Raw genomic sequence first — 115,343 nt, 5'->3', positions numbered from 1 at the left:
CGCAAGCCCCTTTCACGCTAACACCAGGGCAAGAATATTATTTGTCCTACTGGGTCCGTTTCAGCAGCGATTTCAGTTGGGGCACAACGGAATATGCGGGCAAGCTAGGGCTTGGCTTGGCTGGCGGCGCGGCATGTTCTGGCGGACAGGCTTGTACAGGCTACAACGGTTTTAGCTCACGTATTATCTGGCGCAGCGGCGGTCAGGCGGCTATCTATTATTACCATATGGGCAATAACGGACAATATGGTGATTACGCAATCCTTAAAAACAGTAATGGAACCGATGCGTATTATCAGAAGGGTCAATGGATCAACATCGTACAACGCTTGAAAGTGAACACGGTTACAGCCGGCAATGCGAATCCGGACGGACAAATCCAGATTTGGTACAACGGTGTTTCTGCTGCCAATATTTCGGGACTCCGTTTCGTACGTAACGCAGATAAAGTGGATAAAGCGTATTTCTCTTCCTTCTTTGGCGGCGCGACATTATCCTTTGCCCCAGCCAACAATTCGTATGTGTGGTATGACGATATTAAAGTTTCCACATTGAAATCGGATATTTGTGAGCTGGATGCCGGCGGCTGTGTGAGCCGATTCTACCAAGCAGAAAATTATTCGAACATGTCAGGTGTGATGACAGAACCGACACCGGATACCGGCGGCGGATCGAATGTCGGAGGCATTGATGCGACCGATTGGATTGCATTCAGCAATGTGTCGATACCGACTGCCGGCACTTATTTGATGGAATATCGGGTAGCCTCTCCTAATAATGGAGGAAAGATCTCATTAGATATCAACGCAGGCGGTACCGTACTGGGACAGGTTGACGTACCGAACACAGGCAGCTGGTCGACTTATCGAACCATTACGCATACCGTTCAGATACCGGCTGGAACCCATCAGTTCGGGATCTACGCGGTTGCAGGCGGATTCGATATTAACTGGTGGAAGCTTACGAAGTTGTACTAAAGGCGTTGGAGCAATAAAAAGCCCGGTAACGATGCCGCATTCGCAATTGGCAAAGTTACCGGGTTTTTTTGCGTGTTCCTCAGGGTTATTCTTTGTCGATCGTTCGTAACATTCTTAGAATAGCTGTAATCGCCTCTGCCCTAGTCACTGTCTCTTGAGGAGCGAACTGATTGCCTGGGCGCCCTGTCATAATTCCTAACCTTTGCAGCTCATGTGTCGCAGCTAACGCCCAGCTAGGAATATTGGATTCATCGGCATATGGAGTCACATTGTTGTTGTCCGCTTGCTCTACTCCTAGTGCTCTTGCAAGCAATACGGCAAGCTGAGCCCGAGTTAAACCATCCTTTGGTCTGAAGCTGCCATCTTCAAAGCCATTCATCAAACCAAGCTCATCAGCTATTGCAATGGCTTTGGCGGCCCATGGCGAGATTTGACCGCTGTCCGAATAAATCGGTGATGAAGCGGGTTCGTCAGCCGGTCGAATCGCATTGATGATCATGACGATCATTTGTTCCCTCGTGACCGTTTGATCCGGACGGAATGATCCATCCCCAAACCCTTGTGCAATACCGAGCCCTACTGCTTCTTCAATCTCTTTCTCCGCCCAATGCTGTTTGACATCCTTAAGCGGTGTCTGAGGCTTAGGTGTGCTCGTTGGAGCAGGAGTCGCAGTTGGCGTCGGTGTTGGGGACGGTGTCGAAACCGGTCCCGTGCTGCTGGTTGGTGTCGTGATCGGTGTCGTAATAGGATCCGTTGGATCTACAGGATCTGTAGGTTCAACCGGCTCTGTTGTAGTCGGCTCCTCATCACCCTCTTGCGTTACTTTAACAAGAAGATAACCATTGTACGTTGTAAACGGCAATTCCTCGTCAGCATATCGTACGCTAGTTGCACCTGGTGCATAGATGACCAGGTTGGCGTTTACTGGCTCTTCTTGTTCATTCAAAGAAACGGTCACCGTATTGCCTGCGATCGACGTTGTTAGATTGACTTGTTCTGCATCCATGTCTGTTCCTTCTACGAATGCATATTGCAAGTCACCGGACACTAGCGCCCCCGAACGGTACACAAACAAATGAGTACGACCGTCAGTCATCTTCACTTCCACTTTGTCCGATCCGAGCTTGCGAGTCGATTCGATCTTGCTTGTTCCGCTAAATGGTTCCAGGATCGAAACAAACTGCGCGTTCTCACCATACACACGATTTACTACCGTTGGCGTATAAGCGCTAGTATCATTGCCTGGTCCTGGAGATTCCCCGACAATCATTTGAGTTGCTTGTTCGGTTGTGCTTGTCAGACTAAACAACTTTAAGCCATTGCCTGCGGATGTATGCCACGTGCCTTCCCAGACACCATTAATATCGGCATATTGACCGCCCCGGAAGAATGGATATGCGTCATCCGTTCCCAAAGGACTCGTCAACTCTTCCATTTCGGTATCTGTCTCAAACTCTCCGATGCCCCGCATAACCCAATCATAATGATGTTCAGTAGATGATTCCACGCTGAACAAATCAATTGCATAGTCGGGAGTTACCGCGACAGTACGTTCGTATTTGCTCATGTTGTCGTAAGCTTTACTGGATGTATTCGTCATGATCCCGAAGTCATCCGACGGTAAGTAAATCTTGGTTGGTTCATAAACTTCTACGCTGCCCGTGGTCGGGATGTTCTGTGTCTTCCCGTCTACTACGACCGTATTATGCGAGAAAGTCTTTTTGTAATAGGATGTATACATGGAGTTACTGTATGGCGGGATACCTAGATCCGGTGCCAGACGTTCCCCTTGTCCGAACAAATCGAGATGCAGCTTGTCAGGATGGCCGTGATAACCGCCGTGTAGACCGTAATCGACTAAAGCAAACACCTGGTCAATACCTTCTCCTACTCGGATGATGGAGTGTCCCAATCCTTCGAAGTTCAAGCTCTCCGATGGTAAGCTGCCGCCTGTAGGAATCGTTTCTTTGCCATAGAATACAGCTTGTTCGCCAGCAATGCCGCTTGATGGGTTGCCAGCAATTAAATGGCCTCCGCGAGGTCTACCGTTGTCGACATACAATTTGTTTAATAATGCACCGTAGGTTGCATCTTCATACTGTGCATATACACCCTCGTAATCAATAGGCACGACTCTTCCAGGCGCTCCCAGATTCGTTGGGTATTTCCCTGAATCGTTACTGTTGATAATGCCGAGATCCGGATACGCATATTTAAGAGTCGCATCATACGTTCTCTTAAAGTTCGCGCTCGCGAATAGATCGTATCCCATTTCTTTGAGCGATTGTGCGTGGTTGAACAATGCAGATTGCGCATAGAAGTGGTACCCGATCGCGCCTTCGTACCAGAACCCATCCGTTAAGACGCTGTTTGCCATTTGATAATTAAAACCGTTAATACCGTTGACCGAAACGTCCATCAGTGTTTCGCTTTCTAGCACAGCGCCAATTGCTCCGATAGCGGCATTATGCCAGGTTTGCCAGTTCGACTTGCCGACGTTGTAATTTTGCAGCGTCTTGGCAGAAGCCGCGAACAGGTTTTGTTCAATGCCGAATTTCTCTGCTGCATCAAGTACCCCGCTTGCCTCAATTAAATCATAAGCTTGCACAAGCTGGATCATTTGTACCGCTTCATCAAGCGTTTGATAGAACAATCGTCCGAATTGCGGCTGTACAGAGAAGCTCGGATATAGCTCCGAATAACGTACTAAAATCTCTTTTGCCTTCTCGGCATATTCGAGTTCTCCCGTTAGAGCGTATACAAGAGCCAAATTACGAGCAGCTTCCACGTTAAGCGTGTGTGTCGTGAAGCGCCATCCTGCATCGACCCCATCACCGGTCACATACTGGTTCGTCGTCGGACACATGTGCTCGTGTGGAGAAGTATAATCATACTCCAAAGTGACGTCGCCACATACGAACCAAGTCGTTTGACCTGCCGGTTTGGTTGGATAATACACTTCTTTGTCTACCCAAACATCCGCTTTGGCCTTAATAGCAGCGAGATAATCGGCAGCCCATTTATGATCCTCAACCTTTTGCTTAGCATCTTCGATGCCTTGAGCCGTTGTCATCACATAGGGATGAGCCTTTGGATTGTCTTGTTCTTGTCCTACTTTTACCTCTAGCTCGACCTTGGCATCTTTGCCTCCTCCGATGGGTCTCACGTTAAGTGTTGCCAGCTTAGAATCACCGGCTATCGCTTCGGATGCTACATCCACTTGTACAGAAATATCAATTTCTTCGCCAACGCCTACGACTGAAGTGCTGCTGTCATAGGTAAGCGTATATCCTGCTCCAAATGATTTCTGCGTGGAAATTTCGTATGCAGTAGCTTCGTCGCTAATATTGCGGAGCGAGAAGTTATAATGCAGCGTGCCTCCAGGAAGCGAACTTTGGCTGATGAGCTTGATGGATGGCTCCACCACGTTTTTGGCTAATGCCAGCTCGTCAAAATAAATTTTTTCATTCGAATCGATTCCTGTCTCACCGTACCAATTGGGGTGGATGATGATTTTGCTGACATCGCTCAGCTTAGCGGTTCCTGTTGAATTCAAGAATTTGCTGAACGGAATCTCGATCTTTTTCCAGCCCTTCCAATCTATATTGAAGGAGCTAAGGAAATAATCATTGCCCGTTGTTTCGGGTACGTTGGCGTACAGGAGCATATATACCTTTTTGTTGGTGGGTTGCTCCGCATACACCCAAAACTCGATTTGATCGTAGTCATCCCACGGAATGTTGTTTCTCTCTGTGAGATGAACGGTCGCATCATTACCATCCTTACCGACAATGTCAATTGCAACGGCCGAATTGGTCCATGCTGCCGAGTTATTGCCGATTGCGTGAGTGGTTGAATTAGCAACCGTACTCCACCGGAGTGATCCCGCAAGGAAATTTTCATTGTCGCCAAGCTTGAAGCTGCTTTCGCTCGACAAATCGATCATATAATAATAAGACATAAGTTCACTTGAAAATTCGCCGCGTACGGCTTTTGTTACAAGAGTTGCGCTTGCGTTGACATGAATCGGCGAACTATACAAACGATAAGCGGAGTCAGGCTCCCCCTCATATTTGTAATAAATTTGTGCATCTTCCGAATCGGAAGTTAAGGTGACGAGCTGATCCTTAGGGAAGTTGCCCGCTTCCGGACTTGCTTTCACTTCTCCGACGTAATTCGGATCGATCTCAACCGTATAATTGTAAGTGGTTTCGGCGCTGCTGATTCCATTCATGATGGATTTTACGACCAACTCTGTTGTTTCGGTGAACTCCATTGCACCTGAATAAAGAACAAAGTCATTGTCGATGCCCGTACGTTTGTAATAGATAGAGTTGGCACCTTTCGGTGTCGATTCGCTTGCAAGTGTTACTTTCACTTTGTTCATATATGTTCCGCTTGGTTTGTCTGCGACGGTCGGGAACAACACCCCATTACCAGTCAAGCGGAAGTCGTCCAGATAAACCGCTAGCTCTGGATCGATGTTCGTGCTGCCGAGTGCTATCGGATCGAAACGTACAAGGTCCACTGGACCAAATGGCTTCGGCGAACCCGTAACTTGTGATTTAACAGTGGCAAGCGGAACTTCGATTTTCTTCCATCCCGTCCAATCCAGCATAAAACGGTAATAGTAATGTGGTGTCGAGTCACCCTTCATATAGAAACGAAGCTCTACCGGTCGATCAGCCTGATTACCTGTACGCTGTTTGACATTATACGCCCAGAACGTAAGCTTCTCATAGTTGTTCAAGTCTACATTAAGGTTTGCTTTCGAATAAATCATTGCCCGGCCACTTATCAGTGTTGACGGATTAGCAGGATCGGGTAACGCCAGAATCCATTTTTTCGATCCGGTACCCTCATGAATGTAGGCTTCATCGGTATTGATCTGAACGGCGAGACCTGACGTGCTCGCTGTGTCTCCAGCAGTGTTCACTGCATTCGAATCCATATTGTTCATTTGAAAATCAAGATTGAGCGGCGTTCCTTCGGATGCATAGGACTCTGAAGGGAGTGCCAAGTTCGCCGTTGCGAGCAAGCCGAACAATAGCGATACGATGAGCAAGGAAGATAACGGTTTACGGATTTTTGATCGTGTCATTGCATCTCATCCTTTCATTTCGCAGGTTGTCAGAGAACAAGCCTCGTTAAAGCTAACGAGGCTTGTTGGTCAATCGGTATGACAAGGAGGATTACTTCACAGCTGCAAGAGCACGATCATGAGCGGATTTGTACAGGGCTACGATCTCTTCATAACCCAGTTTCTTTTGCTCCTCAACGAAGTTGCTCCATTCGTCGAAGCTGCGGGAGCCCATGATGAACTTCGCGAAGTTTTCATCACGGTTGCTGTTCAGCGAATCGCCTTTAGTGCTTAGAATTTGTTGCTCGTCCGGTGTAAAGGAAACCGTGATTTTTGGATCGCTATCATACTTAGGTGCTTCAGCATAAGCAACTTTCAGCTCAGGAGAAGACAACGAGATATGTGCGTCATAATCGAACCAAGCATAAGTGCCGTCCGTCGAAAGACCTGTTTTCTTCCTCATATCAGCTACGTCAGTGTACTTCTCAACGAAAGCGCCATTCGAAGAAGTTTCTCCATCGATACCCCAGCTAGAAAGCTTTTTGCCTTCCTCGGAGTAGAAGAAGTCGATGTATTTTACTACATCTTCAATTTTGTCAGTTGTAGAAGCGATCATAAAGCCTTCTTCACTTGTTTGCGTATAAGCGTTCTTTTGCGGACCGCCATCCCAACCTGCAGGCGGCGCCATGAAGTTCATATTGAACTCAGGGTTAGCAGGACGAAGTGCGTTGTTGTAGAAGTCAATCCGGCCAATGTAATCAAGCGTTACGAATGCACGATCAGTCGAAACGATATCTTGCCACATTTTTGTGTCGATCGTCAAGAAGTCTTTAGGAATAAGTCCTTCTTTGTAGAATTTGCTGAAGTATTCAAGCATTGTTTTGTACTCGTCAGCAACAGCAGCATATTTCCACTCGCCAGTAGCGGAGTCAAAGATTACACTTGCTTTCGCCGCTTCGACATCAGCCGATACGTTGAAGCCTGCGCCGAAGTCATAGAAGTAACGAAGTCCGTTACGAACGGTCAGCGGGTAGCTGTCTGGATATGCTTCCTTCAATGCTTTCAAGACGGTATAAAGCTCGTCCCAAGTTTTGGGCTGCTCCAGACCATGTTTCTTGAACACATCTTCGCGGAACATCCATACACGGCGGTTCGTGTCGCCGATACCTTGGTTAGGTGTCATGTACATTTTGCCATCTGCGGAGATAAAGTTCTGAACTTCTTGCGGGTATTTCTCCATGAATGCTTTGAAATTAGGCATTTGGTCAACATAATCGAGAATGTTGATCAGCGCGCCTTGTTGACCGAACTTGTCAGCCGCTGCTTTGGATTGGATCCACATCAGGTCAGGCATTTCTCCACCTGCTACTGCCAAGCTGATCGCATCCTCAAGCAAATTGCCGGAAGGAAGCTGGACATCGAGCGTAACGCCCGTTTTTTCCTTGATCATATCCCAAACCATCCAGTTCTCATCATAAGGCCAGCTTGGGTTGCTGTAGTTCAGGAACGATAATGTCGTTTCCTTAAGCGGCTCGCTTGTTGCGCTAGCCCCTTCACTCGGCTTAGCTGTAGCATTGGTGTTCGTGTTGCCTTCTCCGTTGTTGCCTGAGCAAGCGCTTAGCGCCAAGCTCGATCCAAGCACTGTTGCAAGCATTACCGTTGACCATTTCTTCTTCATGTTTTGCCCCACTCTCCTTGGTTTGTGTCAAACATTGCCTTGCCCGCTTGCCTTTGCTAACTTCCCATATCCTCTATATTAACCTTTGACCGACCCGATAAGCGCCCCTTTTGCAAAATACTTTTGGAGGAACGGGTAGACCAAAAGAATGGGAACCGTCGTCACGATAATCGTGGCATATTTGAGCGACTCGTCGACGATTAAAGTATCGCCGCCGATGCTGCTCGCGCCATTCGCGCCGCCTGCACCTTGTAGCACCATGTTGCGGATAATAACCTGGAGCGGAAGCAGATCCGCATCGCGCAGATATAGAAGCGCGGAGAAGAAGTTGTTCCATATCGCAACGCCGTAGAACAAACCAATCGTAGCGATAATTGCGCTGGATAACGGCAGCACCAGGCGGAAGAAGATGCCGATGTCCGTTAATCCGTCGATCTTCCCTGATTCCTCTACCTCTTGCGGCATTCCCATAAAGAATGTTCGCATGACAATGAAGTTCCACGAGCTTACAGCAGTAGGTATGATCATCGCCCAGATCGTGTCAATCAAGTTATAACTCTTCACGACGAGAAACGTAGGAATCATGCCGCCGCTGAAGAATAACGTGATGACAATCATAATCATGAATGGACGCTGGAACATCATTGTTTTCTTGGACAGCGCGTAAGCGCCAGCCGCCGTTACGAAAAGCGATAGGGTCGTGCCGAGCACGGTATATAAAATCGTGTTGATGTAGGCTTTTCCAATATCGGGATTATCGAATACGGCCGAATAGGTGTTAAACGTTAATTCCTTGGGCCATAAGAACACTTCGCCCCGGAGTACCGGTACCGTTCCGCTAAGCGATACGGCGATCATATAAACGAATGGGTACAAGGCGGATAATACGACACATCCAATGACGAAATAGATGACGGCGTCGAAAATTGTAAATTTAGCTTTCATACTCGTTCTCCCTCCCTACCATAAGCTCGTGCTGCTGACTTTGCGGCTAATCCAGTTCGCGCTTAGAATGAAGGCTAGATTGACGACGCTTGTGAATAAATCAATAGCCGTACCATAGCTGTAATTCATGGACTGGATCCCTGTTCGGAAGACGTATGTGCCCAGAACGTCCGCGGTATTGTAGATGGACGGGTTAAGCATGAGCAATACCTTCTCAAAGCCGATATCGAGCACTTGACCGATATTAAGGATAAACAAGATGATGATCGCCGAGCTGATGCCAGGAACCGTGATATGACGCAGTTGATGCCAGCGGTTCGCTCCATCTACTCTTGCGGCTTCATATAGCTGTGGATCAATCGCGCTTAATGCTGCTAGATAAATGATCGTCTCCCATCCGATGTGCTGCCAGATCTCGGAGAGTACATATAATGAGCGGAAGTAATGATCGTCTTGCATGAAGTTAATCGAATCGTAGCCTAGCCATTCAATAAGGTTATTGATTATTCCGTTCGATGGAGAAAGGAACAAGAACATCATACTGACGACGACAACGTTCGAGATAAAGTGAGGCAAATAACTGATCGACTGTGCAACCCGTTTGACGACTTGCTGTCTAACTTCGTTTAATAGCAGCGCTAGAATAATCGGTGCCGGGAAGCCGAAGATGATTTTGTATAGTCCCAGCAGGATCGTGTTGCGCAATAATTTTAGGAAGTCGGGGCTCTCAAAGAACATCGTGTAATATTTGAGTCCGACCCACTCGCTATCCCATACACCCTTAAATGCGTTGTAATCTTTGAATGAGATCAGTATGCCGAACATCGGAACATACTTGAACATGATGTAATACAAAAGCGCGGGGAGAAAGAGTAGTAATAAATATTTGCTTCGATTGAATCTACTTACGAACTGCGCCATTCCTTGTCCTCCTGTCTGATCTGCACTTCCTGTCTATGCCGTTAACAATACCGGGTCATTGCCTTGCTCAACAATCGCCAGTGCTTTTGAAACCTTGCAATTATGCGATCAACCTCATATTCGTCAATAATCTTAATTGTTGAGAAGCGGTAAATTCGGCAAAAATGCTGATTTTACAACAAAATTCGTTTGCCGCCGCTTTCTACGCTTTCGTTGGCAGCCTCTAGAAATCGGATGATTGCCAGTGTCGATTCCGGTCCAATCGGAGAGATGCCGCTTCGGAAGAATGCAACAATCTCATCCATTAATGTTGTCAGATAAGGTTTCCCCTCCGACAAATCGTTGATCATCATCGAACCTCGTTCCCGGTGGATCGAGGCGCCAAAACCTTCATTACCAGTGCGGAAACCTCTTATCGTTCCGATCCTGCCATCTTCCCATTCGGCCGATGCGAAATCTCCCGACTTCGTCCGATAAGCTGTGACTGCTATACAGCGTGGTCCGAATGTTCGGAATAACATCTCTGCCGTATGGATCCCATACCAGAAGTATCCAGGCTGTGTTGGTTCAAGCTCCATTGGTCCATGGAAGTCGGCGCCATGGATTCGGCCTAGTGATGAATCCGACAATGCATCTGTCAGTGATGCAGCATATCGCAGCGCGGAGCAGCTCATCACCGGCACACCAGCTGCTGCAGCCATGCTCATCATACGATTAGCAGCTCTGGCATCCAGTGAGAATGGCTTGTCGACAAATATCGGCTTGCCGTATGCGACCAATCTGCCGAATAGATCCTCTCGACTTCTGCCATCAACCGCTTCGAGCATCCAAGCGTCAACTCGCTCTGCCACTTCGTCCAGGCTATTCAGCATTTCGACATCGTATCGCTCCTGCAACTCGTTGCGGAAACGGTCATAACGCGCGTAACTCATCGCAAAGTCCGGCGAAGGTTTCCCCGGCCATGCAGCCGTTATGCGGACACCTTTTCGGTCACGACTCCCTTCAACATTTTGATCTTGTAGAAGTTTAGCGAAGGCAATGACCCTGGTGTTGTCTAAGCCTGCTAATCCGATGCGGATGGGCTTGTCCTCTTGAATTTCTGCATGAGCGGTCATAGGGATGTCGATCCTTCCTGCAAGCCGTAATTGCTGATGACGACTTCCTTACCAAGCTCGCTTGAACGATACAAACTTTCGACAGCCGCTACGACGCTTCGCGAGTAGGCCATGGAGCATTCGGGCTCTTCGCCGCTCTCAATCGCATGGATGAGATCGGTGATCTGCATGCCTAGTGGATGCTCCAGCTTCTCAGCTTGTACTTCCGTATACGCGCCGCCAGTACTTGTCCACACACCTATTCCTGTACGAAGCCTCAAGCTGCCGCGTGTAAACAACAGTTCCGTCTCATCAATTGCAGCACCTGGATAACCCGATTGACACACAATAGCCGGGATGCCGGCAGATGTTTCGAAGAAAGCGACACCGCCGCCTTCGATATCGCCTCTGCCAAGGTTGTAGTCCACAGAAGCGCGAACTTTCGTCATGTAATCATTGGTCAGCCATTGGATTTTGTCGATAGAATGCGAGCCCAGATTCGTTAGGATACCGCCTCCAGCCTTTGCTTTCTCAAAGAACCAATCCGGTCGCTGCGGCTTGTTGTATGGCAAGTGGCGTCGATCATTGATCATGACTAACGTGCCAAGCTCGCCGCTCTGCAGCAGCTTCTTCGCAAGTCGATTCTCCGGCGAATAATGCTGCGTGTGTCCGACCATTAATGTGACGCCTGCCTTGCGCACAGCCCTCTCGATTTCATCGCATTCGTCCGTGTTCATGGCCATCGGTTTTTCAAGCAATACATGACATCCTTGCTCTGCCGCGAAGATCGCCGACTCTTTGTGCAAGAAATGGGGCAACGTGATGATGGCGATATGAGGCCGTTCCTGCTCGATCATCACTTTATAATCGGTATAGGCATGGATGCCGTATTGCTGTGCCAACATCTGTGCGCGTTCTTCAGCGATATCGGCAACTGCACAACTTTGTACACTCTCCAACGCTTTAATTGCCTCGAGGTGCGATGCCGCAATGCCTCCACCACCAACAATCGCGATACGATATACTTCCTTCATTGATTTCCCCCCTCTTCGTTTATCCGGTCACCATCGTAACAAGTCATGGGGGCAAATTGTATCGTGAGATCTTCGTTTCCTTCGCCGATTTCCGCTAAATACGCGTAAAATAGCCTTAATCATAAAAAATGAAAAGGATCGTAAGCGTTGATTATTGAGCCTTCGACATATCGTCATGCTATACTCATTTATATGGATTTGGTTAAGCAGAGCGTTTAATGAAAGGAAATGTGACATGAAGCGATTGATCCCGAAACTTAAAATTACTAACAACCAGCTGTCACTTTTTTACACCCTGTTCTGCAGTTTTATAGCAATCATTTTGTTGCTTGTTTCCATTAATTTAGCTTCCTATTCGTTCTTCCGTGATCGAATTAAGGACGAAATTATTATTAACAGCGGACTTAACCTGAACACGACGGTTACCAATTACGAGAAACATTTTAAGCTGATGCGCAGCTTTATGTTGGGGTATTTGTTCGAGAATGATACTCAGATTATGAAAAGCGGCACAAGCGCCATGCACTACGACGTCGTGACTAGAGTGCAACGAGAATTAATGAATACAATGAACAACTCATTATTTTATTTGGACAACATTATTTATTTCTTCAAAGACACCGGCTTTGTCTTCGATCGAGACGGTACTCGTGATGCGGACACAATGTTCTCGAAGTTTTATGCGAGCAACAATTACACGGCGGATTTTTGGAAGCGTCAGGTTGAGACGGTTAACAGCTTTAAAGTTTATCCGACTGCTGTATTCCGTCAGGAGACGGTATTCGAGCAATTCTCACATGGCAACTTAACGCCTATTCTCATTAAGAGCGCCTACGACGATCGACTCGCTTTCATTCTTCTCCTCAAGAGCGCCAAGGCTTACGAAGCTTTCCATCAACCGAAGCCAGGCAGCAGTCTGCTTATTTTGGACGAGAATCGCGAGCTGATCTTCAGCTCCTCTCCATCTGCAGAGCTGCCCGTCAATCTACAGTCGACAGGTGTGATGACCGGTAACGGTTATGTCAAAGTGGAGGATACGTTCTATTTCTTCCGGACTGGTACGGAGACAGGCTTCACATACTTGGAGATCGTGACAGACCGTGGCTTAACCGAGCAGCTGCGCAGCCTTAACACGCTGATGTTCGTTCTGCTTGGCGTATCTGTATTAATTAGTCTCGCCGTATCCTTTATTATTGCGAGGAAATTCCACAATCCGCTGGCTAAGCTGATCAAATCGATTCAAGCATATAGCGTTCTCGGCGGGCCGGGAGCCGCGAGCAGCCGGATCAAGGAATTTAATATGCTCCATTCGACGCTTCGTGATCTATCTCGTTCGAATGAGCAATTCCACTTGGATCTGCAAGCCAAAAACTCGATGCTTCAACAATTTGCTTATATGTCGAAGCTTAAGAAAATCGGCGGAGCGGCTGGCCTTGAGACATCGCTCGACGAAGATCGACCGTATCGAATCGTTTTGTTCCAATTCGAGTTTAAGGATAGATTCCTGCAGGAGATATCCAGCTCTCCGCATCGCGCTTTCAACACCTACAAAGAGCTTATCGACGCCCATTTCTCCAGCATGTACGAGGAATCGCTTACGTTCCAGCTCGAGAAGGATCAGATTCTGTCCATTCTTTTCTTGAATGAGGAGCAAGCCGAAGCGAAGGATGTGGAAATTCGTACGTTGATCCGGATTTTTGATGTGGATGCCATGTACTGTAACTTCACGATCGCACCGAGTCCCGTTCGCAAACATGCGACGGATTTCGCAGAGACGTATCAGAATGCCCATGATCTAATACGGCAACGTAAACTTGGCGAAGACGTTCAAATTATTACGGAATGGCAGCCTCACCCTTCGTTATTAATTCCATCATCTTCCGAAGAAACGGAGTTAACAGCCAATCTTCAGGCAGGGGTTGATTCGGTTACGATACCGCTCGTCGAGAAACTTCTGGATCAGCTTGATAAAGCCGGTGCAATGGCTTCTCAATTCCAAGAGTTCTCTAAAGATATCGTCAATCGTACGATTAAAGCCATGTATACACAGAATATTTCCGTTAACGCTGTTACCGACGGAAGCACGGTTTACGAGCATCTGAAGGCTTGTCATACACTTGAACAGTACAAGTCCTTCTTCCATAAATTCTTGACTCGCTCAGCAGCTGCCATCCAAGAGAAAAAGTCGGGTTCTGACGCGATTACGAAGTTTGTTATCGAATATGTAGAGGCGAATTATGGAGGCGACCTATCGCTGGATGCCATTGCTTTCAAGCTCGGGATCACAGGTCCGTATTTGTCCAGTTATTTCAAAGAAAAAACAGGTACGAACTTCAGTGACTATATCTATACCGTCCGAATGAACAAAGCAACTGAGATGTTGATCGAAACCGATCTGTTAATCCAAGAGATCGCTTCGCTAGTCGGATACTTCACTGTCGCTTCCTTCAATCGCGTCTTCAAGCGGTTTACAGGAATTACGCCTAGCGAATTCCGCAGGCAGAATAAGAAATGGGAGGAACAATCATGAATCAACAACTAAACGCATTACCTCTACCTAAGACAATTACGGTTCCCAATGATATCGCAGCAACATACATCCACCATGCGCATTATGATATCGTATTGTCTATGTCTGTTCCTGATTCTCGACTTGTGGCTGCCATCAAACGTATGTTCTACGGTCACGAACCTATACTGGAGAATGTAGAAGCCGAATATCCGTATGTAATGTTCTGGGGTCCCTTATATGAACGCGACATGATGCTCCAGCTGCCCAATATCACAGCCATTCCAGAGCAAGGATATCGACTTCGAATGGCAAGTGAATCGATCGTCGTTGTCGCTCAGGACGCAGCCGGTTTATTTTATGGACTACACACGCTTAAGCAACGGCTTGATGCCAGCACAAACGGCCAATTAACGGCAATCGATCTACTGGATTATCCGGACACGGCGGTACGGATGATGAACTATGACTTCCGTCAAACCTTCTCAAAGCCGGAGCTGCTTGTCGAATATATCGGCAAGCTAGCCGAGCTTAAAGCTAATGCTTTATTAATCGAATACGAAGACAAGTTCCCGTTCGAACAGGAACCTGGTCGTCACTTCGTTCATCCGAAACACGCGTTAACATCCGAAGAATTTGAACTCCTCTGCTCTGCCGCTCACGAACACTTCATTGAGATCGTGCCGTTGCAGCAATCACTTGGGCATCTCGAGTACATTCTAGGACGCGATGATTATCGGCATTTGCGCGAAACTAGCTCCTCTACTGGTGAGTTATGTCCCCTTAAGGAGGATGCTTTTACCCTCGTAACGGGCTTGATACGCGAATTGGCAGAACGCCATCCGAATTCGAGGTACATGCATCTCGGTTGCGACGAGGTCTACAGCTTATGCGAATGTCCGGATTGCCGCATACGTTTCGGTAATTCTCGTCATGCGGCATTCGTGTATTTCGTCAATCGATTAATTGCTTTTACATGCAGTATGGGCAAGCAACCGATCATATGGCAGGATATGCTGGACGATAATTGTCCGGATTGGGTGCTTGCGGAACTGGATCCACGCGTGACGGTCATGATCTGGCACTACAATGGCAAGAATATCAGTGGACTTGTCACTCCACTAGCTGTTCGACTGCGTTCTTATGGAATAGAGGTCTGGGGCGCTCCGGCGGTTCGCTGCTTTGATCGTAAGGATGACCAGAACTACCCGCTTGTTGAAGCGCGTTTATCTAATATTGGTCAATGGTGCGAGGTTGCGGATAATCTCACTCTAGGCGGGCTTGTAGGAACGAACTGGACGGCTGTGTTCAGTCTAGGTGTGCCTTACGGCATATTCGAAACGACCTGGTATACGATGGCATATTTTGCAGATCGAAGCTGGAATCGAAGCATTCATGAGGCTGATGACCGATTCATAGAACGTTTCTTATATTCTTTCCATGGAATTGATCCTGTCCACGCTGCTGAAGTCGTTGGCCCCTATACCAATGAAGACTATTACGTGCTTGCCCCCAAGCTCGCGAAGCTTGCAAGCCGTAACGTGGACATCTTGGAGTTGATCTCGATTATGTTGGAATTCGAGACAGCAGCCGACAGATCGCGAACGATCCACAAATATGCATACCGTCATGCCCTCCACACGCACAGCGATGCGGAATGGACATCATTAATGAATAATTACCGAATAACCCGAACGGGACTTACTCGTACCCGCACCACGATGGACGTTGTACTTCGTCGATATCAGCCTGAGAATATGGCAGAGCATTACGTTCTATCGCGGTATTACGTACATGACCATCTCGAAGAAAGCCTGTATAAGCCGATGGGCCTTGAAATACCATCCCAGCTACAAAGTTCATAGAACAATAAAGAATGACGGCGCCAAGGGATCATCCCGGCACCGTCATTTGTTTTTCCCTGCTATTCCGTTATATTTTTTTCGTATTTGGCGTAGGTTCTCCATGTGCTGTATCCAAGCTTGCCATAGAAGTCAACAAACGGTGTCGTATCGATCACAATCGATCTTGTCCCTCTTTGCAGCAGATAGTGAATCGCCGCTTGTACGATCGAGATCCCGTATCGATATCCTCGGTAACTTTCATCGATGCCAAGCGGACCGATGCCGCCTAGCGGATCTTCGAACGTTGGCGCCCAATAAATGTTTTGCGCAAGCAGCGGTGAGTGCTCATCATTGATACGACAGAACCCGATCATGTCGCCGTCTCTTTCTAGCAAGACATATTCTCTGCCTGTACCGCCTCTCTTCCAATATTCGCGGTGCTGATAATCCCAACCGCCAGGGAAGCAACGCGTCATAAAGGCCTCCATTCGTTCTCGATCCGAAGCCGTTGCAACCGATAATGCAGCACCTTCTAGCGCCGGCAGCTCGACTTGGTCGTCCTCCGAATAATGGTTGACCAGATCAAACACGTTTTCCGTGTTCTCGTAACCCCGATTCTCGAACCACCGTTTTGTTGCTTCATCTGGCTCTGGCAATCCAGGGAACAAGCGGCTTTGCAAGTCATTGCCTAACAGAATACGTCTTGCGCCGTGCTTTATTAGTGCATCCTCCGCTCGACGAAGCAACCCGCTGCCAATACCGGTTCCTCTTCTTTGTTCTGCAACGAATAACGCCTGAATCCATCCAATATCACGACGAATACCGAACGGTTCCAGATCATCGCGGTATCCTTTGGTGATTACAAAACCTATGACATGGTTCTCACTCTCATCGAGGGCGATCCAAGAACCTTCTTTCAACCAATTGGGGTCCTGAAATACGTTTTGCGTAATCAAACGATCCCTCATAGGGAATGACTCCGACCATTCTTGATTCCATAATTCTACGATCTTATCGAGATGTTGTTCTGATAATGGCTCCAAACGCATGACATTTCCTCCTCGCATACGGACAACTAATTATCGACTTCATTAACCGTATTTCTATCATAACTATAGTCGATCATGGATGAGCAACCAATAAGCAATTCTTTTGATTCTAAGTTAAATCTCCGCTTTGTCGAAATCTTTTGGTTGCATGGCAAATTTCTGTTCCACCAACACGGAATATCGACTATAATCGATATGGTTTGTCACACTCGGCCTGCCATCCACACGGACTAGCGCTCACTTCAGGAGGTATCATGCTCGCCCTCGCATCCATTATTTTTATCGTTACACTTGTTATTGTAATTTGGCAGCCCAAAGGGCTTAGTATTGGATGGCCCGCTGCTTGCGGTGCTATAATTGCGTTAGCTTGCGGTGTCGTATCAATTGGAGACATTTGGGATGTAACAAGCATTGTTTGGAATGCTACACTTACATTTGTCGCTATCATTCTCATTTCACTTCTATTAGACGAGATTGGTTTTTTCGAATGGGCTGCGCTTCACATGGCCCGAATTGCCAGAGGTAACGGTAGACGAATGTACGTGTATGTCATATTGTTAGGCGCAGGTGTATCCATTTTTTTCGCCAATGATGGCGCTGCGCTCATCTTGACGCCGATTGTGCTTGCAATGGTTCGAGCACTTAAGTTCGACGATAAATTAATATTGCCATATATCATGGCCAGCGGCTTTATCTCGGATACGGCTTCCCTTCCCTTTACGATAAGTAATTTGGTGAATATATTATCCGCAGACTTCTTCTCCATTGGTTTCGCCGAATATGCCAGTCGGATGATCATACCTACTTTCTTTTCTGTAGGGGCTAGTCTGCTCGTGTTATATCTCTATTTCCGAAGAAGCATCCCCGATCAATACGAGATCGATCAGCTTAAGGCTCCTATGACGGCGATTAAGGATCCGCAACTTTTTAAGCTGTCCTGGGTTGTACTCGGAACATTGTTCGTCGCGTATTCAGTCAGTGAGTTGATCCATGTTCCCATTTCGTTAATCGCGATTACAGCTGCTGTTGTATTTGTTTTGCTGGCTAGAAGAAGCAATGTGATCCATACATGGCCATTGATTAAGCAAGCACCATGGACGATTGTTGTATTCTCGATCGGGATGTATGTAGTTGTTTACGGCTTACGAAACGTTGGGCTTACTGATGAGCTAGGAAAAGTCTTTGAGTGGCTCGGACAACAAGGGCTGTTCATCTCCACCATCGGAGCCGGATTTATTGCAGCGCTTTTATCATCGTTTATGAATAACCTGCCAACAGTCATGATCGATGCACTGGCTATTCAAGGAACATCGACAACGGGGATGATTCGTGAATCGTTGATTTATGCCAATGTAATCGGTTCCGACCTCGGTCCCAAATTAACTCCAATCGGCTCGTTGGCAACCTTGATCTGGCTACATGTGCTCTCACGAAAAGGTGTGAAGATAGGCTGGGGCTATTATTTTAAAGTAGGTTTTCTGCTGACGATACCAACTTTGTTAATCACGTTAATTGGTTTATATCTTTGGTTAGTTGTACTGGATTGGTGGCTCTAATCAGCGAATATTTACTGAGTAGGAGGCGTGTCATGGCGGTATCCATGTTCATTTTTATCGTAGCGGGATTAGCCGAAATTGGCGGCGGTTATCTAGTGTGGCTGTGGCTCAGAGAATCCAAATCGTATTGGTTCGGGGTAGCCGGCAGTCTTCTTCTCGTGTTATACGGCGTAATCCCGACGCTTCAAAGCTTCCCTTCCTTCGGACGTGTCTATGCGGCATATGGCGGCGTGTTTATCATTCTTGCTGTATTATGGGGATGGCTTATCGATCGCCGAGCACCTGATTTATACGATTGGATCGGTGCCGTGTTCTGTATCGTAGGAGTCTCCATCATGTTGTGGGCGCCGCGTGGTTAAATACAACAAGCCTTGCCATCCGAATGTTATTCGGAAGCAAGGCTTGTTTGGTCTTATGTCAGTACGGTATATTTGTCTCGCGCGATCCGTGTGGCTTCCACCATGTTACGCAGCGATGCAATCGTTTCTTGCTCACCACGCGTCTTGAGTCCGCAATCCGGGTTAATCCAGAACAGCTTAGGATCAAGCACGCGTAATGCGCGGTCGATCATCACGGACATCTCATCTACGCTCGGCACCCGAGGACTATGGATATCATAAACACCTAGCCCGATGCCCAGGCCATACGTATTTTCCTCGAAGCTATGGATCAATTCGCCGTGACTGCGCGACGTTTCGATCGATATAACATCTGCGTCCATCGCTTCGATCGAATCGATCATATCGTGGAATTCGCAATAACACATATGGGTATGAATTTGTGTCGTTGGCTGTACCGTGCAAGTGGTCATCCGGAACGCTTTAACGGCCCAATCCAGATAATGAGCTTGATCCTTTTCTTTAAGCGGCAGTCCTTCGCGAACAGCCGGCTCGTCGACTTGAATCATGCCGATGCCTGCCGACTCCAGCGCCTCCACTTCTTGACGAAGCGCGTAGGCTAGCTGATACGCAATCTGCTCACGCGTAATATCATCCCGAACGAACGACCAGTTCATAATGGTGATCGGTCCTGTCAGCATCCCTTTTACCGGGCGGTTCGTTGTCGATTGAGCATAACGTGTTTCCTCTACAGTCATGGCTTCCTCAAAGGCTACATCTCCGAAAATAATCGGCGGCTTCACACAACGGGAGCCGTAAGACTGCACCCATCCAAATTGAGTGAAAGCAAATCCGGCTAATTTCTCACCGAAAAATTCGACCATATCTGTTCTCTCAAATTCGCCGTGAACCAATACATCCAATCCGATCTCTTCTTGAAATCCGATCCATACATCGATTTGTTTACGAACAAATTCATTGTACTGCTCGTTGCTCCATTCTCCCTTGCGCCAAAGCTGACGCGCTTTACGTACTTCAGCTGTTTGAGGGAAACTGCCAATCGTTGTTGTCGGGAAAATAGGCAACTGCCATTTGGCCTGCTGTTCCGCGTGGCGCTCTGCGAAAGCAAGACTACGATTCGGCTCTTGAACGCTGATCGCCGCGACGGCTGTTCTTACTTCCGACCGATTGCGAGCAGCGGATACAAGCAAAGCTTGGACAGCGCGTTCGCTGTTAGCCAGTTCTTGCTCGACGGAAATTGATCCTTCATTAACGGCTTTCGTTAATACAACAAGCTCCTCGAGCTTCTCGTCTGCGAACGCCAGTGCATCTCTAAGCTCATCTTGAAGCTTGGATTCTGCTTGAACCGTAACTGGCACATGGAGCAAGCTGCAGGAGGATTGAATCAACAATCGCTCAGATGTAACAATACCTTCTAGTTCAGTTACAAGCGACAGCTTCTCACGCAGTTGCGCTTTCCAGATGCCGCGACCGTCGATAATGCCTGCACCAAGCACCTTGTCCTCTGGGAAACCAAGTTCGCGGATCGCAGCCAAATTGCCTTCGAGACCATGCACGAAATCAAGACCGATACCGGCGACAGGCAACGCTATCACTTGTTCATAACATTCAACGGATTCAAAGTAGGTTTGAAGCAGAATCGATAACGATGGTACTGCTGCAGCAATCTCACCATAGATCCGTTTCAAACGTGCGATATCATCTATGTTAACGTTTGTTGCCAGCACGGGCTCGTCAATCTGCACCCAAGCGACACCTTCTTGCGCCAGCTCGCTTAACACTTGTACATAAAGCGGCAACAAACGATCAATCCATGTATCGATTTCAGAAGCGTTATATCCTTTTGACAACTTAAGGAACGTCAACGGTCCGATCAAGACGGGTCTGCCTTCGATTCCCAGTGTTTCCTTAGCTTCGCGGTATGCTAGCAGTGGTTTATTCTCCGTCAATACGGGCGTAACACCATTCAACTCAGGGACGATATAATGATAGTTGGTATTAAACCACTTTGTCATTTCACTTGCGGCTGCTTCTTTCGTTCCTCGCGCGATACCGTAATAAAGCTCGGGCTTCACAGGACCGCCCTCGTATCCGAAGCGAGTAGGCACGATTCCGAACATGGATGCCGTATCCAGAACTTGATCATAATAGCTGAAGTCTCCTACAGGGATCATGTCGATCCCTTGCTCTTGCTGCTTACGCCAATGACCGATTCGGATATCGCGCAGCTCCTTCTCGAAAGCATCCTGCGTTATTTTACCCGCCCAGAAGCTTTCCAGCGCCTTCTTCCATTCCCGATTACCGCCGATCCGCGGATATCCAAGCACACTGCTTTTTGCCATCCTGCAACACTCCCTCTATTTGTTAAACAAAAGATAACATGGATTCGCAGGTATAGCGTAACTTGTTATTTCTATATCTGGTCATAGTCAATAACTATAACAAAGCTTAAATAAAAGATGTCTTCAAGGAGCGACAGCTTCCTTAAGCGCATCGATGTAGGCTGTGCCAAGTGCGGACAACGGCATGTTTTTTTGCGCGATCCAGCCAACGTTAATATCTTCATTTATCGCTAGCGGCACTGGAATAATCTCGTTCCCGTTTAAATCAGAACTGAGAACTCCGGTTGAAATTGTATATCCGTTAAGCCCGATTAACAGGTTAAATAACGTCGCCCTGTCTCCTACTCGAATACTCTTTTTGTGGGAAAGCGTGCTTAATATCTCTTCGGAGAAGTGAAATGAATTATATTCGCCTTGATCGAAAGAAAGATAGGGGTAATCCCTCAACTCTTCTATCGTTACAAATTTTTGGTTGGCAAGCGGATTACGGATGCTGATAAACACATGCGGCTTCGCGGTAAACAGACTAATAAATTGCAAGTTTGCCGATTTGAGAAGCTTGTTGATGACTTTACTATTAAAATCGTTGAGAAACAAAATGCCGATCTCGCTCCTCAATGTCCTAACATCTTCGATGATTTCATAAGTCTTAGTCTCCCGCAGGGTCAGTTCATATTCGTCATGGCCATGCTCACGAACGAGACTAACGAAAGCATTGACGGCGAAAGCATAATGCTGCGTAGATACCGAGAAGTGCTGAGGCGAGGGCTTCACGTTAAGATAACGGCTTTCAAGCAGCTCCGCTTGCTCCACGACCTGACGCGCATACCGTAGAAACTCGATTCCATCTTTGGACAACGTAATGCCTTTATTGGTTCGCTCGAAGATGGAGATGCCAATCTCGACCTCCAAGTCTTTAATAGCGTTAGACAAGCTTGGCTGCGAAATAAACAGCCGTTTCGCCGCTTCGTTGATGGAGCCGCGGCTTGCTACCTCAATGATATATTTCAGTTGCTGGAGCGTCATCGCTTTGTTCCCCTCATCTAAGTTTCACAGTAGTATGTGGCAGATTGCATCTTTAGGATCATGCCCTAAATGAGAGCATGATCCTAGTATACAAAGGAAAACGTCCTAGTCCAAGCCCTTACTTATTTTGACGATATTCGGTCATTTGGGAGTCCACGAATCTTTAAGCGGTACAATACGATTAAAAGAGAGGGATTCATCCGTACTAAGTCTGCTGTCATGGACGAAGTAGCCGTGTCGGAAAAATTGCAGTCGTTCTCCCTCTTCTATCTCTCTGATATACGGCTCCAGCATGGCGTTGTTCAGATGAATGAGGGAATCAGGATTCACGAGCTTCGCCCAATTGACCTCTTCGTCTTTCGGAAAGTCTTCTGCTAAGAGCAGTCTATCGTACAATTTCACCTCCATACATGCAGCTTGCTCTGCAGAAACCCAATGAATCGTTCCTTTCACCTTTCGACCATTAAAGCCGCTTCCGCTTTTTGTTTCATAATCGTACGTACAACGAAGTTCTATAATCTCTCCCGTAGCGGGATCCTTAATAACCTCATTACACTGGATATAATAAGCGCCTTTTAGTCGTGTTTCGCCGCCTGGTCTCAGCCTGTGAAAGCCAGGAGGAGGATCTTCTGCGAAATCACTTTGCTCGATATACAACGTTCGCGAAAAGGGGACCTTCCTCGTGCCGAGAGCCGGATTCGAGGCACTGTTTTCAATCGTTAAGCTTTCGGTTTGGCCTTCTGGATAATTTGTAATCACAACTTTGAGTGGTCGTAATACGGCCATCACACTAATCGTAGTATCTTTCAGATCTTGACGAAGACATTGATCCAGCAGAGAAATGTCTACCGTGCTATAGGAGCGGATACTACCGATCGCGTCTATGAATGCACGTATGCTGGCAGGCGTATACCCCCTTCTTCGAAGCCCACGTAGCGTTGGCAATCTAGGATCATCCCAACCGTCCACGAATCCACCTTCAACAAGCTGTCTCAAATATCGTTTACTCGTGACAACTCCCGTAAGCCCTAATCTGCCGAACTCGCGTTGTCTGGGTGGCGCTTCGATGCCAAGCTCTTCCAGCACCCATTCATATAAAGGACGATGATCTTTAAACTCAAGAGAGCAAAGCGAATACGTAATGCCCTCGATCGTATCCTGTATGGGATGCGCGAAATCATACATCGGATAGATACACCATTCACTGCCGGTCCGATAATGATCTGCATGGATAATGCGGTATAACACAGGATCGCGCATATTCATATTCGGTGAAGCCATATCAATACGGGCGCGCAGTACTTTGCTTGAGGGGTCAAAACGTCCTTCTCTCATTGCTTCGAACAACATGATATTTTCCTCAATGCTTCGTTTTCGATAAGGACTATCTTGACCCGGTTCGGTAAGGGTACCGCGACTAGCTGCCAGTTCGTTTGGAGTCAGATCGCAGACATAGGCTTTCCCTCGTGTTATGAGCAACATAGCTGCATCGAAAATCCGTTCAAAGTAGTCCGAACTGTAATAAATATGATGTCCTGGATCATAACCCAGCCAACGAATATCTTCAATTATCGCCTCCACATACGACATGTCTTCCTTGAGCGGATTTGTATCATCGAAGCGGAGATGGAAGCTACCGCAGAACAATTTTGCAATTTCAGCATTCGTACGAATCGCGTACGCACTACCGATGTGTAAATATCCGTTAGGCTCCGGTGGGAATCTCGTCGTCATCGTGCGATGGAACGGGGATTCCTTCAACTCCTCACGAATGAGTTCAATGAGATATCCTTCTTTATGTTCATCTATACCATTGTTCAAAGCTAATGCCTCCTAATGAGCTGTATTTAGGTTGTTCTTAAAGCACACACTTACGAAACGCAAAAAAAAACTTCACCTCCAAGACATGTTGTCTTGGGGACGAAGTTGTTCGCGGTGCCACCCCAGCTTCATTAATATGTCGCCACATTAACCTCTTCAAGTACGGCAGGCCGTCTATAACAAGATCAGCAAGATTATACTCTAGCTCTATAACGGGAGCTCCCGTCATGCCATCCCACAAGGTTCCGGCATGCGGCTCAGAGGCTTGGTTCGAGCAACGTCACTTGGCTCCTTCTCAGCTACCGGAGCTCTCTGTTCAAGATCACTTTACCCTACTCTTCTCGTCTTCGCGTTTGAATATGACTTTTATACTAACAAACAAGGTAAGCCATGTAAACCATTTACTCTTGTTTATGGATAATTTGATTCGCCAACTCATAACCATGTTACGACCGCAATATTACGAACGGACATGTTCGTCAGGAGGTAACATGTTTATGGACAATAATCGTCAACCAAATGATGCAGCCTTAAGAGTACCGCAGCCTATCCGTAGCGATGGAGCCGGCGGCATCGATCAAGGTCCGCGCGACGTGATGAGAGATCGGCAAAATCCGGATATGCTCGTTCCCCCAAAATCTGATAATGGCCTGCTTCCGAATTTGCGTTTCTCCTTCTCAGATACGCATATGCAGTTGAATATGGGTGGATGGTCGAGAGAAATCACGCAGCGAGAGCTTCCAATCGCCACTACGCTTGCAGGCGTAAACATGTACCTGAAGCCTGGTGGTGTTCGCGAGCTCCATTGGCATCAACAAGCCGAATGGTCTTATGTGTTAATTGGCCGAGCCAGAATTACAGCTGTTGATCAGAATGGACGAAATTTTATCGCGGATGTTGGCCCAGGAGACCTATGGTATTTTCCGCCGGGGATTCCCCATTCCATTCAAGGTTTGGAGGAAGGTTGTGAGTTTTTGCTCGTGTTTGACGATGGGGGCTTCTCTGATCTGAATACACTGTCCATCTCCGATTGGTTCGCCCATACGCCCAAAGAAGTACTATCCGCAAACTTTGGAGTGCCAGAGTCCGCTTTCGACACGATCCCCAATAAACAAGTATACATATACCAAACCGATGTGCCTGGCAGCATGTCATCCACAGCTGTGCAATCACCTAATGGTGATGTACCACTTCCTTTTGCTTACAGGATGCTCGCGCAGCCGCCAGTCAAATTGCCAGGCGGCAGCGTGCGAATCGTCGACTCCACTGTCTTTCGTATTGCAAAGTCGGTGGCAGCAGCGCTCGTCGAGATCGAACCCGGCGGCATGCGCGAGCTGCATTGGCACCCGAACAATGATGAATGGCAATATTATTTGACAGGCCAAGGTCGGATGACGGTTTTTGGCGGAGAAGGTAATGCCCGCACGTATGATGTACGAGCGGGCGATGTTGGATATGTTCCCTTTGCCTTCGGGCACTATGTCCAGAATACGGGGACAGAATCGTTATGGTTTCTGGAGATATTCAAGAGCGATCGCTTCGAAGATGTTTCGCTTAATCAATGGATGGCCTTAACCCCTCATCACCTAGTCGAATCCAATCTCAACGTTTCCCCCGAATTCATAGCCAAGCTCAACAAAATGAAGCAACCGGTTGTTAGACATCCAGGATTCACCTACTCGGAGCAGTAGCTTCGAGTAATCATTAACCTCATTAATTTCCTGTAGAAATGCCCTTATCTACAGTAACGGTCGACTTCGATCTCGAACTGGACCATAACAATACGGGGATTAACAATAACGACAGTAGTCCGCCTGTGAGCGACAACGATGCGTAACTGGAGTAATCGACGACTACACCAGATAATGCGCCTCCCGAGGCTCCTGCAAGTGCGACGAGTACATCGATATTCCCTTGAATCTTGGCGCGTACATTCAGCGGAGCAGCATCAACGATGAGCGTTGTTCCACTAATCAAGCCGAGGTTCCAGCCGAGACCTAGAAGTGCAAGTGCCGTTATGAGAATCGGCATAGAGTCGCCTGATCCGAGAGCGCCAAGCACTCCTGCAGCTAATAATACGATTCCTGCGGCGGATGCCATACGCATTCTCCCGATTTTGTCAATTAACATGCCGGTAAATAACGAGGGCAAGAACATCGAACCGACATGGATCCCGATTACGATTCCAACCTCGGACAAACCATGTCCATGATGTTTCATATGCACAGGTGTCATAGTCATAATAGCGACCATGACCATCTGAGTTAGCAGCATGACAGTTGCTCCTGCTGCCAGACCACGTTTATTCACAACCGTCAGCAAATCTGATCCGTTACCCATTCCGTTTGCTTTATTTTGCTCTGCAATCGTTCGAGCAGCAAAGAATGGATCAGGACGAAGCATAACAAATACGATTATTCCAGCGAGCAAAAAAGCGGCGGCGCCAAGGATAAAGGGGCCTGCGAGCTTCGGTATGCCTGCTGATTCCGCCACTTTGCCCATCACTTCGACGAGGTTGGGACCAGCCACAGCACCGAAGGTTGTGGATACCATCGCCATACTGACAGCTGTTGCCCTCTGATTAGGTTTCGCCAAATCCGTGCCAGCATATCGTGCCAATAGGTTAGTCGCTGTGCCAGCGCCATAGATAAATAAAGAAATAAACAAAACAATTACATTTTCATTTACCGCGGACCAGATAACCCCAAGCGCACCGATACCCCCAGCCATGAAGCCGATAACTAAACCTGGCCGACGACCAAATCGTTGTGTAAACCTGCCTATTAGAAACGCAGTTAATGCTGAACCAAGCGTCAACAAGGCAGTTGGCAGACCCGCATAACTGGCCGTCCCGAGCATATCTTCTGCAAGCAAAGCACCAACTGTTACGCCTGCCGCAAGTCCTGCTCCTCCGAAAAGCTGCGATAATAGGACGACCAACATCGTCCGTCTAAATAATTTGGATTGATCAAGTCGTTCGATAGCCATTCCCTCCAATTGCTCCATTCTTCTCTCATAAAGCTCATCATGCTTAACACGTATTATGAAGGATAGAATGCAGCCTGGCTAGAGTGAATTTTGAAGTGGTTCTTGTATGTATATGGTCAAAAGTATTTTTGAAAAATGAGTCAATTGGTTATTCTGTTTAAGTAATATGTCTGCTTGAAGTACACCATCCAAAAGGAGGATTAACAAAATGGCAGGATTAAATATTGGTATCATTATCGGAAGCACAAGACAAGGACGCGTGTGCCCTCAAGTAGGTGCATGGGTGAAGGATGTGGCGGACCAAAGAGGCGACGCCAATTATGAAGTTGTGGATATCGCGGATTTCAAGTTGCCGATGTTCGGCGAGGTCGATGCCACAGAGCAAGCTACCGCTTGGAATACCAAGCTTGCGGGTCTTGACGGGTTTGTGTTTATTGTAGCCGAATACAATCACAGTATCACGGCAGCGCTTAAGAATGCCCTCGACTTTGCACGTGACCCATGGATCAACAAGGCTGCGGGCATTGTGAGTTACGGTTCAGTTGGAGGAGCGAGAGCCGCGGAACATCTGCGCGGTATCCTTGGCGAGCTATCCGTAGCCGACGTACGTGTACACCCAGCATTGTCATTGTTCACAGACTTTGATAATGGTACATTTAAGCCAGCCGATCTACATTTGACGAACATCAACGGGATGCTTGATCAAGTTCTTGCATGGAGCGGAGCACTTAAGACGCTACGTGTTTAATACTACTTATAAGCTAATTGACGGGTTACACGAAGAGAGCACTTGGATCGAAACGGGATCCAAGCGCTCTCTTTATTTTTGCTGCGATAGAGTCCGTAATCGTTGAAAAGCGATTTCCGCAAGCAACGCGGCTCCTTGAGGCAGACACGCCTCATTAAGCGTATATTTGGGATGATGAAGACCATAAGAAGATTCTGCATGCTCGATAGGTCCTGATCCTAACCAGAAGAAGCAGCCCGGCACTTCGTGCAAATAAACGGAGAAATCTTCGCCGGCGAGTGTCGGCTTGGCATCCTCTCTTGCTTGCGCGCCAACTAGATTATCGATAATACCTTCCATCGCTAGATGCTGCTCGTCATGATTAACCAGAACAGGCACTTGCCCGATATAATCAAGCTTCGCCTTGCAGCGATGTCCCTCTGCGATGCGATGCACGATTCGTTCGATTCGTTCTGGCAGACCAGATTGCACATCCGGATTAAAGGTTCTAACGGTTCCCGTCATCTTGGCATATTGCGGGATGACGTTATTGGCGTTGCCCGAGGACATGCTTCCAATCGTGACTACTACCGGCTCAAACGGAGATAGCTCCCGGCTGACAATGCTTTGGAGCGATTGTATAATGGCGGCAGCACAGACGATAGGGTCAACTGTCTGTTCTGGGATTGCGCCATGTCCGCCTCTGCCTTCGAGCGTAATTTCGATCCGATCAACGGAGCCCATAAGGGGACCGCGTCTCGTTGCGACTTTGCCGGCAGACAAGGTCGGCAAATTATGCAGACCAAATATTTCATCCACGCCTTGCAGTGCTCCGTCGTTGATCATGGCCTTCGCTCCAGCGTTTACTTCTTCAGCAGGCTGGAAGAGCAATCTCACTGTTCCGGGCAAAGGATTTCGATTATTCATACCCTTTAACAGCTCAGCAGCACCAATCAACATAGCCGTGTGCGCATCATGTCCACAGGCATGCATGAGTCCTGGACGCTGTGAGGCAAAAGTCAGGTCAGTCTCTTCTTCGATCGGCAGCGCATCCATGTCGGCACGCAAAGCAATGACCGGACCGTCTACATTTCCGGTAATTTCCGCTACGATACCATGACCTCCGACACCAGTCCGATACGAGACGCCAAGTCGTTTCAGTTCCCTCGCCACCATTGCTGCAGTCTCTGACTCTTCGAAGCTAAGCTCCGGATTCAGATGGAGCTCTCTTCGCCATTCGGTCAACGCAGGGAGTAGTGCGGAGGCCTGTTCATGAAAGCCAGAATGTGTTTGGATAGGACTCATCCCTTTTTGTCCCCTCCCTTGCCGTATAACTGATTCATAATTTTACGGCCGGTAGGTGTTTGAGCAAGCCCGCCTTTAGCGGTCTCCCGGTGTTTCTCCGGCATGGCAGCCCCAACTTCCAACATCACATCAATGACTTCATCCGACGGGATAACGCTGCGTACACCGGCAAGAGCCATATCCGATGCGGCGAGCGCTGTTACCGATCCAAAGCCGTTACGCACGATACAAGGGATTTCTACCAGCCCTCCAACGGGATCGCAGATGAGACCAAGTGAATTTTTGAGCGCTAGCCCGACCGCATGAACGGATTGCTCAGGCGTTCCCCCACGAAGCTCCGTCAGTGCACCAGCGGCCATACCGATTGCGGAGCCTACTTCCGCTTGGCAGCCGCCTTCTGCACCAGATACGAACGAGTTGTTGGCAATGACATATCCGATCGCCCCAGCTGCGAACAATCCGTACACCATATGCTCGTCGCTCCAGCCGAACCTTTCTTGTGTACTGACGAACACGCCAGGAATAATGCCGCAAGAGCCTGCAGTCGGAGTCGCAATCACTCGGCCCATCGAAGCATTAACCTCGGAAACGGCCAGTGCATATGCCATTGCGGTGCACGCCGACTCACCAAGTGCTGGCATGCTGGTTCCAGTGATATGGGTCATCACTCGTTTCGCATCTCCGCCGGTTAATCCGCTCCTAGAAGTCGTGTCCTCCTCCAGACCTTTGCGTACGGCTTCTTTCATTACACCGTAATAGGATGTCATCTGTTGTATAATGACTGCTTCGCTGCTGCCGGTTTCCATTGCCTGCTCGATGACCATCAATCGACCAATCGTAAGGGATTCTGTTCGGCATAACTCCTTCAGCCCCTCCAAAGTGGAGAATCTCATGGCATAACCTCCTTGCTCATCAGATCAATAATATTGACTACGCTAACGTCAGATAGCGCCTCGAGCCGTTCTTTCGCATCCGGCATCAGCCGTTCATCACTTTCAATGACGGTTAACGCCTCACCATTACGCATCTTACGATCGACTTCCATGTAGCTAATATTGATGCCCGCTTGCCGTGCGATATCAGATATTTCCGCCACCATGCCAGGTCGATCCTTGTGGTAGATCAACAACGTTGGATAGTTTGCCGTAAATTTGACATCGAATCCGTTCACATTCACGATTTCGATATTTCCGCCTCCAATGGAGCAGCCTGTCAACACAATCGTTTTTCCTTCTCCTCGCAGCGTAATAGCAGCCGTATTAGGATGGTTTGCAGGTCTTGTCATGGGGATGAACTTCACTTCAATACCCAATTGTTCAGCTAATGCAATGGAATGGCGGATACGAGAATCGTCTGTATCAAGATCCAATATGCCCGCAACAATAGCGAGATCAGTACCATGGCCAACATACGTATCGGCAAAGGAACCGTAGAAACGAATCTCTGCTTCCGTTGGAAATGCAGCGAGTGCTTGCCTAGCGCATCGACCAAGCCGGACAGCACCGGCGGTATGGGAGCTGGAAGGGCCAATCATACTCGGTCCGATAATCGAAAACACGTCCTTAAATCGCAAATGATGTCCCCTCCGTCGTTCCCTTTATCTAGTCGTTCGCCAACCACTTCTCGAGATTCGCCTTTACGAACTCGTCATCATGCAAGTGAGGATATTGGTCATATACGCGGTCGATCTCTTCCGATTGCCCCGGGGACAACTTTTCATCCGGATTGAGGCACCAAGTTCCGCGCAACAAACCTTGTCTGCGCAATACTTCATGAATCCCCGGAATACAACCTTCAAAGTGATGCGCAGGATCAAAGAATGCCGCATTGCTATCCGTAACCTCGATATTGCGCGTCAACCACTCACTGCTGATCGTACCTTCTTTACGAGCCGTTTTGATCTCTTCGAGTAGCTCGACAGCTTTGTTCGTCCATACTGCCCAGTGTCCCAGTAAACCGCCGATGATACCTTTCTCGACGATCTCGCCGTCGATCTTGAATCGGTATGTGGTTAGCAAATCAGTTACGATGTTGTCATCATTGCCGGTATATAACGCGATTTCATCTCTTCGCGAGGAAGCACACACCGCTCTTACAACATCTATGGTTTGATAACGATTGAACGGAGCCATCTTGATCGCGACAATGTTAGGTATTTCGGCAAATGCGCGCCAGAACTCATAACTGAAAATTCGACCGCCAACAGAAGGCTGCAGATAAAAGCCGATAACCGGCATTATTTCTGCGATACGTTCTGTCCGTTTCAGAATGTCAGCCTCGCTCCAATCTTTAAGTCCGCCCATGCTTAGCAGAGCAGCGTCATAGCCAAGCGAAAGCGCGAGATTCGCCTCAGAAACAGCTTGTTCTGTTGGGCCGCACACACCTGCTACCTTGATGAATGGTCGATCCAGCTTCGCTTTATCCACTTCCTCCGCAGCCATCCGTAGCACTGTCTCGAATAGATTATGCTGCGGCTCGCGAATTTCGAATTGCGTGGAGTGAACGCCTACCGCAATACCTCCTGCGCCTGAAGCCATATAATAACGTGATAAAGCTCTTTGATACTTTTCGTCCAATTTACGGTTTTCATCCAACGCAAGAGGATGAGCCGGGATTACAAGTCCGTCATGCAGCGCTTGCTTGAGCTCTTGCGACAATGTGTTCGCTGCCATTAGAATTTCCCCTTTCGTTCTTGGAAGTGGGTCGGTTTGTTCCAAGTTGCCCCACCTTGCTGCACCCAATCTGCCGTCCAGTCAATCAACTGCAAGAGCGACACACGCGGGTAACCGAACAATTGATGCGACTTGGATGCATTGTTAAGCAAAGCCGTATCGGACTCCGTACCTTCGAAGATCGCTTCCTTGCCAAGACGCTTCGCGAGTTCATTGGCAGCCCAGCGGATCGATAATGTTTCTGGTCCCGTAATATTAATGATGGATGGCGGGCTGCTGCATTGGTTCAAACATCTTAGCGCCATTGTATTGGCATCTCCTTGCCAGATTACGTTAGCGAATCCCATCGTCAGGTCGATTGAACGGTTCTCCGAGATCGCTCTTGCCAGCTCTAGCAACACGCCGTAACGCATGTCGATCGCATAGTTAAGGCGATACATCGCCATTGGCGTTCCATTCTTATGCGAGTGGTATTCGAAGATTCTCTCTCTTCCCAGTGTAGATTGCGCGTATTCTCCGATTGGCTCTGGCGCTACCTGTTCGGTTGCTCCGCCGCTGCTGACCGGTTTGAATGGATAGATATTTCCGGAGGAGAACACAACGATACGTGAGTCTTTAAATTTCTCTGCCACACGTCCCGGCAGGTACGTATTCATCGCCCATGTGAAATGTTCGTTGCCAGTCGTTCCGAATTTGTTGCCCGCCATATAAATAACATTCGCCGCATCCGGCAGCGAAAACAATGACTCTTGATCCAGCAGCTCGCTTGAGATCGTCTTCACGCCGAAGTCCTCAAGCTCACGTCTCGCCTCTTGATTCGAGAACCGGGACACGCCGATAACCTGTTTGTTCATACCGCCTTCGCGGATTGCGTTCATTGCCAGTCTCGCAAGACTTGGACCCATCTTACCGCCTACGCCTAACAAAATAATATCGCCGTCCATTTTCGACAAATCCTGTATCAATGCCTCGGATGGTTCTGCCAGCTTTGCTTCCAATTCTGCTACTGATTTCATAGATCTGATGACCTCCTATCGAGTAATTACTTTTATCATAAATGCTCGCATTATATAAAGACAAGTCTATTAATTGTCGTTAAATAAGCAATAAAAAAGGACAATCGCAATTGTTCATTACGACTTGTCCAATCATATCCCTTTATGAATTAAAGCTTTCTGAAGAGGTCAAGAACGGAAACCGGAATATTTGGCGAGGTCGGCCCTTCGGAACCTTCTCGACTCCAGAGATTTCGACTAACCCGTTATCCGTCCATAACAGAATGAGCCGGTGTGCACTGCGCACAGATATACCAAGCGTCGCAGCCAGATCGTGAACCTTGTATTCGTACTTGCCGAACTTCGCCATATTGGCTAATAATCGACTCAGATAAGCGCTGGTCATGCCGGCCTCTTCAGCCTTACGGATTAATGCAGGCTCCGTCGGGGCAAGAACGGATTGGACAGGATCAGACATCTCAAGCGGTCCAATGACCGTTGCGTCCTCCCTAACGATAAATCCGGTATTACCGCCAACCTCTCGTGACTTGCGAAGCGCCGTACGTGCATTTGTTCCAGCTTCATTGGCCGTTAAACCGAAGCCGATTCCGACGCTTAATGTGATACCGAAGCTCTTGTTGGCGTCCTTCGCAAGCGGAATGGTTTTGTAACCGCTCGTTTCCCGCTCGAAGATGCCCCTTGTCGTACAGAACAAAAATTCATCGCCGCCAGCCGACATCGAATATCCATCAAGCGATTCGACATAGCCGAGCACCATTCTGTGAATATCCAATTTCAGCTTCTGTACCTCATGTTCATTATGCCTCTGCATGACAAGCTTACCGAAGTCATCCACCTTGATCATGCCCACCACGATTTGCGATTCCTTACTTCGGCGCGATTCCGTCGATAACAATGCTCTCTCCAGCGTAACAATTATATCCTGCTCGGATGGCAATAACCACTCGTTTGGGATCTGTAAGGCTGAGAGCTGATCAGCCACTTGTCTCGTGCCGGTCAAAGCGATCGAACACAGTCCCTCGTTGACATTACGTTGATGGAAGGTTACCAGCTTATTAGGTCCATCATAGGCCGGACCGTCATAGACAACAAGCTTCGTATCACCGATGCCTAAATCCTTTAACGTACGAAACACAATGTTGCGGGTCAGCGTATCGATCGATATACCGCCCTCCAGGTTACCGGATCGCATCGCTTTGAAGATCGCCTTATATAACCCAGCTCCTGTTAAGGGCAAATAATGAACAGGAATTGTAGGCGGCAAAGTCTCCTTAACCAATCGATGTGCATGGGGTCCAGGGAGCAGCAGAACTTCGACTTCGCGACTTAGCTGGGATGCTGCTTCTGGAATCTCGTTATCATCATCGATGATTCTTGATACTGGCGCGAAAGTAGGGAACGACTTGAGTACCGCCAGCGTCCGATCGACTATAAATTCGGAACCTATTAATCCGATTTGAATCTGCATGTTGCGCACCTCATCTGTTCAAATACAATCCCAAAGTTGGCGGAAATCAGGATAATTCCTTGGCTTGAACGCTTGGCCGGAATCCGAATCCGCTAATCGCGAAAACAAGGAATGCCAAACCTAAAAAATAGAATATACTGTCGGATGAAACGTAACGGAGACCTAGGCCTCCAAACGTTGGCCCCATTATGCTGCCTATACTGAAATGGATGGATGCGATCACATTGGCTGCAGGTAATATGCTTCGCGGCAATATATCAGCGGCATAAGCTAATCCAAGAGAGAAAAACGAACCGACAACTCCTCCTGCCACAGCAAACAATATGAACAGCAACATAAGATTGTCCCCAGCATATGGGACTGTCAGAAAAGCACCTGCGCCAACAAAACCGCATCCGATTAATACCGGTTTGCGGCCAATCTTATCGCTCCAAATACCAAGCGGCAACTGAAGCAACAGGCTTCCGATACCGAATGCGAGCAACAATAAGGAGATCCAATGCTGATCTAGCTGGATGCGGAGCGCGTACAGCGGGAAGCTGCTGTTCATCGAAGATTCCATTAAGCCGTATAGCAGACCAGGAATCAGGATAAACCATGCTAGTCTGTACGTGCGAGCATACCGATTCTGAGCCGATGCATCCTGAGCAGCTTTCTCCGGCCAATCATTACTTATTCGCGATACGAGCAATAATACGATAACAAAAAACAAACTGCTAGCCACAAATGGCAGCGCTTCGCCATAAGGGAGCAGATTGATGCCAAGCGGACCAATGCTGAAGCCTATTCCGTATGCCATACCATACAACGAAATCGTTCTCCCGCGTTTGTCCGCTGGACTGGCACTGACGATCCATAGCTGTGTGGCAAAATGAAGCGCGCTATCTCCGATGCCAACAAGCATCCGGAGCACAAACCATGCCGCTAACGAATGTGTAAGCGGAAACAGGAGTGTGGAGATCGTAACGAGGACAATGCCTGATACGATCACCCTTTTGTAACCGAACCGAACGACCGGCTTCTCGATCAGAAACATCGTGCCAAATATGCCGATGTACATAGCCGCAGAGTTAAAGCCGTTGAGTTCGGGCGAAATGCCGGAACGTTCTAATAAGATCGATAATAAAGGAAGCAGCATGCCTTGGCTCATTCCCGCAATGACGACAACAAGCAGCAATGCTGCTAAACGATAGTTCGAAGATAGCAAATCTGATGTACGATTCTGAGCTGACAAACGCTGTTGCACTCTCCTTGCCGAATTAGTGGATCTTATTCCATCGCTTATTGTAACGCGCTAATCGACCTAGTGCAACAATGGACTCGAAACATTAAGGTGCCAAAGAGCCAATCTGCGTCAGCAGTTCGTTAATCTTCCCGATCGTGTCCGGTATGCCGGTTGCATCAAACGCCGCTCGTCCCTGCTCAATATTGGTAAGCGCCTGATCCAAGCTGCCTTGAAGCGTCTCGTTATATTGTACGATCGAAGCATGAAGCTCCTTAGCATAATCCGGAACCGTCAAATCTGCATATTGCACGATCTGTTCCTTCAACGCAACTATACGTTCCTTCAAATCTGTTCTAGCGTCGACATCAGCTATCGCTTGTTCAGCTAAACCGTTCATGTCCTGTCCAAAGGTCTTGAGCTCGTCCATATACGTTGTCGTTTCTGTTGCGAAGTTGACCGTTTGTCCGACACCTTCCAGAATCCCACAACCTTGAGCAAGCAATAATGTAACGGCCAATATGACCGCGAGTCCCTTCTTTTTCATTCGTAACGCCTCCTTGTTAGTTGAACATAACCTTGACATCCTCTACGTAAACCTCAGCATGCGGTTTCGAAAGATATGCCGAAGTCAAGCAAAACGAACAAAGAAACTATGCTTCCACTTGGGACAAAAAGCGCAAATTAGCGGAATTTCGCCAACTTACGCTTATCCATTAGTTTCCAAATGGTTTCGACCACTAGTATCTTGGAACCATCCATAGATGCCAAGTCTCAGTCTTTGTTCCAATCGAATCTTATGTATAAATGAAATGTCGTTTAGATGCGAGTATAACTAACCCTCTTATAGGATAGGCAACATCCTGATGCAATGTGTTATCCGCAGTCCTTACCTACTGCGAGACACAAACTAATGATTGGGTAAGTTTCTCTTTATAGTAGTTTCGATAACTGTGCTTTTTTCTGTAAATCCAATCATTTCGAAATGTTCCACTGTCGGAAAGGGGTCATAAAAATGGTGTAACAATTGTTTCCATTCTTTATATTCTTCTGATTCTCTAAATCCAATCGTATGATCCTCAAGTGTTTCCCATTGTACTAACAATATGTACTTGTTCTTGTCTTCTAAACATCTTTGCAATTCATGTTTCAGGTAGCCCTTCATCTTTGAAATAATCCTGGAGGCTAACATGAAGTTATGTTCGAATTCGTTTGCCATTCCAGGCCTTACTTGGAGCATTGCGACTTCAAGTATCATATTTATCGTCCTTTTTGTTTTTTACTTGACGGCTTTGAATGGATTCCAGTTATCTTTATCGCATTATGTGATGTGGTGGTCTCCTCCGAACTTCTCTTCAAATTCCTTTATTAGTTTCTTTGTCGCCACACTTTTCCATGCCTTTATAAGCAATGATTTTGCTTCTTCTGGATCTATCCGATTCATATTTACATGCATATAATTCAAATTTGAAAATGTCTCAGGTACTCGAAAGATCTGAGGCTCTAGTTGGGTATATATTTCGCGTTCATCAGCTGTTGTTTTTATCGTTAACGTCACTTCATCTTCTTGGATGACAGCAAAAATCTTATTTTTTAATCGGAATGATGGTTTTCCCCAATGTTCGACTTCAAGTGATTCTGGAAGCTTCATAACAAACTCTCGAATCTCAGACACTAATATCATTGGCTCCATCCTCTTTAGAACATTGATCAAAATTCTTCCTTCAAAAAAATCATGATCAATTCCAGGAATTCTAAATCCACATTTTTGATATAGCTTCAGTAACAGCCTATCTTCGCCATTCCGTAGCATATTTTTTCTTGTATTTGGGATCGGATTCAAGCTCGATCAGTGAGAGCGCTCGATCCTTGATAGCTGCATTCGGGACCTCATCATATAGCTTACGCAATCCGACGATCAAATCGTATCGAATAAGCGTGTAGTTTTTTTCGCCTTCTGAGCTTTCGAATCGGTGACTGACTACGTCCAGTATCATCTGCAATTGCTCTTCTCCGGCGCGGCCGATCTTCCATAAGTTTTGGATCGTATGCCTTGCAGTCACAAACATCGGATCTCGTGTGATTTCCATGATAGCCGCAATATCTTCCATGATCCGCTTGTCAGGATCGCTGATGGCTAGACTGCACAACAACTGGGCGCCAATGGAACGGAGATGGTTATCCTTGTTAGTCAAGATAGACCTCAACAAATCCCATACCTCATACGCCCAAGGCACCGGCTTCTCAGTCATAGCCAACAGTGTCAAGTAGGCTTCAGTTCGGCGTCCTTTGTCGCCAGACATCAAATCGTCTATGTATGGTTGAATCGCATTGTCCATCATGTTTACTCCTTCCATCCCATTCGTGATGTGAGACTTGTAATATGTGCAAGATGATGGTTACCATGCCATGCATACATCCCGACGCTTCGATCCAGGGCATTGCTTTCACCCCTGCCGGGATGGTAGAACGTCCTTGCGAATTGTTCATTATTCATAGAACGAAGCAATGTTACCCACTTTCGGTGCAAGGAGGTAATGAAATCAAGCGAGGTTTCGATAGGCTCTTCAACTGAGTCTGCAAGCTCCGCCCAACTTGTTTCATCATAAGGACGAATGGTCGGATGTTGTTCCGTTAGTGCGAGCTTAAAGCGCATCAAACTATTCATGTGACTATCGGCAATATGATGAACAACTTGTCTCACTGTCCATCCGCCATCTCGATACGGGGTTTGAAGTTGTTCCTCGGATAATCGATTCGTTGCCTCACGGATTAAGGCGGGCAAATCACTGATTTCCTGAATCCATTTCTCCCGCTGTGCTGAATTAATCTCGCCTTCGAATGTAAAAGTTCCAATTGGATATCTAAGATCCATATCACACGCTCTCCCTTCATGTTGAGACAATAAATATGAGATTCCGGTACTTTCTTCTATATTTTAAGAAAAAGCCGCGATTGCTCGCGGCTTTCAGTAACCTAATCTTCTTGCTCTACATTATGATAAACTTGCTGCACATCTTCCAAATCCTCGAGCGCGTCGATCAGCTTTTCGAATTGTGTTTGTGCTTCGCCTTCCGGTAATTCCACATAATTTTGAGCCAGCATCGTAAGCTCAGCCACAGTAAACTCCATGACGCCTGCTTTCTTGAAGGCTTCTTGGACGTTATGGAATTGGTCTGGCTCAGCGTAAACGATAACGGAATCGTCTTCTTCGAGAATATCACGAACATCGGCATCTGCCTCGAGCATAATCTCCATGACCTCGTCTAATGACTTCCCGCTTACACCGAATACAGCAGTTGCATCGAACATATAAGAAACCGAACCGCTGACACCCATACTTCCGCCTTGTTTGTTAAAGGCGGCGCGCACAGCTGGCGCTGTACGGTTAACGTTATTCGTTAATGTATCGACGATAACCATGGAACCGTTGGGGCCGAACCCTTCGTATCTCAGCTCTTGGTAATTCTCGTCCGCGCTTCCTTTTGCTTTATCAAGCGCACGGTCGATAATAGCTTTAGGAACATTATACGTTTTGGCACGTTCCAGCACGACCTTCAATGCACGATTGGATTCCGGATCCGGTTCGCCTTTTTTGGCTGCAACGTAGATTTCAACTCCGAATTTCGCATATACCCGACTCGTATTAGCATCTTTGGATGCTTTCTTTTCTTTGATGTTATTCCATTTACGACCCATGCTGCTCCCACTTTCTACGATAATCTATCCTTCAACATTATAACCGATTTTGGTTAGGAATGGACAAGGTGTTCCTTATTTTTTGACATAAAACGTACTGCCTAGGTTTGGATAATGATCCCAACTATCGTATAATGAATCCGTTGGATCATTCGGAACTTTCGGAGAGGATGAACAGAATTGAAACGTGGAGAGAAATGGCTTACCCTATCCATCGCGGCAGCAGCTATCGCCATATTCGCATATGTTGGCTTGAGCAATGACGGCGAACGTCCTGCAGCAATAGAAGCAACCGGGATACAATTAAACGAGCTGCGCTCGAATGAGCTGGTAACGGTCGATTTCGCAGACAAACCAACCGTCGTATCCTTGTTCACTTCATGGTGCACCTATTGCAACGAAGATGCCCCCAAGATGGCAGCCTTGCACAGTAAGTACAAAGATAAACTAAATCTCATTGGTATCAACATCACGAATCGCGATGACCTATCGGAGGTTAGAAGCTACGTAGATCGTCATTCGCTTGAATATCCCATTCTGTTGGATACAAGCGGTGATATTTATGCCTCGTTCGGCGGAGATGGATTCCCTGCGCTGTATTTCGTCAATACCGATGGTAAGGTCACAGATGCGATCATTGGTTCAACCGACCAAGATACACTCGACGCTTCATTCCGCAAGCTCTTGGAACAATCCTAACCATACGACAATTAAGTCAGTCTGAGTCTGGGAGGCCACCTTTATTCCAACGCCTCATTCAACAGAACCATATGAATATGGTCCTCCCACTTCCCGTTAATTCGCAAATATCGTATCGCCAGTCCCTCGTTTCGGAACCCAAGTTTCTCCACAACTCTACGGGAAACCACATTTCGCGGCATAATATTGGCTTCGATTCGGTGCAATCCCAATCCCTCGAAAGCAAATTGGATCAAAACCTTTAATGCTTCCGTCATATACCCCTGATTCCTCTCCTGCTCATCGAGCCTATATCCTAACGTGCTATTTAAGAAAGCACCTTTAACAATATTACTTAACGTGACCGATCCGATAATTCGATTTGGGTCATCATGCTTATACATCCAAAATTTGTATTGTAACCCGGCAGCCATCAAATCCATGTCCTGCCTAAGCAGCATCTCTTGTGCCTCGATCGTATAGTAGCTTCGGTCCCGCTTCACTTCCCACTCCGTCAAAAAAGCTTGATTCCTCACAAAATACTCCAATACTTGTACTGCCCGTGTTTCGTCTGCCATTCGAAGTCTTAGTCGTTCAGCTTTCAGTTCTTGCAATGTAGTACCCTCCATCGATTTGATCGTTTGTAGATTATAGCACACGAAGATAAATTCCAGCTTTCCCCAAATCCAATGCAACTATTTTCCATTTGAAGCGTTATTTAATATATTACATATGAAAGCGAGGATATCTATGAATCGCAAACGGATTAAAATGCACAGCAGCATTGCGGGATTAACGATTATTGCACTGACCTTCTCGACCTTTGGCAGTACAAGCCTCCATGCACAGGATATGCCTACCACCTCATTATCTCCGTCACTTATCGAACAATTGGAGCAATGGAACAAGGGCGTTTACGTTGAATTCCATAATCCTTCAATTGGTTTGAGCGAACAACCCAGACTTAAAGATAATATCATGATGGTTCCAGCTCGAGAGATGTTGGTCGGACTTGGTTACATCTTGACCTGGGACGCGACAGACCGTTCATTACACGCAAAAAAACCAGGAAATTCTCGACCTGAGTTATTATTTGTTGATGGTCAATCCCAATTCCAAACTGGCGGCGAGACGGTTGCAGGCGGCACAGAAGCGTATATTGCTGATGATAAATTATGGATTCCTTTACGCGCCACCGTCGAATCAATCGGCTTTAAGGTCGAATGGATCCCTAACAATCGACTCGCAGTTGTAACTGACCCATTCGTTCTCCCCCAATTCCGAGTCATGACCATGGTGCCCACATCAGAGGTAGAGACGCCAACTGTATTACTAGAGGAGTTAAAGAACAAGTTTAAGCTAGATGCCGAGGTCAGTTGGGTTGGACCAGAATTTTATAAGCAGAAGTCCATGGTTATGATTGCCGCAGGCGATATGCCTTCATTGATGTTGTTAAACGATCCTTATGCCTTTTCGGATGAATTAATGAGAAGCTTCGCCGTGAATCCTAAATCAGTAATTGCTGATTATCCGCTACTACTTCAACTTGCAGAGGATGGTGCTGGAGCGCGCGATGTTTATGGTGAGCCTTACATGATTCCCCGTCTAAGCGATCCGAATCACGCAGCTTTTCCCGCCATCCGGCAAGATTGGCTGAGCAAGCTTGGTTTAGCCATACCTACAACGATGGATGAACTATATGCTGTGATGAAAGCATTTGCGAATAACGATCCGGATAACAATCTGATCAAGGATACCTATGGACTGATCGGAACCACCATCGGTGATCATTCCCTCGATTGGGTAGAACATGTCTTTACTGGAAGTCCCGAACGCTTCAGCATCAAGAACGGAGCAATTATCGATCATGCCGTAACAGAACATTATACGAAGGCGTTGCAATGGCTTGCCAATGCTTATAAAGAAAGACTTCTGGATCCAGAATTCGCTGTAATCGACTCTGAACAAGTGCAAAGCAGAATCGAAGCCGATCATGTAGGGATTAGTTCGCTAACCATTGAGCAAGCTGCCGAACGAAGCAAAGATGAATCGGTGTGGCTGCCGCTCGGCTTACTCAAGGCCGATACTAACAGCAGCCCTGTTGCGCCTTGGAATGCATCAGGATCGGGATCATACATGATCTCAACAATGGCCAAAGAAAATCCAGCCCAACTACTGGAATGGTTGAACTATGGGATAGAATCAACTCAAAATGATGGCTGGAGCGAGCTCAAAGGTTGGAGTGACGCTGATCAAGCAGCCGTTAACAGCTTGTTCGGCCAGCCTGATCTGCTTCAACATAATGCCGTGCTCGATGCACTGCCCGAAGATGTACACAAACTATATGCCGCTTCAGTTGAACAATGGCGTAAGGTCAGTTATGCGGATTCGGCATTCCCGGAGGCGGCATTACGATTGAACCAAGAAAAGTATGTGGAGCTTAACAACAGCATGAATCAGATTAAAACAAAGGTGATCATGGGCGCGATGAGCATCGAGGAATGGACAACGTATCAGCAAAAGCTGGTCGCTTCAGATGCTTATCGTGCGATGATGAAAGAACTTAAAGAGCTGCTTCAAGCTAGGCAATAAGCAATGAACCAGGTAGACACGATTCCAACGTTCCCTTAATCGTCCGTTGCACTGTTGCCTCGATTGTTAGACAAATCATAATAAACGAAACCGTAATTTATCGAAATGGCTGATCGAGCCCCATTTCACTAAGTTACGGTTTCTTTATGTTTACTTTCAAATTGTCGAAGGTGGATGAACTATATGCAAGCTAAACTAATACCATCTGACTACTTTCACTTCGTCACCTTGCCGGAATTGAACACCGATTTCGGTGGAGAAACCTTGCATTTGGGTTACATTAGGCTTACTAACGAAAGTAAGACCATATTGACGCTTCGAATGCGAGGATAACAGAATCGTATGCGGTTCAATTAGATCTTCCGTTTCTACATGTACAAGCGGTCTTACTTCAACGAGCTGATCGGAAGCACTATGATTGATGAGCTTAAGATTACACTGATAGACCACTAATTCATCTGCCCAATGCCAGTTACATTTCGATTCTTTGGAATAATCGAGGGCTGATATGCCAGTCGAGTTCCAGTGAGCTCCGAGTAATAGCACATAGGTTGTCGAAGGGAATACAATCAGAAATCCAATCGCCGCTAATACAATTCTCCTGCCAGGATGTTTGTATCTAGCTTTAAGTTCGCGGTGAAGCCCCCATGTGCCTAATCCGACCAGCACAAGAGCGACCAACAATGAAATATGTAGACCTGAACCATCACCCTTGCTCCAAGCTTTCCAGCCTAACAGTTGAAACAAATGATCGATTGTCTGAACCCCGCGATGATCGATCCCAATTAAACTTAAACCAACAACGAATGCGCTGATCCAAGCCATTAGTCTCATTTTACTCGACAATATGACAGACCTCCTTATTCCAATCTACCTTTAATCGTTTAAGAACGTTTCGCCAATAGGCGTCAAGATTCCATCCATGCTGGTTGCATTTTTTGTTTTGCGGTATTCCGTCAATTTCTCTTCACCTTTGTTGTTCGCCCACGTTAATAATGTGTCGCGCTCTCCTTCATATCCGTAATAAGGGATACTGAAACCGCAAGATGACTTGACGATATCAATTTCGGCTACGATGATTTGTCGATACCCAGGCAGCAGCACGAATTCCGGTGCTAATACTTCCCAAGCTTCCGTCCCTGGTAGAATGACCTCGCCTCGGCCATACAATCTAAGAATGAGCGGCTTACCTTGGAACGCGACGAACATAAATGTAATGCGGTCCAGCACGGACAGATGGGCGCTCGTCTCATTGCCGCTGCCAGTCAGGTCCAAATAAGCTACACGGTTAGGTGATAACTGGCGAAAGACATCATGCCCTTTGGGAGATAGATTGACATGACCGTCTGGTGCTGCTGTTCCGACAAAAAACAGATGCTGCTCACGGATAAACTTCTCATGCTCTGGCAAAATCCGTTCATATGCTGTTCCCATTAGACACAACCTCCATTTGTTTGCGAATAAAATCTGCAGCAAGGTACAGCTCGGCTAAATCCGACCTGCCAACACTCTCGAATCTGCGAATGGCTTCTTCGATTTGAACGACCTCAACCGCCACGACTTGTTCGCCATCAGGCGGATTAAGCGGCTCACCTACTAATGAAACTTGCCCGAATCCCATGATTCGAACAAAGTTCGGATGAGGAATATGCGCTCGGTAAGGATGCTCTGCATCAGATTTGCAATTAAATTGACCGAATATCGTATAAGACTCCAGCTGCCCGCCTAGCTCCTCCATTACTTCACGGCGAAGTCCATCCAAATAATGTTCACCTGGTTCAAGCGTCCCTCCAGGTAACTCCCACATACCACTTTCGATCTGAAAGATCACATAACCTTGCTCGGTATAGGGTACGATGCTCACATTGCTTACCCATTTTTCGTCGGTTTGCTTGGTTAAAGCAAATGTAGCATGTACCGGTCCCCATACGATTGGTGAAGATAACGTAGGAAATTCGTTTAGCGAAAGTTGCGTCATCATATAAAGCTCCTTTGATCGTTCTTTTAAAACTCTAGCTCCAACTCCCCAGTGACCTGCATGACATGTTCTCTTATTTCTTCACGCTGTTTATCATTTAACTTCGAGTTGGAGTAATAGGCTGTATCGTCTGGGAGATTAATGGTGGCGGGCCCGTTCACTTCTACTCTTTTCTCGTCCCTATCATTAGTCATCAACATTTTAGATTTTTCGGAGTACGAATGCATGATCTCTGTTTTGACGAAGGTTCCAGAGGCATCATAATAATCTTCAATGATACGAATTCTGAATATTAGTACGTGTTTATTTTCCTTTACATAAGTAATGGCATTTACTTTTTTATAGCTACTTGTTCCATCGGACTCCTCGATTATGAACCCTTCAACTGTTTCCTTCTCGATTGCGGATGGATCTTGTTGTTGACAAGAAGTTAAGAAAATAACGCCAATAGTTATCATCATAATAAAGATTCGTTTCATTTGGATCTCCCTTCTATTTAGTAGCATTCAAAACAATATCGCTTGAAGATGCAATTGTTATCGTATTGTACCATCTTTTACCACACAGTAGAAGGAATAACGTTCGATTAATTACTCTTTCTAACCTATATACTTACGATTAATTTATGTGGTTAATTAATAACCGTTCTACAATTTTTGTATTGCCATTTTCAATCACCTGGTTTATAGTGGGAGCAATTGCATAATGTACGGGGGCTGGATGAAGTCTGGCTGAGAGTGGGAACTCGTTTCCCTGACCGTTAATCTGAACCAGGTAATGCTGGCGTAGAGAACTAGTCGAATTGAAGCCATTCGTTTATTCTCGGATGGTTTTTTTCTTTGTCCGGCGCTATCCTGGCAATCGTCCAAGGAGGTGTTTGTGTAATGTCCATGCAACAAACTTCGCATCAACTTATCCAACACATGCAAGCGCTGGTCGCAACGAGGCAAGACGAATTACTCCATCTTCTTGAGCAATTAGTTGCTTTCCCCACTGTCAGTCCCCCCGCTCGCAATACCGAACAAGCGCAACGTTTTGTTGAGTCTCAGCTTAAATCCTTTGGTTTCGAAACTTCCCGATGGGATGTCTATCCAGGTGATCCCAATGTTACAGCGACTAAACGCGGATCTTCTAGCGCCGATTATCGCAGCCTGCTTCTCAATGGGCATATCGACGTCGCTGAGGTAGGCGATCTAACTGGCTGGAGCCATGACCCCTTCAAACTTACTTTAGCCAATAACCGTTTATATGGCCGCGGGGTCGCCGACATGAAAGGTGGACTAGCCGCAATCTTATTTGCGCTCAAGCTATTGCATGAGCAGGCTGTTCCACTTAAAGGTGATCTGCTTGTGCAATCCGTTATAGGCGAAGAAGCCGGAGAAGCCGGTACTCGCGCTTGCATGGAAAGAGGCTGTGAGGCAGACTTTGCCATCGTGGCCGATACCAATTCTCTTGCTATTCAAGGTCAAGGCGGTGTCATTACAGGCTGGATCACGATTCAAAGTCCCGAGACCCATCATGATGGCCTGCGTAGTCGGATGATTCATGCCGGCGGCGGCATGAATGGCGCAAGCGCGATTGAGAAGATGATGAAGCTACTGACTGCCTTACAAGAGCTGGAGAGGCATTGGGCGGTAACAAAAACATATCCGGGCTTCCCTGCTGGTTCTAATACAATTAATCCAGCCGTTATCGAAGGCGGGCGGCATGCAGCTTTTGTTGCAGATCGTTGTGCGCTCTGGATTACGGTTCACTTCTATCCTGACGAAGATTTCGAACGTATAACAAGTGAAATTGAAGATCATCTGCTGCGAGCAGCCGCGAGCGATCCTTGGCTTCGCTTGCATCCCCCCACCTTCAAATGGGGAGGTCGATCCATGATCGAGGAGCGTGGCGAAATATTTCCTTCACTAGCACTGAATCTTGAAGCTGCCGGATTAAAGGAGCTCGCAAACAACCATCAAGCTCTTCTTGGCACCGCGCCTGAAATTGGGATGAGTTCCACAGTGACCGATGCAGGATGGATTGCCAGAACAGGAATTCCGACTGTTATTTATGGTCCGGGTGAGCTGCGACATGCTCATGCGATAGATGAAAACGTCGATTTGGACGAGCTTATCCAATATACGCAAGTACTGATCGGTTTTATCATCAACTGGTGCAATACAAATAAATCACTAGTGGATGTTCCACACCATACGAAGGAAAGGATGATACTCCATTGACCTTGTTCAGCGATCGTCTATATGAGTCTAGTCACCCCATATGGGAGAAGAGCCACCGACATCCGTTTCTGACTGAGCTTCAAGATGGTTCGTTAAGCAAAGATCGATTCATCTTTTATTTGAAACAAGATTACGTTTATCTGATTGATTATGCCAAGCTGTTTGCAATTGCTAGCGTGAAATCACCGAATCTAGATACGATGCATCGATTTGCAGAACTCTACCACTCTACACTGAATGTCGAGATGGAGCTGCACCGTCAATATGCCGAACGTTTCGGCGTTTCTAGAGCTGAGCTGGAACAGACCAAACCTTCGCCCACTACAATCGCCTATACCAAATATATGTTAGATGTGGCGACATCAGGATCGCTTGCACAGGTATTGGCCGCACTATTGCCTTGCATGTGGAGCTACCGCGAGATTGGCGTCGCATTCGCCGCAATTCCCGGAGCACTGGATCATCCTTTGTTTAGTGAATGGATTCTGATGTACAGCTCCGACGAATTTGGCGAATTGACGAATTGGTGCATCGATCAGATGAACCAGCTGGCCGAAGGATTGCCGGAACGTGAGCTTGCTGTCCTCGAGGAGCATTTCTTAACGACTTCGCGGCTTGAATATATGTTCTGGGATATGGCATATCGGCTCGAAGAGTGGCCTGTGTGAGCGACAACAAATTTCAAAGTTCAATCTCAGCGTTAGCCTTATCTGTAGAGAGCTTAGATTTTCACTTTCCTGAAGCGCCGCCACTATTCGACGGTCTCAGCTTTGAGCTGCGAGAAGGTGAGTTCGTCAGCTTGCTTGCTGCGAGCGGCATGGGCAAAACAACATTGTTCCGCCTTCTAGCAGGTCTTCTCCCTGCTACGAACGGTTCCATTCGCGTCGGGAAGGAAGGATTAGACGTTGTCGCAGCTGCTAAACGAGGCTGCATCGGTTATATGCCGCAGCGCGACGGACTCATGCCTTGGCGAACCGTGCTGGACAACGCTGCAATCGGACTAGAGCTGCGCGGCATGCGACGCAAGGAAGCCCGCAACGAAGTACTGAAGCTGCTTCCGAGTATGGGACTCTCCGGCACTGAGCGCAAATATCCGCATGAGTTATCAGGCGGCATGCGCCAGCGTGTCTCCTTTCTTCGATCGCTGTTAGGCGGCGGTGAGCTGCTATTGCTCGATGAACCATTTGGCGCGCTGGACGCAATGACGAGAATCTCCATGCAGGAGTGGCTGCTTCAGACATGGGAGCTGCACCGTAAGACCGTGCTATTCATTACACATGATGTTGATGAAGCACTTCTGCTATCTGATCGTGTTCTTGTCGCTTCGCGGGCGCCGATCACATCGTTTCGTGTGATGAAGGTCCCACTCCCCCGCCCTAGACGCCAGACAGTGGTGATGGAGCCTTCATTCATTGAATGTAAACGACATTTGCTTATGCTGTACAAAGATCAAGAAAACGACTTCCTTCCCACTCGGGAGGCGTCGCGGATATGAGGGCATGGAGTCAGAGAATGTTGACAACTACTCGTCAGCAAGTTCCGCTTGTCGTGTTTCTTATGCTTTTGTGCGGATTATGGGAAATTGGTCCCCCACTCGCCGGTATCCCACATTACATGATTCCTAGATTATCAGATGTCTTAGCCGCTTTATGGGAGGATCGACAGCCTTTGATCCGCCACTTCGGCGTCACTTTATGGGAAGCGGTACTCGGACTAGGATTTTCGGTCTTGCTTGGGGTACTTATCGCAGTCGTAATCGATCAATTCAAGCTGGTCGAACGTACCTTGTATCCCCTTATTGTGGCCTCTCAGACCATACCGATCGTCGCCCTTTCTCCGATTATGGTGATGTGGTTCGGCTATGAGCTCGGCAGTAAGGTGGCAGTTGTTATCCTGTTTACCTTCTTTCCAATTGCGGTTAATACGGCATCTGGCTTTCGTGGTGCAGACCAGGATACTGGTGATTTGCTACGTACAATGGGTGCAAGCAGATTCCAGCTCTTGATAAAGTGGAAGCTGCCCTCTGCATTACCCGGATTTCTAACCGGTCTTAAGCTGGCAGCCGCAATCAGTGTTGGCGGCGCAACGCTTGGCGAGTGGCTCGGTGGTCAATCGGGACTAGGTATGTATACGAAGCGCGCTTCCAACATGTTATCTGGAGATGAGGTTTTTGCTGGCGTCTTGCTTCTGTCTCTTATGGGCATCGTGTTGTTCCTTTTCGTATGGTGGATGGAGCGGTTGTTGCTTTCCTATCGAAGAACGTAATCTTATTCATATATCGTTTATAATCATTATAGAAACCGGAGCTGAGATCATTTGAAGAATAGACATTCTTTCTTTTCTACATTACGCTTGACTATAGCCATTACGACCACAAGCACCTTGTTATTTACGGGCTGCTCCACGAGCACAACAGATGAACCCAAGCTAGAAGACGTGACTATCCTGCTTGACTGGTATCCCAATGCAGTACATACCTTCTTGTATGCCGCTGAGGAACAAGGTTACTTCGAAGAAGCTGGTCTACGAGTGAAGCTGCAGACTCCGGCAGGAACCAATGATGCGATTAAGCTCGTGGCGAGTGGCAAAGCGGATCTTGCCCTCAGCTATCAGATGCAAGTAGCCATTTCTCGGGCAGAAGATATTCCGGTAGTGTCGCTGGCCGCAATTGTAAGACATCCGCTGAATCGGGTGTTCGCTCTTGAATCCAGCGGTATACAGAGTCCAAAGGACTTAGTTGGTCAAGTAGTCGGCTATCCTTCCATCCCATTGGACGAAGCCATTGTCAGTACGATGGTCCAAGCTGATGGTGGTGACGCATCCGCTCTACAATTCCAGGATATCGGTTGGGATCTCATGCCGGCCATCACGACGGGGAAGGTGGACGCAATCGTGGGTGGTTATGTGAATCACGAGAAGCTGCTTCTCGAGAAGGAAGGCGCCAAGCTTGTTACCTTCGATCCATCGCAATTTGGCGTTCCTGACTATTATGAACTGGTTCTAATTGCAAGTGAGGACGGCGCCGATAAGAAGGCAGATTCCTATCGTAAATTTATCGAAGCAGCGGCCAAAGGTCAGAAATATACCTCAGAGCATCCGAAAGAAGCTCTACAACTCCTGCTCGATAAGCAAACCAATGAATACCCGCTAGATGCGGTTATCGAACAACAAAGCTTAGACATTCTGCTCCCCTTAATGGATGCGGGCAATGAGTCATTCGGTTCTCAATCACTCGATTCTTGGCAATCGGTCATCGAGTGGCTGCAAGTACAAGGTCAACTGAAGCAAGAATTAGACCCGGAATTGGTTTTCCGGAATTTATAAGCGAGGGAAGCTCACATGAACGAACGGTATTCAAGACAAATTTTATTCGCTCCCATTGGTGAAGCCGGTCAACAGAAATTAAAGGACAGCTCGGTATGTATTGTCGGTATGGGCGCACTTGGTACTGTTCTCGCGAATCACATGGTTAGAGCCGGTGTAGGCTTTGTACGAATCGTTGATCGGGATTATGTGGAAGCCAGCAATCTACAACGCCAGCTCCTATATGACGAAGACGATGTTCATCAAGGTTATCCGAAGGCCATTGCAGCACAGAAAAAGCTTAACCGCATTAACTCTGAAGTGCGGGTCGAAGCATTAGTCATGGATGTGACCGTTCATACAATAGATCAATTGCTCGAAGACATCGATCTTGTGCTCGATGGTACGGATAACTTTAACACTCGTTTCCTGCTTAACGACGCCTGTTTCCGCCAAAGTATCCCCTTTATCTACGGTGGAGCCGTTAGCTCCCGTGGGATGAGCGCCGTTCTGATTCCAGGGGTAACACCTTGCTTCCGCTGTTTCGTCCCTGCTGGCGATTCGAGCGGACAAACCTGTGATATGATCGGCGTCATTTCGCCCATCGTAGATATCATCGCCTCATTCCAAGCTACGGAAGCGCTGAAAGTGCTTGTTGGTGCCGAAGCTGCCCGGAGAGGCGGACTGCTCTCAATCGATATTTGGAACAATCATATTTTCGAAATGAAGCTCGGAGAGCCTCGCAAGGATTGCCCTTGCTGTCAATTGAAACAATATCCTGCATTAGAAGCAGCATCAGATGATGCCATCTCTTTGTGTGGCAGAGAGACAATCCAGTTTGCAGGCAAGGGTCCTCTAGATCTAGCTTCCTGGGAGCCGCGATTAAGAGCAGTCGCCATGAGCTTGACGTTAAACAACTACTTGCTTCGTGCAGAGCTTCCGGATGGTGAGCGGATCGTACTTTTCCCGGATGGTCGAGTTCTCGTACAAGGAACAGACGACCTTGTACGCGCCAAGATTATCTATGACCGATACATCGGAAGTTAAAAAAGTTATTAGACGATAGGAGTTGACTCAATTGAAGGATTTCCGGCTCTATGCGATAACTGGCGAGGTATTCCATCCCGGACGCGAGCTTGTAGAGGTTATGGAAGAAGCTATTCTTGGTGGTGTAGACATCATTCAACTTCGAGACAAGATTAGCGATCGAGACGAGTTATTGAACAAAGCTAGAGCACTGCGCGACTTGACTCGCAAATACAACGTCACCTTTATCGTCAATGATTATATTGATATCGCACTGGAAGTAGATGCTGACGGGGTTCATCTCGGACAAGGCGATTTGCCGCTTGCAGAAGCTCGTAAGCTTATGGGAGACAAAATTATCGGCATCTCTACGCATGCAATCGAAGAAGCATTACTCGCCGAGCAGCAAGGCGCCGATTACATTGGCGTTGGTCCCGTCTTCCCTACAGCTACCAAAGCAGATGTGGTGGATCCAGTCACAGTATCCTATGTCCGCCAAGTAGCTGACACGATTCAAATTCCATTCGTAGCGATCGGCGGCATCAAGCTCCATAACGTGGACGAGGTGCTAGCTGCCGGTGCAACACGAATCTGTGCAGTCAGCGAGATTGTAGGCAGTCAAGATGTCAAGGGAACATGCGAAGCGTTCCTTTACAAGATTAACCGAACGGTGCAAGCGAAATGAAAATCATAGTGAATGGAAAGCTCGAACAGATGGATGTTGTTACGGTGGCGGATATTGTCGCACATTACGACCTGCTGGACAAACCGATCGTCGTTGAAGCCGATGGAATTGTATTGTCCAAGGAACAATGGACTTCTACCAACGTGTATGAGGACAGCAGAATCGAATTGGTCCACTTTGTCGGAGGAGGCTGAATGATGAACAAAGATATATTACGAATTGGCGGTATCGAGTTGACTTCCCGATTGTTTCTCGGAACCGGGTTGTTCCCGAATCCATATATTCAACAAGAAGCTATAAAAGCATCTGGCGCAGAAGTGCTAACCTTCGCAATTCGCCGAGTCAATTTATCTTCCGCTGAGGATGACTCCATCCTGCAGCATATCGAACAGCATAAATTCACGTTTCTTCCCAACACATCAGGAGCTCGAACGGCTGAAGAAGCGATACGTATTGCGCGTCTCGCACGTGCCTCAGGGTTAAGTGACTGGGTGAAGGTCGAAATCAGTGCCAATGAACGGACCTTGTTGCCCGATCCGATCGAGACTCTGCGTGCCACTGAGCAGCTCGTAAAGGAAGGATTCACCGTTCTGCCCTACACATCCGATGATCCCATTCTCTGTAAGCGGCTAGAAGGAGCTGGTGCAGCAGCCGTTATGCCTGGTGGCGCGCCTATCGGAACAGGTCTTGGTATCCTGAATCCCTATCATATCGGACTCATTGTTGAGGAGGCTTCCGTACCGATCATCGTGGATGCTGGATTAGGCTCTGTTAGCGATGTCGCTCAAGCCATGGAGTTAGGCTGCGCAGGCGTACTTATGAATACACCTGTTGCAAAGGCCAGAGACCCCATCGGTATGGCGACAGCTATGCGTCTCGGGATCGAAGCTGGCAGACTTGCCTACTTGTCGGGCCGGATTGCTAAGAAGAAATACGCTACGGCAAGCAGCGGATTCGACAATTTGAAGTTAAGCTAGACTCGTATTCCTACTAGAGAAAGCTGGTCACATACATGAGTGAAACGATCTTGATTATGGGCGGCGGTGTTATTGGTTTATCCGTAGCACTTGAACTGCAGAGTCGTGGATATCAGACAACCGTGCTCGAGTCATTAAATTGCGGCGGACAAGCTTCAGGAGCTGCTGCCGGTATGCTTGCCCCATATTCCGAGAATATGGATGGTCCTGATCCATTTTTTCAATTATGCCAGGATAGCTTACGATTGTATCCAGATTGGATCGAGAAGGTTCGAGAGCGATCATCTATCAGCTTCGAATATACCGAATCAGGAAGCCTATACCTCACCTATCACGAAGCAGATCGGCAGGTGCTAGAGGGCAGATTGCTGTGGCAGCGTCAACATGGATCATCCGGCACTCTACTAGAAGGTGATGCGTTATTCGAGATGGTTCCGCTCTTGACGCGCGAGGTGAAGGCAGCCCTCTACACGCCAGAAGAAAGTCATCTCTACGCGCCGGACTATGTTAGAGCGCTCGAAGATGGTTGTCGCGCATCTGGCGTTATCATCCACGAGCAACTTGGACAAGTAACGGTTGTTCAGTCGCAAGAGAGTATCCTTCTGGAAGCAAGTGATGGCCGCCGATTCGAAGGTGATCGGCTTGTCGTTTGCTCAGGTGCTTGGGCTCAGGATCTGTCCAGCTCCTTTGACATCCCACTCCCGATCTATCCGATCCGCGGCCAAATTTGTGCTTATACGCATGACGAGATTCATTATGGTGATGAAAGCAAAGCGATACGCCATATGTTATTTTGCAATCAAGGATATCTGGTTGCGAAGGCGAACGGGACGCTTGTCTGCGGTGCATCGGAGGATGTCGCCGGATACGATACAACCGTTACCAAACGCGGCATAGATCGGTTGCTAGGCTGGAACAAGCAGCTCATTCCGGCTCTTGCCTCACATGTCCCCTTCCATCAGTGGGCTGGGCTACGACCGTCCACGCAGGACGGTTTCCCATTAATCGGGGAGCTAGATCAAACGGCACAAGTCTTATTCGCAGCGGGGCATTATCGTAATGGTATTCTGCTCAGTCCAATTACCGCCAAGCTCATTGCCGATCGACTCGAGAACAAAGTGATGCCAAGCTATTATTCATATTTCTCACCTACGCGTTTTGACCCAACGAGACGAGAGGAGCTTCGATCTTGATGCAACTAATAGAACATCCTTCGGAGCAACAGGTTCCTCGTGCGCTTACGATTGCGGGCTCAGACAGCAGTGGCGGTGCAGGGATCCAAGCCGACTTGAAAACATTTCAAGAGTTAGGTGTATACGGTATGTCAGCCCTTACTGCAGTTACCGCTCAGAATACGACTGGTGTGCAAGCAGTTTATCCGTTAAGCCCTGAGGCCGTGTCCATGCAAATACGTTCAATCGGCAACGATATTCGCGTCGATGCCATCAAGACTGGCATGTTGTTCAGTCATGACATTATTGAAGCCGTAGCCGCTTCACTGCGAGAATTCAAGTGGACGCGTGTCGTCGTTGATCCCGTAATGGTAGCGAAAGGTGGTTCCGTTCTGCTGCAAGAGGCTGCATTAACAGCGTTTAAGACGATGCTTCTCCCGCTCGTTGATGTGGTTACACCTAACATCCCCGAAGCCGAGCGACTGACAGGAATGACGATTCGGTCTTCTGCGGACAAACGTGATGCCGCAAGACGATTGGCTGACCTTGGTATTCGATATGTTATCATGAAGGGCGGACATGAGAGCGGAGAAGAAGCTATCGATCTGCTCTATGATGGATCCGGATTCTCCGAATTTGCAACGAAGCGGATAGACACGATTCATACTCATGGTACGGGCTGCACCTTCTCTGCCGCACTGACTGCTGGACTTGCTCAAGGTCTCGAAATCGAGCCAGCGCTTCGCCAAGCTAAAGCGTTCATACAAGCTGCCATCGAACAAGATATCGGGATCGGCGGCGGCATCGGACCTACTAATCATTGGGCCTATCGTAAAACATATGGAACGATCTAGCCAGAAGCATTCATTCATTAATCTGTGTTTCAATTATAGTTGAATGTTACTTCTCCGAAAAATAACCGCCCTTATGGGCGGTTATAAAATTGATTCCAAGCTCGATCGCTTTCTTAATTATAGGACGACCCTGCTCTTCATCAAGCACCTATTGATGAATCCATCGCTCCGCTATTCCAAAATTCATACAGCCCAGACAAAACCGGGAGACATCCAAACCGGAATTTCCGAGTTTTGTATATTCTATTCAAATCCCCTCACATTCTAAAGCTTCTCCTTCATGACATCGTTTGAATACGTAGTTCGTAAAAATATTGAACTGCAGGATGTTTTAACTTTATCGTCTCCTCCATCTGCAGAATTCTTTTTTTCCCAACTCGCCTGTCTACTAATGCCAAAATATTTAATAAAATTTCATTACATTCTAAGCTTTCCTGAATTGGAAGGGACAGGAATCGATTTGCTTCGACCATAAAGTTTGATTTACTTAAAGCGGTTTGAACGAGGAAAAGCTCTTTTGCTATCCCTGATATTTTGCGGCTTCGCACCATTTCCCGCAGACGCTCCTCAGGCGCTTTTCCTTTGGTTTCCGTTCGAACGGCTTCAAGTTCACCATGAGTAATCGGTATTTGAAATACGGAATCATTTTTTATCTCCAGCTCCGATTTAAACCATTTAATTGAAGTCGTCGTATCGTTCATATTGAGAATATTTTTTTTATCAACGGCTATATAACACAGCCCTGCTTTATCGGGTATATATTTGTATCCAGTCGCTTGATACTCCACCCTTTCACTTAATGCAGGAGCGAGAAAAGACACTAGCTGTTGTTTCACTTTGCTCCAGGACATGTAGCCCTCCTCGTCATTCACTTTGTTTATTGCAATTATACCGTATTGAATTGTCCAGTCATAATTGACTGCAAGGCTTTTTAGCTACAAAAGTTATACAATCTGTCAGGAGCTTAATTTCTTGGTCGTTTCTGTTAATATTGTATGCCAACTGTTTAATCGTTCTCTTTTTGATCTCCCATTATAATGCTACATATAATCTAGACAGCAAAAAAGGAGTTTCTTAGTTGTATGACGACCAGCAGAAGAAAGTTCAGCCCAGAAGAGAAGGCACGTATTGTACTGGAAATTCTAAAGGAAGAAAAGACGTTGTCACAGATCGCAACGGAGGAGGGAATTCATACGAATGTCCTCAACCGGTGGAAATCGGAAGCCGTTCAAAACCTTTCTCAATTGTTTGTCGATGATCGTAAAGGCATCACGAAAATGAAACAGGAATACGAGCAGCAAATCGAAGAACTCTACGGCGAGGTTGGCAGATTAACGACCCAATTGTCGTGGCTCAAAAAAAAATCTGGCCTCTAATCTATCCCGTGATGAGCGTGTAGATTTATTGGAATGGGACTGCCCAGAGCACTCTATCTTCGTACAAGCGGATCTCTTAAGCCTGAACCGCTCCAGCCTGTATTACAAGCCGGTGCCTCCATCTCCGGAGGAAATTCGCCTCAAGCACCGAATTGATGAGCTTTACACAAAGCACCCGTTCATGGGCTATCGAACGATCGCTTCGATTATGAATCGGGAGAACGACGCGATTCACGAAAATACGGTAAGGCGCTATATGCGCGAAATGGGAATCATGGCGATCTACCCAGGTCCGAACCTGAGCAAACGTGATCTTCAACATCGAATCTATCCCTATCTGTTACGTAAATTGGCGATTACAGAGCCGGATCAGGTCTGGAGTGTGGACATCACCTATGTTCGGCTGAAGCAGGGATGGATGTACTTATACGCCATTATAGACTGGTATTCCCGTTATATCGTAGACTGGCAGCTTGATCAGAGCCTAGAAATTGGTTTTGTACTCGAGACGATGAAACGGGCACTGGCAAGGCGCAAGCCGGGCATTGTGAACAGTGATCAAGGGAGCCATTTCACAAGTCCACAATACATTGATTTGCTGAAAGAGAACTACGTTCGCATTAGTATGGATGGCAAAGGTCGCGCAACCGATAATATTGCCATCGAACGGTTTTGGCGCAGTCTGAAGTACAATGAGATCTATCTGAATGACTACAACAGTCCACGTGAGGCTCGAAACGGCATCCGTAGTTATATTCATCTTCATAACCACTATCTGCCGCACCAGTCCTTGCAGAAGCACACGCCAGCTGTTGTGTATAACCGTGAAGTCGTGCTTAAATTCACATCTGAGTAACGGAGGAAGAACCTTTCCTCCCGCGCCTTCGCTTGAGCTTTGTCCTCCACCTGTGGACAACATCATGCAGGGAATGATTAACTGTTATTCCATCTCAGATAAGGGATAGGACCTCCTATACCGAAGCCTTAATAAAAACTTGTGAATCATTTCACACCTTAACTATATTAAAATAACTGTCTTGACATCTTGTAGCACCATACATCCTTCATACTGCGTGTCTAATAGATTTAACATGTTTACGGTTGTTAGATTTATCTCAAACTGCGGATCACATTTTTCATTCGTTAATAAATTGATTTCATTTATATTTGAACCGATGATGATACAATTGACTCCGTGATCGGTCGTGCCCATTTTCATTTCTGTTAGTTTTTGCGCGAGTGTCTCTTCATTACTGACATGTTCTAATGCCGAAACGGCGATAATCATGTCATACTCATTTTGTTTGATCTTAAAGTTTTCAATATCTGATAATCGGGCGTCAATAATGGACTGAACATCATATCTTTTACTATTGTCGATCAACTTCAATATGGCGGATTCAAGTAAATCAACACAAACCACTTTTCCATGACGATTTTTTATGGTTTCTGCAATTGGAATGCTATTTCTACCGATACCTGAACCCAAGTCCAGAACCGTAAGTGTATCATAATCGTCAAACTGTCTCAAAATATCCAGTACCGTTTGAACTGGTTTATGAAGCCATGAACCTGATTCAAATAGATTATAATTATCATAACAATAATCATGATATTTTTTCTCTTCTGACCTTATTCGGTTTAACCTGTTCAAATGATCACCTTCGTTTCGCTTGATCCCCATCGGTCTTCTCCTCTTTATGACCTGAGCTTTTGATTAGTTCTTCAACCTTTGTTCGATCCGTTGCTCTTAAATGATAGCTTGCGCTGAATTCACTCATCGCCAAGATCCCTCCACAAGTAACCATTAATAAAATAAATAATTAATGAGTCCAACTATAATCAAAATAATGATTCCTATAATCATAAAGCCTGACAAACCATATTTTAGGTTATCCTTCATTGGAACAGGTGAACGATCACCGCAGTGAGGACAAAAACTTGCAGTAGATGAAACTTGATGATTACAAACACGGCAATTGATTAGTGTTCCCATATTGTCTCCGATCAAATTTTATATTTTTGTATTCGACTACTTGAGCAGGACATTTTCGAATCTTTGTTTGATTTGAGGCCAATCCGAATCGATGATGCTATACATATTAGCATCTCTAATGAATCCATCTTGCATGATTCCGAATTTCCTAAGAACTCCTTCTTTTTGTGCGCCTAATCGCCTAATCGCTCGATCAGATCTTTCATTACGGCTATCTGCCTTGAATCCAACTCTTAACATATTCAGTTCTTCGAAACAGTAATTCAAAAGAAGGTACTTACATTCCGTGTTTACCCGAGTATTCCATACCTTTGGGATGAACCAAGTCCATCCGATTTCTAGATTCCTGTACTCATTTGAGATATTCATAAATCTCGTAGAGCCTACAAATTCATTTTCCACCTTATCAAACACAGTAAATGGATGTTCTACTCCGCGCTCATAATTAATCAATGATTGACGATAAATTCGTTCAAGATCTTCTACACTTTCAAATCGTTTAGGGAGAAAACGCCACACTTCCTCTGAAATACTGTCTTTCCACAACTTTGAGATATCCTCGTATTTCATCGTTTCAAGAATAATTCTTTCATTTTCTAATCGAATATATGGATGCATTTGCTCACTCCAACTCAATGATATACTTGTCTATTCAATACGTTACAATTGCAATACCATTAATTCTTCGTCGTAATATTGGCCATTATACTTTAAGGCATTGCGTTCTAATCCGTATGTTTCGAACCCGACTGATTGATACAACCTCTTTGCCTGATCATTAGTTGTGACTACACTCAATTTCAATTGTTCAAGTTCATCCATACCTCTTACCATTCTTATCAATTCTTTCATCAGTGATTGCCCAATTCCTTGCTCTCTATATTCCTCTGACACATACATTCCATAAATGTTGGCTTTATGTTGTGACTTTATTCCATTATCTCGAATAAGAGCTACAGTCCCCGCCAAAAAACCGTGATCATCCAGGGCTCCTAAAATAAATTTGTCCTTATTCGGTTTAATTCGATCCATTACGAATGCCATAGAAAAGGTACTTTCTCTCTCATAAGTCGAACCGAACGCCTCGGGATTGGTTAATAATGCACGTAATCGTAACTCTTGGTATAGTTGTGCATCTGATTCAAGCAATACTCTTATAATCAAATGAACTCCTCCCATTTTTTGAATTTGTCTCTTAAACCCACATAATTGTGAGGATCTCAATCCGCTTAATCCTTATTATCTTTTAAACGATCATTCTCTGAAACGTGCTTCTCAAGTTCTTCTTCTATTTGTTTATCGATTTCTGTCATAAATTCTGGATCTCGAATTGCATTTTTATATTCTTCTTCACTTCGTTTTAATTCTATTTCCACTTTTTCTTCTTCTCTCAGCAAGCCTAATTTTTCTCTAATCATTTGTAGATCGACACTTATCTGTTTATTCTTCTGATAGGTGCTGAATACCATTCCAAATAAGATGATGATGAGGATTACAATGCCGTATGGCCCCAATACAATAATGGAAAGGACAAGAATGACAATCGCTATTATATTCCCTTGAAGAATCAATTTGTTGTCTCCTTCCCTATTCCTTTTAGTCGGTTTATGTAACTTGAATTTCTATTCCGTTTCTATCCTACTGCAGTTGATTCAAAATGTAATCGTTCAAATCATTCAGTTTATTCGTCACATAAATAATCTCTTGATTCTTTTTCTTTACGATCACATAAAGAGGTGTTTGAGAGACATTAATTCTTTTATCAGGATGATCTAGCACCCCATAGCTAATAAAGCTAATATGATTTTCAGGATCTTTGATACTTTCATATAATTCTCGATCGTTATCAACAGAAGTATTGTAAACAATGAGTCTATATTTAGGATTATCTTCAAAGAAGGAAACTACTCCTTGATAACAGACAAACGTCACTACCATGGAGATGCCCAAATAAAATAGATATTTATTAATCAATTTATTCATGAGTAGTTCCTTTACAATAGATTTTTCACATGAACTTGATATGATTAAAAAACCATCTTCGGCCCTATCCTGGAGTGGGGCTTAAATTCTTCAAAGATTCAAATAGCTCACCTATTATACCATCATATTCCAAAAAAATGAGTGAGTAAATATCTGAGTTCTATGATAACTATAATATAATCCCGTATCGATCATTGAACCTTCTTATGGTAGACCTAAAGCTTGAATCTAACCTCATCATTACTCCTGAAACCATTTCATTAGGCATATTTTTGTAATAAGCTTGTGCTATACCGCCTGCCATACACGCGATTGTATCACTATCTCCACCAAGCGAAATGGCTTTTCTAATAGCATCTTCAAAATCTTCTGACTCAATAAATGCAATGATGGCATGAGGAACAGAACCCTGACAACTTGGATCAAAAGTATAATTCGGTCTAATATCGTCTAAACTTTGTTCCAAGTTATATTTAAATGTTTTTTGAATATATTGTTTAATTTCGGATTTTGTATGTCCAGCGTTTGCCAAATATACTGCAGAAGCTATCGCTTGTGCTCCTTTAATTCCTTGCTTGTGGTTATGCGTGACCATTGCTGATCTTTTAGATTCCTTTAACCTGAATTACGAAAGTAGCCTTGTCTAGAAAATAGAAAAAGCGCCCCAATCTTTGGTAGAATGGTGTTTGTCGGAACAACATCACCCAAAGAGAGGAGCACCCATAAGGTGAAGTCTAACACAAAAATCACGAACTTGAAAACGGAATTTTCTATGAGAAATGCAACAAATTTTGCAGGCAGCAAGGTGGTCCTGGCCTTTCTCGAAACAATTGGCTTGGGCGAGGCTTTTCAGACCCTGGGTCTTTCAAAAGCAGCCAATGCTTTATTCCCTACCCATCGCATCCTTCAGTATCTCATAATAGGCTGGTTGCTCGGATGCGAACGTCTCTTTCATTTTAAATTGCTGCAGCAGGATGCTCTTATTCGTCATGCACTTGGCGGCCGCTTGCCTCATCATACGTTATTGAACAAGGAGTTGCTTCGCTTTGGCAAGTCACAGGAATCCTTCTTACCTAACTTGCGCGCGCTCAACTTCGACATCATTGCTCCGGCGCTTCCCGAACGTTCCATTCTCGATTTGGATTCATCCGTAGAAACCGTTTATGGTCATCAACAAGGCGCCGCTGTTGGCGTCAACAGTCATAAGCGAGGACGTAAGAGCTATCATCCCCTTCTCGTCTTTGAAGGACAATCACGGCTTCTCGTTAATGCCATGCTCCGATCAGGTAACACAAGCAGCTCCACGGATGTCCTTCCGTTTGCTGAGCAAACGCTCCAACTGTTGAGTGAACGAAAAATTAGTCATGTCCGATTCGACAAGGGCTTTGGCGGCGAAGACTTTTATGCGTTCTGGGAATTCAAGTCCATCGGCTATGTCGGCAAGCTGAAATGGACGAACCGTCTCGCCGAGCAAGTACATGCATGCGAGCACTGGACTCGTTTCGTCGATGATGAGGATTGGATCATCGAAGGCGTCGTCCTGTATTACAAAGCTACAACTTGGGACAAGACAAGGCGTGTGGCTGTTATTCGTAAGATGCAGCGATATGCGGACGATCATCCTCAGCTTGAACTGGACCTTCTCTGGCAGTATGAAGCAATGGTAACCACTGAGGCGTGGGAGGCCATTGATGTATGGCGCTTCTACAACCAGCGTTGCTGCATGGAGAACTACATCAAGGAAGGCAAAAATGGCTTCGCGATTCATCGTATTCCGACACAGTCGTTTGCTGCCAACGAGATTGACCTTCTGCTTAAGCTTTTGGCTTACAATCTGTTTGAACGTTTCAAACTACAATGCTGCGATCCGATTCATCGATCGTTTACCATCCAACGCTTTCGCAGAGAGTTCATTCATTGTGCAGGCGTGCTCGTACGAAGCGGTCGCCAGTTGACCTTAAAGTTGGCGGAAGCGTTCCAAAACCGATGGGCGTGGCTGCAAATGGAACGAAAAAGTATTTTACTGGAATAATGAATAATCCCATAATTAGTCTTGGAAAATGCCGTTGCCTCTTCATGTGGGGAAGGGGAGTTTGCAGCCTTTTTTCGAGAACAAACCGAATTTCGATAAAATCAATACCCACACATGGAACTTATTCCCTGTTTGTCCCATGTCAAAATCTTAATTCTATAGGCTTTCGTAATTCAGGTTTAAAGCTTCCTCCAATGATTGACTTGCAAATCCAATCGGACTCACTCTCATTGCAGATCCATTTCCAAAACTCTTATAAGGTTTAGAGGTAGAATTTTTTGCCCATTCCTCAAACTTTTGTCCATAACCGGCATTAGGAAAATGCGAATAGTAATGACGCAGCATATTTGCATACAATTTCTTGCACTCTACATAATCTACGAATTTGTTTTGATGTCTCTTCCTACTTAATATGGCATCGGCAATGGCCACTGTCAAAACAGTGTCATCAGTGAACCTTGTAAATCTGCTATACATACTAAATTCTGTGGACTTATTATTATGCCATTCAAATACTGAGCCGATTACATCACCAATAATGGCACCTAACATTTTGTTCTCCTTTCATTCCTTACTCTATTAACCTAAATGTCTTATGGCCTCGCGATCTTTTTAATTTTGATTATTTAATGCTTCTTCAACCTGAATTACGAAAGCCTATAGAATTAAGATTTTGACATGGGACAAACAGGGAATAAGTTCCATGTGTGGGTATTGATTTTATCGAAATTCGGTTTGTTCTCGAAAAAAGGCTGCAAACTCCCCTTCCCCACATGAAGAGGCAACGGCATTTTCCAAGACTAATTATGGGATTATTCATTATTCCAGTAAAATACTTTTTCGTTCCATTTGCAGCCACGCCCATCGGTTTTGGAACGCTTCCGCCAACTTTAAGGTCAACTGGCGACCGCTTCGTACGAGCACGCCTGCACAATGAATGAACTCTCTGCGAAAGCGTTGGATGGTAAACGATCGATGAATCGGATCGCAGCATTGTAGTTTGAAACGTTCAAACAGATTGTAAGCCAAAAGCTTAAGCAGAAGGTCAATCTCGTTGGCAGCAAACGACTGTGTCGGAATACGATGAATCGCGAAGCCATTTTTGCCTTCCTTGATGTAGTTCTCCATGCAGCAACGCTGGTTGTAGAAGCGCCATACATCAATGGCCTCCCACGCCTCAGTGGTTACCATTGCTTCATACTGCCAGAGAAGGTCCAGTTCAAGCTGAGGATGATCGTCCGCATATCGCTGCATCTTACGAATAACAGCCACACGCCTTGTCTTGTCCCAAGTTGTAGCTTTGTAATACAGGACGACGCCTTCGATGATCCAATCCTCATCATCGACGAAACGAGTCCAGTGCTCGCATGCATGTACTTGCTCGGCGAGACGGTTCGTCCATTTCAGCTTGCCGACATAGCCGATGGACTTGAATTCCCAGAACGCATAAAAGTCTTCGCCGCCAAAGCCCTTGTCGAATCGGACATGACTAATTTTTCGTTCACTCAACAGTTGGAGCGTTTGCTCAGCAAACGGAAGGACATCCGTGGAGCTGCTTGTGTTACCTGATCGGAGCATGGCATTAACGAGAAGCCGTGATTGTCCTTCAAAGACGAGAAGGGGATGATAGCTCTTACGTCCTCGCTTATGACTGTTGACGCCAACAGCGGCGCCTTGTTGATGACCATAAACGGTTTCTACGGATGAATCCAAATCGAGAATGGAACGTTCGGGAAGCGCCGGAGCAATGATGTCGAAGTTGAGCGCGCGCAAGTTAGGTAAGAAGGATTCCTGTGACTTGCCAAAGCGAAGCAACTCCTTGTTCAATAACGTATGATGAGGCAAGCGGCCGCCAAGTGCATGACGAATAAGAGCATCCTGCTGCAGCAATTTAAAATGAAAGAGACGTTCGCATCCGAGCAACCAGCCTATTATGAGATACTGAAGGATGCGATGGGTAGGGAATAAAGCATTGGCTGCTTTTGAAAGACCCAGGGTCTGAAAAGCCTCGCCCAAGCCAATTGTTTCGAGAAAGGCCAGGACCACCTTGCTGCCTGCAAAATTTGTTGCATTTCTCATAGAAAATTCCGTTTTCAAGTTCGTGATTTTTGTGTTAGACTTCACCTTATGGGTGCTCCTCTCTTTGGGTGATGTTGTTCCGACAAACACCATTCTACCAAAGATTGGGGCGCTTTTTCTATTTTCTAGACAAGGCTACTTTCGTAATTCAGGTTTACTTGTTTCTTCTTTTGTGATCAGTAATAGCTCGTCACTACAATGTAATGATTTTTTATCGTTTTTATATGTATAACTAGTTCCATCTGTAACTAATGATTTTGTTCCAATTACTAAGTCGCCTTTATTAAAATTCATATTAATAGACCCGGCAGCCCCGTATCCAATAACGTATTGAACACCAAGATATGAAAGCTCCTCTACTAATATTGCAGCTTGAGGACCACCCCAACTAAGTCTTGTTATTATTCCAATTTTAACTTCATTGATTTCACATTCAAATACTTGATTCTTAGTTTCATGTGCATCAATTCCATAAAAGACTTTAAATCCATCTAAGGGCTTAGCATTAAAGCATTTTACAATTGCATCACAACCAATAAAATCTCGAAAACAAAGAATTGCTATTTTCCAATCTGGCTTAGGATAATTAACAAATCGATTTGCCATAACAATTTGAGGGCTTAGATACCTATCTTCTAACTTGTCCATTTATTCACGTCCTTTATTTTTTTGATTTGCGGGGATTTCTTATAACGTTTCGTATATTCACGACGCCCGGCGAATGCCGGGTGTGTCCACAGCAACCACTTCTCTGAAGCCGCTTCTGGGACCGAGGGCGTATGCCCGATGCGTGAATATGGTGTTAGGTGATGTCCCCGACTTCTTGAGATACTCACATATATTCTTATAAACCTTCATTTATTTACCCTTTGATTCTTTTGTTGTCAAATCCAGTTCTCACTTAATTAGATTTCATTTCCCTTAACTTTTGATTTATATCATCTAATGATCTTTGAATTGATTCCATTCTCCTTAGTCCTGAATATTGATTTCCTATGATCCCTGCCAATCCTATAACAGCAACTATAGTTATTAATATCAATAAATAATCCATTAAATTTATCTCCTTCTTAAAACAGTAGTTCAAAATCTATTTTTCTTTTTGATTGCTCTGATTATCAATAAAAGTGCAAGTCCTCCAAGCACCAGAGGGAAGAGAATTATTACCACTAAAAATAATGGAATATAATCATAAGTCATCAAATCAGTCCTTTTTGATTTATAAGCATTCGGGGATTTCACCTAACGTTTCGTATATTCACGACGCCCGGCGAATGCCGGGTGTGTCCACAGCAACAGCTTCCTTGGAGCCACTTCTGGGACCGAGGGCGAATGCCCGATGCGTGAATATGGTGTTATATGATGGGGATGTCGTCGAAGCGTTACTTACAAATAATCTGCAATGAATCTATTAACACCGTTTTTCATGTCTTCAACATCTTCAACTTTATACTGATCCCACTTTCCATGTGCAGCATTATTTCTAATATCTGCCCATGCAGTAATTCGTTTTTGAACTCCAACACTATATAAATTAGCTTTACATAGCTCAGCATTCATCCGGTCAAGTTTACCAACCGGTATTAAATTTCTGTTACATAATTCTTTTAATGATGTTTCTAATACTATTCCGATTACTACTGCCGCGGGATCTTTATATCCTGCAATCATTAATTGTTCAGCTTGTTCAATAACACTATCTAATACTTCTATACTTACTAAAGATCTCAGATTAAATACGTAACCACCTTCATAATCATCTTTGGCTGATCTAAATATGCCATTACATATCTCAAAGTTAGTATATGTGCCGTCTGCCCCATCATACTTTTGTTTAAAATTTTGATAGTGAACACTTGTTTCACCAAATATATTATTGAGAAGATTCATCACTGAAATCGCCCACTCATGAAATAATTTGTGGTCTATTCTTCTAAATCCCCAATCATCTTGCTTCAAAGTTGCATTTACTGCATGTGCTTTAGATTCGAGCTCTTGTAATCGTTTAAGAACTAATGCATCCATCTTCATTTGAGAACCCTCCATTTTTTAGATCTCCAGCCCTTTCATATAACGTTTCGTATATTCACGATGCCCGACGAAGTCGGGTGTGTCCACAGCAACCACTTCCTGAAGCCGCTTCTGGGACCGAGGGCGAAAGCCCGATGCGTGAATATGGTGTTATAAGATGTCCCCGACTTCGAAGCGCTGTCTACTAAAATCTTTGTTTATGTATTCATTATTAATTTATTGTTTCGGGTAATTTTCCAGATATGTATTTAAGTCTATGACTGTCCAATATTCTTTTTTCATACGATATTGTATACATTTTATTCACTTCTACTAGTTTTGATATATCGATTGGTATCTTAATTGTCCTTTCTCTATTACTTAAATTTTTTATAGTTATTTCATTTTTACTTACTTTTTCAATTGTAACGACCTCCATAGTTGATGAACTGAACGAACTCCATAAAACACTTAATACAACTAATATCAAAAGCACAAATACACTTCTTTTATATGTATCCGTCATTAGATTCTCCTTTGTATTTTGATTTTTTGAGTCGTTTCGGGGATTTCTTATAACGTTTCGTATATTCACGACGCTCGACGAAGTCGAGTGTGGCCGGCTGCTATTGCTCCCCTGCTAATTACATCTGTCCGGACCGAGGGCGTAGCCCGATGCGTGAATATGGTGTTAGATGAAGTTACCGACTTCCTTGGTCGTTCCCGCGTTCAGTTCTAATTCTTTGAGTAGCATTTCTAATAATGATGGAATTACTCTGTTCACTATCTTTCAGATATTCAAAAAGTTTTTGGGAATTTATCATGTGTAATACTTCTAATGCAGCAATTCTCTGATATTCATAACCTGTTGAATATGCTTCAAGTGCCAGCTCTTCTGCATATTTAGATTTCATGGATCCTAGAGCTAATAAAGCTCTTCTTCTGACATATTCGTTAGAGTCTTGCCAATATGATCTGACTAGTTCTTCAATTTCTTGATTAGTGTCAGATAGTTTACTTACATAATACACAAGCTGCCATCGAGTATCGTGATCAGGATAATGTAGTCCACGATTTGCTAGATGTACAAGAAAATTAGGGTGTTCTATCAATAACTCCACTAGATATTCTCGTTCATTATCTCGCCCAATAAGATATAAAAACGCATCTATTATTTCTTGACTACAATGTTCATAATTATTGGTTTGAAGGAAAATATCAAACGCATTTATTAATTCCATCCAATGAGGATAGTCCGTTTCCCAATCATTAATATGATCCACTGTTCTCGACCATGAAACAAATTCATTATAATAATTCATTATTTTAAAATCGTTTTTCATCTTTGATAACCTCATTTAATGATTTCGGTAATTTCATCTAACGTTTTTGTATTCACGAACCCGAAAGGCTTAAGCAGCGGATCTGGTCGAGCGAAGCGACCAGATTGCCGGGTGGCTCCGCCACTTAGCCTTGCAGGGTTGTCCGGCTGACTATGCTTCCCTGTTAATGAATCCACTTCTTCGAAACCACTTCTTCCTACTTCGGCCGGACCAAGGAGCGACAGCGACGCAGCGTGAATACGGTGTTAAGTGATGTTCCCGCCTCCACTGCGATACTTTCAAATACTCTTGATTATTAATTCGGGTTTGTTCTTCAAATACTCACTTAATATTCAATTCGATTTTGATCTTCCAATATGATCTTAAACAGATGAACTTGATCTTCAATATGCTTTCGATTTTCAATATGCTCGTAAATATATGCTCTAATATCCAATACGCATTTAGTCTTCAATTATGATCTTAAACAAGTGACCTTCATCTTCAATATGCCTTTAAACATCTATACATCTTTTACCATATGCCCTTGAACTTTATCACGCTTTTGATTTTCAATTATACTTTTGAATTTCAAATTCGATAATGATGAGTAAATAGGACGATGATAAAAATAAGCTCTGGAACTTAAATGCACTTGCGGGAATTTCACTTAACGTTTCGTATATTCACGACGCCCGACGAAGTCGGGTGTGTCCACAGCAACTACTTCTTCGAAGCCGCTTCTGGGACCGAGGGCGACAGCCCGATGCGTGAATATGGTGTTATACGACGGACCTCTTGAATTACTTACAATGCTCAAGTCTCTTCTTCATTCAAATCTTCAATTCTATTTTCTTAAATTCTCTATTCTCATGTTTGTATAATATGTTTTAAATCCAGCTCTCCTCCAAAATCTTTGCCCGTTTGGATTAGATTCTAATACATCAATTTCTATTCTCTTTACATCTCTAAATCGTACTGTCTTTAATAATTCAATTCCAGCAATTCCATATCCCCTATTTCGAAATTCTTGTCTTATAAAATATTGTCTCAAATAAACTCGTTTGCTTTCTCCTTTATATTCTTCATCATGAAATTGGTACAATGCATAGCCAATTATCTTTGTTTCACTCATGACTAGATCAATTTCCCAAGAGCTCATGAGGAATCCAGTCATTCGTTCTTCTAGTTCTTTAATTCCCATTGGGTTTGAACTTTTCTCATCTTCTATAAGCTGCTTGTTCATTTCAGCTAATATTCTAAGATCGGAGATTCCAGCACTTTGTAAACGAAGAGTCATGATTCCATCACCTCAAAGTAATTAAAACTATTGGCTCTTAATACTGCTTCGGTCTGTCGTATAACGTTTCGTATATTCACGACGCCCGGCGAATGCCGGGTGTGTCCACAGCAACCACTTCTTCGAAGCCGCTTCGGGGACCGAGGGCGTAGCCCGATGCGTGAATATGGTGTTATCCGATGCTGCTTGGTTCCTGAAATACATTCAAAAATTCACTTAGATCTTAATTTCCCTTGAACTGCCGGGCATACTTCGGATCCGAATACTCTTCGTTAATTCTCTTAAATTGGCAGGCTTGCTTCGGTTCCGAATATGCTTCGATAATTCTCTTAAACTGCCGAGCTTGCTTCGGTTCCGAATATGCTTCGACAATTCTCTTGAACTGCCGGGCTTGCTTCGGATCCGAATACGCTTCAATAATTCTCTTGAACTGCCGGGCTCGCTTCGGATCCGAATACACTTCGATATTTCTCTTGAACTGCCGAGCTCGCTTCGGATCCGAATACGCTTCGATAATTCTCTTGAACTGCCGGGCTCGCTTCGGATCCGAATACACTTCGATATTTCTCTTGAACTGCCGAGCTCGCTTCGGATCCGAATACACTTCGATAATTCTCATATATTGCTTGGGCTGTGATAATTCCAACCGATATCAATCATATATTCTTTAAGTTCTAGCAGTTTCGGATAACGTTTCGTATATTCACGACGCCCGGCGAATGCCGGGTGTGTCCACAGCAACCACTTCTTCGAAGCCGCTTCTGGGACCGAGGGCGTAGCCCGATGCGTGAATATGGTGTTATCCGATGCTGCTTGCTTCCTGAAATACATTCAAAAATTCACTTAGATCTTAATTTCCCTTGAACTGCCGGGCCTACTTCGGATCCGAATATGCTTCGATAATTTTCTTGAACTGCCGGACTTGCTTCGGATCCGAATAAACTTCGATAATTCTCTTGAACTGCCGGACTCGCTTCGGATCCGAATACGCTTCGATAATTCTCTTGAATTGCCGGGCTCGCTTCGGATCCGAATATGCTTCGATAATTTTCTTGAACTGCCGGGCTCGCTTCGGATCCGAATATGCTTCGATAATTCTCTTGAACTGCCGGGCTTACTTCGGATCCGAATACGCTTCGATAATTCTCTTGAACTGCCAGGCTCACTTCGGATCCGATTACGCTTCGATAATTCTCTTGAAGTACGTGGGATGAATATACGCAACCGGTATTAATCACTTGAAGTAACACTAATTTTATTCTTTAAGTTCTTGCAGTTTCGGATAACGTTCTTGTATTCACGAACCTTCACTGCCTTAAGTGACCGAAGGAAACGGCCGCAACGCGGTTAGGCAGTGCAAGGTTGTCCGGCTGAATTAACTTCCCTGCTACTGATTGTTCTTCTTCGAAACCTCTTCTTCCTGCTTCGGTCCGGACCAAGGAGCCGGAGGCGACGCAGCGTGAATACGGTGTTAGGTGAAGTCTCTGGCTTCCTCGAATTACCTTCATAAGTTTTGATCTTTATTAATTTTATCTAATTTCTGTTGTGATCTTGATATAGATCATCTAATGGACTTTGAATAATCTCCATTCTTTTCGGTTCCATCACAACTCGTCTGTTACAGTTGAAGTGAAAGATTATGGCTGAATTAATCACCTTCAGGAAATTCGGGATACGGCTCTGTCCAAGTCAATCCCTGAAAAACACTCCAATTACCATTTCGATTATCAATAATAAAGTGGAAATTCTCATATTTCTGATTGGATAAACGATCTCCATTAAAGGACAGCTGAACACTATAGGTCTGAGCATCAGATATCGTTGTGTGTTCAACCGGAATACCATCGGAATATTTCGCTATAACGTCGACACGCTTGTTCTCCATCCCCTCCACCGACTCACCATCAGCTAAAAAGATATCATAATAGGTAATGCCCTCCTGTTTGGCGATATTCTCCCAATATTTACGAAGAAGGCGATTATATTCAGATTCACTTATGAACTCGCCAGTGCTAATAATTCGATACCCAAGAATTCCATCAACTGGATCAATTTCTTCCAGTGTATAAATAACATTATCCCATGCGTCAGGGCCGAATTGGGTAATTACAAGATTATGTTGTTGAACGGCAACAGAAACATATTGATCTTCACGGACCGTGGTGCTATCAACCTGGCTAGGTAATGCAGATGATTCTGTTCCCATGCCAGGCAGCTCGATGTTGATCGCATTGTCTCTTTTTGTTTTTGTAGGATCTCCAATCTCCGATAGATATGAAATATATTCTTGAATTATTTCTTCCTTCCCCATGGTTGGCGTCTCAATTGAAGCTGGCATTTTACAAGCAGAAACCACAACGATAGCCATTACACATATGCAAACCGCAAATATGGTAATCGCTTGCCTGGCTTTATATAATACTGTAGGTTTTTTCACTATGAAACCTCCTCGGTAACAAATTCATAATCTAAAACCTTTTTTGAAAATTTCAATTTATTAATAGTGTTTCAGGGATTTCACCTAACGTTTGTGTATTCACGACGCTCGACGAAGTCGAGTGTGTCCACAGCAACCTCTTCTTCGAAGCCACTTCTGGGACCGAGGGCGTAGCCCGATGCGTGAATATGGTGTTATATGCTGTCGGGGCCTTCTTGAATTACTTTCAAATACCTTTGTTCTTCCAATATTTTTTGTCCTTTGATATCCTACATCTTTGATTTCTTTCGATTCAATTAATCCCTACATTCCCTTCATATTTTTAATTCTTTCCATCTGTTCAATCATTTCATTTCCTTCAATTTTTTAATTACTCTGATTACTTTAATTCTTTATATCCCTTAAAATCTCTGAGTTTCTTCGATTCCTTAATTCAATTACGTCATTTAATTATTATGATCCTTTTGATATCTTTGAATCTTTTGGTTTCTAGGCTTCCAACGTTACGTTGTAACACGACAACTACAACTTTTCAGTTCTCCAACAAACTATGAATTGAAATTCAAAATTACTCTTGATCTGCCCCGATTGCATATAACGTTTGTGTATTCACGACGCTCGACGAAGTCGAGTGTGTCCACAGCAACCTCTTCTTCGAAGCCACTTCTGGGACCGAGGGCGTAGCCCGATGCGTGAATATGGTGTTATATGCTGTCGGGGCCTTCTTGAATTACTTTCAAATACCTTTGTTCTTCCAATATTTTTTTGTCCTTTGATATCCTACATCTTTGATTTCTTTCGATTCAATTAATCCCTACATTCCCTTCATATTTTTAATTCTTTCCATCTGTTCAATCATTTCATTTCCTTCAATTTTTTAATTACTCTGATTACTTTAATTCTTTATATCCCTTACAATCTCTGAGTTTCTTCGATTCCTTAATTCAATTACGTCATTTAATTGTTATGATCCTTTTGATATCTTTGAATCTTTTGGTTTCTAGGATTCCAACGTTACGTTGTAACACGACAACTACAACTTTTCAGTTCTCCAACAAACTATGAATTGAAATTCAAAATTGCTCTTGAACTGCCCCGATTGCATATAACGTTTTTGTATTCACGAACCTTCACTGCCTTAAACGACCGTAGGGAGTGGCCGCGACGCGGTTAGGCAGTGCAAGGTTGTCCGGCTGAATTATCTTCCCTGCTACCGAATTATCTTCTTCGAAACCACTTCTTCTACTTCTGCCGGACCAAGGAGCGATAGCGACGCAGCGTGAATACGGTGTTAGATGATGTCCCGGACTTCGAAGCTCTATCCTACTCAATCTTTCTTTTCTTTGTGATATTTCTCTTTTAATCGAATCGATTCACTTAAATGATGCAAGTTATGGAAATTGGCAGGCATATATAATAATCCTGCAACAGCGTTACTTCCCCAAAAGTCTAATATATTCTTGATCTCTTCCTTCACTCCGCCTTGATTAGCAATTCTCTGCAAATCCGATTTCCGAATCGATCTGCTTAGATCAGAAAATTGCAGTTCATTCATTATTGATTTCGTACTCTCTCCAACTGTGTTCCGATAGTTTCTAATTTCTATCATATTTAGATTAGCACTTAAATCTTCCATTTCACTTGAAGTAAGCGCATTCCCTGTATGAATGATGGAGCAATTTAATCGTTCTTTCCATTTGCCTTCCAGAAATATCTGATTCCGTTGCCCAATCAAAACATTCATGGTCATATCTTCAATTCGTGACATGTGAAAGATGCTCCATGCAATTGTGACTCTTTCTTGGCTTAATAAAGTTCTAAAACATTCTTCATTCATGTTATTCCATAAGTAATCATCCAAAGTTTCTTCAGTATTATCCATTGTAATTTGAGATGAATGAACGTTTGCATGTAGTTCCTTCAACAAACTAATAGATTCTTTAAATTTCTGTTCTACAAAAATGATGCTTTCTAAATAGCTCATTTTATCTTTCCATTGTTGGATTTGTACATTCGTCATCAAAACAACTCCTGGAATAAATTTGGTTTTGATTTATACGCCCTTCCGGGATTTCATCTAACGTTTCGTATATTCACGACGTCCGACGAAGTCGGATGTGTCCACAGCAAATACTTCTCCGAAGCAGCTTCTGGGACCGAGGGCGTATGCCCGATGCGTGAATATGGTGTTAGCTGATGCCATTGCCTTCTTTGAGCTGCTACCAAAAATCAATTCCATAATCTTTGTACATCCTTTAAGCTATAATCATTAAATTGAAGTTTATATATATCCGGCATTGTGGTCGATTCCCAAAACTCATTACCAAATTGATTATCAAAATAATTCATCATCAGCGTCATGATATCCCCGTGGGATCCGATTACAATATTCTTGCCTTCATATTCTGTTAAAATAGTCTTCAATTCTTTAATTGCTCTTAATTGTGCTTCTTCACTACTTTCACCATGATTATATTTATATTGAAAGTTTGAGTATAATTTTTGTTTGGCTTCTTTGAATGACACTTCTCCAATCTCACCTAGCGTTCTTTCTTTGAGCCCTTCAAACAAAATTATTTCTTTCTTTAAATCCGTTGCCAGAGGTTTTATTGTTTGAATTGCTCTTTCATATGGACTGGATATTACGATGTCGATCTCAGTATCACTTAATATGTTTTTAACCCGAAGAGAATCCAGTACTCCATTCTCTGATAATCCTCTTGTTCGTTCCATATCAGCGATATATGGCGATTCCGCATGTCGAACAAAATATACAATCGTCTTCACTTCTTCGAACCACCTTCTTATTAGCTTTGCAATGGTTTCAGCTAACGTTCTATGTGTTCACGACGCCGAAAGGCTTAAGTTGCCTTTCAATCAAGCGCAGCGATTGGAATTGCCGGGTGGCTCCGCCACTTAGCCTTGAAGGTGTGTCCGGCTGATTCTTCTTCCCCGATTTTTCTTCGGCCGGACCGAGGAGCGTTAGCGACGATGCGTGAAAACGGTGTTATCTGCTGGATCTGCCCCACTTCTCCGAATAAAGACAGGACGTCGACCCTCAGCTCTTATATTCCCTATATCTCTTATCATCTTTTATGATCTTTTCAATCTCGGCTTCTTCGAACAGACTTACTCAAACTAATCGTGTTGAATGACTTTGATGTCTTTGATGTCTTTGATGTCTTTGATGTCTTTGATGTCTTTGATATCTCTGATGTCTTTGATGTCTTTGATGTCTTTGATATCTCTGATGTCTTTGATGTCTTTGATGTCTTTGATGTCTTTGATATCTCTGATGTCTTTGATGTCTTTGATATCTCTGATGTCTTTGAAGCCTTATATATCTTTTAGTTTCTTAAGTCTAATATGTCAATTATGTTTTTTCTTTCTTTGTGTTTTACGTCATTTATGGGTTTAAAATGTTTAATATGTTTTATGTCTTTTTGCGGTTCAACATCTTTATGGATCTTGCTACTATGGTTTACTTCGAGCAACAGGACGTTGCGGATGATATACTTACAAATCACTTGGGGCAGATCTTGCAGATAACGTTCCATGTGTTCACGACGCCGAAAGGCTTAAGCTGCCTTCCAATCAAGCGAAGCGATTGGATTTGCCGGGTGGCTCCGCCACTTAGCCTTGCAGGTGTGTCCGGCTGATTCATCTACTCCGATTTTTCTTCGGCCGGACCAAGGAGCGATAGCGACGATGCGTGAAAACGGTGTTATGCGCAGTTCCGCTTCTCCGAGCTACTTCCAAAAGTCTCAAATAACAATACGGCAGAATCATCAATGAATAGACTTCCAAAACTTCTAACTTCTTTAATCTCGGAATTGCGCATAACGTTTGTGTATTCACGAACCCTCACTGCCTTAAACGACCAACGGGAGTGGCCGCGACGCGGTTAGGCAGTGCAGGGTTGTCCGGCTGATTATACTTCCCTGCTACTGAATCTACTTCTTCGAAACCGCTTCTTCTGCTTCGGCCCGGACCAAGGAGCGATAGCGACGCAGCGTGAATACGGTGTTATAGGATGTCAGCGCCTTCCTGAGATACTTTCACAGATCACTTTATAAATTAAATTTATCTTTTATTGTTTTCGCAACTAAGTCTGCACTTAAATTGCTATTATTGATCTTGATATAATTTTCTCTTAATATCTCTCCATGGTTTGAGTTTAATCTGTGTTTTTCCATAGTCTTTTTCAAGTCTTTTTCTGATTGTTCAATATTTCTTTTTGTTGGCTTTTGATCAAGTCTATACGGAGTTGAGTTTCTTATTAGCCTTTCATCAAGATCTGCTTCTAACTCAACTAGAATTATTTCAGCTCCTTGCGATTCGAAAAAATCACAAGTTTGATTCACAAAATCCCAATCTCCCTGAAGATCAAAACCCCATACATATGTGAAAATCAGTCCATAATTATTGCTATTAGCAAAAGATTCAAAAAACTCTTTCCTCATTAAATTTGCTAATCTCCACGTTTCACTACCAAATCCAAAGAAGGGATGAAATAATTCGATCGACATATGATTATGGAATAATTTTAAATCAGTTATCTTTGTCAGTTCATTACCAACTGTCATTTTCCCAACAGCTTGGGGTCCAAATATTAATACGAATTTGATATTAATCACTCCAATTCTTTATGCTCTGCGCTGATTTCCTATAACGTTTCGTATATTCACGACGCCCGGCGAATGCCGGGTGTGTCCACAGCATCCACTTCCTGAAGCCGCTTCTGGGACCGAGGGCGAATGCCCGAAGCGTGAATATGGTGTTAGCCGATGCCCCTGACCTCTTTGTGATACTCACACTATTCATTTAAATATTCTTTTGATATTCAATTCAATCTTTTTAATCTTGATCTTTTAATAGCACTTTTAGATTATTCATTAAAATTCACGATTCATTAGAAAGAATTGTAACGACCGTAATTGTCCATGTTATGGCGGCAAACAATACTCCACTTCAGAACAACTCTTTGGTGTATGGTCTGTCCTTCATAATATTTTTAATTGCCCTCAGTAAAGCAACAATAAATAAGAATGCAATTATCGGCATTAAATAGAATCCTACAAAGTAAAAAATAACCATCGCTCCTCTCACATCCCCTTACTCCGAATGATGCCACGTATCACTAATAGTAAAGCAACTGAGCTCTTGAATTTTAAATATATTCGATGCTCTCAGGGGTTTCGGCTAACGTTTGTGTATTCACGACGCTCGACGAAGTCGAGTGTGTCCACAGCAACTACTTCTTCGAAGTCGCTTCTGGGACCGAGGGCGTAGCCCGATGCGTGAATATGGTGTTAGCTGATGCCCCTTGCTTCTTCGACTACTCTACAAATTGTTATCGCTTTTCAATTCTTTTCAATGTCTCTTAATGTCTTTTACATCTTTTAATTTGTTTCAAATTGCTCTTCAATTTCTTTCAAATTCCTTTGATGTCCCTTACATCTTTCAATTTCTTTCAAACTCTTTTATTCACTTGTGATCCATTCGTTTTTAAATTCTTAATCTTATACATAAATTCAATTTGCCTTTTCATTTCATCTTGCGTCCTTAAATACACAATATTTGCTGCTGGGCATCAGACCAGCATTAACTCGTACTAGGCTGATTGAAGATATGGACTGCTTCTTTCGCTGCAGCTTGCCTTTAGTATAAGTAATCAATCTTTTAATTGATTTACATTATCTATATTGCCTTTAGGGGTTTCAGCTAACGTTTCGTATATTCACGATGCCCGACGAAGTCGGGTGTGTCCACAGCAACAACTTCCTGAAGCCGCTTCTGGGACCGAGGGCGAATGCCCGATGCGTGAATATGGTGTTATATGAAGTCCTCTTCTTCGTAGATTTACTTACAAAATAGTACTTTAATTCTTCAATTCTTTGTTATTTCGTCTTCAAATATTTTTTTAAATTCATCTGTTAAAATTATCACATCCTGCACCTCGAAATCTTTACCAGGTGTATGATTTACTAAGATCATTTCCCCGTTTCCTAATTTTATTAACGAATATGATTCGAAGTTAGCTTTAGAATCATTAATTTCTTTAAGTTTGGAAAATAATTCTTTCGTTGCTTCTGTATTACGATGATCAAGATACAACGATTGAAACTCTTCATAGTCATCTGAGTAAATAGTTTTCATTAGTTTCATTGCAGTTTCAATGGGGTCAGATTTATTGTCTTCTGTACATGCAGTTACAATCAATATAAAGGTAATAATCAACAAGGTTTTAATCGATTTACCAATCATTAATTCATCCCCAATCATATTGATTTCATTAAATTTTTTTTATTATTTTGGGTTTTAAGAGGATTTCATATAACGTTCTTGTATTCACGAACCCTCACTGCCTTAAGTGACCAGAGGGAACGGCCGCGACGCGGTTAGGCAGTGCAGGGTTCCGGCTGACTATGCTTCCCTGCTACTGAATAAACTTCTTCGAAACCTCTACTTTCAACTTCGGCCGGACCAAGGAGCGATAGCGACGCAGCGTGAATACGGTGTTATCTGCTGTACCTGGCCTCCTGAATTACCTTCAAAGTCTCTTAAAGTCATCTTTCATCTTTCATCTTTCGTTGTTCATATTTCATCGTTCGTCTTTCGTCTTTCCTTATTCATTTTTCATCGTTCATCATTCGTTAATCAATTTTCATTTCTTTCATATCTCATATTTCATATTTAAAGCCTACAAGATGCTTTATAAAAAGCTATCTTTGCGCAATCTTTATTTCGTTTCATATTTTTCTTTCAATAACTTTGTTTGTAAACAAGCAGCCGTTCTCACAACAAACAATGATCAGCATCCATGTCAAAAGTAATTAGAGATCTGTTTGTTTCTTTAATCTTGATGGGGTTCAGGTATTGCAGATAACGTTTTTGTATTCACGAACCTTCACTGCCTTAAACGACCGTAGGGAGTGGCCGCGACGCGGTTAGGCAGTGCAAGGTTGTCCGGCTGAATTATCTTCCCTGCTACCGAATTATCTTCTTCGAAACCACTTCTTCTACTTCTGCCGGACCAAGGAGCGATAGCGACGCAGCGTGAATACGGTGTTAGATGATGTCCCGGACTTCGAAGCTCTATCCTACTCAATCTTTCTTTTCTTTGTGATATTTCTCTTTTAATCGAATCGATTCACTTAAATGATGCAAGTTATGGAAATTGGCAGGCATATATAATAATCCTGCAACAGCGTTACTTCCCCAAAAGTCTAATATATTCTTGATCTCTTCCTTCACTCCGCCTTGATTAGCAATTCTCTGCAAATCCGATTTCCGAATCGATCTGCTTAGATCAGAAAATTGCAGTTCATTCATTATTGATTTCGTACTCTCTCCAACTGTGTTCCGATAGTTTCTAATTTCTATCATATTTAGATTAGCACTTAAATCTTCCATTTCACTTGAAGTAAGCGCATTCCCTGTATGAATGATGGAGCAATTTAATCGTTCTTTCCATTTGCCTTCCAGAAATATCTGATTCCGTTGCCCAATCAAAACATTCATGGTCATATCTTCAATTCGTGACATGTGAAAGATGCTCCATGCAATTGTGACTGTAAATGTCAACATAAACATGTACACTTTTGCTTGTTTAAGGATGTACAAAATCACTTGTCCTCTTGGACGAAATGATCCTTCAATCGGTACGATTCGCCTATAATAGTGACGACAGTTGCATGGTGCAAGATACGATCTAGGATGGCATTAGCGAGCTTGGGCTCTCGAAATACTTCATCCCATGCTCGAAAGTTAACATTAGTCGTGAAGATGGTGCTACGCTTCTCATAACGCATATCAATGAGCTGGAAGAATAGCTTTGCATCCTCTGGCTCAATGGGCAGATAACCAATCTCGTCAATGATCAGCAACTTGTACTTCGTGTAGTGTTTTAACCTTGCTTCAAGTCGGTTCTCAAGCATGGCACGCTTGAGGTTTTGTATGAGATCGTGACACTTGATGAAGTACGTGCTTGTTCTTTTCTTTGCTGCAGCGATGCCAATCGATGTGGCTAAATGTGTTTTTCCTACACCACTTGGGCCTAAGAATACAATGTTCTCATTGCCTTCTATGAAGCGTAAGCTAGCAAAGTCTAGCATTTGTTCTCGATTCACAGAAGGTTGAAAGTCGAACGAAAAGTCTGCCAGCTCCTTATGATGAGGGAACGCTCCAACCTTCACCATGGCATGAATCATATTATGCTCACGCACATCAATCTCATAGTTAGTGAGCTTCACAAACGTGTCCATGAACGAAAGCTTGTTATGGATGCTGAAGTCGACCACTTCATTCAAATGGCTCACCATCTGTTTGAGGCCCAGGTACTCTAGGTTTCGAACAGCTTGCTGGTAGGAGGTTTATAATGCTACATATAATCTAGACAGCAAAAAAGGAGTTTCTTAGTTGTATGACGACCAGCAGAAGAAAGTTCAGCCCAGAAGAGAAGGCACGTATTGTACTGGAAATTCTAAAGGAAGAAAAGACGTTGTCACAGATCGCAACGGAGGAGGGAATTCATACGAATGTCCTCAACCGGTGGAAATCGGAAGCCGTTCAAAACCTTTCTCAATTGTTTGTCGATGATCGTAAAGGCATCACGAAAATGAAACAGGAATACGAGCAGCAAATCGAAGAACTCTACGGCGAGGTTGGCAGATTAACGACCCAATTGTCGTGGCTCAAAAAAAAATCTGGCCTCTAATCTATCCCGTGATGAGCGTGTAGATTTATTGGAATGGGACTGCCCAGAGCACTCTATCTTCGTACAAGCGGATCTCTTAAGCCTGAACCGCTCCAGCCTGTATTACAAGCCGGTGCCTCCATCTCCGGAGGAAATTCGCCTCAAGCACCGAATTGATGAGCTTTACACAAAGCACCCGTTCATGGGCTATCGAACGATCGCTTCGATTATGAATCGGGAGAACGACGCGATTCACGAAAATACGGTAAGGCGCTATATGCGCGAAATGGGAATCATGGCGATCTACCCAGGTCCGAACCTGAGCAAACGTGATCTTCAACATCGAATCTATCCCTATCTGTTACGTAAATTGGCGATTACAGAGCCGGATCAGGTCTGGAGTGTGGACATCACCTATGTTCGGCTGAAGCAGGGATGGATGTACTTATACGCCATTATAGACTGGTATTCCCGTTATATCGTAGACTGGCAGCTTGATCAGAGCCTAGAAATTGGTTTTGTACTCGAGACGATGAAACGGGCACTGGCAAGGCGCAAGCCGGGCATTGTGAACAGTGATCAAGGGAGCCATTTCACAAGTCCACAATACATTGATTTGCTGAAAGAGAACTACGTTCGCATTAGTATGGATGGCAAAGGTCGCGCAACCGATAATATTGCCATCGAACGGTTTTGGCGCAGTCTGAAGTACAATGAGATCTATCTGAATGACTACAACAGTCCACGTGAGGCTCGAAACGGCATCCGTAGTTATATTCATCTTCATAACCACTATCTGCCGCACCAGTCCTTGCAGAAGCACACGCCAGCTGTTGTGTATAACCGTGAAGTCGTGCTTAAATTCACATCTGAGTAACGGAGGAAGAACCTTTCCTCCCGCGCCTTCGCTTGAGCTTTGTCCTCCACCTGTGGACAACATCATGCAGGGAATGATTAACTGTTATTCCATCTCAGATAAGGGATAGGACCTCCTATACCGAAGCCTTAATAAAAACTTGTGAATCATTTCACACCTTAACTATATTAAAATAACTGTCTTGACATCTTGTAGCACCATAGTTACACTCATTCGTATGCACCTCCAATCGTGCGTAGATTCTTCTTAGCTAAGTCATTAATATCGGGATAACGTGGCATAGACAAGTTTAAGCTTTCCCTGTAATGCTCCTCTGTGTAATTTAACACGGCGTTACCAATGGGATGTCGTACGAGAAGTTTCGTGTTATAATACGCATACAGATGATTGTCATAGACTTGTAGGCCTACCGTTTTTCCTTGATACCCAGCTGGTACTGAGTATTGTCTGGATTGGTAGGAGATCATGTTCGACGCATTGATCTTAACAAGCTTATGATGTATGCGATAGGAACTTCTTACACGCTCCGCTGGTAACGGGTGTAAGGAGTTCTTTTCCTTTTCCAGAGCCAGTATGGGCACTTTCCCCGTTCCTTGATGGAACGATTGGTTGACACGATCGCACAGCTTTTGGATGTAGGCTTGGAGCTCGGGTAAGCTAAACTTCCCTTGGTAAGCATGAATTTCATCTAAGATCTTCATTGGGGCTTCCACCTTTCCTTTGGTACGAGGACGTCCTGCAATACAAGGCTTAACCTGAAACCCAAAGTCTGCTGCAAACCCAGCGAATTTCGTATTCACTTTGCCAGCCCTGTGCTCGGTTCTCGCTTCGTCCATGACCGTCTTCATGTTGTCGGTTAAGATCTCATGAGGAACTCCACCTATGGCCTCAAAAGCTTCTGTCAAGAAGGAGAGCAATACACTCTGAGACTTCGTTATGCTCATGTGATACATCCGAAAGCGTGAGTACGAGAGCAGTAATACCGCAACATTGACTTCGACTTTCTCTCCGTCCTTCGTTTCATAGGGGATACTTTCTTTCCAGTCTAACTGAGCCTGCTTGCCTGGATCTGTCTCAAAACGCACGGTACCTTGTGGTGACGGTGTACGCTGTCCATTCGTGAAGTACGCATCAAACTCAGGTTTACGAGCGATGTAGGCACGAAAAGCAGATGCAGAGCATAGTAACCCATGGTTGTCTGTTAAGTACTGCCATAGCACACGTTTGTAGTAGAAAACTTGCTTGCTGTCTGTGGATAACAATGCAGCAATGACTTCATAATATTCATCAATCTTCGACCCTTTATCTCGTGATCTTCTCCTTGTAAACCCATCTAGATATTTCTGAATGGTTCGACGATCCACCTCTAGTTCTCTTGCTAACTGGCTTATATTCATTTTCATATTGAGATTCTCCATCAATGATTTTAGTTTAGGTAAGTCTAGCAAACTACGAATCTCGATGCTGGATTGAACATTCAACGTGGTGTACATACTCATCTCTCCCTTGAGACCAGTATGGTTCACCTTGTCAAGAATGTACATTTTTATTCAAGCATTTCTGTACACGTTTAGATTAGCATTTACATTGTGACTCTTTCTTGGCTTAATAAAGTTCTAAAACATTCTTCATTCATGTTATTCCATAAGTAATCATCCAAAGTTTCTTCAGTATTATCCATTGTAATTTGAGATGAATGAACGTTTGCATGTAGTTCCTTCAACAAACTAATAGATTCTTTAAATTTCTGTTCTACAAAAATGATGCTTTCTAAATAGCTCATTTTATCTTTCCATTGTTGGATTTGTACATTCGTCATCAAAACAACTCCTGGAATAAATTTGGTTTTGATTTATACGCCCTTCCGGGATTTCATCTAACGTTTGTGTATTCACGACGCTCGACGAAGTCGAGTGTGTCCACAGCAACTACTTCTTCGAAGTCGCTTCTGGGACCGAGGGCGTAGCCCGATGCGTGAATATGGTGTTAGCTGATGCCCCTTGCTTCTTCGACTACTCTACAAATTGTTATCGCTTTTCAATTCTTTTCAATGTCTCTTAATGTCTTTTACATCTTTTAATTTGTTTCAAATTGCTCTTCAATTTCTTTCAAATTCCTTTGATGTCCCTTACATCTTTCAATTTCTTTCAAACTCTTTTATTCACTTGTGATCCATTCGTTTTTAAATTCTTAATCTTATACATAAATTCAATTTGCCTTTTCATTTCATCTTGCGTCCTTAAATACACAATATTTGCTGCTGGGCATCAGACCAGCATTAACTCGTACTAGGCTGATTGAAGATATGGACTGCTTCTTTCGCTGCAGCTTGCCTTTAGTATAAGTAATCAATCTTTTAATTGATTTACATTATCTATATTGCCTTTAGGGGTTTCAGCTAACGTTTGTGTATTCACGAACCCTCACTGCCTTAAACGACCAACGGGAGTGGCCGCGACGCGGTTAGGCAGTGCAGGGTTGTCCGGCTGATTATACTTCCCTGCTACTGAATCTACTTCTTCGAAACCGCTTCTTCTGCTTCGGCCCGGACCAAGGAGCGATAGCGACGCAGCGTGAATACGGTGTTATAGGATGTCAGCGCCTTCCTGAGATACTTTCACAGATCACTTTATAAATTAAATTTATCTTTTATTGTTTTCGCAACTAAGTCTGCACTTAAATTGCTATTATTGATCTTGATATAATTTTCTCTTAATATCTCTCCATGGTTTGAGTTTAATCTGTGTTTTTCCATAGTCTTTTTCAAGTCCTTTTCTGATTGTTCAATATTTCTTTTTGTTGGCTTTTGATCAAGTCTATACGGAGTTGAGTTTCTTATTAGCCTTTCATCAAGATCTGCCTCTAACTCAACTAGAATTATTTCAGCTCCTTGCGATTCGAAAATATCACAAGTTTGATTCACAAAATCCCAATCTCCCTGAAGATCAAAACCCCATACATATGTGAAAATCAGTCCATAATTATTGCTATTAGCAAAAGATTCAAAAAACTCTTTCCTCATTAAATTTGCTAATCTCCACGTTTCACTACCAAATCCAAAGAAGGGATGAAATAATTCGATCGACATATGATTATGGAATAATTTTAAATCAGTTATCTTTGTCAGTTCATTACCAACTGTCATTTTCCCAACAGCTTGGGGTCCAAATATTAATACGAATTTGATATTAATCACTCCAATTCTTTATGCTCTGCGCTGATTTCCTATAACGTTTCGTATATTCACGACGCCCGACAAAGTCGGGTGTGTCCACAGCAACCACTTCTCTGAAGCCGCTTCTGGGACCGAGGGCGGAGCCCGACGCGTGAATATGGTGTTATATGAAGGAACACACTTCTTGAACTACAATCACCATTCCGCCTTATTCAAAATATGTAAATACTTATCAAAGTCATTTTCTGCATTCATCTGTTCAATTAAGTATTTAATCCAAGCAATCCAAATTGTATCTTTCTCATTTTCTGCTCTAATTAAAACTTCTTCTACATAAGGTCGTATACTTTCAAGGTCTAATTTCTTCATAATCTCTACTGCAGGCTGAGCTCCCGGCCAATTCATATCCATCAGTAATAACAGCATTTGTGGAACTGCTTTTAATTGATCTAAATTATCAAGTCGTTCAATAATCCTTATTGCATTGTGCCATTGTTCTTTTTGAGTTTCACTTATGAAAATGTTTATTATTTCATCTTTGTAATGAATAAGCTCTTGCACTGCAAAATCTTGTTCAGATTGAGGGCGGTGCCAGTTGAGAGATGCCAATAGTTTTTTTACTACTTCATCCATGTAATACCCCTCACATTCCCGCTCTTGTGTTCTTTCATATAACGTTTCGTATATTCACGACGCCTGGCGAATGCCAGGTGTGTCCACAGCAACCACTTCTTCGAGACCGCTTCTGGGACCGAGGGCGTACGCCCGATGCGTGAATATGGTGTTAGACGAAGTTAACGCTTCTTTGCGCTGCTCACAAACGATTCGATTTGATTGTCTTTCAATATGTTTTTTAATACGCCTTTGATACGCCCTTAATACGTCTCTAATTTAATTTTCTATTTCAGTTTTTTATCGCCTTTAATATTCTTTTCAATATTCTTTAATAGCTTTTCCTGGTTCACTTCTTTTTCCAATTGTGTTATCATACCTATAAAGAAGCCGAGTGCGGCAAACACTCGGCTCAACAATTGGCTTGGATGGGTTATCCCTTCTGAGTAAATAGGATCAAAAACCCACCTTCGGCTCGCAACCTTGGGGTGGGTTTTTACTTTTTCTTGTTGTTTGAGTTAATGTATGTTAATAGTGCAAGGATAAACGATCCGAATAGAAACATGATCGTTAAAGCATCCTTAACCCCCTCTGTCAGAATAGTTGTCGTAACCCCTATCTCAAAGTATAGTGGGAATAACGAGAACGAGGTGGATGAGAGTGAACCAGAAAAGTCAGGAATTAAAGCAGAGTATCTTACAACGGATGTTGCCACCCAATAATGAATCTGTTAGTAAGTTAGTCAGAGAGACGGGTATATCTGAAACCACGTTGTACAAGTGGAGGAACGCGGCGAAAGCCCAGGGAACAATTATGCCAGCAGGTGCATCTACAGAGCGATGGAGCACGATGGATAAGTTCACCATCGTGGTGGAAACAGCAGCATTAAGTGAGATTGAGATGGCCGAATACTGTCGTGCCAAAGGGTTATTCGTAGAACAAGTAGAAGCATGGCGCGATGCGTGTATGCAAGCTAACGGAGGAGTTACTGCTCACTCCAACCAGTTGCAGAAGGAACTACGTGCGAAAGAACAAGAGAACAAAGCGTTAAGCCGTGAGCTGAAGCGCAAAGAGGCAGCACTCGCCGAGACAGCCGCCTTATTGGTGTTGCGAAAAAAGGCCCAAGCGATTTGGGGGGACAACGAGGACGAATGATCCGTGCCTCAGATCGCGAGCAAGCTCTTACACTGATTGGGGAAGCCGTCGGTGCTGGTGCAAGAGAAGCAGCTGCTTGTCTAGAGCTCGGACTGACTCAGCGGACGTTGCAACGCTGGCGCAAGGAAGGCGGAACCGTAGACGGACGTCCTCAAGCCAAACGACCAATTCCCTCGAACAAGTTAAGCGAAGCGGAAGAACATCAGGTACTGGACGTTCTTCAGCAACCCCAGTACAGGAGCCTGCCGCCAAGCCAAATTGTGCCTGCGCTGGCCGACGAAGGGACATACATCGCCTCTGAATCTAGCTTTTATCGAATCATGCACAAGCATAACCAACAACACCATCGCGGGCGCAGCAAGAAGCGATCTCCTAAACCGATTACAAGCCATGCTGCATCTGGACCGAATGAGGTATGGATGTGGGATATTACGTGGTTGCCAGGACCTGTGAAGGGGTTGTTCTTCTACCTTTATCTCATACTAGATTTATACAGCCGTAAAATTGTAGGATGGGAGATTTGGGAAGAAGAGTCTGCGGAGCATGCCAGTCAACTGATTCGTCGCACGGTCATTCGTGAGCAATGCGTAATCCGACAACAGCCACTCGTGCTTCACTCGGATAACGGAAGCCCAATGAAGGGAGCCACGTTACTCGAGACGCTATACAGTTTAGGTATCACGCCTTCCCGTAGCCGACCGCGCGTTAGTAACGACAACCCTTATGCAGAATCGATTTTCCGCACCTGCAAGTACCGCCCTGATTATCCTACGAAGGGCTTCAGTGACCTAACAGAGACCCGTGTCTGGGTCAGACAGTTTGCTAGCTGGTACAACGATGAGCATCGTCATAGCGGACTGAATTTCATCACCCCGAGCCAGCGACATAAAGGACTGGCAGACGATGTGTTTAAAAAACGCAAAGAAGTATACGAAGCCGCAAAAGCCAAGAAGCCGAGTCGTTGGTCTGGCGAAGTGCGTGACTGGAGCTTGGAAGATGAAGTCTGGCTCAATCCTGAAAAAGCGACGCTTATTCAGGCTGCGCAAAAATCGCTATCTTGACAGCATACTGTTTTTTGAGAAATAGCGACAACTATCTTGACAAACACCGTTAACCTCCATGGCCTCACCTCCTTTCGAAGGGAAACCATGCCCACCCAAGATTCAATTGTCTTTCCTATTGTACCATCATCTACCATCTAGGTGAAGAACAATTGTTCGATCTTTTCAATCGATCTTGAACTCGTTAATTTCGTCTAACGTTTCGTATATTCACGACGCCCGGCGAATGCCGGGTGTGTCCACAGCAACCACTTCCTTGAAGCCGCTTCTGGGACCGAGGGCGTATGCCCGATGCGTGAATATGGTGTTATACGAAGTGCCTTACTTCTTCGAGTTACTACCAAATATAATCTTCCCATTCTTTCCATTTACTTTTTATTGATTTAACAATTTCTTCCCCACCGATTGAGATCGAGTTCTCATGTGAGCAATATATAATCCATTTCAAGTCCTTAGGAAACCAATAGCCTTCTCCCTCACCATCATATTGAGTTTTAAAAAAATCCATATTAATTTGTTTCCCTAAGTCTCTCCACTCTTTAATTTCAAATATCTCCATTTCATTTATAACTTCTCTCAATGTATTAAAACCAAACTTTCTTTCAAATTCTTCCGCATTAAATGAGATAACATCTGTTCTATTAATTGGTCTTAATGGATACCAATAATTATTAGTTACTCCCCATTCAGTCTCAAGTGCTGCATGGAATGACAAAGTTTCTAATTCGGACAGATCCCTTAAATAGAATTGATTATTCATTAATTTATTATCCTTTCAGGCATTTCGTATAACGTTTCGTATATTCACGACGTCCGACGAAGTCGGATGTGTCCACAGCAACCACTTCTCTGAAGCGACTTCTGGGACCGAGGGGCGTAGCCCCGATGCGTGAATATGGTGTTATAGGATGCCGCCTCTTCCTCGAATTACTTTCAAATTGTATTTATCCAGTATTTACAGATCCCTTTATTAATCCTTTCAAGTTTTCCATTATTACTTTCCACTACTTTTCTTGATCTTATATTTGTTTCATCACAAGTTATTAATAATTCAACTATCCCGATTTCTCTTGAGACTTTAATAAGTTCAGATAGAAATATCTTTCCATATCCCTTACCTCTTTCACTTGGTCTCACTATATAACCAATGTGGCCCCCATATTCTTGTAATCTATCATTTAATCGATGTCTCAGTTTACCGTAAGCAACCGGTCGATCATTAACAATCATCCAAAATATCGTTTGAGGCACATATCCCTCTGATAAATTTATGCCTTTTGAGATTTCTACAAGTCTAGGCAAGCTGGCCTTAAACTCTTCAAAATTGTTATCTTGAAAATTAGTGGTGAATCCATTCTCACCCAGTCCAATTTCCTTTATCATTTCATACATTTCAATGTCGTCATTTTCAGACAATGCGATTAATTCTATCTTCATAGATCTCACCTGCATTTCTATGGTTTTGGCGGTTTCCTATAACGTTCTATGTGTTCACGACGCCGAAAGGCTTAAGTTGCCTTTCAATCAAGCGCAGCGATTGGAATTGCCGGGTGGCTCCGCCACTTAGCCTTGAAGGTGTGTCCGGCTGATTCTTCTTCCCCGATTTTTCTTCGGCCGGACCGAGGAGCGTTAGCGACGATGCGTGAAAACGGTGTTATCTGCTGGATCTGCCCCACTTCTCCGAATAAAGACAGGACGTCGACCCACAGCCCTTATATTCCCTATATCTCTTATCATCTTTTATGATCTTTTCAATCTCAGCTTCTTCGAGCAGGCTCACTCAAACTAATTGAGTTGAATGTCTTTGATGTCTTTGAAATCTCTGATGTCTCTGATGTCTCTGATGTCTCTGATGTCTCTCATGTCTTTGATGTCTTTGATGTCTTTGATGTCTTTGATGTCTTTGATGTCTTTGATGTCTTTGATGTCTTTGATTTCTTTGATTTCTTTGATTGTTTTACGTGTTTTACGTCTTTATGATGTTTTAAATATTTTATGTCTTTATCTGGTTCGACTTCTACATGGACTTTTCTTCTCGGTTTACTTCGAGCAACAGGACGTTGCGGATGATTTACATACAAATCTCTTGGGGCAGATCTTGCAGATAACGTTCCATGTGTTCACGACGCCGAAAGGCTTAAGCTGCCTTCCAATCAAGCGAAGCGATTGGATTTGCCGGGTGGCTCCGCCACTTAGCCTTGCAGGTGTGTCCGGCTGATTCATCTACTCCGATTTTTCTTCGGCCGGACCAAGGAGCGATAGCGACGATGCGTGAAAACGGTGTTATGCGCAGTTCCGCTTCTCCGAGCTACTTCCAAAAGTCTCAAATAACAATACGGCAGAATCATCAATGAATAGACTTCCAAAACTTCTAACTTCTTTAATCTCGGAATTGCGCATAACGTTTCGTATATTCACGACGCCCGACGAAGTCGGGTGTGTCCACAGCAACCACTTCCTTGAAGCCGCTTCTGGGACCGAGGGCGTAGCCCGATGCGTGAATATGGTGTTATGCGATGCCGTCTCTTCTTCGACTCTACCCCATATCAAATATCTTCCAACCTACTTCATTTATCTTTAATACAAATTCTCTAAATTCTTTATATTCGCCTTTAAACAATTTCTTTTTGAATTCTATTCTGATTCTTGGTTCTGATAAAAACTCTATATATTTTGGATCTTCAAATGCATCCCTTATTGCCACACATCTTGTTTGCACTTCTACTTTACTTCTTTCTTCCTCAGTTAAATTGTTTTCGATTTGAAGCCATTTTGTGAAATTATGTCTACAGGATTCAAAATCTACAAACATATTTTCACCTGTATGATTTTGGTAGGTAAACCCATCAGTCGTGATAGACAATATTCTACTCGGCTCCATTGTTTCACCAGCTTTTATTGAATGTTTATAGCCTTAGACGGTTTCGCATAACGTTATTGTGTTCACGACGTCCCACCACCTTAAGCCCGAAGGGCGGCCGCGATGCGGTTAGGTGGTGCGGATGTGTCCGGCTGATTCAGCTTCCCCGAACACTGAAATTCCCCTCCGATTCCGCTACTTACTTCTCGCCGGACCGAGGGCGCAGCCCGATGCGTGAACATGGTGTTATGTGAAGGACCTGTCATCATCGAGTTACTAGTGAATGTTTGTACATATGTCCTAGAAACTCCTTCTGAAGCATTCTTATTAAGATTGTTATTTCAGAGATCAGTTTCTCTGATAAAGTTTCCAATGTTTGTAAAGTATTTTTGATGTCCTCAACTCTTTCATCATGTTCCCATACATGCAATTTAAACAACCAAAAGTTCTTATCTATTTGATTATTTAGAATTGCTATCTGTTCAATTTTGTCCTCAAATAGTTTGAGAACATATTCTCTCTTAATGAAATATGCGCGAATCTTCTCGGTTGAAGTTATCCATTCCTTATGATCTGTTATCTCCCAAGTAATTTCATTGAGGGATGTTATTAAATCTTTCGGTTTACTACTTACTACTACTTCATAACGATTACCTAGAGACTTAATTCCCCTAATAACAATCAAGAGCTGATACAAGATCTCAACAAACTCATTATAAGTTTGTAAGTTGTGCTCCCGCTTGAATTTTTCTTCATCATTCTGTAACGACGCTTTCCTTTGTCGATTTACATTTATAAATGTTAGTACTACACCAATAACTGAAAGTCCAAACAATAAGTCAGATTTGTCTATTGTAATATTAAGCATCATCGACATCTCCTAATTTGAGCATTACAGGTCTTTCACATAACGTTTCGTATATTCACGACGACCGGCGAATGCCGGTTGTGTCCACAGCAACCACTTCTTCGAAGCCACTTCTGGGACCGAGGGCGTAGCCCGATGCGTGAATATGGTGTTATCCGATGCTGCTGGCCTCCTGAAATTACATTCAAAAATAGTTCTTCAGCTCTTAAATTTCCCTTGAACTGCCGGGCTTGCTTCGAATCCGAATACGCTTCGACATTCTCTTGAACTGCCGGGCTCACTTCAGATTCGAATATGCTTCGATATTTCTCTTGAACTGCCGAGCTTGCTTCGGATCCGAATACGCTTCGAGATTCTCTTGAATTGCCGGGCTCACTTCAGATTCGAATATGCTTCGATATTTCTCTTGAACTGTCGGGCTCACTTCGGATCCGAATATGCTTCGATATTTCTCTTGAACTGCCGGGCTCACTTCGGATTCGAATATGCTTCGATATTTCTGTTTAACTGCCGGGCTTGCTTCGGATCCAAATACGCATCGATATTTCTCTCGAATTGTCGGACTTTCCTGAAACAACAGTCTCCATTCACTTGAGAAAAACATACTTCATATCTTTAATATCTAGCAGTTTCGGATAACGTTCTTGAATTCACGAACCTGCACTGCCTAAAGTGACTGAAGGGAACGGCCGCGACGCGGTTAGGCAGTGCAAGGTTGTCCGGCTGAAATAGCTTCCCTGCTACTGAATATACTTCTTCGAAAACACATCGAATGCTTCGGCCCGGACCAAGGAGCGATAGCGACGCAGCGTGAATGCGGTGTTATCTGATGTTGCCTCTTCCTCGAATCGACCCAAGAAATCGGTTTTAAGACTTTCCAATTCTTTCATCGCATTTATATATGTTTTTAACAAGGGGTTAAGGGTTGAACCGATGCTTTTCCAGGGTGACGTATAGGGGCAGAAATCGGATGAGGACCAAGGGAGCGCATAGCCGATGCTTCCAACTAATATCCGATTTCAATGGCCCTTTACGTGTTTTATTCGGTTCAATCCGTATTTCCCCTTGTTTCAAGTATAAAGCGATCGATTTCGAAATGTCTTACCGATTTCGTTCAGGAATGTTCTTAGATCAAATCATAAATTGGTTACGATTGTTTAGATTTGATCTTCATTCCTGATGGGTTGAATACTTCTTGAACAGGCAATGTCAGATAACGTTCTTGTATTCACGATCCTTCACTGCCTTAAGGGGATCTTGGAGGCTTAGATAGCTCATATCTTAGCCTCCAAGGTCCCCGGCCGCGACGCGGTTAGGCAGTGCAAGGTTGTCCGGCTGAAATAGCTTCCCTGCTACTGAATATACTTCTTCGAAACCACATCTAATGCTTCGGCCCGGACCAAGGAGCGATAGCGACGCAGCGTGAATGCGGTGTTATCTGACGTTGCCTCTTCCTCGAATCGACCCAAGAAATCGGTCTTAAGACTTTCCAATTCTTTCATCGCCTTTATATATGTTTTTAACAAGGGGTTAAGGGTTGAACCGATGCTTTTCCGGGGTGACGTATAGGGGCGGAATTCGGATGAGTACCAAGGGAGCGCATATCCCATGCTTCCAACTAATATCCGATTTCAATGGCCCTTTACGTCTTTTATTCGGTTCAATCCTTATTTCCCCTTGTTTCATATATAAAGCGATCCGATTGGAAATGTCTTGCCGATTTCGTTCAGGAATGCTCTGAGATCAAATCTAAAAAGTGGTTTAACATTGTTTAGATTTGATCTTCATTCCTGGTGGGTTTAATACTTCTTGAACAGGCAATGTCAGATAACGTTTCGTATATTCACGACGCCCGGCGAATGCCGGGTGTGTCCACAGCAACCACTTCTTCGAAGCCGCTTCTGGGACCGAGGGCGTAGCCCGATGCGTGAATATGGTGTTATCCGATGCTGCTTGCTTCCTGAAATACATTCAAAAATTCACTTAGATCTTAATTTCCCTTGAACTGCCGGGCCTACTTCGGATCCGAATATGCTTCGATAATTTTCTTGAACTGCCGGACTTGCTTCGGATCCGAATAAACTTCGATAATTCTCTTGAACTGCCGGACTCGCTTCGGATCCGATTACGCTTCGATAATTCTCTTGAATTGCCGGGCTCGCTTCGGATCCGAATATGCTTCGATAATTTTCTTGAACTGCCGGGCTCGCTTCGGATCCGAATATGCTTCGATAATTCTCTTGAACTGCCGGGCTTACTTCGGATCCGAATACGCTTCGATAATTCTCTTGAACTGCCAGGCTCACTTCGGATCCGATTACGCTTCGATAATTCTCTTGAAGTACGTGGGATGAATATACGCAACCGGTATTAATCACTTGAAGTAACACTAATTTTATTCTTTAAGTTCTTGCAGTTTCGGATAACGTTTCGTATATTCACGACGCCCGGCGAATGCCGGGTGTGTCCACAGCAACCACTTCCTTGAAGCCGCTTCTGGGACCGAGGGCATATGCCCGATGCGTGAATATGGTGTTATGAGATGTTGGGGCCATCCATGAGTTACTTACAGAGTCTTTAGTTCCTTTATAAACTTTTCTATCTGTTTTTTATGATGTTTGTCGTGGGGGATAAAGCCCCTCAAGTATCCTCTGATTGAAAACTTCTTTTTGTCACCATCTTTATATTCCTTCAAATATTCTTCTTCAGTTAGCTCTGAAATGTCTTCAATAATCTTGCTTCTATATTCAATACACTTTTCAATTATGTCGTCAATTGTCTGTGTCTTTGCAAATTCAATTGCATTTGCATTAAATTCATCAAAGTTTAAATGCCTTACTGTTACTGATTCTTCAAGCTTCACTTTTTGAATGGCTTCTTCATAAAAGTACTTATCCCAAAGCATGATATGACTAATAATATCCTTTAAAGTCCACTTACCATCTGAAATGGGCTGATTCCAATTCTCTTCTTTAATTGATTTTAGTCCTTCTACGTATTGGATAAATGACTTAAATTCTTCAACCATTTCTTTGGATAATTTAGGCATCAAGTTATCTCCTTATAGTGGTTTTATGTGATTTGCCCCAATTTCTCATAACGTTTCGTATATTCACGACGCCTGGCGAATGCCAGGTGTGTCCACAGCAACCACTTCTTCGAGACCGCTTCTGGGACCGAGGGGCGAAAGCCCCGATGCGTGAATATGGTGTTATAGGATGTTCTCCCCCTCAACTTCTTGAGTTACTTTCAAATACAAATTCTTTAATGGACTTTTCATCTTTTATATCTTTTCAATCTTGTATGTCTCTTCGATCAAATATATCTGTATATTCTTTTATGTCCTTTTGCTCTTTTATGGTCTCTGATCGCTTTATGGCATTTCGTGTTTGTATAGGTTATTCGATTATCATGTCATTTCAATCCTGTAATGGTCTTCAATCAGTTATGTCTTTTGCGTTTATATAATGCTCTTTGTCTTTACTTAAATCTTTGATAAAACTTTGATATTGCTATTTCCACAATACTATTTGTTTTATGCTCTTGAGGGGGAGAATTTCCTATAACGTTTCGTATATTCACGACGCGCGGCGAATGCCGGGTGTGTCCACAGCAACCACTTCTCTGAAGACGCTTCTGGGACCGAGGGGCGAATGCCCCGATGCGTGAATATGGTGTTAGGTGATGTTCCCCCATCCCGAATATACAAACTAAATTTCACTTAATGAATCGTTTTCTTGCATAACTGAATCCTGAAAATTCAATTAATAATATAGATCCTGAACTAAATAACACTTCATATCTTAAGGTATTCGAATCTATTTCAGTCAGTTCATCATAACCCCAGTCACCTAGACCACTCGATCCTGGAAGCATAACATCTTTAGGTGAATCAATTTTAATAACAGTTACTTTACTGAATTTCAAATAAAAAATGTAATCCCCTGACAGGACCTCTAAACTAACTATCATAGGTCTCTTTTGATGTTTAGTACCAATATATTTCCCTCTGTCTATGGTGCTACAAGATGTCAAGACAGTTATTTTAATATAGTTAAGGTGTGAAATGATTCACAAGTTTTTATTAAGGCTTCGGTATAGGAGGTCCTATCCCTTATCTGAGATGGAATAACAGTTAATCATTCCCTGCATGATGTTGTCCACAGGTGGAGGACAAAGCTCAAGCGAAGGCGCGGGAGGAAAGGTTCTTCCTCCGTTACTCAGATGTGAATTTAAGCACGACTTCACGGTTATACACAACAGCTGGCGTGTGCTTCTGCAAGGACTGGTGCGGCAGATAGTGGTTATGAAGATGAATATAACTACGGATGCCGTTTCGAGCCTCACGTGGACTGTTGTAGTCATTCAGATAGATCTCATTGTACTTCAGACTGCGCCAAAACCGTTCGATGGCAATATTATCGGTTGCGCGACCTTTGCCATCCATACTAATGCGAACGTAGTTCTCTTTCAGCAAATCAATGTATTGTGGACTTGTGAAATGGCTCCCTTGATCACTGTTCACAATGCCCGGCTTGCGCCTTGCCAGTGCCCGTTTCATCGTCTCGAGTACAAAACCAATTTCTAGGCTCTGATCAAGCTGCCAGTCTACGATATAACGGGAATACCAGTCTATAATGGCGTATAAGTACATCCATCCCTGCTTCAGCCGAACATAGGTGATGTCCACACTCCAGACCTGATCCGGCTCTGTAATCGCCAATTTACGTAACAGATAGGGATAGATTCGATGTTGAAGATCACGTTTGCTCAGGTTCGGACCTGGGTAGATCGCCATGATTCCCATTTCGCGCATATAGCGCCTTACCGTATTTTCGTGAATCGCGTCGTTCTCCCGATTCATAATCGAAGCGATCGTTCGATAGCCCATGAACGGGTGCTTTGTGTAAAGCTCATCAATTCGGTGCTTGAGGCGAATTTCCTCCGGAGATGGAGGCACCGGCTTGTAATACAGGCTGGAGCGGTTCAGGCTTAAGAGATCCGCTTGTACGAAGATAGAGTGCTCTGGGCAGTCCCATTCCAATAAATCTACACGCTCATCACGGGATAGATTAGAGGCCAGATTTTTTTTTGAGCCACGACAATTGGGTCGTTAATCTGCCAACCTCGCCGTAGAGTTCTTCGATTTGCTGCTCGTATTCCTGTTTCATTTTCGTGATGCCTTTACGATCATCGACAAACAATTGAGAAAGGTTTTGAACGGCTTCCGATTTCCACCGGTTGAGGACATTCGTATGAATTCCCTCCTCCGTTGCGATCTGTGACAACGTCTTTTCTTCCTTTAGAATTTCCAGTACAATACGTGCCTTCTCTTCTGGGCTGAACTTTCTTCTGCTGGTCGTCATACAACTAAGAAACTCCTTTTTTGCTGTCTAGATTATATGTAGCATTATAGTCTTTCATCTCTTGACTATTTTTATTTTGAATATTTAGATTTACAATATATCCATCATGCAAGCTAAAGAATCTGAAAAATTCATAATTTCTTTGACTAAGTTTTGATTTTAAGTCTTCTAGTTGTGTTAAATATTTTCGAGCATTTGCTTTCCATTCCATTTCAGCTTCATCCATTGAATCTAAAGTTTGAAGATCTAGCCAGATTTCTGGTTTAAAATATTTCATATGCTTTACCGCCTTTAATCAATTAAATGCGTCTTTGGGGAATTTCACCTAACGTTTCGTATATTCACGACGCTCGACGAAGTCGAGTGTGTCCACAGCAACCACTTCTCCGAAGTCGCTTCTGGGACCGAGGGGCGAATGCCCCGATGCGTGAATATGGTGTTATCTGAAGTTCGACACTTCATAGGTTTACTCACAAGAGTAACTTGACATAAATTCATTCTTAATTTTAAATTTCTTCTTTATCAATATTGCACTAATCTTTTTTAAATCAGTTTCATTTAGATATCCCAATTTATTCTCATGATTCATTTCATCCAATAAATCATCTAATAGCCCCATTAACATATGGGGTCTATACCCAACCCACTCCGAAATAAAATAATCGTCCTCAATCTGTCCATCAATTGAATAGATTATTCGATAATAACCAAGTGCTTTATCTAAATAATCCATTCTTACCCTTACTTGAATATATTCTCTTCTATAATCATTTGGATTTGGATTTAAAATCTCCTTTACATGTAAAGAAACATCTTCAATAGTGATTTTTAATTTTTCAAACGAGTAATGAAAAAACACTTCATTAAATTCATCAGTATCTTCTGATCTGTATGTATTAAATGTATTCCAAAATGATTCAATCGTTCGTTTTTCGATATTGTGTTTATGAAACCATTCCCTAAGTGATTTAGTGTTGATACCATTCACCATCCTGTATTGTTTGGTTTGTCGAATTTCAGATAACGTTTCGTATATTCACGACGCTCGACGAAGTCGAGTGTGTCCTCAGCAACTACTTCTCCGAATTCTCTTCTGGGACCGAGGGCGTAGCCCGATGCGTGAATATGGTGTTAGGCGAAGTTGCTACTTCTTTGAATGACTAAATTGCTCTTGTAGCTTTTGGAATTTTGTTTCAAATGATTTAATTTTTATTGCATCTGTAATTGAATTAAGGAAAGGCTTTCCTTTCCCTGTAATCATTACATCTTTATCTTCAATTGGACTTACTAACATAGTATATGGCTTGAATAATTCGCATTCTGTCTCAGGTAGGCCAACGGATAATTTAGCATACTCTTCCACTGGAAATTGATTTGATAAAACAAGTACTTCAAGATGGCTTAGATTTAATAACGGTTCTAAAGATTGATCGTTTACTTTAATGTTGGTTAAAGTTAATTGCATTAATCTCTCTAATTCTGATAAAGGCTTTAATGAATCAATCTTTAAAGTGTTCCAAATACCACCTGAAAGCTCCAGAACTTCTAAAGACTTACCAAGTCTGAGTTGTTCAATAGATTTTAATTTTGAAAAATCTGATAAGGTAAGTTGTTTAAGTTGAGTATTCATTCCTGTATTCCATAATCCAATTGCTTTAGTGTTCCAGGTTAATGATAAGTTTTCTACATTGACCAAACTTTCTAATGGTGATAAATCCTCTACTCTAAACTCATAAAATGTAATTGATTTAACATTGAAATTTTGAATTTCTTTTTCTAATTGTTTTTGATTAAAAGAATAAATATTCAGATGTTCAATTCGTTTGGAATTTAACAAATGAATATTTTTAGTAGTTGGTTTAATTATCATCTCATCTGTGATTACTTCAACGCTTTGTAAATCATCTAATATTGTCCTTTGCATTTAAAACATCTCCTGACCTTAGCAATTTCGCCTAACGTTTTGTATATTCACGACGTCCGACGAATGTCGGATGTGTCCGGCAGCCTCAGCTTCCCTGCCAATATCTTCTGCCGGACCGAGGGCGAATGCCCGATGCGTGAATATGGTGTTATCAGAAGTCTATGTCTTCCTGAATTAACTACAAATTTGTTTGTAATTCTTTACTCAATAGCCATTTAAATAACTCTTTATTAGAGAATGTGTTATACATAACACTATGATCATGCTTCAGTCCTGAATATCTTGTAAATAATATTTCTTTATCTAAGCCCTTTAACGCTTCAACCATATTAACCGTTCCTGAGATTGGAACAACATCATCATCTTCACAATGGAATGCCCAAATCGGAATATTTATATTATGAGATTTATCCTGCTCATACCAACCAGAGATTGGAACAGCGGCACTAAATACATCGCCCTTGGTTGCAGCCATATCCCACGTTCCATTGCCTCCCATACTAAATCCCATGACATATATCTTGTTTTTATTGACATTGAATTTTGATTTTATGTCACTTACTATATCAAGTACTTCCTGCTTAACTTCAGGCCAGAATGATGTAATTGGACATTGTGGAGCTACAATGATAAAAGGAAATTTAGTGTTCTCTGATACATGCTTAATCAACCCGTAATTATCTAATAAGCTAAGATCTTCTCCTCGCTTTTTGATTCCGTGCAAAAATAGAATCAACGGATATTGCGTATTTGAGTCATAGTCTTCAGGGATAAATAACTTAAATCCCAAACTAGTATTAGAATGGTTTGTAATTTGCATTTCATTACTCCTTTCATAGATTTCTGATAACGTTTCGTATATTCACGACGTCCGACGAAGTCGGATGTGTCCACAGCAACCACTTCTTCGAAGTCGCTTCTGGGACCGAGGGCCGAATGGCCCGATGCGTGAATATGGTGTTATAGGATGTCAGCGACTTCTTAGAAATTACTTTCAGATGCTCTTATATTAAATACTCTATTCTTTTCCATTCCCGCGGTACATGTAACCAGATCGCTGGATAAAAACAATCTTCAAATAAGTCATTCTTCTTGAAATCTTCAATATATCTCTTTACACTTTCATTTAATATAATAATTTTTTCTTGAGTTACCGTGCCTGTATCAAATTGATCATAAATTTCATCAGTTGTATCAAAGCTTTCATAATCGGGTCCCATTTCACTAAACCAACCGCCAAAGAAGGTACTGGTTGGTCCCCCTAGTCCATGAGGACAGTTATAAAGCTTCTTACTATATTCATTAGTATGACACCACCATGTGACTCCATTAATTGCAACACCAATAATTGTAAGTTCGTTAATCAAGTTTTCAATTTGATCAAAATGCGTAATAAGATCAATATAGCCGGACCCGACCGGCTGAGATTTATATTTCTCTAATATCTTCTCGATTTCATATTGATGATCACCTGATCTTAGAAAATCCAAATAAGTCATGAATAACACGCCCTTAAAAATATGTTTTATATGTATGTAACGCTGATTTCCTATAACGTTTCGTATATTCACGACGACCGGCGAATGCCGGTTGTGTCCACAGCAACCACTTCTTCGAAGCCACTTCTGGGACCGAGGGCGTAGCCCGATGCGTGAATATGGTGTTATCCGATGCTGCTGGCCTCCTGAAATTACATTCAAAAATAGTTCTTCAGCTCTTAAATTTCCCTTGAACTGCCGGGCTTGCTTCGAATCCGAATACGCTTCGACATTCTCTTGAACTGCCGGGCTCACTTCAGATTCGAATATGCTTCGATATTTCTCTTGAACTGCCGAGCTTGCTTCGGATCCGAATACGCTTCGAGATTCTCTTGAATTGCCGGGCTCACTTCAGATTCGAATATGCTTCGATATTTCTCTTGAACTGTCGGGCTCACTTCGGATCCGAATATGCTTCGATATTTCTCTTGAACTGCCGGGCTCACCTCGGATTCGAATATGCTTCGATATTTCTGTTTAACTGCCGGGCTTGCTTCGGATCCAAATACGCATCGATATTTCTCTCGAATTGTCGGACTTTCCTGAAACAACAGTCTCCATTCACTTGAGAAAAACATACTTCATATCTTTAATATCTAGCAGTTTCGGATAACGTTTGTGTATTCACGAACCTTCACTGCCTTAAGTGACCGAAGGGAACGGCCGCGACGCGGTTAAGCAGTGCAGGGTTGTCCGGCTGAATTGGCTTCCCTGCTACTGAATCAACTTCTTCGAAACCTCTTCATCTACTTCGGTCCGGACCGAGGAGCGATAGCGACGATGCGTGAATACGGTGTTAGATGATGTGGCTGGCTTCTTGGATTACTTTCATGGCTTTAGTGCTTTCCAAATGTATTTATATTCTTTTATTTGAATTATTCCATTAATCGTATTTTCTATAATCATTTTTTCCAATTCATCCTTATATCGATCTTCACTGTAATCTGGGTTTCCAGGAACATCAGCAACAAATTTTATATACTCATTTCGATTAGGAAATATAATTCTTGAGTCCTTATATTCTCTAATTTCAACATCTATAAAACCATTTTGTTGAAGTCGCTCTTTAACAAGTTCTAGTGCGCCTGAATGAATCCCAAACACTGTCCCTCCAGATCGAAGAATTCGACTATGATTTAGGATTGATGTTGGCCCTCTTCTATCGTATATAAGATCAAATTGTTCATCTTTAAATGGTAACTCTTCTTTTGTTGAGGTAAATACAAATTCAATGTTACCCCTTTTCAGTTGATTTGATTTAGCAATCTTTATTAATTCAATCGAATTATCAAATCCCACAATTGATTTCGCAAATTGTGACATTCTAATTGTAAAATCACCATGACCACAACCTGCATCTAACACCTGATTAAAGTTAGGAAGAAGTTCAATTAATTCTTGTTCATAAATATATTCGGCATTAATGCCTTCTAATAGAAATTTAGCATTTGTTTTATATCCGCCATTACGTATGGCGATAGAGTTATACCAATCTACTCCCATGAGCGACCTCCAAAGGTTTTTATGTTTTCAGCCATTTCATCTAACGTGTGTGTATTCACGAACCTTCACTGCCTTAAACGACCAAAGGGAGTGGCCGCGACGCGGTTAGGCAGTGCAAGGTTGTCCGGCTGAATTTACTTCACTGCTACTGAATGATCTTCTTCGAAACCACTTCTTCCTACTTCGGCCGGACCAAGGAGCGATAGCGACGCAGCGTGAATACGGTGTTATCAGATGTCGGCGTCTTCATAGGAATACTTTCAAATTTCTTGCTTTAATAATTCAGTCAGCTTATATGAAAAACTCTCCCAGCCTCCAGAATAACCAACATTCATTTCCCATCCTACTTCCCTTAAATTCTCTCCTAATTTCTCGAGTGATTTTATATCATTAGGTGTCAAATTTATATTGGGGTACCCTAAGTAATGAGGATACTTTAAAATCAAATTTCTTAGGTCTAACAATTCTAATTCTTGTTTTTTTGAGAGCCCTCCAATTGCATCTTTAATTTCTATCAATGAGTTAATTACGGTTTGAATATCATCATAATGTTCGACCACAGAATTTGGATCAGTCCATTGATGCTCTTCTTGATAAGAAATTAAGTCTTCTAGTTCTATGAGTTTCCCTTGAATTATAAATGATTGATTTGATATTGTTTCGTTGATTTCATTATTCTTTAAGAAAAAGTATGTAATTGAAACGATATTTAACAGAATCGAAATTGTAAGAATGGTTTTCAATGTTTTCATTTTTATCTCCTCTAGGTTTCGCCGATTTCTGATAACGTTTGTGTGTTCACGACGCTCGACGAAGTCGAGTGTGTCCGGCTGCTACTGCCTCCCTGTCAACTACTACTGCCGGACCGAGGGGCGAATGCCCCGATGCGTGAACATGATGTTATGTGATGCCTCGGCCCAATACCGGTGAGACAGGACGTCGAACATTCCGGTACCTTATAAACATTCCTTCAATTTTTTGTTCTTACATGTTTGGATTTTCCACAATCCCTTAATTTCCTTGATCTTAAACACATTCTTTTATGTACTTTTTCTTGAACTTAACAATGCCCTTAAATGTCACTTGACCTTAAACACATTCTTGGTTTTGATGACTTGATCTTAAAATATCTTTCATGGCCATTGAACTTATACAATTCTCGGTTTCAAAGTCACTTCATTTACTTCAATTTCTTTTCAAATGTCTCTTGACCTTAAACAGTTCTTGGTTTTAAATTCTTTCAAATATCACTTTGCTTCTAGCCCCAGGACGGGGCGATTGAATTACCCACAAAGTCTTGGGGCCGAGGTTTCACATAACGTTTCGTATATTCACGACGTCCATTCCCCTTAGATAGCTCTTATCTTAGGGGAATGGATGTGTCCGCAGCTTATGCTTCTTGAAATTTCTTCTGCGGACCGAGATCCGAATGGATCGATGTGTGAATATGGTGTTATCAGATGTCAAATGGCCCCTCTGATTTACTTTCAAGTATTATTTCAATTATTCGTTTAGTTATTGTATAGATAGGTGTCGAATCATAATTACTTAATACTATTATCGTAAGATCATCATCTACAATTCGACTATACTCACCACTGAATCCATTTACCCCGCCGGCATGGTGGATTCTTGTTTTACATTGATCATTGTTAGAATAATGTTCATCCGAGATAAACCAGCCACATCCATAATCATTCTTATATGGAGTAAATAATAATCTCGTAAATTCTTCTGAAAATATGTACTTATTCTCAGCTATTGCCCTATCCCACAAATAAAGATCCTCGACAGTAGAGTACAAGTTTCCAGCTCCATTAGCTGTTGATAGATCAATGAATTCGGAATTTGTTAATTCGCCCCAAAAACTATAACCAGATGCTCTATCTTTAAGTACTTTTCTAAAATCATCACAACCGGTCGACTTCATTGAAAGTGGTTCAAATATATATACCTTTAGATAATCCTCATAATTCATTCCTGTAATTGATTCAATTATAAACGTCAATAAAATGTATCCTGCATTACTATATAAAAACTGTTCTCCAGGAGCAGATATTAATGGGAGATCTTTAAACCGTCCTACCAACTTTTTAGTAGATGTAAATAATCTCATTGAATGAAAATAGCTCAGATTTTGGATTCCTGATGTATGAGTTAATAAATGATGAATTGAGATTGATTGTCCGTTTGGATAATTAGGCAAATATACATCAATCCCACAATGAATACTAAGGTTTCTCACTTTACACAGATGGAGTATTGCGACTGCCGTGTATGGTGCTACAAGATGTCAAGACAGTTATTTTAATATAGTTAAGGTGTGAAATGATTCACAAGTTTTTATTAAGGCTTCGGTATAGGAGGTCCTATCCCTTATCTGAGATGGAATAACAGTTAATCATTCCCTGCATGATGTTGTCCACAGGTGGAGGACAAAGCTCAAGCGAAGGCGCGGGAGGAAAGGTTCTTCCTCCGTTACTCAGATGTGAATTTAAGCACGACTTCACGGTTATACACAACAGCTGGCGTGTGCTTCTGCAAGGACTGGTGCGGCAGATAGTGGTTATGAAGATGAATATAACTACGGATGCCGTTTCGAGCCTCACGTGGACTGTTGTAGTCATTCAGATAGATCTCATTGTACTTCAGACTGCGCCAAAACCGTTCGATGGCAATATTATCGGTTGCGCGACCTTTGCCATCCATACTAATGCGAACGTAGTTCTCTTTCAGCAAATCAATGTATTGTGGACTTGTGAAATGGCTCCCTTGATCACTGTTCACAATGCCCGGCTTGCGCCTTGCCAGTGCCCGTTTCATCGTCTCGAGTACAAAACCAATTTCTAGGCTCTGATCAAGCTGCCAGTCTACGATATAACGGGAATACCAGTCTATAATGGCGTATAAGTACATCCATCCCTGCTTCAGCCGAACATAGGTGATGTCCACACTCCAGACCTGATCCGGCTCTGTAATCGCCAATTTACGTAACAGATAGGGATAGATTCGATGTTGAAGATCACGTTTGCTCAGGTTCGGACCTGGGTAGATCGCCATGATTCCCATTTCGCGCATATAGCGCCTTACCGTATTTTCGTGAATCGCGTCGTTCTCCCGATTCATAATCGAAGCGATCGTTCGATAGCCCATGAACGGGTGCTTTGTGTAAAGCTCATCAATTCGGTGCTTGAGGCGAATTTCCTCCGGAGATGGAGGCACCGGCTTGTAATACAGGCTGGAGCGGTTCAGGCTTAAGAGATCCGCTTGTACGAAGATAGAGTGCTCTGGGCAGTCCCATTCCAATAAATCTACACGCTCATCACGGGATAGATTAGAGGCCAGATTTTTTTTTGAGCCACGACAATTGGGTCGTTAATCTGCCAACCTCGCCGTAGAGTTCTTCGATTTGCTGCTCGTATTCCTGTTTCATTTTCGTGATGCCTTTACGATCATCGACAAACAATTGAGAAAGGTTTTGAACGGCTTCCGATTTCCACCGGTTGAGGACATTCGTATGAATTCCCTCCTCCGTTGCGATCTGTGACAACGTCTTTTCTTCCTTTAGAATTTCCAGTACAATACGTGCCTTCTCTTCTGGGCTGAACTTTCTTCTGCTGGTCGTCATACAACTAAGAAACTCCTTTTTTGCTGTCTAGATTATATGTAGCATTATAGTGAATTGTTTTGTGATTGAACCAATTCTAAATTTTGTTTTAGAGTGGTTTGGGACATTATGTTCAAGATTTGAGATACCATAACTTTTGTTCAGAAGTACGTTATCCTTTTGTGCAACAAGAACCGAACCACTAAAATAACCCGAGAAATAAGATTCCCATGTAAAATATGAATTCATATACTGATCAATTTCTTGTGTTATCGTTTTTATTCTTATCATCCTTTCATTTGATTTCTGATAACGTTTGTGTATTCACGACGCTCGACGAAGTCGAGTGTGTCCACAGCAACCACTTCTTCGAAGCCACTTCTGGGACCGAGGGCGTAGCCCGATGCGTGAATATGGTGTTATATGCTGTCGGGGCCTTCTTGAACTACTTTCAAATGTCTTTATTAGTAAAACATTATTTCTGTCCCTTCATATTTTTAATTCTTTCCATCTGTTCAATCATTTCATTTCCTTCAATTTTTTAATTACTCTGATTACTTTAATTCTTTATATCCCTTACAATCTCTGAGTTTCTTCGATTCCTTAATTCAATTACGTCATTTAATTATTATGATCCTTTTGATATCTTTGAATCTTTTGGTTTCTAGGCTTCCAACGTTACGTTGTAACACGACAACTACAACTTTTCAGTTCTCCAACAAACTATGAATTGAAATTCAAAATTGCTCTTGATCTGCCCCGATTGCATATAACGTTTGTGTATTCACGACGCTCGACGAAGTCGAGTGTGTCCACAGCAACCTCTTCTTCGAAGCCACTTCTGGGACCGAGGGCGTAGCCCGATGCGTGAATATGGTGTTATATGCTGTCGGGGCCTTCTTGAATTACTTTCAAATACCTTTGTTCTTCCAATATTTTTTTGTCCTTTGATATCCTACATCTTTGATTTCTTTCGATTCAATTAATCCCTACATTCCCTTCATATTTTTAATTCTTTCCATCTGTTCAATCATTTCATTTCCTTCATTTTTTTAATTACTCTGATTACTTTAATTCTTTATATCCCTTACAATCTCTGAGCTTCTTCGATTCCTTAATTCAATTACGTCATTTAATTATTATGATCCTTTTGATATCTTTGAATCTTTTGGTTTCTAGGATTCCAACGTTACGTTGTAACACGACAACTACAACTTTTCAGTTCTCCAACAAACCGGTTTAACCCCCGAATAATGGACAGTGCACCTCTTATTCGATTGATTGCATAGAATTGCTTAGGGTTGCTTCGATTTTCGTTATTCATCGACTCACACTTTGATTTCCTTAGGCTTTGCAATGCCAAGCTTAATTGCATCCATATATTCGTAGGGTGACATATCGTAGATGCTGCCATGAATGCGATCATGGTTGTAGTTGTGGATAAAGCCGGTCACGACTTCATAGGCATGTTGATAGCTTTCAAATTCGTATCGCTGATAGCATTCGGATTCTAGAATGGCATGGAAAGATTCGATATGCGCATTTTTATTCGGAGTCTTCGGTGGTATGCGCTCGTGAATAATCTTGAATTGTTCGCAGGCCTCCGCAAATCGATGGCTTATGAACTGTGGTCCATTGTCTGATCGTATGACTGGCCCACTCGCCTTGCCAAAGAGTTGGCGCTTCATGAGCGCCTCTTGCGTGATCTGGACAAGGTCTTTGGCTTCGCAGGACAAACCGAGGTGATACGTAACGATGGCTCGGTCGAACACATCGATGATGCTCATGAGAAAGAAGAAACGCTGTTCACCTGAAATCCAACCATACTTAATATCCGTCTCCCACAACTGATTGGAACCGGTAATCGTTCTATTGTTCGCCAGCCTCTTAGGGTACTTGACTTTCAGCGCTCGCTGAGGCCGCAGCACATTCATCTTCTTGCACAGTCGGTAGACTTTCTTCTTGTTGATGACAAGTCCGTGCTGGCGTTTTAACAGCTTTGTCAGCTTACGGTAGCCATAAACGGACGTATACTCATCGGCTAATAACTCCATGATCCATTCACAGATTTGCTCGTCACTGATTCGTTTGTTGTCTTGCGTATATGAGTATCCAGGTGCGGGGCGACCGCTCCTATGGTATTGTTCAGGTTGCTGATTTGTTCGAACCACATGTGTATAGTAAGTGGATCGCTCTACTCCCACAAAGCGCAGCACAAGGCTGATCGAATGCCCCTGGCAGATATATTTCTGCGCAATCGCTATTTTATCCGCAAGTGCGGGTTCGTTTTTTTTAACAGGTCACGGAGGATCTCCCTCTCTAGCGCCTGCTCTGCATAAAGCTTCTTGAGTTTCTCATGTTCCTTCTCTAGGGCAGCGAAGTCGGCTGCTGAGGGAATGAACGTTGGCTGCTTCAAAGCTGTATCGTCTAGTTGATCAAGATCTTTACGCTCAAGCTGTCTCGCCCAGCGTAGTACCATCTTCGGATCGATTTCATGCTGCCGTGCAGCAGCGGTCATATTACCAATTTCTTTCCCTTTTGCTACAACCATCTTCTTGAAATTCAGATCAAACCTTCTTCTCTCCATTGCTTTCCCCTCCGACTGATTTCATTGTATCGGAATAAGGGGTTTACTGTCCAAGTTCATTTGGGGGCTAAATAGAAACTATGAATTGAAATTCAAAATTGCTCTTGATCTGCCCCGATTGCATATAACGTTTGTGTATTCACGACGCTCGACGAAGTCGAGTGTGTCCACAGCAACTTCTTCTTCGAAGCCACTTCTGGGACCGAGGGCGTAGCCCGATGCGTGAATATGGTGTTATGAGATGTCGGTCCTTCTTTGAACTACTTCCAAAAACTTCTTTAATTCTTATTGGCTTCTTTTGTCCTTCAAAATCTCTCAATGTTTTTAAATCTCTTTTTATCTTTAATTATCTCAAATTGTCTTTAAATATCTCCAAATTTCTTTTAATATCAGTTGATTCAATTTAATTCCTTTATATCTTTCCATGTTTTGATACGCCCTTAATTGCTTTAGTATTTCTGATTAAATTGTAAATTCATGTTTAGATTCCGTCCATTAATTCTTAAATAATCAATCGTTCTTAAGACACGCACACTTAACCTGGATACGATCAAAGTAACTTGCACCAGTCAAATAACAAGATCCATACCAGTAACCAATTTTTTGTTCTTTTCTTTTAAATGTTCTTTCGATTTCTCAATAAGTGACTATAACCATTCATTAATTCAAATATTCAGTCATTTGTTTTGCTGTTTAATGCCCTTGGCCGATTTCTCATAACGTTTCGTATATTCACGACGCCCGACGGAGTCGGGTGTGTCCTCAGCAACCACTTCTCCGAAGCTGCTTCTGGGACCGAGGGCGTAGCCCGACGCGTGAATATGGTGTTATGCGATGCCTCCAACTTCTTCGATTAAACTGAAATGCTCTTGAACTTAACAACTATTCTCTTGACTTTGATCTTAAACCAAAATGTCCTTGATCTTGATCTTAAACTAAAACGCTCTTGACCTAGATCTAAAACCAATACGCCTTTGACCTTGATCTAAAAACAATATGCCCTTGATCTTGATCTAAAACCAACATGCCTTTGACCTTGATCTAAAACCAATTTGTTCTTGACTTTGATCTAAAACCAAAATGTCCTTGACCTTGATCTTAAACCAAAGCGCTCTTGACTTTGATCTTAAACCAATAATCGCTTTACCTTAAAGATTCATTATAATAAGCATTTGATCTTGGAGGTTTCGCATAACGTTTCGTATATTCACGACGCCCGGCGAATGCCGGGTGTGTCTACAGCAACCACTTCTTCGTAGCCGCTTCTGGGACCGAGGGCGTAGCCCGATGCGTGAATATGGTGTTATCCGATGCTGCTTGCTTCCTGAAATACATTCAAAAATTCACTTAGATCTTAATTTCCCTTGAACTGCCGGGCATACTTCGGATCCGAATACGCTTCGATAATTCTCTTGAACTGCCGGGCTCGCTTCGGATCCGAATACACTTCGATAATTCTCTTGAACTGCCGGGCTCGCTTCGGATCCGAATACGCTTCGATAATTTTCTTGAACTGCCGGGCTTGCTTCGGATCCGAATACGCTTCAATAAATTTGTTGAACTGCCGGGCTCGCTTCGGATCCGAATACGCTTCGTTAATTCTCTTGAACTGCCGGGCTCGCTTCGGATCCGAATACGCTTCAATAATTTTGTTGAACTGCCGGGCTCACTTCGGATCCGAATATGCTTCGATAATTCTCTTGAACTGCCGGGCATGCTTCGGATCCGAATACGCTTCGCTACATCTCATGAAGTGAATGGGGTGTAATATGTCCAACCAGTATCAATCACTTTAATTAATACTAATTATATTCTTTAAGCTCTAGCAGTTTCGGATAACGTTCTTGTATTCACGAACCTTCACTGCCTTAAGTGACCGAAGGGAACGGCCGCGACGCGGTTAGGCAGTGCAAGGTTGTCCGGCTGACTATGCTTCCCTGCTACTGAATAACCTTCTTCGATACCACATCTTCTACTTCGGCCCGGACCAAGGAGCGATAGCGACGCAGCGTGAATACGGTGTTAGGCGAAGTTTCCCTCGTCTCTGATTAACCCTTCAGCTTTTAATCTTATTTCTTTAAATTTATTTACGATATTATTTTCATCTTCTTTTATATTCATTAATCTTCTCTTCCCTATTCTTCTGTCAAAATATGAAATTGCCCTTATAATAGGATTTGTTGAACTCATTGCATCTTCTATGGATATATTTAAATATTCTTCAATCGCATTATAAAATTCGTATTGGTTATGAATTCCTTGTCGTTCCAATTCTTTATCTGATTCTTTATAAGCTTGATAATAACCCTTTTGTTGCTCTGGATCTTTCCAGTCTAGGGAATTGCTTTCCAATCTAATTGCATTGGCAACAGTGTTATATAAGTAACTTCTCTTGACTGTACAAAAATCATGAATAATCTCATGATCAATAGTTATCCAAGCCCTACCAACTTGATCATGCGTCCCCCTATATCGTGTGCTGTTAAAAGTAATCCTGCTCTTGAGAGAGTCACATATTCTTGATTCTATTTGCTCTTTCAATTTACTCCATCGCATTTCTTTCACCTCGCACTTTAGGAAATTTCGCCTAACGTTTCGTATATTCACGACGCCCGGCGAATGCCGGGTGTGTCCACAGCAACTACTCCTCTGAAGCCGCTTCTGGGACCGAGGGCGAATGCCCGATGCCTGAATATGGTGTTATAAGATGTCCCCGCCTTCTTGAAATACTCTCACAGGTCCTTGATGCCCTTCATGCCACCATATTTTAAATAAATCAATTGTAAGTCTTCAATCGTCTTTACCAAATAACTTTGATCTGATTCGAAAGAAAAAGTTAATTCATTATCGACACTTGGAAATTCTTTGTAGTTACCATTAATATAAATTCTTCCACGTTGATCAATTTCAATTGTTACTTCAAAATCACTATCAAAAGCCTTCAAAAATGCTTTTCCTTTTAGTTGTTTGTACATCTCACTTATCTCTTTATTTAGTTGAAACAATTCACCGGTTGTTAACCAAATTGATCCTTGAACAGTGTAATTGCCACTTCGAATTTGAATAGTTCCTTCAAAATCATATCCGCCTGAATAACTTGTAGAGTTTGGGAATCCGGAAACTTCTTCAAAACTAATTATAATCTTTTGATTCTCTTCTCCGAGAATGCGAACATTCATTTAGGTCACCATACTTTTAATAATTTATTGTTCTGCGGGGATTTCTTATAACGTTTCGTATATTCACGACGACCGGCGAATGCCGGTTGTGTCCACAGCAACCACTTCTTTGAAGCCGCTTCTGGGACCGAGGGCGAAGCCCGATGCGTGAATATGGTGTTATGTGATGCTCCCTGCTTCATTGGGCTACTTACAATTATCATTGATTCTCTTTTGTATTAATAAATATCTTTCTGAACCTAATAATAACTCACTATAAAAGAACATGTATTGCATGTGATAGCTCATATTAAAATTGCTCTTGTGATATTTCATTAAATGGTCTACATATTCTTTATAAAAAATCTTTATCCGCTTTTCTGTCTTTACTGTGTTCAGATAGTTCGATAATTCAGTTAGTTTTAGTTTTGTATATTCCAGTACATCCCGAATTTCTTCCTCTGTTAATTTCTCATATGCTTCTGACCTGGAATTCCAATGGTTGTCGAACACTTCTCGGTTTTCATTTAAGATTAAGTATATTGGTTTAACTATCTCTCTTTCTTTCTTCAACCTTTGTATCTTGAATGTCTTTTTTAATTTCTTAATAATGAGACATCCCACCTCATTTAAAAATCTTAATATGCTCTAAGGGAGTTTCACATAACGTTTCGTATATTCACGACGCCCGGCGAATGCCGGGTGTGTCCACAGCAACTACTTCTCCGAAGCCGCTTCTGGGACCGAGGGCGAATGCCCGATGCGTGAATATGGTGTTATGTGATGCTCCCTGCTTCATTGGAATACTTTCAATTATCATTTATTCTCTTATGTATTAGTAAATATCTTTCCGATCCTAATAATAATTCACTATAAAAGAACATGTATTGCATGTGATAACTCATATTAAAATTGTTCTTGTGATATTTCATTAAATGGTCTACATGTTCTTGATAAAAATTCTTTGTCCGCTTTTCTGTCTTTATCGTTTTCAGATAGTTTGATAATTCAGTTAGTTTTTGCTTTGTATGTTCCAGTACTTCCCGAATTTCTTCCTCTGTTAATTTCTCATTAGCTTCTGACCTGGAATTCCAATGGTTGTCAAACACTTCTCTGTTTTCATTTAAGATTAGGTATATTGGTTTGACAAAATCTCTTTCTTTCTTCAACCTTTGCATTTCAAATGTCTTTTTTAGTTTCTTAATAATGAGTCATCCCACCTCATTTAAAAATCTTTATATGCTCTTAGGGAGTTTCACATAACGTTTCGTATATTCACGACGCCCGGCGACAGCCGGGTGTGTCCCAGCAACTTGGGACCGAGGGCGTAGCCCGATGCGTGAATATGGTGTTATGCGATGCCTCCTACTTCTTCGATTAAACTGAAATGCTCTTGAACTTAACAACTATTCTCTTGACTTTGACCTAGATCTAAAACCAATACGCCTTTGACCTTGATCTAAAAACAATTTGCCCTTGATCTTGATCTAAAACCAACATGCCTTTGACCTTGATCTAAAACCAATATGCTCTTGACCTAGATCGGAAACCAACATGCCTTTGACCTTGATCTAAAATCAATATGCTCTTGACTTTGATCTAAAACCAACATGCACTTGACCTTGATTTATAACCAAAGCGCTCTTGACTTTGATCTTAAACCAATAATCGCTTTACCTTAAAGATTCATTATATTATGTATTTGATCTTGGAGGTTTCGCATAACGTTTGTGTATTCACGACGCTCGACGAAGTCGAGTGTGTCCACAGCAACTACTTCTTCGAAGTCGCTTCTGGGACCGAGGGCGTAGCCCGATGCGTGAATATGGTGTTAGCTGATGCCCCTGGCTTCTTCGACTACTCTACAAATTGTTTATATCGCTTTTCAATTCTTTTCAATGTCTCTTAATGTCTTTTACATCTTTTAATTTGTTTCAAATTGCTCTTCAATTTCTTTCAAATTCCTTTGATGTCCCTTACATCTTTCAATTTCTTTCAAATTCTTTTATTCACTTGTGATCCATCCGTTTTGAAATTCTTGATCTTATACATAAATTCAATTTGCCTGTTCATTTCATCTTGCGTCATTTAAAATACACAATATTTTCCGCTGGGCATCAGACCAGCGTTAACTCGTACTAGGCTGATTGAAGATACGTACTGCTTCATTCGCTGCAGCTTGCCTCTAGTATAAGTAATCAATCTTTTAATTGACTTACATTATCTATATTGCCTTTAGGGGTTTCAGCTAACGTTCTTGTATTCACGAACCTTCACTGCCTTAAACGACCGTAGGGAGTGACCGCGACGCGGTTAGGCAGTGCAAGGTTGTCCGGCTGAATTAGCTTCCCTGCTACTGAATTTACTTCTTCGAAACTACTTCTTCCTGCTTCGGTCCGGACCAAGGAGCGATAGCGACGCAGCGTGAATACGGTGTTATAAGATGTCCCCGCCTTCTTTGAGCTACTCATACAATCTTTATCTCATAAAATTTTTTCAAGTTGTTTATATCAATGTTGTACTTTGTTAGTGTATTTTTCGTAATTTGATTCCATTTATCATTGTATATATAAAACATTTCTCCGAAATTCATTCCTAGAGGTAATACATCTTCAAATTTTATTTCTTCGATTTCAAAACCAGGTAATTTACTCAGCTCTTCGACTTCTGCATTAAATACCATTCCAAAGCTTCCACGCCATTGATAAATCCCGAATGGTATTAATTCAAATCTCACAGCTCCAGTTTCTTCATATAATTCACGGCTTGCTGCTTGTAAGATAGATTCTCCTATTTCTCTTTTACCCCCTGGAATCTCCCAACCTCCACGATTTTTATTGTGTATGATAATGAATTGGTTTTTGAACTTAGCAAGTAAAACTGCAAAGTTTACTAATTCATGGTCTATCTCATTTAATTCATACCAATCATTCATGTTTTATTCCTTTCTGTTTTTAATGTTTTGCGGGGATTTCTTATAACGTTTCGTATATTCACGACGCCCGACGAAGTCGGGTGTGTCCACAGCAACCACTTCTTCGAAACCACTTCTGGGACCGAGGGCGTAGCCCGATGCGTGAATATGGTGTTATACGCTGTTGCTTCTTCTTCGAATTACCTAATCGTTCTTGTTGCATTATCAAATTTATGTATTCCAAAGTCCTTTATTGTAGATTTCAATAGTTCATTTCTTAAAATGTTTAGTTCAGGTGTGAAACGCACTTCAATATTCATTTCCGTTAGTCTTTCAATTCCATTATTAATCGGTGTCATACATTTAGGTTTAACTTCTTCGTAAGAAATATAGTAGCCCGCTGTTTCATCGAATATTGAAAATGAGTCATTAGGCAATTCATATCTAAAAAGTGTTGTATTCATTATTGATTTGTACCAGTTAGTTTCTACGGTTATGACAATATCAGCCTTCGTCGTACCAAAGAATCGAAATAAATCTTGTTCATTTATATTGTCATGTTTGGTATACACGATTCGTGGGCAGCTTCGCGGGAAGAAAAAAGTAAATTGATGTTCTTCATCAATAGCCCAAACAACTGGTGGCATATTTCTTCTATTATCTTTAACTCTCGGCTTGAAGATTGATATATCATTTTCTTCGCTAAAATGATATAGCTTCATTGAACTCCCCCATTCATATTGATCTTAGCAATTGCGTATAACGTTTGTGTATTCACGACGCTCGACGAAGTCGAGTGTGTCCACAGCAACCTCTTCTTCGAAGCCACTTCTGGGACCGAGGGCGTAGCCCGATGCGTGAATATGGTGTTATATGCTGTCGGGGCCTTCTTGAATTACTTTCAAATACCTTTGTTCTTCCAATATTTTTTTGTCCTTTGATATCCTACATCTTTGATTTCTTTCGATCAATTAATCCCTACATTCCCTTCAATTATTTAATCATTCTGATTACTTATATTCTTTCTATCTCTTACATTCTTTCAAATTCTTCGGTTCCTTTTATTCATTTTCATCATTTCATTTTTATGATCCTTTTGAGATCTTTGATTCTTTTTGTCTCTGTGTTTCAATCGTTTCGTTGTATCACGACAACAACATCTTCTAAATTCTCAAACAAACTTTGAATTGAGCTTTATATTAGCTCTTGATCTGCCCCGATTGCATATAACGTTTCGTATATTCACGACGCTCGACGAAGTCGAGTGTGGCCGGCTGCTATTGCTCCCCTGCTAATTACATCTGTCCGGACCGAGGGCGTAGCCCGATGCGTGAATATGGTGTTAGATGAAGTTACCGACTTCCTTGGTCGTTCCCGCGTTCAGTTCTAATTCTTTGAGTAGCATTTCTAATAATGATGGAATTACTCTGTTCACTATCTTTCAGATATTCAAAAAGTTTTTGGGAATTTATCATGTGTAATACTTCTAATGCAGCAATTCTCTGATATTCATAACCTGTTGAATATGCTTCAAGTGCCAGCTCTTCTGCATATTTAGATTTCATGGATCCTAGAGCTAATAAAGCTCTTCTTCTGACATATTCGTTAGAGTCTTGCCAATATGATCTGACTAGTTCTTCAATTTCTTGATTAGTGTCAGATAGTTTACTTACATAATACACAAGCTGCCATCGAGTATCGTGATCAGGATAATGTAGTCCACGATTTGCTAGATGTACAAGAAAATTAGGGTGTTCTATCAATAACTCCACTAGATATTCTCGTTCATTATCTCGCCCAATAAGATATAAAAACGCATCTATTATTTCTTGACTACAATGTTCATAATTATTGGTTTGAAGGAAAATATCAAACGCATTTATTAATTCCATCCAATGAGGATAGTCCGTTTCCCAATCATTAATATGATCCACTGTTCTCGACCATGAAACAAATTCATTATAATAATTCATTATTTTAAAATCGTTTTTCATCTTTGATAACCTCATTTAATGATTTCGGTAATTTCATCTAACGTTTTTGTATTCACGAACCCGAAAGGCTTAAGCAGCGGATCTGGTCG

Annotated in this window: 102 protein-coding genes, 4 pseudogenes and 1 other annotated feature (1 of these 107 running past the window's edge); of the genes and pseudogenes, 24 read left to right on the top strand and 82 right to left on the bottom strand. The window is 43.5% G+C overall.

The features are described from left to right. Window positions 1-977, top strand: partial view of a carbohydrate-binding protein gene (locus ACX1C1_RS20055; protein WP_458953929.1) — the 3' portion only. Its footprint begins 271 nt before the window's first position; only the last 977 of its 1,248 coding nucleotides appear in the window; its start codon lies off the left edge, out of view; it ends in the stop codon at window positions 975-977. Window positions 978-1,062: 85 nt separating this feature from the next. Here the strand turns inward: ACX1C1_RS20055 and ACX1C1_RS20050 are convergent, their stop codons facing one another. The 6 genes from ACX1C1_RS20050 to ACX1C1_RS20025 all read right to left on the bottom strand — a co-directional run bounded on the left by ACX1C1_RS20050 (window position 1,063) and on the right by ACX1C1_RS20025 (window position 11,729). Beyond that, window positions 1,063-6,078, bottom strand: coding sequence for an S-layer homology domain-containing protein (locus ACX1C1_RS20050; protein ID WP_458953928.1), 5,016 nt, complete (start codon window positions 6,076-6,078; stop codon window positions 1,063-1,065). Window positions 6,079-6,169: 91 nt separating this feature from the next. Beyond that, window positions 6,170-7,735, bottom strand: a complete 1,566-nt coding sequence (locus tag ACX1C1_RS20045) for an extracellular solute-binding protein (RefSeq protein ID WP_458953927.1) — start codon at window positions 7,733-7,735, stop codon at window positions 6,170-6,172. A gap of 78 nt (window positions 7,736-7,813) precedes the next feature. Next, on the bottom strand, window positions 7,814-8,680 hold the full coding sequence (locus ACX1C1_RS20040) for a carbohydrate ABC transporter permease (RefSeq protein ID WP_458953926.1): 867 nt from the start codon (window positions 8,678-8,680) through the stop codon (window positions 7,814-7,816). Window positions 8,681-8,695: 15 nt separating this feature from the next. Continuing rightward, a complete protein-coding gene (locus ACX1C1_RS20035) occupies window positions 8,696-9,601 on the bottom strand; it encodes an ABC transporter permease (protein ID WP_458953925.1) in 906 nt (301 codons plus the stop codon). Between the two features lie 173 nt (window positions 9,602-9,774). Continuing rightward, window positions 9,775-10,716: a Gfo/Idh/MocA family protein gene (locus tag ACX1C1_RS20030; protein WP_458953924.1), complete on the bottom strand. Its 942-nt coding sequence runs from the start codon at window positions 10,714-10,716 to the stop codon at window positions 9,775-9,777. Further along, window positions 10,713-11,729 (bottom strand): Gfo/Idh/MocA family protein, encoded by a 1,017-nt coding sequence (locus ACX1C1_RS20025; RefSeq protein ID WP_458953923.1) that lies wholly within the window; start codon window positions 11,727-11,729, stop codon window positions 10,713-10,715. The genes ACX1C1_RS20030 and ACX1C1_RS20025 overlap by 4 nt, the downstream gene beginning before the upstream one ends. 235 nt (window positions 11,730-11,964) lie before the next feature. Here ACX1C1_RS20025 and ACX1C1_RS20020 point away from each other — a divergent pair, with 235 nt between their 5' ends. Both ACX1C1_RS20020 and ACX1C1_RS20015 read left to right on the top strand, forming a co-directional pair. Continuing rightward, window positions 11,965-14,259, top strand: coding sequence for a helix-turn-helix domain-containing protein (locus ACX1C1_RS20020; RefSeq protein WP_458953922.1), 2,295 nt, complete (start codon window positions 11,965-11,967; stop codon window positions 14,257-14,259). Continuing rightward, a complete protein-coding gene (locus ACX1C1_RS20015; RefSeq protein WP_458953921.1) occupies window positions 14,256-16,103 on the top strand; it encodes a family 20 glycosylhydrolase in 1,848 nt (615 codons plus the stop codon). The genes ACX1C1_RS20020 and ACX1C1_RS20015 overlap by 4 nt, the downstream gene beginning before the upstream one ends. 59 nt (window positions 16,104-16,162) lie before the next feature. On the opposite strand, the gene ACX1C1_RS20010 is transcribed toward ACX1C1_RS20015, so the two are convergent. After that, window positions 16,163-17,131 carry a GNAT family N-acetyltransferase gene (locus tag ACX1C1_RS20010; protein WP_458953920.1) on the bottom strand — a complete coding sequence of 323 codons (969 nt, stop codon included), beginning with the start codon at window positions 17,129-17,131 and terminating at the stop codon, window positions 16,163-16,165. Window positions 17,132-17,385: 254 nt separating this feature from the next. Here ACX1C1_RS20010 and ACX1C1_RS20005 point away from each other — a divergent pair, with 254 nt between their 5' ends. Both ACX1C1_RS20005 and ACX1C1_RS20000 read left to right on the top strand, forming a co-directional pair. Further along, the gene (locus ACX1C1_RS20005) at window positions 17,386-18,687 is read left to right on the top strand and encodes an arsenic transporter (RefSeq protein WP_458953919.1); all 1,302 of its coding nucleotides are present in this window, start codon (window positions 17,386-17,388) and stop codon (window positions 18,685-18,687) included. A 32-nt stretch (window positions 18,688-18,719) separates the two neighbouring features. Then, window positions 18,720-19,046 carry a YnfA family protein gene (locus ACX1C1_RS20000; protein WP_458953918.1) on the top strand — a complete coding sequence of 109 codons (327 nt, stop codon included), beginning with the start codon at window positions 18,720-18,722 and terminating at the stop codon, window positions 19,044-19,046. 53 nt (window positions 19,047-19,099) lie between these two features. On the opposite strand, the gene metE is transcribed toward ACX1C1_RS20000, so the two are convergent. The 3 genes from metE to ACX1C1_RS19985 form a co-directional block, all read right to left on the bottom strand. Further along, window positions 19,100-21,388 (bottom strand): 5-methyltetrahydropteroyltriglutamate--homocysteine S-methyltransferase, encoded by a 2,289-nt coding sequence (gene metE / locus ACX1C1_RS19995; RefSeq protein ID WP_458953917.1) that lies wholly within the window; start codon window positions 21,386-21,388, stop codon window positions 19,100-19,102. A 123-nt stretch (window positions 21,389-21,511) separates the two neighbouring features. Continuing rightward, window positions 21,512-22,414 carry a LysR family transcriptional regulator gene (locus ACX1C1_RS19990; RefSeq protein ID WP_458953916.1) on the bottom strand — a complete coding sequence of 301 codons (903 nt, stop codon included), beginning with the start codon at window positions 22,412-22,414 and terminating at the stop codon, window positions 21,512-21,514. Between the two features lie 141 nt (window positions 22,415-22,555). Beyond that, entirely contained in the window at window positions 22,556-24,235 is a 1,680-nt protein-coding gene (locus ACX1C1_RS19985; protein ID WP_458953915.1) for a glutamine--tRNA ligase/YqeY domain fusion protein, read from the bottom strand. 92 nt (window positions 24,236-24,327) lie between these two features. Beyond that, window positions 24,328-24,592 (bottom strand) — a binding site (T-box leader). Between the two features lie 140 nt (window positions 24,593-24,732). Here ACX1C1_RS19985 and ACX1C1_RS19980 point away from each other — a divergent pair. Further along, window positions 24,733-25,926: an oxalate decarboxylase family bicupin gene (locus ACX1C1_RS19980; protein ID WP_458953914.1), complete on the top strand. Its 1,194-nt coding sequence runs from the start codon at window positions 24,733-24,735 to the stop codon at window positions 25,924-25,926. A 22-nt stretch (window positions 25,927-25,948) separates the two neighbouring features. Here ACX1C1_RS19980 and ACX1C1_RS19975 read toward each other — a convergent pair whose 3' ends face one another. Continuing rightward, complete coding sequence (locus tag ACX1C1_RS19975) at window positions 25,949-27,223, bottom strand: MFS transporter (RefSeq protein ID WP_458953913.1); 1,275 nt, start codon at window positions 27,221-27,223, stop codon at window positions 25,949-25,951. A 208-nt stretch (window positions 27,224-27,431) separates the two neighbouring features. On the opposite strand from ACX1C1_RS19975, the gene ACX1C1_RS19970 reads away from it, so the two are divergent. Beyond that, on the top strand, window positions 27,432-27,971 hold the full coding sequence (locus ACX1C1_RS19970) for an NADPH-dependent FMN reductase (RefSeq protein WP_458953912.1): 540 nt from the start codon (window positions 27,432-27,434) through the stop codon (window positions 27,969-27,971). 72 nt (window positions 27,972-28,043) lie between these two features. On the opposite strand, the gene ACX1C1_RS19965 is transcribed toward ACX1C1_RS19970, so the two are convergent. From ACX1C1_RS19965 to ACX1C1_RS19905, 13 genes are all read right to left on the bottom strand, one after another. Further along, window positions 28,044-29,255, bottom strand: coding sequence for a M20 metallopeptidase family protein (locus tag ACX1C1_RS19965; RefSeq protein ID WP_458953911.1), 1,212 nt, complete (start codon window positions 29,253-29,255; stop codon window positions 28,044-28,046). After that, a complete protein-coding gene (gene sdaAA, locus ACX1C1_RS19960; protein WP_458953910.1) occupies window positions 29,252-30,148 on the bottom strand; it encodes an L-serine ammonia-lyase, iron-sulfur-dependent, subunit alpha in 897 nt (298 codons plus the stop codon). Before sdaAA ends, ACX1C1_RS19965 begins: the two co-directional genes overlap by 4 nt. Then, on the bottom strand, window positions 30,145-30,828 hold the full coding sequence (sdaAB, locus tag ACX1C1_RS19955; protein ID WP_458953909.1) for an L-serine ammonia-lyase, iron-sulfur-dependent subunit beta: 684 nt from the start codon (window positions 30,826-30,828) through the stop codon (window positions 30,145-30,147). The genes sdaAA and sdaAB overlap by 4 nt, the downstream gene beginning before the upstream one ends. A 28-nt stretch (window positions 30,829-30,856) precedes the next feature. Next, window positions 30,857-31,927, bottom strand: coding sequence for a dihydrodipicolinate synthase family protein (locus ACX1C1_RS19950; RefSeq protein WP_458953908.1), 1,071 nt, complete (start codon window positions 31,925-31,927; stop codon window positions 30,857-30,859). After that, window positions 31,927-32,943 (bottom strand): NAD-dependent epimerase/dehydratase family protein, encoded by a 1,017-nt coding sequence (locus ACX1C1_RS19945; protein WP_458953907.1) that lies wholly within the window; start codon window positions 32,941-32,943, stop codon window positions 31,927-31,929. The genes ACX1C1_RS19950 and ACX1C1_RS19945 overlap by 1 nt, the downstream gene beginning before the upstream one ends. Before the next feature lie 142 nt (window positions 32,944-33,085). Continuing rightward, window positions 33,086-34,411, bottom strand: a complete 1,326-nt coding sequence (locus ACX1C1_RS19940) for a hypothetical protein (protein WP_458953906.1) — start codon at window positions 34,409-34,411, stop codon at window positions 33,086-33,088. Window positions 34,412-34,457: 46 nt separating this feature from the next. Continuing rightward, complete coding sequence (locus tag ACX1C1_RS19935; RefSeq protein ID WP_458953905.1) at window positions 34,458-35,645, bottom strand: MFS transporter; 1,188 nt, start codon at window positions 35,643-35,645, stop codon at window positions 34,458-34,460. 94 nt (window positions 35,646-35,739) lie between these two features. Continuing rightward, window positions 35,740-36,180, bottom strand: coding sequence for a DUF6376 family protein (locus tag ACX1C1_RS19930; protein ID WP_458953904.1), 441 nt, complete (start codon window positions 36,178-36,180; stop codon window positions 35,740-35,742). Between the two features lie 363 nt (window positions 36,181-36,543). Beyond that, entirely contained in the window at window positions 36,544-36,891 is a 348-nt protein-coding gene (locus ACX1C1_RS19925; protein WP_458953903.1) for an antibiotic biosynthesis monooxygenase family protein, read from the bottom strand. A gap of 63 nt (window positions 36,892-36,954) precedes the next feature. After that, window positions 36,955-37,317 (bottom strand): MmcQ/YjbR family DNA-binding protein, encoded by a 363-nt coding sequence (locus ACX1C1_RS19920; protein WP_458953902.1) that lies wholly within the window; start codon window positions 37,315-37,317, stop codon window positions 36,955-36,957. A gap of 106 nt (window positions 37,318-37,423) precedes the next feature. Then, window positions 37,424-37,975 (bottom strand): hypothetical protein, encoded by a 552-nt coding sequence (locus tag ACX1C1_RS19915; RefSeq protein ID WP_458953901.1) that lies wholly within the window; start codon window positions 37,973-37,975, stop codon window positions 37,424-37,426. Window positions 37,976-37,977: 2 nt separating this feature from the next. Beyond that, window positions 37,978-38,508 carry a YfiT family bacillithiol transferase gene (locus tag ACX1C1_RS19910; RefSeq protein ID WP_458953900.1) on the bottom strand — a complete coding sequence of 177 codons (531 nt, stop codon included), beginning with the start codon at window positions 38,506-38,508 and terminating at the stop codon, window positions 37,978-37,980. A gap of 101 nt (window positions 38,509-38,609) precedes the next feature. Continuing rightward, window positions 38,610-39,332, bottom strand: coding sequence for a YebC/PmpR family DNA-binding transcriptional regulator (locus ACX1C1_RS19905; RefSeq protein ID WP_458953899.1), 723 nt, complete (start codon window positions 39,330-39,332; stop codon window positions 38,610-38,612). A gap of 180 nt (window positions 39,333-39,512) precedes the next feature. On the opposite strand from ACX1C1_RS19905, the gene ACX1C1_RS19900 reads away from it, so the two are divergent. Then, entirely contained in the window at window positions 39,513-40,031 is a 519-nt protein-coding gene (locus ACX1C1_RS19900) for a TlpA family protein disulfide reductase (protein ID WP_458953898.1), read from the top strand. 41 nt (window positions 40,032-40,072) lie between these two features. Here the strand turns inward: ACX1C1_RS19900 and ACX1C1_RS19895 are convergent, their stop codons facing one another. After that, window positions 40,073-40,624, bottom strand: coding sequence for a GNAT family N-acetyltransferase (locus tag ACX1C1_RS19895; RefSeq protein ID WP_458953897.1), 552 nt, complete (start codon window positions 40,622-40,624; stop codon window positions 40,073-40,075). A 136-nt stretch (window positions 40,625-40,760) separates the two neighbouring features. Between ACX1C1_RS19895 and ACX1C1_RS19890 the strand changes: the two genes are divergently transcribed. Further along, the gene (locus ACX1C1_RS19890) at window positions 40,761-42,602 is read left to right on the top strand and encodes a stalk domain-containing protein (RefSeq protein ID WP_458953896.1); all 1,842 of its coding nucleotides are present in this window, start codon (window positions 40,761-40,763) and stop codon (window positions 42,600-42,602) included. 195 nt (window positions 42,603-42,797) lie between these two features. On the opposite strand, the gene ACX1C1_RS19885 is transcribed toward ACX1C1_RS19890, so the two are convergent. The 4 genes from ACX1C1_RS19885 to ACX1C1_RS19870 are packed head-to-tail and all read right to left on the bottom strand — an operon-like array spanning window position 42,798 to window position 45,059. Beyond that, entirely contained in the window at window positions 42,798-43,448 is a 651-nt protein-coding gene (locus tag ACX1C1_RS19885; protein WP_458953895.1) for a hypothetical protein, read from the bottom strand. A gap of 30 nt (window positions 43,449-43,478) precedes the next feature. Further along, window positions 43,479-44,036 carry a pyridoxamine 5'-phosphate oxidase family protein gene (locus ACX1C1_RS19880; RefSeq protein WP_458953894.1) on the bottom strand — a complete coding sequence of 186 codons (558 nt, stop codon included), beginning with the start codon at window positions 44,034-44,036 and terminating at the stop codon, window positions 43,479-43,481. Further along, window positions 44,020-44,583 (bottom strand): NUDIX hydrolase, encoded by a 564-nt coding sequence (locus tag ACX1C1_RS19875; RefSeq protein WP_458953893.1) that lies wholly within the window; start codon window positions 44,581-44,583, stop codon window positions 44,020-44,022. Before ACX1C1_RS19875 ends, ACX1C1_RS19880 begins: the two co-directional genes overlap by 17 nt. Window positions 44,584-44,606: 23 nt before the next feature. Further along, entirely contained in the window at window positions 44,607-45,059 is a 453-nt protein-coding gene (locus ACX1C1_RS19870) for a hypothetical protein (RefSeq protein WP_458953892.1), read from the bottom strand. 411 nt (window positions 45,060-45,470) lie between these two features. On the opposite strand from ACX1C1_RS19870, the gene ACX1C1_RS19865 reads away from it, so the two are divergent. From ACX1C1_RS19865 to thiD, 11 genes are read left to right on the top strand one after another with little or no spacing between them, the layout of a single operon-like run. Beyond that, window positions 45,471-46,805 (top strand): acetylornithine deacetylase, encoded by a 1,335-nt coding sequence (locus ACX1C1_RS19865; protein ID WP_458957740.1) that lies wholly within the window; start codon window positions 45,471-45,473, stop codon window positions 46,803-46,805. After that, a complete protein-coding gene (tenA, locus tag ACX1C1_RS19860) occupies window positions 46,802-47,473 on the top strand; it encodes a thiaminase II (RefSeq protein ID WP_458953891.1) in 672 nt (223 codons plus the stop codon). Before ACX1C1_RS19865 ends, tenA begins: the two co-directional genes overlap by 4 nt. Continuing rightward, window positions 47,470-48,300: an ABC transporter ATP-binding protein gene (locus ACX1C1_RS19855; RefSeq protein ID WP_458953890.1), complete on the top strand. Its 831-nt coding sequence runs from the start codon at window positions 47,470-47,472 to the stop codon at window positions 48,298-48,300. The genes tenA and ACX1C1_RS19855 overlap by 4 nt, the downstream gene beginning before the upstream one ends. After that, window positions 48,297-49,070 carry an ABC transporter permease gene (locus tag ACX1C1_RS19850; protein WP_458953889.1) on the top strand — a complete coding sequence of 258 codons (774 nt, stop codon included), beginning with the start codon at window positions 48,297-48,299 and terminating at the stop codon, window positions 49,068-49,070. The genes ACX1C1_RS19855 and ACX1C1_RS19850 overlap by 4 nt, the downstream gene beginning before the upstream one ends. Window positions 49,071-49,121: 51 nt before the next feature. Beyond that, window positions 49,122-50,129, top strand: coding sequence for an ABC transporter substrate-binding protein (locus ACX1C1_RS19845; protein ID WP_458953888.1), 1,008 nt, complete (start codon window positions 49,122-49,124; stop codon window positions 50,127-50,129). 15 nt (window positions 50,130-50,144) lie between these two features. Then, window positions 50,145-51,155, top strand: coding sequence for a ThiF family adenylyltransferase (locus ACX1C1_RS19840; RefSeq protein ID WP_458953887.1), 1,011 nt, complete (start codon window positions 50,145-50,147; stop codon window positions 51,153-51,155). Window positions 51,156-51,186: 31 nt separating this feature from the next. Continuing rightward, window positions 51,187-51,819, top strand: coding sequence for a thiamine phosphate synthase (thiE, locus tag ACX1C1_RS19835; RefSeq protein WP_458953886.1), 633 nt, complete (start codon window positions 51,187-51,189; stop codon window positions 51,817-51,819). Continuing rightward, window positions 51,816-52,013, top strand: coding sequence for a sulfur carrier protein ThiS (thiS, locus tag ACX1C1_RS19830; RefSeq protein WP_458953885.1), 198 nt, complete (start codon window positions 51,816-51,818; stop codon window positions 52,011-52,013). The genes thiE and thiS overlap by 4 nt, the downstream gene beginning before the upstream one ends. Window positions 52,014-52,016: 3 nt before the next feature. Beyond that, window positions 52,017-52,796: a thiazole synthase gene (locus tag ACX1C1_RS19825; RefSeq protein WP_458957739.1), complete on the top strand. Its 780-nt coding sequence runs from the start codon at window positions 52,017-52,019 to the stop codon at window positions 52,794-52,796. A 35-nt stretch (window positions 52,797-52,831) separates the two neighbouring features. Then, window positions 52,832-53,989: a glycine oxidase ThiO gene (gene thiO, locus ACX1C1_RS19820; protein WP_458953884.1), complete on the top strand. Its 1,158-nt coding sequence runs from the start codon at window positions 52,832-52,834 to the stop codon at window positions 53,987-53,989. Continuing rightward, window positions 53,989-54,822: a bifunctional hydroxymethylpyrimidine kinase/phosphomethylpyrimidine kinase gene (thiD, locus tag ACX1C1_RS19815; protein ID WP_458957738.1), complete on the top strand. Its 834-nt coding sequence runs from the start codon at window positions 53,989-53,991 to the stop codon at window positions 54,820-54,822. Before thiO ends, thiD begins: the two co-directional genes overlap by 1 nt. A gap of 85 nt (window positions 54,823-54,907) precedes the next feature. Here the strand turns inward: thiD and ACX1C1_RS19810 are convergent. Beyond that, window positions 54,908-55,069, bottom strand: a pseudogene (locus tag ACX1C1_RS19810) (aldo/keto reductase); the annotation flags it as partial. 31 nt (window positions 55,070-55,100) lie between these two features. Next, complete coding sequence (locus ACX1C1_RS19805; protein ID WP_458953883.1) at window positions 55,101-55,673, bottom strand: SF0329 family protein; 573 nt, start codon at window positions 55,671-55,673, stop codon at window positions 55,101-55,103. Between the two features lie 231 nt (window positions 55,674-55,904). Here ACX1C1_RS19805 and ACX1C1_RS19800 point away from each other — a divergent pair. Next, a protein-coding gene (locus tag ACX1C1_RS19800) for an IS3 family transposase (RefSeq protein WP_458953848.1) occupies window positions 55,905-57,054 on the top strand; the annotation gives its coding sequence in 2 pieces (ribosomal slippage) (window positions 55,905-56,179 and window positions 56,178-57,054; 1,152 coding nt in all). 162 nt (window positions 57,055-57,216) lie between these two features. Here ACX1C1_RS19800 and ACX1C1_RS19795 read toward each other — a convergent pair. The 8 genes and pseudogenes from ACX1C1_RS19795 to ACX1C1_RS19760 all read right to left on the bottom strand — a co-directional run. Further along, window positions 57,217-57,882: a class I SAM-dependent methyltransferase gene (locus tag ACX1C1_RS19795; RefSeq protein ID WP_458953882.1), complete on the bottom strand. Its 666-nt coding sequence runs from the start codon at window positions 57,880-57,882 to the stop codon at window positions 57,217-57,219. Continuing rightward, the gene (locus tag ACX1C1_RS19790; RefSeq protein ID WP_458953881.1) at window positions 57,857-57,979 is read right to left on the bottom strand and encodes a hypothetical protein; all 123 of its coding nucleotides are present in this window, start codon (window positions 57,977-57,979) and stop codon (window positions 57,857-57,859) included. The genes ACX1C1_RS19795 and ACX1C1_RS19790 overlap by 26 nt, the downstream gene beginning before the upstream one ends. A gap of 26 nt (window positions 57,980-58,005) precedes the next feature. Beyond that, on the bottom strand, window positions 58,006-58,194 hold the full coding sequence (locus ACX1C1_RS19785) for a zinc-ribbon domain-containing protein (protein WP_458953880.1): 189 nt from the start codon (window positions 58,192-58,194) through the stop codon (window positions 58,006-58,008). Window positions 58,195-58,230: 36 nt separating this feature from the next. Continuing rightward, a complete protein-coding gene (locus ACX1C1_RS19780) occupies window positions 58,231-58,812 on the bottom strand; it encodes a GNAT family N-acetyltransferase (protein WP_458953879.1) in 582 nt (193 codons plus the stop codon). A 42-nt stretch (window positions 58,813-58,854) separates the two neighbouring features. Then, the gene (locus ACX1C1_RS19775; protein WP_458953878.1) at window positions 58,855-59,358 is read right to left on the bottom strand and encodes a GNAT family N-acetyltransferase; all 504 of its coding nucleotides are present in this window, start codon (window positions 59,356-59,358) and stop codon (window positions 58,855-58,857) included. A 65-nt stretch (window positions 59,359-59,423) separates the two neighbouring features. Beyond that, window positions 59,424-59,765, bottom strand: a complete 342-nt coding sequence (locus ACX1C1_RS19770) for a hypothetical protein (protein ID WP_458953877.1) — start codon at window positions 59,763-59,765, stop codon at window positions 59,424-59,426. 67 nt (window positions 59,766-59,832) lie between these two features. Then, window positions 59,833-60,177, bottom strand: a complete 345-nt coding sequence (locus ACX1C1_RS19765; protein ID WP_458953876.1) for a hypothetical protein — start codon at window positions 60,175-60,177, stop codon at window positions 59,833-59,835. Between the two features lie 169 nt (window positions 60,178-60,346). Then, window positions 60,347-60,781 (bottom strand): annotated as a pseudogene (locus ACX1C1_RS19760) (ADP-ribosylglycohydrolase family protein); the annotation flags it as partial. Between the two features lie 123 nt (window positions 60,782-60,904). Between ACX1C1_RS19760 and ACX1C1_RS19755 the strand changes: the two are divergent. Next, window positions 60,905-62,209: an IS1380 family transposase gene (locus ACX1C1_RS19755; protein ID WP_458953874.1), complete on the top strand. Its 1,305-nt coding sequence runs from the start codon at window positions 60,905-60,907 to the stop codon at window positions 62,207-62,209. 156 nt (window positions 62,210-62,365) lie between these two features. Here the strand turns inward: ACX1C1_RS19755 and ACX1C1_RS19750 are convergent, their stop codons facing one another. From ACX1C1_RS19750 to istB, 15 genes are all read right to left on the bottom strand, one after another. Beyond that, window positions 62,366-62,761, bottom strand: coding sequence for an ADP-ribosylglycohydrolase family protein (locus ACX1C1_RS19750; RefSeq protein ID WP_458953875.1), 396 nt, complete (start codon window positions 62,759-62,761; stop codon window positions 62,366-62,368). 267 nt (window positions 62,762-63,028) lie between these two features. Further along, window positions 63,029-64,333 (bottom strand): IS1380 family transposase, encoded by a 1,305-nt coding sequence (locus tag ACX1C1_RS19745; protein WP_458953874.1) that lies wholly within the window; start codon window positions 64,331-64,333, stop codon window positions 63,029-63,031. Window positions 64,334-64,423: 90 nt separating this feature from the next. Further along, on the bottom strand, window positions 64,424-64,936 hold the full coding sequence (locus ACX1C1_RS19740) for a phosphorylase family protein (RefSeq protein ID WP_458953873.1): 513 nt from the start codon (window positions 64,934-64,936) through the stop codon (window positions 64,424-64,426). 253 nt (window positions 64,937-65,189) lie between these two features. Continuing rightward, window positions 65,190-65,342 carry a hypothetical protein gene (locus ACX1C1_RS19735; protein ID WP_458953872.1) on the bottom strand — a complete coding sequence of 51 codons (153 nt, stop codon included), beginning with the start codon at window positions 65,340-65,342 and terminating at the stop codon, window positions 65,190-65,192. 332 nt (window positions 65,343-65,674) lie between these two features. Then, window positions 65,675-66,319 (bottom strand): hypothetical protein, encoded by a 645-nt coding sequence (locus tag ACX1C1_RS19730; RefSeq protein WP_458953871.1) that lies wholly within the window; start codon window positions 66,317-66,319, stop codon window positions 65,675-65,677. A gap of 680 nt (window positions 66,320-66,999) precedes the next feature. Further along, window positions 67,000-67,641, bottom strand: coding sequence for a HEAT repeat domain-containing protein (locus tag ACX1C1_RS19725; RefSeq protein ID WP_458953842.1), 642 nt, complete (start codon window positions 67,639-67,641; stop codon window positions 67,000-67,002). A gap of 826 nt (window positions 67,642-68,467) precedes the next feature. Beyond that, window positions 68,468-68,920: a GNAT family N-acetyltransferase gene (locus tag ACX1C1_RS19720; RefSeq protein WP_458953870.1), complete on the bottom strand. Its 453-nt coding sequence runs from the start codon at window positions 68,918-68,920 to the stop codon at window positions 68,468-68,470. Between the two features lie 223 nt (window positions 68,921-69,143). Beyond that, window positions 69,144-69,566 (bottom strand): hypothetical protein, encoded by a 423-nt coding sequence (locus ACX1C1_RS19715; protein ID WP_458953869.1) that lies wholly within the window; start codon window positions 69,564-69,566, stop codon window positions 69,144-69,146. Window positions 69,567-70,568: 1,002 nt separating this feature from the next. After that, window positions 70,569-71,357, bottom strand: a complete 789-nt coding sequence (locus ACX1C1_RS19710; RefSeq protein WP_458953868.1) for a hypothetical protein — start codon at window positions 71,355-71,357, stop codon at window positions 70,569-70,571. A gap of 1,327 nt (window positions 71,358-72,684) precedes the next feature. Further along, window positions 72,685-73,377: a hypothetical protein gene (locus ACX1C1_RS19705; RefSeq protein WP_458953867.1), complete on the bottom strand. Its 693-nt coding sequence runs from the start codon at window positions 73,375-73,377 to the stop codon at window positions 72,685-72,687. A gap of 209 nt (window positions 73,378-73,586) precedes the next feature. Further along, entirely contained in the window at window positions 73,587-74,144 is a 558-nt protein-coding gene (locus ACX1C1_RS19700) for a histidine phosphatase family protein (protein WP_458953866.1), read from the bottom strand. Window positions 74,145-75,427: 1,283 nt separating this feature from the next. After that, the gene (locus ACX1C1_RS19695; RefSeq protein WP_458957737.1) at window positions 75,428-75,985 is read right to left on the bottom strand and encodes a DEAD/DEAH box helicase family protein; all 558 of its coding nucleotides are present in this window, start codon (window positions 75,983-75,985) and stop codon (window positions 75,428-75,430) included. 1,261 nt (window positions 75,986-77,246) lie between these two features. After that, window positions 77,247-77,624 (bottom strand): hypothetical protein, encoded by a 378-nt coding sequence (locus tag ACX1C1_RS19690; RefSeq protein ID WP_458953865.1) that lies wholly within the window; start codon window positions 77,622-77,624, stop codon window positions 77,247-77,249. 840 nt (window positions 77,625-78,464) lie between these two features. Continuing rightward, window positions 78,465-78,905: a hypothetical protein gene (locus ACX1C1_RS19685; protein ID WP_458953864.1), complete on the bottom strand. Its 441-nt coding sequence runs from the start codon at window positions 78,903-78,905 to the stop codon at window positions 78,465-78,467. An 80-nt stretch (window positions 78,906-78,985) separates the two neighbouring features. Next, on the bottom strand, window positions 78,986-79,696 hold the full coding sequence (istB, locus tag ACX1C1_RS19680) for an IS21-like element helper ATPase IstB (protein WP_458957736.1): 711 nt from the start codon (window positions 79,694-79,696) through the stop codon (window positions 78,986-78,988). Window positions 79,697-79,782: 86 nt separating this feature from the next. On the opposite strand from istB, the gene ACX1C1_RS19675 reads away from it, so the two are divergent. Continuing rightward, window positions 79,783-80,932 (top strand): IS3 family transposase gene (locus tag ACX1C1_RS19675; protein WP_458953848.1). Its coding sequence is split into 2 segments (ribosomal slippage): window positions 79,783-80,057 and window positions 80,056-80,932, totalling 1,152 coding nucleotides; the frame shifts between segments, so codons are not numbered across the junction. A gap of 209 nt (window positions 80,933-81,141) precedes the next feature. Here ACX1C1_RS19675 and istA read toward each other — a convergent pair. The 5 genes from istA to ACX1C1_RS19650 all read right to left on the bottom strand — a co-directional run bounded on the left by istA (window position 81,142) and on the right by ACX1C1_RS19650 (window position 85,284). After that, window positions 81,142-82,425 carry an IS21 family transposase gene (gene istA / locus ACX1C1_RS19670; RefSeq protein WP_458953863.1) on the bottom strand — a complete coding sequence of 428 codons (1,284 nt, stop codon included), beginning with the start codon at window positions 82,423-82,425 and terminating at the stop codon, window positions 81,142-81,144. 89 nt (window positions 82,426-82,514) lie between these two features. After that, window positions 82,515-82,751: a hypothetical protein gene (locus ACX1C1_RS19665; RefSeq protein WP_458953862.1), complete on the bottom strand. Its 237-nt coding sequence runs from the start codon at window positions 82,749-82,751 to the stop codon at window positions 82,515-82,517. Window positions 82,752-83,561: 810 nt separating this feature from the next. Further along, a complete protein-coding gene (locus ACX1C1_RS19660) occupies window positions 83,562-84,119 on the bottom strand; it encodes a DEAD/DEAH box helicase family protein (protein ID WP_458957735.1) in 558 nt (185 codons plus the stop codon). Between the two features lie 183 nt (window positions 84,120-84,302). Beyond that, the gene (locus tag ACX1C1_RS19655; protein ID WP_458953861.1) at window positions 84,303-84,740 is read right to left on the bottom strand and encodes a DUF5071 domain-containing protein; all 438 of its coding nucleotides are present in this window, start codon (window positions 84,738-84,740) and stop codon (window positions 84,303-84,305) included. A gap of 475 nt (window positions 84,741-85,215) precedes the next feature. Beyond that, complete coding sequence (locus tag ACX1C1_RS19650) at window positions 85,216-85,284, bottom strand: putative holin-like toxin (RefSeq protein WP_237087120.1); 69 nt, start codon at window positions 85,282-85,284, stop codon at window positions 85,216-85,218. A gap of 95 nt (window positions 85,285-85,379) precedes the next feature. Between ACX1C1_RS19650 and ACX1C1_RS19645 the strand changes: the two are divergent. Then, window positions 85,380-86,935, top strand: a pseudogene (locus ACX1C1_RS19645) (IS3 family transposase). Between the two features lie 337 nt (window positions 86,936-87,272). Here the strand turns inward: ACX1C1_RS19645 and ACX1C1_RS19640 are convergent. The 23 genes and pseudogenes from ACX1C1_RS19640 to ACX1C1_RS19530 all read right to left on the bottom strand — a co-directional run bounded on the left by ACX1C1_RS19640 (window position 87,273) and on the right by ACX1C1_RS19530 (window position 115,254). Beyond that, window positions 87,273-87,695 (bottom strand): hypothetical protein, encoded by a 423-nt coding sequence (locus tag ACX1C1_RS19640; protein ID WP_458953860.1) that lies wholly within the window; start codon window positions 87,693-87,695, stop codon window positions 87,273-87,275. Between the two features lie 173 nt (window positions 87,696-87,868). After that, window positions 87,869-88,372, bottom strand: coding sequence for a GNAT family N-acetyltransferase (locus tag ACX1C1_RS19635; RefSeq protein ID WP_458953859.1), 504 nt, complete (start codon window positions 88,370-88,372; stop codon window positions 87,869-87,871). A 1,099-nt stretch (window positions 88,373-89,471) separates the two neighbouring features. Then, complete coding sequence (locus tag ACX1C1_RS19630) at window positions 89,472-89,798, bottom strand: hypothetical protein (protein ID WP_458953858.1); 327 nt, start codon at window positions 89,796-89,798, stop codon at window positions 89,472-89,474. Window positions 89,799-90,060: 262 nt separating this feature from the next. Next, entirely contained in the window at window positions 90,061-90,666 is a 606-nt protein-coding gene (locus ACX1C1_RS19625; protein WP_458953857.1) for a hypothetical protein, read from the bottom strand. 2,563 nt (window positions 90,667-93,229) lie between these two features. Next, on the bottom strand, window positions 93,230-93,712 hold the full coding sequence (locus tag ACX1C1_RS19620) for a DinB family protein (RefSeq protein ID WP_458953856.1): 483 nt from the start codon (window positions 93,710-93,712) through the stop codon (window positions 93,230-93,232). A 1,167-nt stretch (window positions 93,713-94,879) separates the two neighbouring features. Continuing rightward, window positions 94,880-96,029 (bottom strand): IS3 family transposase gene (locus ACX1C1_RS19615; protein ID WP_458953848.1). Its coding sequence is split into 2 segments (ribosomal slippage): window positions 94,880-95,756 and window positions 95,755-96,029, totalling 1,152 coding nucleotides; the frame shifts between segments, so codons are not numbered across the junction. Window positions 96,030-96,033: 4 nt separating this feature from the next. Beyond that, window positions 96,034-96,306, bottom strand: a complete 273-nt coding sequence (locus ACX1C1_RS19610) for a hypothetical protein (protein ID WP_458953855.1) — start codon at window positions 96,304-96,306, stop codon at window positions 96,034-96,036. 189 nt (window positions 96,307-96,495) lie between these two features. Beyond that, a complete protein-coding gene (locus tag ACX1C1_RS19605; RefSeq protein ID WP_458953854.1) occupies window positions 96,496-97,017 on the bottom strand; it encodes a hypothetical protein in 522 nt (173 codons plus the stop codon). 156 nt (window positions 97,018-97,173) lie between these two features. Next, complete coding sequence (locus ACX1C1_RS19600; protein WP_458953853.1) at window positions 97,174-97,953, bottom strand: leucine-rich repeat domain-containing protein; 780 nt, start codon at window positions 97,951-97,953, stop codon at window positions 97,174-97,176. Window positions 97,954-98,131: 178 nt separating this feature from the next. Further along, window positions 98,132-98,773 carry a carboxylesterase family protein gene (locus ACX1C1_RS19595; RefSeq protein WP_458953852.1) on the bottom strand — a complete coding sequence of 214 codons (642 nt, stop codon included), beginning with the start codon at window positions 98,771-98,773 and terminating at the stop codon, window positions 98,132-98,134. A 184-nt stretch (window positions 98,774-98,957) separates the two neighbouring features. Further along, complete coding sequence (locus tag ACX1C1_RS19590; RefSeq protein ID WP_458953851.1) at window positions 98,958-99,452, bottom strand: hypothetical protein; 495 nt, start codon at window positions 99,450-99,452, stop codon at window positions 98,958-98,960. 867 nt (window positions 99,453-100,319) lie between these two features. Then, window positions 100,320-100,994, bottom strand: a complete 675-nt coding sequence (locus tag ACX1C1_RS19585) for a class I SAM-dependent methyltransferase (protein WP_458953850.1) — start codon at window positions 100,992-100,994, stop codon at window positions 100,320-100,322. Between the two features lie 260 nt (window positions 100,995-101,254). Further along, window positions 101,255-101,746 carry a hypothetical protein gene (locus ACX1C1_RS19580; protein WP_458953849.1) on the bottom strand — a complete coding sequence of 164 codons (492 nt, stop codon included), beginning with the start codon at window positions 101,744-101,746 and terminating at the stop codon, window positions 101,255-101,257. A 704-nt stretch (window positions 101,747-102,450) separates the two neighbouring features. Then, window positions 102,451-103,263, bottom strand: a pseudogene (locus ACX1C1_RS19575) (serine hydrolase domain-containing protein); the annotation flags it as partial. Between the two features lie 209 nt (window positions 103,264-103,472). Further along, window positions 103,473-104,622 (bottom strand): IS3 family transposase gene (locus tag ACX1C1_RS19570; RefSeq protein ID WP_458953848.1). Its coding sequence is split into 2 segments (ribosomal slippage): window positions 103,473-104,349 and window positions 104,348-104,622, totalling 1,152 coding nucleotides; the frame shifts between segments, so codons are not numbered across the junction. Window positions 104,623-104,649: 27 nt separating this feature from the next. Next, complete coding sequence (locus tag ACX1C1_RS19565; RefSeq protein ID WP_458957734.1) at window positions 104,650-104,850, bottom strand: serine hydrolase; 201 nt, start codon at window positions 104,848-104,850, stop codon at window positions 104,650-104,652. A 1,079-nt stretch (window positions 104,851-105,929) separates the two neighbouring features. Then, window positions 105,930-106,844 (bottom strand): IS3 family transposase, encoded by a 915-nt coding sequence (locus ACX1C1_RS19560; protein WP_458957733.1) that lies wholly within the window; start codon window positions 106,842-106,844, stop codon window positions 105,930-105,932. 17 nt (window positions 106,845-106,861) lie between these two features. Further along, window positions 106,862-107,188 (bottom strand): transposase, encoded by a 327-nt coding sequence (locus ACX1C1_RS19555; protein WP_458953847.1) that lies wholly within the window; start codon window positions 107,186-107,188, stop codon window positions 106,862-106,864. 2,022 nt (window positions 107,189-109,210) lie between these two features. Beyond that, window positions 109,211-109,744 (bottom strand): SF0329 family protein, encoded by a 534-nt coding sequence (locus ACX1C1_RS19550; RefSeq protein ID WP_458953846.1) that lies wholly within the window; start codon window positions 109,742-109,744, stop codon window positions 109,211-109,213. Window positions 109,745-109,920: 176 nt separating this feature from the next. After that, window positions 109,921-110,367, bottom strand: a complete 447-nt coding sequence (locus ACX1C1_RS19545; protein ID WP_458953845.1) for a WapI family immunity protein — start codon at window positions 110,365-110,367, stop codon at window positions 109,921-109,923. 2,446 nt (window positions 110,368-112,813) lie between these two features. Then, window positions 112,814-113,281, bottom strand: coding sequence for an NUDIX hydrolase (locus ACX1C1_RS19540; RefSeq protein ID WP_458953844.1), 468 nt, complete (start codon window positions 113,279-113,281; stop codon window positions 112,814-112,816). A 179-nt stretch (window positions 113,282-113,460) separates the two neighbouring features. Then, window positions 113,461-113,982, bottom strand: coding sequence for a DUF6886 family protein (locus ACX1C1_RS19535; protein WP_458953843.1), 522 nt, complete (start codon window positions 113,980-113,982; stop codon window positions 113,461-113,463). Between the two features lie 630 nt (window positions 113,983-114,612). Next, window positions 114,613-115,254 carry a HEAT repeat domain-containing protein gene (locus ACX1C1_RS19530; RefSeq protein WP_458953842.1) on the bottom strand — a complete coding sequence of 214 codons (642 nt, stop codon included), beginning with the start codon at window positions 115,252-115,254 and terminating at the stop codon, window positions 114,613-114,615. Window positions 115,255-115,343 lie beyond the last annotated feature (89 nt).

Source organism: Paenibacillus sp. strain BS8-2 (assembly GCF_054483835.1).
The sequence above is the reverse complement of the archived record's forward strand: the minus strand, read 5'-3'. Positions and strand labels throughout refer to the sequence as shown.

Coding starts and splice junctions, on each gene's coding strand:
- ACX1C1_RS19550 (WP_458953846.1), bottom strand. CDS start 109,744: ATGCGATGGAGTAAATTGAAAGAGCAAATAGAATCAAGAATATGTGAC.
- ACX1C1_RS19785 (WP_458953880.1), bottom strand. CDS start 58,194: ATGGGAACACTAATCAATTGCCGTGTTTGTAATCATCAAGTTTCATCT.
- ACX1C1_RS19980 (WP_458953914.1), top strand. CDS start 24,733: ATGGACAATAATCGTCAACCAAATGATGCAGCCTTAAGAGTACCGCAG.
- ACX1C1_RS19930 (WP_458953904.1), bottom strand. CDS start 36,180: ATGAAAAAGAAGGGACTCGCGGTCATATTGGCCGTTACATTATTGCTT.
- ACX1C1_RS19555 (WP_458953847.1), bottom strand. CDS start 107,188: ATGGAGAGAAGAAGGTTTGATCTGAATTTCAAGAAGATGGTTGTAGCA.
- ACX1C1_RS19920 (WP_458953902.1), bottom strand. CDS start 37,317: ATGATATTAGTGTCTGAGATTCGAGAGTTTGTTATGAAGCTTCCAGAA.
- ACX1C1_RS20015 (WP_458953921.1), top strand. CDS start 14,256: ATGAATCAACAACTAAACGCATTACCTCTACCTAAGACAATTACGGTT.
- ACX1C1_RS19965 (WP_458953911.1), bottom strand. CDS start 29,255: ATGAGTCCTATCCAAACACATTCTGGCTTTCATGAACAGGCCTCCGCA.
- ACX1C1_RS19530 (WP_458953842.1), bottom strand. CDS start 115,254: ATGAAAAACGATTTTAAAATAATGAATTATTATAATGAATTTGTTTCA.
- ACX1C1_RS19945 (WP_458953907.1), bottom strand. CDS start 32,943: ATGAAATCAGTAGCAGAATTGGAAGCAAAGCTGGCAGAACCATCCGAG.
- ACX1C1_RS19875 (WP_458953893.1), bottom strand. CDS start 44,583: ATGATGACGCAACTTTCGCTAAACGAATTTCCTACGTTATCTTCACCA.
- ACX1C1_RS20045 (WP_458953927.1), bottom strand. CDS start 7,735: ATGAAGAAGAAATGGTCAACGGTAATGCTTGCAACAGTGCTTGGATCG.
- ACX1C1_RS20010 (WP_458953920.1), bottom strand. CDS start 17,131: ATGCGTTTGGAGCCATTATCAGAACAACATCTCGATAAGATCGTAGAA.
- ACX1C1_RS19940 (WP_458953906.1), bottom strand. CDS start 34,411: ATGCAGATTCAAATCGGATTAATAGGTTCCGAATTTATAGTCGATCGG.
- ACX1C1_RS20030 (WP_458953924.1), bottom strand. CDS start 10,716: ATGACCGCTCATGCAGAAATTCAAGAGGACAAGCCCATCCGCATCGGA.
- ACX1C1_RS19765 (WP_458953876.1), bottom strand. CDS start 60,177: ATGAATAAATTGATTAATAAATATCTATTTTATTTGGGCATCTCCATG.
- ACX1C1_RS19620 (WP_458953856.1), bottom strand. CDS start 93,712: ATGCCTAAATTATCCAAAGAAATGGTTGAAGAATTTAAGTCATTTATC.
- thiD (WP_458957738.1), top strand. CDS start 53,989: ATGCAACTAATAGAACATCCTTCGGAGCAACAGGTTCCTCGTGCGCTT.
- ACX1C1_RS19565 (WP_458957734.1), bottom strand. CDS start 104,850: ATGAATTCATATTTTACATGGGAATCTTATTTCTCGGGTTATTTTAGT.
- ACX1C1_RS19640 (WP_458953860.1), bottom strand. CDS start 87,695: ATGAATAATCAATTCTATTTAAGGGATCTGTCCGAATTAGAAACTTTG.
- ACX1C1_RS19590 (WP_458953851.1), bottom strand. CDS start 99,452: ATGACTTATTTGGATTTTCTAAGATCAGGTGATCATCAATATGAAATC.
- ACX1C1_RS19730 (WP_458953871.1), bottom strand. CDS start 66,319: ATGAAGATGGATGCATTAGTTCTTAAACGATTACAAGAGCTCGAATCT.
- ACX1C1_RS19825 (WP_458957739.1), top strand. CDS start 52,017: ATGAACAAAGATATATTACGAATTGGCGGTATCGAGTTGACTTCCCGA.
- ACX1C1_RS19990 (WP_458953916.1), bottom strand. CDS start 22,414: ATGACGCTCCAGCAACTGAAATATATCATTGAGGTAGCAAGCCGCGGC.
- ACX1C1_RS19850 (WP_458953889.1), top strand. CDS start 48,297: ATGAGGGCATGGAGTCAGAGAATGTTGACAACTACTCGTCAGCAAGTT.
- ACX1C1_RS19780 (WP_458953879.1), bottom strand. CDS start 58,812: ATGCATCCATATATTCGATTAGAAAATGAAAGAATTATTCTTGAAACG.
- ACX1C1_RS19625 (WP_458953857.1), bottom strand. CDS start 90,666: ATGATGCTTAATATTACAATAGACAAATCTGACTTATTGTTTGGACTT.
- ACX1C1_RS19750 (WP_458953875.1), bottom strand. CDS start 62,761: ATGTTAGGTGCCATTATTGGTGATGTAATCGGCTCAGTATTTGAATGG.
- thiS (WP_458953885.1), top strand. CDS start 51,816: ATGAAAATCATAGTGAATGGAAAGCTCGAACAGATGGATGTTGTTACG.
- ACX1C1_RS20005 (WP_458953919.1), top strand. CDS start 17,386: ATGCTCGCCCTCGCATCCATTATTTTTATCGTTACACTTGTTATTGTA.
- ACX1C1_RS19865 (WP_458957740.1), top strand. CDS start 45,471: ATGCAACAAACTTCGCATCAACTTATCCAACACATGCAAGCGCTGGTC.
- ACX1C1_RS19735 (WP_458953872.1), bottom strand. CDS start 65,342: ATGGATTATTTATTGATATTAATAACTATAGTTGCTGTTATAGGATTG.
- ACX1C1_RS19685 (WP_458953864.1), bottom strand. CDS start 78,905: ATGTCACGAATTGAAGATATGACCATGAATGTTTTGATTGGGCAACGG.
- metE (WP_458953917.1), bottom strand. CDS start 21,388: ATGGCAAAAAGCAGTGTGCTTGGATATCCGCGGATCGGCGGTAATCGG.
- ACX1C1_RS19595 (WP_458953852.1), bottom strand. CDS start 98,773: ATGCAAATTACAAACCATTCTAATACTAGTTTGGGATTTAAGTTATTT.
- ACX1C1_RS19795 (WP_458953882.1), bottom strand. CDS start 57,882: ATGGGGATCAAGCGAAACGAAGGTGATCATTTGAACAGGTTAAACCGA.
- ACX1C1_RS19910 (WP_458953900.1), bottom strand. CDS start 38,508: ATGGATCTTAGATATCCAATTGGAACTTTTACATTCGAAGGCGAGATT.
- ACX1C1_RS19805 (WP_458953883.1), bottom strand. CDS start 55,673: ATGTCCTGGAGCAAAGTGAAACAACAGCTAGTGTCTTTTCTCGCTCCT.
- ACX1C1_RS19880 (WP_458953894.1), bottom strand. CDS start 44,036: ATGGGAACAGCATATGAACGGATTTTGCCAGAGCATGAGAAGTTTATC.
- ACX1C1_RS20000 (WP_458953918.1), top strand. CDS start 18,720: ATGGCGGTATCCATGTTCATTTTTATCGTAGCGGGATTAGCCGAAATT.
- ACX1C1_RS19600 (WP_458953853.1), bottom strand. CDS start 97,953: ATGCAAAGGACAATATTAGATGATTTACAAAGCGTTGAAGTAATCACA.
- sdaAA (WP_458953910.1), bottom strand. CDS start 30,148: ATGAGATTCTCCACTTTGGAGGGGCTGAAGGAGTTATGCCGAACAGAA.
- ACX1C1_RS19690 (WP_458953865.1), bottom strand. CDS start 77,624: ATGATTGGTAAATCGATTAAAACCTTGTTGATTATTACCTTTATATTG.
- ACX1C1_RS20020 (WP_458953922.1), top strand. CDS start 11,965: ATGAAGCGATTGATCCCGAAACTTAAAATTACTAACAACCAGCTGTCA.
- ACX1C1_RS20050 (WP_458953928.1), bottom strand. CDS start 6,078: ATGACACGATCAAAAATCCGTAAACCGTTATCTTCCTTGCTCATCGTA.
- ACX1C1_RS20035 (WP_458953925.1), bottom strand. CDS start 9,601: ATGGCGCAGTTCGTAAGTAGATTCAATCGAAGCAAATATTTATTACTA.
- ACX1C1_RS19950 (WP_458953908.1), bottom strand. CDS start 31,927: ATGGCAGCGAACACATTGTCGCAAGAGCTCAAGCAAGCGCTGCATGAC.
- ACX1C1_RS19610 (WP_458953855.1), bottom strand. CDS start 96,306: ATGAAATATTTTAAACCAGAAATCTGGCTAGATCTTCAAACTTTAGAT.
- ACX1C1_RS19635 (WP_458953859.1), bottom strand. CDS start 88,372: ATGAAGATAGAATTAATCGCATTGTCTGAAAATGACGACATTGAAATG.
- ACX1C1_RS19975 (WP_458953913.1), bottom strand. CDS start 27,223: ATGGCTATCGAACGACTTGATCAATCCAAATTATTTAGACGGACGATG.
- ACX1C1_RS19720 (WP_458953870.1), bottom strand. CDS start 68,920: ATGACTCTTCGTTTACAAAGTGCTGGAATCTCCGATCTTAGAATATTA.
- ACX1C1_RS20040 (WP_458953926.1), bottom strand. CDS start 8,680: ATGAAAGCTAAATTTACAATTTTCGACGCCGTCATCTATTTCGTCATT.
- ACX1C1_RS20025 (WP_458953923.1), bottom strand. CDS start 11,729: ATGAAGGAAGTATATCGTATCGCGATTGTTGGTGGTGGAGGCATTGCG.
- ACX1C1_RS19870 (WP_458953892.1), bottom strand. CDS start 45,059: ATGAAACGAATCTTTATTATGATGATAACTATTGGCGTTATTTTCTTA.
- ACX1C1_RS19915 (WP_458953901.1), bottom strand. CDS start 37,975: ATGATGGACAATGCGATTCAACCATACATAGACGATTTGATGTCTGGC.
- ACX1C1_RS19790 (WP_458953881.1), bottom strand. CDS start 57,979: ATGAGTGAATTCAGCGCAAGCTATCATTTAAGAGCAACGGATCGAACA.
- ACX1C1_RS19840 (WP_458953887.1), top strand. CDS start 50,145: ATGAACGAACGGTATTCAAGACAAATTTTATTCGCTCCCATTGGTGAA.
- ACX1C1_RS19970 (WP_458953912.1), top strand. CDS start 27,432: ATGGCAGGATTAAATATTGGTATCATTATCGGAAGCACAAGACAAGGA.
- ACX1C1_RS19580 (WP_458953849.1), bottom strand. CDS start 101,746: ATGAAAACATTGAAAACCATTCTTACAATTTCGATTCTGTTAAATATC.
- ACX1C1_RS19655 (WP_458953861.1), bottom strand. CDS start 84,740: ATGGATGAAGTAGTAAAAAAACTATTGGCATCTCTCAACTGGCACCGC.
- ACX1C1_RS19890 (WP_458953896.1), top strand. CDS start 40,761: ATGAATCGCAAACGGATTAAAATGCACAGCAGCATTGCGGGATTAACG.
- thiO (WP_458953884.1), top strand. CDS start 52,832: ATGAGTGAAACGATCTTGATTATGGGCGGCGGTGTTATTGGTTTATCC.
- ACX1C1_RS19585 (WP_458953850.1), bottom strand. CDS start 100,994: ATGGGAGTAGATTGGTATAACTCTATCGCCATACGTAATGGCGGATAT.
- ACX1C1_RS19535 (WP_458953843.1), bottom strand. CDS start 113,982: ATGAAGCTATATCATTTTAGCGAAGAAAATGATATATCAATCTTCAAG.
- ACX1C1_RS19665 (WP_458953862.1), bottom strand. CDS start 82,751: ATGACGAATGTACAAATCCAACAATGGAAAGATAAAATGAGCTATTTA.
- ACX1C1_RS19540 (WP_458953844.1), bottom strand. CDS start 113,281: ATGAATGATTGGTATGAATTAAATGAGATAGACCATGAATTAGTAAAC.
- ACX1C1_RS19740 (WP_458953873.1), bottom strand. CDS start 64,936: ATGGACAAGTTAGAAGATAGGTATCTAAGCCCTCAAATTGTTATGGCA.
- ACX1C1_RS19545 (WP_458953845.1), bottom strand. CDS start 110,367: ATGAATGTTCGCATTCTCGGAGAAGAGAATCAAAAGATTATAATTAGT.
- ACX1C1_RS19905 (WP_458953899.1), bottom strand. CDS start 39,332: ATGGGTCGTAAATGGAATAACATCAAAGAAAAGAAAGCATCCAAAGAT.
- istA (WP_458953863.1), bottom strand. CDS start 82,425: ATGTACACCACGTTGAATGTTCAATCCAGCATCGAGATTCGTAGTTTG.
- ACX1C1_RS19705 (WP_458953867.1), bottom strand. CDS start 73,377: ATGACGAATGTACAAATCCAACAATGGAAAGATAAAATGAGCTATTTA.
- ACX1C1_RS19725 (WP_458953842.1), bottom strand. CDS start 67,641: ATGAAAAACGATTTTAAAATAATGAATTATTATAATGAATTTGTTTCA.
- ACX1C1_RS19925 (WP_458953903.1), bottom strand. CDS start 36,891: ATGATACTTGAAGTCGCAATGCTCCAAGTAAGGCCTGGAATGGCAAAC.